General features: G+C 52.7%; 85 protein-coding genes (2 of these 85 running past the window's edge). 53 read left to right on the top strand and 32 right to left on the bottom strand.

Annotated elements, in window-relative coordinates:
- Together floA and mnmA are read right to left on the bottom strand one after the other, a co-directional pair.
- A protein-coding gene (gene floA / locus P8N76_13160) for a flotillin-like protein FloA (GenBank protein MDG2382611.1) crosses the window boundary here: on the bottom strand, positions 1 to 184 show its 5' portion. 803 nt of this gene lie to the left of the window's left edge; 184 of the gene's 987 nt are visible here — the first part of the coding sequence; the start codon lies at positions 182 to 184; the stop codon falls past the left edge of the window.
- 120 nt (positions 185 to 304) lie between these two features.
- Positions 305 to 1,420 (bottom strand): tRNA 2-thiouridine(34) synthase MnmA, encoded by a 1,116-nt coding sequence (gene mnmA, locus P8N76_13165; GenBank protein MDG2382612.1) that lies wholly within the window; start codon positions 1,418 to 1,420, stop codon positions 305 to 307.
- A 351-nt stretch (positions 1,421 to 1,771) separates the two neighbouring features.
- On the opposite strand from mnmA, the gene P8N76_13170 reads away from it, so the two are divergent.
- The 5 genes from P8N76_13170 to P8N76_13190 all read left to right on the top strand — a co-directional run bounded on the left by P8N76_13170 (position 1,772) and on the right by P8N76_13190 (position 7,549).
- Positions 1,772 to 3,523, top strand: a complete 1,752-nt coding sequence (locus P8N76_13170; protein MDG2382613.1) for a hypothetical protein — start codon at positions 1,772 to 1,774, stop codon at positions 3,521 to 3,523.
- A 310-nt stretch (positions 3,524 to 3,833) separates the two neighbouring features.
- Entirely contained in the window at positions 3,834 to 4,928 is a 1,095-nt protein-coding gene (prfB, locus tag P8N76_13175; GenBank protein ID MDG2382614.1) for a peptide chain release factor 2, read from the top strand.
- Positions 4,929 to 5,071: 143 nt separating this feature from the next.
- Positions 5,072 to 5,641, top strand: coding sequence for a hypothetical protein (locus P8N76_13180; GenBank protein ID MDG2382615.1), 570 nt, complete (start codon positions 5,072 to 5,074; stop codon positions 5,639 to 5,641).
- Between the two features lie 200 nt (positions 5,642 to 5,841).
- Positions 5,842 to 6,549: a hypothetical protein gene (locus P8N76_13185; GenBank protein MDG2382616.1), complete on the top strand. Its 708-nt coding sequence runs from the start codon at positions 5,842 to 5,844 to the stop codon at positions 6,547 to 6,549.
- 295 nt (positions 6,550 to 6,844) lie between these two features.
- A complete protein-coding gene (locus tag P8N76_13190; protein ID MDG2382617.1) occupies positions 6,845 to 7,549 on the top strand; it encodes a hypothetical protein in 705 nt (234 codons plus the stop codon).
- A 14-nt stretch (positions 7,550 to 7,563) separates the two neighbouring features.
- Here the strand turns inward: P8N76_13190 and nadA are convergent, their stop codons facing one another.
- The gene (gene nadA / locus P8N76_13195) at positions 7,564 to 8,703 is read right to left on the bottom strand and encodes a quinolinate synthase NadA (protein ID MDG2382618.1); all 1,140 of its coding nucleotides are present in this window, start codon (positions 8,701 to 8,703) and stop codon (positions 7,564 to 7,566) included.
- A gap of 192 nt (positions 8,704 to 8,895) precedes the next feature.
- On the opposite strand from nadA, the gene P8N76_13200 reads away from it, so the two are divergent.
- The 7 genes from P8N76_13200 to P8N76_13230 all read left to right on the top strand — a co-directional run bounded on the left by P8N76_13200 (position 8,896) and on the right by P8N76_13230 (position 18,474).
- Positions 8,896 to 9,489, top strand: coding sequence for an aminodeoxychorismate/anthranilate synthase component II (locus P8N76_13200; GenBank protein MDG2382619.1), 594 nt, complete (start codon positions 8,896 to 8,898; stop codon positions 9,487 to 9,489).
- Positions 9,477 to 10,688, top strand: a complete 1,212-nt coding sequence (locus P8N76_13205) for a molybdopterin molybdotransferase MoeA (GenBank protein MDG2382620.1) — start codon at positions 9,477 to 9,479, stop codon at positions 10,686 to 10,688. The genes P8N76_13200 and P8N76_13205 overlap by 13 nt, the downstream gene beginning before the upstream one ends.
- A gap of 150 nt (positions 10,689 to 10,838) precedes the next feature.
- Positions 10,839 to 12,500, top strand: a complete 1,662-nt coding sequence (gene lnt / locus P8N76_13210) for an apolipoprotein N-acyltransferase (protein MDG2382621.1) — start codon at positions 10,839 to 10,841, stop codon at positions 12,498 to 12,500.
- A 300-nt stretch (positions 12,501 to 12,800) separates the two neighbouring features.
- Positions 12,801 to 13,622, top strand: a complete 822-nt coding sequence (locus tag P8N76_13215; GenBank protein MDG2382622.1) for a hypothetical protein — start codon at positions 12,801 to 12,803, stop codon at positions 13,620 to 13,622.
- Complete coding sequence (locus P8N76_13220; GenBank protein ID MDG2382623.1) at positions 13,594 to 13,848, top strand: hypothetical protein; 255 nt, start codon at positions 13,594 to 13,596, stop codon at positions 13,846 to 13,848. Before P8N76_13215 ends, P8N76_13220 begins: the two co-directional genes overlap by 29 nt.
- A gap of 425 nt (positions 13,849 to 14,273) precedes the next feature.
- Positions 14,274 to 17,003 (top strand): DNA gyrase subunit A, encoded by a 2,730-nt coding sequence (gyrA, locus tag P8N76_13225; GenBank protein ID MDG2382624.1) that lies wholly within the window; start codon positions 14,274 to 14,276, stop codon positions 17,001 to 17,003.
- A 115-nt stretch (positions 17,004 to 17,118) separates the two neighbouring features.
- Positions 17,119 to 18,474 carry a UDP-glucose/GDP-mannose dehydrogenase family protein gene (locus P8N76_13230; GenBank protein MDG2382625.1) on the top strand — a complete coding sequence of 452 codons (1,356 nt, stop codon included), beginning with the start codon at positions 17,119 to 17,121 and terminating at the stop codon, positions 18,472 to 18,474.
- A 65-nt stretch (positions 18,475 to 18,539) separates the two neighbouring features.
- On the opposite strand, the gene P8N76_13235 is transcribed toward P8N76_13230, so the two are convergent.
- The 7 genes from P8N76_13235 to P8N76_13265 form a co-directional block, all read right to left on the bottom strand.
- Positions 18,540 to 19,421, bottom strand: coding sequence for an ABC transporter ATP-binding protein (locus P8N76_13235; GenBank protein MDG2382626.1), 882 nt, complete (start codon positions 19,419 to 19,421; stop codon positions 18,540 to 18,542).
- Positions 19,422 to 19,428: 7 nt separating this feature from the next.
- Complete coding sequence (locus tag P8N76_13240; GenBank protein MDG2382627.1) at positions 19,429 to 20,403, bottom strand: ABC transporter permease subunit; 975 nt, start codon at positions 20,401 to 20,403, stop codon at positions 19,429 to 19,431.
- 17 nt (positions 20,404 to 20,420) lie between these two features.
- Entirely contained in the window at positions 20,421 to 21,482 is a 1,062-nt protein-coding gene (locus P8N76_13245) for a hypothetical protein (GenBank protein ID MDG2382628.1), read from the bottom strand.
- Positions 21,483 to 21,684: 202 nt separating this feature from the next.
- Positions 21,685 to 22,410, bottom strand: a complete 726-nt coding sequence (locus P8N76_13250) for a hypothetical protein (protein MDG2382629.1) — start codon at positions 22,408 to 22,410, stop codon at positions 21,685 to 21,687.
- Positions 22,411 to 22,441: 31 nt separating this feature from the next.
- The gene (locus tag P8N76_13255; GenBank protein MDG2382630.1) at positions 22,442 to 23,965 is read right to left on the bottom strand and encodes a phosphate ABC transporter substrate-binding/OmpA family protein; all 1,524 of its coding nucleotides are present in this window, start codon (positions 23,963 to 23,965) and stop codon (positions 22,442 to 22,444) included.
- A 141-nt stretch (positions 23,966 to 24,106) separates the two neighbouring features.
- On the bottom strand, positions 24,107 to 25,036 hold the full coding sequence (locus P8N76_13260; GenBank protein ID MDG2382631.1) for a VWA domain-containing protein: 930 nt from the start codon (positions 25,034 to 25,036) through the stop codon (positions 24,107 to 24,109).
- Positions 25,037 to 25,087: 51 nt separating this feature from the next.
- The gene (locus P8N76_13265; GenBank protein ID MDG2382632.1) at positions 25,088 to 26,926 is read right to left on the bottom strand and encodes a hypothetical protein; all 1,839 of its coding nucleotides are present in this window, start codon (positions 26,924 to 26,926) and stop codon (positions 25,088 to 25,090) included.
- Positions 26,927 to 27,233: 307 nt separating this feature from the next.
- Between P8N76_13265 and P8N76_13270 the strand changes: the two genes are divergently transcribed.
- The 3 genes from P8N76_13270 (at position 27,234) to P8N76_13280 (ending at position 30,210) form a co-directional block, all read left to right on the top strand.
- Entirely contained in the window at positions 27,234 to 28,229 is a 996-nt protein-coding gene (locus P8N76_13270; GenBank protein ID MDG2382633.1) for a polysaccharide deacetylase family protein, read from the top strand.
- A gap of 31 nt (positions 28,230 to 28,260) precedes the next feature.
- Positions 28,261 to 28,656: a cupin domain-containing protein gene (locus tag P8N76_13275; GenBank protein ID MDG2382634.1), complete on the top strand. Its 396-nt coding sequence runs from the start codon at positions 28,261 to 28,263 to the stop codon at positions 28,654 to 28,656.
- A 237-nt stretch (positions 28,657 to 28,893) separates the two neighbouring features.
- Positions 28,894 to 30,210, top strand: a complete 1,317-nt coding sequence (locus P8N76_13280) for a PQQ-binding-like beta-propeller repeat protein (GenBank protein MDG2382635.1) — start codon at positions 28,894 to 28,896, stop codon at positions 30,208 to 30,210.
- Between the two features lie 89 nt (positions 30,211 to 30,299).
- Here the strand turns inward: P8N76_13280 and P8N76_13285 are convergent, their stop codons facing one another.
- Positions 30,300 to 33,287, bottom strand: coding sequence for a CHAT domain-containing protein (locus P8N76_13285; GenBank protein ID MDG2382636.1), 2,988 nt, complete (start codon positions 33,285 to 33,287; stop codon positions 30,300 to 30,302).
- A gap of 298 nt (positions 33,288 to 33,585) precedes the next feature.
- On the opposite strand from P8N76_13285, the gene P8N76_13290 reads away from it, so the two are divergent.
- From P8N76_13290 to tkt, 9 genes are all read left to right on the top strand, one after another.
- Positions 33,586 to 33,825 (top strand): hypothetical protein, encoded by a 240-nt coding sequence (locus tag P8N76_13290; protein MDG2382637.1) that lies wholly within the window; start codon positions 33,586 to 33,588, stop codon positions 33,823 to 33,825.
- Positions 33,826 to 34,043: 218 nt separating this feature from the next.
- Positions 34,044 to 36,026, top strand: a complete 1,983-nt coding sequence (locus P8N76_13295) for a YjhG/YagF family D-xylonate dehydratase (protein ID MDG2382638.1) — start codon at positions 34,044 to 34,046, stop codon at positions 36,024 to 36,026.
- Positions 36,027 to 36,114: 88 nt separating this feature from the next.
- Positions 36,115 to 36,330, top strand: coding sequence for a hypothetical protein (locus P8N76_13300; GenBank protein MDG2382639.1), 216 nt, complete (start codon positions 36,115 to 36,117; stop codon positions 36,328 to 36,330).
- Positions 36,331 to 36,459: 129 nt separating this feature from the next.
- Positions 36,460 to 36,891 carry a hypothetical protein gene (locus tag P8N76_13305; protein MDG2382640.1) on the top strand — a complete coding sequence of 144 codons (432 nt, stop codon included), beginning with the start codon at positions 36,460 to 36,462 and terminating at the stop codon, positions 36,889 to 36,891.
- Between the two features lie 243 nt (positions 36,892 to 37,134).
- Entirely contained in the window at positions 37,135 to 37,461 is a 327-nt protein-coding gene (locus tag P8N76_13310; GenBank protein ID MDG2382641.1) for a co-chaperone GroES, read from the top strand.
- 104 nt (positions 37,462 to 37,565) lie between these two features.
- Positions 37,566 to 39,191, top strand: a complete 1,626-nt coding sequence (gene groL / locus P8N76_13315; protein ID MDG2382642.1) for a chaperonin GroEL — start codon at positions 37,566 to 37,568, stop codon at positions 39,189 to 39,191.
- A gap of 275 nt (positions 39,192 to 39,466) precedes the next feature.
- Complete coding sequence (locus tag P8N76_13320; GenBank protein ID MDG2382643.1) at positions 39,467 to 40,684, top strand: HEAT repeat domain-containing protein; 1,218 nt, start codon at positions 39,467 to 39,469, stop codon at positions 40,682 to 40,684.
- A 173-nt stretch (positions 40,685 to 40,857) separates the two neighbouring features.
- Complete coding sequence (locus tag P8N76_13325) at positions 40,858 to 41,337, top strand: response regulator (protein MDG2382644.1); 480 nt, start codon at positions 40,858 to 40,860, stop codon at positions 41,335 to 41,337.
- A 294-nt stretch (positions 41,338 to 41,631) separates the two neighbouring features.
- Entirely contained in the window at positions 41,632 to 43,602 is a 1,971-nt protein-coding gene (tkt, locus tag P8N76_13330; protein MDG2382645.1) for a transketolase, read from the top strand.
- Between the two features lie 22 nt (positions 43,603 to 43,624).
- Here the strand turns inward: tkt and P8N76_13335 are convergent, their stop codons facing one another.
- A complete protein-coding gene (locus tag P8N76_13335) occupies positions 43,625 to 44,929 on the bottom strand; it encodes a DUF1501 domain-containing protein (GenBank protein MDG2382646.1) in 1,305 nt (434 codons plus the stop codon).
- Positions 44,930 to 44,968: 39 nt separating this feature from the next.
- The gene (locus tag P8N76_13340; GenBank protein ID MDG2382647.1) at positions 44,969 to 46,585 is read right to left on the bottom strand and encodes a DUF1553 domain-containing protein; all 1,617 of its coding nucleotides are present in this window, start codon (positions 46,583 to 46,585) and stop codon (positions 44,969 to 44,971) included.
- A 530-nt stretch (positions 46,586 to 47,115) separates the two neighbouring features.
- Here P8N76_13340 and P8N76_13345 point away from each other — a divergent pair.
- Positions 47,116 to 48,267 (top strand): hypothetical protein, encoded by a 1,152-nt coding sequence (locus P8N76_13345; protein ID MDG2382648.1) that lies wholly within the window; start codon positions 47,116 to 47,118, stop codon positions 48,265 to 48,267.
- 11 nt (positions 48,268 to 48,278) lie between these two features.
- On the opposite strand, the gene P8N76_13350 is transcribed toward P8N76_13345, so the two are convergent.
- Genes P8N76_13350 through P8N76_13360 form a run of 3 tightly spaced genes read right to left on the bottom strand, consistent with a single transcriptional unit; the run spans position 48,279 to position 52,910 of the window.
- Entirely contained in the window at positions 48,279 to 50,078 is a 1,800-nt protein-coding gene (locus P8N76_13350; protein MDG2382649.1) for a hypothetical protein, read from the bottom strand.
- On the bottom strand, positions 50,075 to 51,928 hold the full coding sequence (locus P8N76_13355; protein ID MDG2382650.1) for an ABC transporter permease: 1,854 nt from the start codon (positions 51,926 to 51,928) through the stop codon (positions 50,075 to 50,077). The genes P8N76_13350 and P8N76_13355 overlap by 4 nt, the downstream gene beginning before the upstream one ends.
- A 58-nt stretch (positions 51,929 to 51,986) precedes the next feature.
- Positions 51,987 to 52,910: an ABC transporter ATP-binding protein gene (locus P8N76_13360; GenBank protein MDG2382651.1), complete on the bottom strand. Its 924-nt coding sequence runs from the start codon at positions 52,908 to 52,910 to the stop codon at positions 51,987 to 51,989.
- A 512-nt stretch (positions 52,911 to 53,422) separates the two neighbouring features.
- On the opposite strand from P8N76_13360, the gene P8N76_13365 reads away from it, so the two are divergent.
- Positions 53,423 to 54,424 (top strand): DUF1559 domain-containing protein, encoded by a 1,002-nt coding sequence (locus tag P8N76_13365; protein ID MDG2382652.1) that lies wholly within the window; start codon positions 53,423 to 53,425, stop codon positions 54,422 to 54,424.
- Between the two features lie 24 nt (positions 54,425 to 54,448).
- Here the strand turns inward: P8N76_13365 and P8N76_13370 are convergent, their stop codons facing one another.
- Positions 54,449 to 55,762 carry an L-fuconate dehydratase gene (locus tag P8N76_13370; protein ID MDG2382653.1) on the bottom strand — a complete coding sequence of 438 codons (1,314 nt, stop codon included), beginning with the start codon at positions 55,760 to 55,762 and terminating at the stop codon, positions 54,449 to 54,451.
- A 622-nt stretch (positions 55,763 to 56,384) separates the two neighbouring features.
- Between P8N76_13370 and P8N76_13375 the strand changes: the two genes are divergently transcribed.
- The 5 genes from P8N76_13375 (at position 56,385) to P8N76_13395 (ending at position 63,364) form a co-directional block, all read left to right on the top strand.
- Positions 56,385 to 57,311, top strand: a complete 927-nt coding sequence (locus P8N76_13375; protein MDG2382654.1) for a hypothetical protein — start codon at positions 56,385 to 56,387, stop codon at positions 57,309 to 57,311.
- Between the two features lie 187 nt (positions 57,312 to 57,498).
- Positions 57,499 to 58,515 (top strand): fructose-bisphosphate aldolase class II, encoded by a 1,017-nt coding sequence (gene fba, locus P8N76_13380; protein ID MDG2382655.1) that lies wholly within the window; start codon positions 57,499 to 57,501, stop codon positions 58,513 to 58,515.
- Between the two features lie 190 nt (positions 58,516 to 58,705).
- Positions 58,706 to 59,830 (top strand): KpsF/GutQ family sugar-phosphate isomerase, encoded by a 1,125-nt coding sequence (locus P8N76_13385; protein MDG2382656.1) that lies wholly within the window; start codon positions 58,706 to 58,708, stop codon positions 59,828 to 59,830.
- Positions 59,831 to 60,349 (top strand): HAD hydrolase family protein, encoded by a 519-nt coding sequence (locus tag P8N76_13390; GenBank protein ID MDG2382657.1) that lies wholly within the window; start codon positions 59,831 to 59,833, stop codon positions 60,347 to 60,349.
- Positions 60,350 to 60,418: 69 nt separating this feature from the next.
- Positions 60,419 to 63,364, top strand: a complete 2,946-nt coding sequence (locus P8N76_13395) for a hypothetical protein (protein MDG2382658.1) — start codon at positions 60,419 to 60,421, stop codon at positions 63,362 to 63,364.
- 39 nt (positions 63,365 to 63,403) lie between these two features.
- Here P8N76_13395 and P8N76_13400 read toward each other — a convergent pair whose 3' ends face one another.
- The 3 genes from P8N76_13400 to P8N76_13410 all read right to left on the bottom strand — a co-directional run bounded on the left by P8N76_13400 (position 63,404) and on the right by P8N76_13410 (position 66,963).
- Entirely contained in the window at positions 63,404 to 64,540 is a 1,137-nt protein-coding gene (locus P8N76_13400) for a Gfo/Idh/MocA family oxidoreductase (GenBank protein MDG2382659.1), read from the bottom strand.
- 48 nt (positions 64,541 to 64,588) lie between these two features.
- The gene (locus tag P8N76_13405; GenBank protein MDG2382660.1) at positions 64,589 to 65,626 is read right to left on the bottom strand and encodes a TIM barrel protein; all 1,038 of its coding nucleotides are present in this window, start codon (positions 65,624 to 65,626) and stop codon (positions 64,589 to 64,591) included.
- Positions 65,627 to 65,718: 92 nt separating this feature from the next.
- Positions 65,719 to 66,963, bottom strand: coding sequence for a hypothetical protein (locus P8N76_13410; protein MDG2382661.1), 1,245 nt, complete (start codon positions 66,961 to 66,963; stop codon positions 65,719 to 65,721).
- Positions 66,964 to 67,178: 215 nt separating this feature from the next.
- Here P8N76_13410 and P8N76_13415 point away from each other — a divergent pair, with 215 nt between their 5' ends.
- Positions 67,179 to 68,345 carry an aldose 1-epimerase family protein gene (locus P8N76_13415; protein ID MDG2382662.1) on the top strand — a complete coding sequence of 389 codons (1,167 nt, stop codon included), beginning with the start codon at positions 67,179 to 67,181 and terminating at the stop codon, positions 68,343 to 68,345.
- A 105-nt stretch (positions 68,346 to 68,450) separates the two neighbouring features.
- On the opposite strand, the gene P8N76_13420 is transcribed toward P8N76_13415, so the two are convergent.
- From P8N76_13420 to smpB, 6 genes are all read right to left on the bottom strand, one after another.
- Complete coding sequence (locus P8N76_13420) at positions 68,451 to 69,113, bottom strand: DUF3299 domain-containing protein (GenBank protein ID MDG2382663.1); 663 nt, start codon at positions 69,111 to 69,113, stop codon at positions 68,451 to 68,453.
- A gap of 50 nt (positions 69,114 to 69,163) precedes the next feature.
- Positions 69,164 to 69,832, bottom strand: coding sequence for a DUF4190 domain-containing protein (locus tag P8N76_13425; protein ID MDG2382664.1), 669 nt, complete (start codon positions 69,830 to 69,832; stop codon positions 69,164 to 69,166).
- A 50-nt stretch (positions 69,833 to 69,882) separates the two neighbouring features.
- A complete protein-coding gene (locus P8N76_13430) occupies positions 69,883 to 71,448 on the bottom strand; it encodes a hypothetical protein (protein MDG2382665.1) in 1,566 nt (521 codons plus the stop codon).
- Positions 71,449 to 71,490: 42 nt separating this feature from the next.
- Positions 71,491 to 72,966: an ABC transporter permease gene (locus P8N76_13435; GenBank protein MDG2382666.1), complete on the bottom strand. Its 1,476-nt coding sequence runs from the start codon at positions 72,964 to 72,966 to the stop codon at positions 71,491 to 71,493.
- Between the two features lie 137 nt (positions 72,967 to 73,103).
- Positions 73,104 to 73,784 carry an ABC transporter ATP-binding protein gene (locus P8N76_13440; GenBank protein ID MDG2382667.1) on the bottom strand — a complete coding sequence of 227 codons (681 nt, stop codon included), beginning with the start codon at positions 73,782 to 73,784 and terminating at the stop codon, positions 73,104 to 73,106.
- A gap of 257 nt (positions 73,785 to 74,041) precedes the next feature.
- Positions 74,042 to 74,539, bottom strand: coding sequence for an SsrA-binding protein SmpB (gene smpB, locus P8N76_13445; GenBank protein ID MDG2382668.1), 498 nt, complete (start codon positions 74,537 to 74,539; stop codon positions 74,042 to 74,044).
- 207 nt (positions 74,540 to 74,746) lie between these two features.
- Here smpB and P8N76_13450 point away from each other — a divergent pair, with 207 nt between their 5' ends.
- The 6 genes from P8N76_13450 (at position 74,747) to pgsW (ending at position 80,596) form a co-directional block, all read left to right on the top strand.
- Positions 74,747 to 75,457 carry a hypothetical protein gene (locus P8N76_13450; protein ID MDG2382669.1) on the top strand — a complete coding sequence of 237 codons (711 nt, stop codon included), beginning with the start codon at positions 74,747 to 74,749 and terminating at the stop codon, positions 75,455 to 75,457.
- Complete coding sequence (lipA, locus tag P8N76_13455; protein MDG2382670.1) at positions 75,454 to 76,380, top strand: lipoyl synthase; 927 nt, start codon at positions 75,454 to 75,456, stop codon at positions 76,378 to 76,380. The genes P8N76_13450 and lipA overlap by 4 nt, the downstream gene beginning before the upstream one ends.
- Before the next feature lie 283 nt (positions 76,381 to 76,663).
- Complete coding sequence (gene pdxH / locus P8N76_13460) at positions 76,664 to 77,305, top strand: pyridoxamine 5'-phosphate oxidase (GenBank protein MDG2382671.1); 642 nt, start codon at positions 76,664 to 76,666, stop codon at positions 77,303 to 77,305.
- Between the two features lie 404 nt (positions 77,306 to 77,709).
- Positions 77,710 to 78,930 carry a poly-gamma-glutamate synthase PgsB gene (pgsB, locus tag P8N76_13465; GenBank protein ID MDG2382672.1) on the top strand — a complete coding sequence of 407 codons (1,221 nt, stop codon included), beginning with the start codon at positions 77,710 to 77,712 and terminating at the stop codon, positions 78,928 to 78,930.
- On the top strand, positions 78,930 to 79,400 hold the full coding sequence (gene pgsC / locus P8N76_13470) for a poly-gamma-glutamate biosynthesis protein PgsC (protein ID MDG2382673.1): 471 nt from the start codon (positions 78,930 to 78,932) through the stop codon (positions 79,398 to 79,400). The genes pgsB and pgsC overlap by 1 nt, the downstream gene beginning before the upstream one ends.
- Entirely contained in the window at positions 79,397 to 80,596 is a 1,200-nt protein-coding gene (gene pgsW, locus P8N76_13475) for a poly-gamma-glutamate system protein (GenBank protein ID MDG2382674.1), read from the top strand. Before pgsC ends, pgsW begins: the two co-directional genes overlap by 4 nt.
- Before the next feature lie 107 nt (positions 80,597 to 80,703).
- Here pgsW and P8N76_13480 read toward each other — a convergent pair whose 3' ends face one another.
- Positions 80,704 to 81,675 (bottom strand): hypothetical protein, encoded by a 972-nt coding sequence (locus P8N76_13480; GenBank protein ID MDG2382675.1) that lies wholly within the window; start codon positions 81,673 to 81,675, stop codon positions 80,704 to 80,706.
- A gap of 244 nt (positions 81,676 to 81,919) precedes the next feature.
- Between P8N76_13480 and P8N76_13485 the strand changes: the two genes are divergently transcribed.
- The 8 genes from P8N76_13485 to P8N76_13520 all read left to right on the top strand — a co-directional run bounded on the left by P8N76_13485 (position 81,920) and on the right by P8N76_13520 (position 90,283).
- Positions 81,920 to 82,639: a PfkB family carbohydrate kinase gene (locus tag P8N76_13485; GenBank protein MDG2382676.1), complete on the top strand. Its 720-nt coding sequence runs from the start codon at positions 81,920 to 81,922 to the stop codon at positions 82,637 to 82,639.
- 665 nt (positions 82,640 to 83,304) lie between these two features.
- Positions 83,305 to 84,126 carry a hypothetical protein gene (locus P8N76_13490; GenBank protein ID MDG2382677.1) on the top strand — a complete coding sequence of 274 codons (822 nt, stop codon included), beginning with the start codon at positions 83,305 to 83,307 and terminating at the stop codon, positions 84,124 to 84,126.
- A gap of 152 nt (positions 84,127 to 84,278) precedes the next feature.
- Entirely contained in the window at positions 84,279 to 84,881 is a 603-nt protein-coding gene (locus P8N76_13495) for an FHA domain-containing protein (GenBank protein ID MDG2382678.1), read from the top strand.
- Between the two features lie 114 nt (positions 84,882 to 84,995).
- The gene (locus P8N76_13500) at positions 84,996 to 87,056 is read left to right on the top strand and encodes a serine/threonine-protein kinase (GenBank protein MDG2382679.1); all 2,061 of its coding nucleotides are present in this window, start codon (positions 84,996 to 84,998) and stop codon (positions 87,054 to 87,056) included.
- 90 nt (positions 87,057 to 87,146) lie between these two features.
- On the top strand, positions 87,147 to 88,055 hold the full coding sequence (locus P8N76_13505; GenBank protein MDG2382680.1) for a hypothetical protein: 909 nt from the start codon (positions 87,147 to 87,149) through the stop codon (positions 88,053 to 88,055).
- A 96-nt stretch (positions 88,056 to 88,151) separates the two neighbouring features.
- On the top strand, positions 88,152 to 88,793 hold the full coding sequence (locus P8N76_13510) for a sigma-70 family RNA polymerase sigma factor (GenBank protein MDG2382681.1): 642 nt from the start codon (positions 88,152 to 88,154) through the stop codon (positions 88,791 to 88,793).
- A gap of 63 nt (positions 88,794 to 88,856) precedes the next feature.
- Positions 88,857 to 89,267 carry a hypothetical protein gene (locus P8N76_13515; protein MDG2382682.1) on the top strand — a complete coding sequence of 137 codons (411 nt, stop codon included), beginning with the start codon at positions 88,857 to 88,859 and terminating at the stop codon, positions 89,265 to 89,267.
- 41 nt (positions 89,268 to 89,308) lie between these two features.
- On the top strand, positions 89,309 to 90,283 hold the full coding sequence (locus tag P8N76_13520) for an alpha/beta hydrolase (protein MDG2382683.1): 975 nt from the start codon (positions 89,309 to 89,311) through the stop codon (positions 90,281 to 90,283).
- Positions 90,284 to 90,297: 14 nt separating this feature from the next.
- Here the strand turns inward: P8N76_13520 and P8N76_13525 are convergent, their stop codons facing one another.
- Positions 90,298 to 91,869 carry a sialate O-acetylesterase gene (locus tag P8N76_13525; GenBank protein ID MDG2382684.1) on the bottom strand — a complete coding sequence of 524 codons (1,572 nt, stop codon included), beginning with the start codon at positions 91,867 to 91,869 and terminating at the stop codon, positions 90,298 to 90,300.
- A 195-nt stretch (positions 91,870 to 92,064) separates the two neighbouring features.
- Between P8N76_13525 and P8N76_13530 the strand changes: the two genes are divergently transcribed.
- Positions 92,065 to 96,219, top strand: coding sequence for a c-type cytochrome (locus tag P8N76_13530; protein ID MDG2382685.1), 4,155 nt, complete (start codon positions 92,065 to 92,067; stop codon positions 96,217 to 96,219).
- A 54-nt stretch (positions 96,220 to 96,273) separates the two neighbouring features.
- Here the strand turns inward: P8N76_13530 and P8N76_13535 are convergent, their stop codons facing one another.
- The gene (locus P8N76_13535) at positions 96,274 to 104,550 is read right to left on the bottom strand and encodes a lamin tail domain-containing protein (GenBank protein ID MDG2382686.1); all 8,277 of its coding nucleotides are present in this window, start codon (positions 104,548 to 104,550) and stop codon (positions 96,274 to 96,276) included.
- Between the two features lie 252 nt (positions 104,551 to 104,802).
- A complete protein-coding gene (locus P8N76_13540; protein MDG2382687.1) occupies positions 104,803 to 106,527 on the bottom strand; it encodes a serine/threonine-protein kinase in 1,725 nt (574 codons plus the stop codon).
- Positions 106,528 to 107,273: 746 nt separating this feature from the next.
- Here P8N76_13540 and P8N76_13545 point away from each other — a divergent pair.
- Positions 107,274 to 108,155, top strand: coding sequence for a DUF1571 domain-containing protein (locus tag P8N76_13545; protein MDG2382688.1), 882 nt, complete (start codon positions 107,274 to 107,276; stop codon positions 108,153 to 108,155).
- 81 nt (positions 108,156 to 108,236) lie between these two features.
- On the opposite strand, the gene P8N76_13550 is transcribed toward P8N76_13545, so the two are convergent.
- Both P8N76_13550 and P8N76_13555 read right to left on the bottom strand, forming a co-directional pair.
- A complete protein-coding gene (locus P8N76_13550; GenBank protein MDG2382689.1) occupies positions 108,237 to 109,202 on the bottom strand; it encodes a glycosyltransferase family 2 protein in 966 nt (321 codons plus the stop codon).
- On the bottom strand, positions 109,199 to 110,143 hold the full coding sequence (locus tag P8N76_13555; protein ID MDG2382690.1) for a hypothetical protein: 945 nt from the start codon (positions 110,141 to 110,143) through the stop codon (positions 109,199 to 109,201). The genes P8N76_13550 and P8N76_13555 overlap by 4 nt, the downstream gene beginning before the upstream one ends.
- 276 nt (positions 110,144 to 110,419) lie before the next feature.
- On the opposite strand from P8N76_13555, the gene larC reads away from it, so the two are divergent.
- The 5 genes from larC to P8N76_13580 all read left to right on the top strand — a co-directional run.
- Entirely contained in the window at positions 110,420 to 111,583 is a 1,164-nt protein-coding gene (gene larC / locus P8N76_13560; protein MDG2382691.1) for a nickel pincer cofactor biosynthesis protein LarC, read from the top strand.
- Between the two features lie 257 nt (positions 111,584 to 111,840).
- Entirely contained in the window at positions 111,841 to 113,127 is a 1,287-nt protein-coding gene (locus tag P8N76_13565; protein ID MDG2382692.1) for a TlpA disulfide reductase family protein, read from the top strand.
- Positions 113,128 to 113,427: 300 nt separating this feature from the next.
- A complete protein-coding gene (locus P8N76_13570; protein ID MDG2382693.1) occupies positions 113,428 to 114,093 on the top strand; it encodes a hypothetical protein in 666 nt (221 codons plus the stop codon).
- Positions 114,094 to 114,275: 182 nt separating this feature from the next.
- Positions 114,276 to 115,091, top strand: coding sequence for a hypothetical protein (locus P8N76_13575; protein ID MDG2382694.1), 816 nt, complete (start codon positions 114,276 to 114,278; stop codon positions 115,089 to 115,091).
- A gap of 21 nt (positions 115,092 to 115,112) precedes the next feature.
- On the top strand, positions 115,113 to 115,343 hold the 5' portion of the coding sequence (locus P8N76_13580; GenBank protein ID MDG2382695.1) for an ATP-binding protein. The gene runs 1,521 nt beyond the window's last position; only the first 231 of its 1,752 coding nucleotides appear in the window; its start codon is at positions 115,113 to 115,115; its stop codon lies beyond the right edge, outside the window.

Here is a 115,343-nt window from a genome sequence, read left to right on the forward strand (position 1 = left end):
TTCCGATCAGGCTGCTGAGCGAAATGTCGGCACCGGACATGTAGGCCTGGAACCAAAGCTTGCCGTAAGATGTAAAAACTATGAACACGATCAGACCCAGGATTCCCAGCCCGATCCCCCAATACAAAGCGGCACCAAGTATTACGCTTGAGGCAACGAAGTCTTGTGCCAGATGATCAAACATCTTGATTCCTTTTGCTCGCTTTTCGACACCAGTAAGTCATGCAAACATCATAGCGGCAAGCACAACGGAAGGGTATTGATCCCCTGCAAGTTTTGCTCCCTGCCCGGCAGATGACGGCCGTTAAACAATCCAACCTCCGCCCAAAACACGGTTGCCATCGTAGCAAACAACCGCTTGTCCGGGAGCTACGCCGAAGCACGGGGCGTCGAATTCAACCCGAAAATGGGCGTCGTCGATCGGAATTAACTCGGCCGCCTGGGCTCGACTATTGTACCTGATTTGAGCTTCACAACGCTGCCGTTGCTGCGGGATCGGCTGGCAGAGCCAATTTGCCTGTTGGGCTTCGAGCGACTGACGAGCCAGTTCTTCGTGTCTCCCAATGACGACCCGACGACTTTCCGGCTCGATCGAAACCACGAAGTAGGGCTCTCCCATCGCGACGCCAAGTCCCTTGCGTTGGCCGATTGTGAAGCGTTCAATTCCGTCGTGTTGACCGACTGTTTTACCGTCGGTGGTGACGATTTCACCCGCTTGGGCGGCTGTCGGGTCGCGCTGCCTGACGAAATCGGCGTGGTGGCCGGACGTCACAAAGCAAATCTCTTGGCTATCTCGCTTGTCAGCGACACGCATTCCCAGTTGGCCAGCGAGTTCCCGGATTTCAGTTTTTTGGTAGCCACCGACCGGTAGCAGCATTCTTTTCAAGCGGTCACGGCGGACCCCGAACAAGACGTAGGATTGATCCTTGCTGGGGTCCAGTCCCCGCAGGAGACGAGGAAAGCCGGTCGCATCCAGATCTGCCAGCCGGGCGTAGTGGCCAGTGGCCACAAAATCCGCACCCACGCTGTCAGCGTAGTCAAAAAGTTTGCCAAACTTCAACCAGTTATTGCACATGACGCAGGGATTGGGCGTGCGTCCCGAGACATATTCATCGACAAAATAGTCCATGATCTTGTCAAAGTCGTTTTGCAGATTCAAGGCATAGAAGGCGATCCCCAGTCGATCAGCGATTCGGCGGGCATCGAGCGCATCGGCCGCCGTGCAGCAGCCTTGTTTGTGATCCATGCGTTGGTTCACGACCGGCAGCAGCTTCGAGGGCGAGGTTTCTGCTGAACAGGCGAGCGGTTCTTCGCCGTGCCGCATAAAAACTCCGATCACCTCATGCCCCTGCTGCAGCAGCAGATGCGCCGCTACGCTGCTGTCAACGCCGCCCGACATGGCAAGTACCACTCGCTTCACCTTTTTCACTCCCCGTTATTTTTCTAATTCTTCTTTAACGTCTGTGGACTCAATCGATTGTTGATGATGCGAACGTCGAATGACCAAACGGCCTCCGACAAATTCTAGTGCAAGAACGGTTTGCAGCAATGGAAATAGCTCCGCCGGCGGCTTGGCCCTGCATCTCAACAGCAGTTGGATTAGCCTCTTCGTCCGCACAGGCTCTCATTTTTGTGCGAATCGACTTGGGGCCCTTGCAGTTGTCTTTGCTGGTCTTATATTACCTAGATCGCCTGATGGGAATAGCTTTCCAGGCGGTTTCAACGCCTATGTTTTGTATTTTCTGACGCTCTAGGAAGGGGGTGAACACTCATGAATCGTGTTGTACTACTCGGCAGTTTGGTATTCTTCGCCGCAACCCAAGGTCTTGTTCGTGCTGACTGCTCATGCGGTTACGAACATCAACCGTCAGCTGATTGCGCATCGGTGGCGACTGGCTGCGGCACTGTGGCAAAAACAATTATGGTCCCGTCCTGGGTCACCGATACGAAAATGGTAACTTGCACCGAGTATCGTCCGGAGAAGCGGGAGCGAAAAGTTACGACCTACAAAATGGTGCCGGAACAGAAGGAAGTCACGAGAAAGTGTATCGTGATGACTCCTGAGCAGCACACGCGGACGGTCAATTACACTGTCTGTGTTCCGACGACCCGCAAGGTGACGAAGCAGTACAAGGTTCAAGTACCTTACTGGAAAGAAGTCACTCGGGATTGCACAGTGCGCGTTCCGATTTGGAAAGAGGTGAAGGAAGAGTACACGGTCCGTGTACCGGTGATGACCGAAGTCCAAGAGACTTATACCGTGAATGTGCCGAAAAAGCGGACTGTTAGTCGTGAGGTGCAAGTCCGAGTTCCTGTTAAAAAGCAGGTTGCTCAGACCTACACCGCTTGTGTTCCCGTGACGGAACAAAAAGAAGTCACCTATGAGGTTTGTACGCCTGTCAAGAGTTTCCGAGAGGAGTCATGCCAGGTCATGGTGCCGGTGACTGAGGAGCAAGAACAAAGCTACTGTGTTCGCGTTCCAATCAAGACAGAACGAGAGGAAACCTACACGGTTCGCGTGCCCGTTCATTCGACTCGTGAAGTGAAGTGCACGGTCATGGTTCCTCATCAAGAGGAAAAGCAATGCACGCGAACCGTCTGCAAAATGGTTCCGGTCCAAAAGACCTGCACTGTGACGGTGGATCGTGGGCATTGGGAAACTCAAGTTGCCAAAGCCCATCAGTCGTCTTCGGCGTGTAATGACTGCAAGCCTTGCTCCAAGAAGGTCTGGGTGGCAAAGCCGGTTAAGGAAGAGCGGACTTACACGACTTACGAACGGCAGGTTGAGAAAGTTCCTTACACGCGGACAGTCACCGTTTGCCGACCTGAGACCCAAACGCGTACCGTGAAGGTGGTCAACTACGAGTGTCAGACAAAGACCCGCAAGGTGCCGTGCACGGAATGGAAGACGGAGACCCACACACGTAAGGTTCCGGTGACACGCATGGTTGCACAAACCAAAACGCGTAAAGTTCCGGTCGTGACTTACAAGACCGAAAAGAAAACGAAGACCGTTCCGGTGACCCGGATGGTCAATGAAACCAAAACACGGATGGTCAACGTGTGTGAGTGGGAAACGCAAACCAAGACGGTCAACCAGACGGTCGTGGAATGTGTGGCTGAGCAAAAGACTCGAACTCGTAAGGTTTGCAAATATCAGCCGGAGACCCGCACCAGAACCCGTAAGGTTTGCGAATGGAAGACGGAAACTCGGAAAAAGGTGGATCGTGTCCGTGCCTGTCGTACGGAAGTTCGCGAAAAAACCTACGACGTGACCGACTACAAGAAGGAAACGCGAACTAAGGAAGTCACTTGCACGAAGATGGTTCCGAAGACGGAAATGAGAACGCATACCGTCACGGTCAACAAGTGTGTTCCTGTCGAAACGACCAGGGAAGTCACGGTGATGGTCCCGCATCAGGTGCAAAAGGAAGTTCCCGTGCGACGATGTGTGATGGTTCCAAAGACCATCCACGTTCGAGCCCGACCCTGCAATACGGGTTGCTCGTCATGCTGCAACTAAGTTGATGAGTGAAATTCGAAAACGACCCGAGACGAGTCCTCTTGGCGGAGGACTCGTCTTTTTTTGCGAAAATTACACCGGTCGTTGGCTGAATCCTCTGAGAGGGGGATCTTCGCGGTCACCCCAGGAATCGTTATACTCAACGACACCCGTTTGCTCACCTTGGGCCAGTTCGCTGCTTCTGACTTTAGCGTAGCGTCGTTGCGAGGCCCGAGCGGGTGGTCGATGTTTCTGGAATATCTCTCCCGGAACTGTTCGTCCCACGTTTTGACTAGTCATGGAAAGTGTGATTGGCGGAGTTTAACCATGGATCGAGAAATTCATCACCGCATCGACCAAATTCGGCAACAGATTGTCCAGTTGCGAGACGGTCTTTGACTTGGATCAAAATGTTGAAAAAATCAAGGGAATCGAAGCTCGAATGTCCGAAGCTGGTTTCTGGGATGACCAAGAAGCGGCTCAACAACACGTAGGCGACTTGAAGTCGCTGAAAGCGCTCGTTACGCCGTTGACCGAGGCGATCGGTACTGCGGAAGATCTAGTGGCCATGGCCGAAATGGCCGAAGAAGATTCGTCTTTTGAGTCGGAGGTGATTGCGGAAGTCGACCGACTAGAGACCGAAGTTGAGGCGCTGCAACTCAAGACGCTGCTCAGCGGAACGCACGATGGGAGTGGGGCTATATTGACCATCAACGCGCGCGATGGCGGAACCGATGCGAATGATTGGGCCGACATGCTGCTGAGGATGTATGCACAATGGGCGCAAAAAAATGGGTATTCCGTTGCCCTGATCGACCGGAATGATAATGATGAGGCCGGCATTAATAGCGCCTCGGTTGCAGTTCGTGGTCCGATGGCTTACGGCTATCTGAAGGGCGAGACGGGTTTGCATCGTTTGGTGCGAATTAGTCCTTTTAATTCGGAAGGAAAGCGGCAGACGAGCTTTGCTGCTGTCGATGTTTCCCCTGAAATTGCTGATAGTGTTGAAGTCGAAATCAACGACAGCGATGTTCGCGAAGATACTTATCGGGCAAGTGGTGCCGGTGGACAGCATGTCAATAAGACGGATAGTGCAATCCGCTTGACTCACATGCCGTCAGGTATTGTCGCTCAGTGCCAGAATGAACGAAGCCAACATAAGAATCGTGCGTCAGCCTGGAAAATGTTGCGGTCTCGGTTGGCACGTGTGGAAGAAGAAAAACGCGAAGCAGAGTCGGCTCAAAAATATAAGGATCAGGCTCGTGTCGGATTTGGATCCCAGATTCGAAACTATTTCTTGCATCCCGATCAACGTGTCAAAGACGCTCGCACAGGGCATTCAGTTGGGAATTTCCACCACGTCTTGGATGGTAATATTCAATCATTTCTCGAATCTTACATGCGATGGCGGGTGAAAGAGGACTGAGATTTCGACGTTGAGCAATCGATGGTAGAGCTGGTTGCGTGGTGAAAAGGTAGCTTTCGACCACTGACGCGGAAATGATGGTTGCTCATGTAAGCCGTATTGCGTGATGGTCTCTTCGACATGTTGTCCACAAAGGATGCCTTGTGAATCAGTCGCTATGGATACCCTACCCATCTTGTCCCGTTGGGGTTCAATTTGATTCGGTACGGGAACGTCACAGCCATCAACTGTTGATGCGTCACGATTCCGATGTGCTGGAAATGGCCCAATCGATCGAAGGAGCGGGCGACGAAGCTTGGCCCGATAGCCCCGTTTTCCAGCAAGTCGAGCCTTGCGAATTGGGAGAGGGTCGCCAAGGCATCGTTGCCGTGGGCTTGGGGGGGACGAGCCACTGGTCGATGGCGATTGACGGCGACTTGGCCGTTGGCTTGAAATTCGATGTGGCTTGTCGCGTGAGTGAATCCCCCTCTTTTTTGGGGTCCAGTTACCGCATGCGCCAGCCGATCAACACGATTAACGATTCTCGCGTGGAATGGAATTCTTCGGTGAATTCGGGGGGGCGAGTGGCTCTTGAGCTCCTTCAGGGCAGCCTGACCGTTACCGAGAACAATCGGCGACTCGTGATCCTGGCCGATCCGGTTGCGACTGGCTTTCCAGCGACGATTCGCTGGGGCTATCGGCTCTTTTTCGTTGGAAATCTGGCTTCTGCCTGAGTTGGATGGGCGGTGTGCGATCTCTGCTGTCGTCGTTTGGTGGTTATTGCGTGGGGAAGGTCGGGCTGATTCTGGCCGACTCCGAACGATTTGGCCAAAATCTGCTGCCAGTTCAGTCGGTTGCCCGCTTGATTTCAAACGGCTGTTCTTGGAAACTTAGGGGTTCCACGTCTGCCGGCCAAGCAAGGAAATGATCCCCGATGGTTTTCCAAGAAATCGATAAGTTAAAGAAAGACTACACCGACAAATACGTGGTCGTTGACGATCATCGTCCCGAGCTCAAACGGTTCCAAGGGATGACTGGTTTGATCAAGACTGTCAACATGAACGGTCGCGCGTTGGTCGAATTTGATGCTTACCAAAATATTGGTTGGTTCGACATCGAGCTGGATTTTCTGAAAGTCGTCGACAAGCCGGCTCCCGAGGAAAAAGAGGAAAAAGCGGCCAAGAAACCGGCAGCCAAGAAACCGGCAGCCGAGAAACCGGCAGCCGAGAAACCGGCGGGCAAGCCGGAGAAAAAAGCGGATGCGGGTATGTCAGTAGCCGACATCCTTTCCGCGGCACGCGGTGGCGAAGCGTCCAAGCCGAAGGCGGCCGCGAGCACGGACGATATTTTGGCTGCTGCTCGAGGTGAAGCCAAGCCCGCCGCCGAGAAGGCCAAGCCCGCGGATGGCTCCAATCTGTCGGTCGAGGATATCTTGGCCGCCGCTCGAGGTGGAGGAGCGGCTTCCGCTCCTGCGGAAGCGACAGCGGAGCAATCAGCGACGGAAGTCGAGGCTGTGGAAGAAGAAGCGGTTGCTGAAGACGCCGTCGAGGAGGCCGCTGCCGAACCGGCAAAGTCGGCCTCAGGGCCGCTGCCTACCGACATTGATGAGATTGTCGCGTTTTGTCGAGAACGGGACGGCTAATTGCCCCGGATCGGGCTGTCATGGCTTCGATCGAAAAAGCTGAAATATTCGGTCGTTTATTGCTTCTCCTAGTTGCATTCTGTCAGTTTTCCCCAAACAATTTAAAAAGTCCCGATTGGCTGTCGCGGAGTTTGGTTTGCTCTGCGACCGCAGGCTGGAGTGCGACGCCTCCATCATCGAATTGGGCAACCCCACCCGCATTGCCCCAAGATTTCCCACCTAGAATCGTTTCGCGATTGACCCGTTGCACATCGTCACCCCAGCGATTGTCCGTTTGCAGAGGAATGAAGTGTTGATGCAGTCGAGGCTGACACTGGTTGTCGTTTTGCCATTTATGGTTCTGGTGACTTCAGGACTTCATGCAGCCACACCGTTGATTGCTCCGAAGTCGGCCGACTGGAAGTATCGGGATCAAGGGCTCGAGCGGGACCAGAGTAACTGGCGGACCGCGGCGTATGAAGACAGTGAATGGCGTGAAGGTCAAGCTCTGTTGGGCTATGGCGATCGGGACATTCGCACAGAACTGTCGTTTGGTGGCAATCCGCAAAACAAAAGGCGAGTTGCTTTTTTCCGGCGTCGATTTTTTTCAGCCCGGAAACATCGGCAGTATCTCGGTCGAATTTGCTGCGATGACGGTGCGGTTGTCTATCTCAATGGAAAAGAAGTCCAGCGTTTCAATATGCCGGGTGGGGTGATTACCGAGCATACCCAAGCGCTGACTGCTGTTGGGTCAGACGCAGTGGAGGAGCGACAGTTGCGTCCCTTCTTAATTGAAGAGCAATTGATTCAAGACGGCGAAAACCTGATCGCAGTGAGTGTTCATCAAGCGAACCCCACTAGCAGTGATTTGGCTTTTGATCTGGAACTGGTTGGGTTGGATGCGAAGGGTGAGATTCAACAGGCCGAATCTGAAGTCGCGGCTCATGCCCAGTCAGAACGAATGCGTGAAGCAAATGTGGGAGTGAATCCGGTCTTCCATCTCAAGGTCAAGCCACGTTAAAACTGGCGATCGATCTACTTGACGTTGAGCATTCGTTCCAGTGCGACCAGCGACCAACGACTGGTCTCTTCGTCAACTTTGATGCTGTTAACGGGCGTCCCAGAGTGCAGATTTTCCAGGCTCCAGCAGAGATGAGCCAGGTCGATCCGATACATCGTGGCGCACATGCAGACGACGGGTGAAAGAAAGTGGATTTCTTGTTCGGGGTGTTCGGCCTTGAGCCGATTCACCAAGTGGAGTTCGGTTCCGATGGCCCACCGTGTGCCGGCTGCTGCCGCTTTTACCGACTCGATGATCTTACCGGTCGAGCCTGAGATATCGGCAAGATCGTTGACTTCTTGCGGGCACTCGGGATGTACTAGGATTTGGATGTCTGAGTATTTATCACGAAATTGGTGCACATGCTCGGCGCGAAACATTTGATGAACGCTGCAGTGCCCTTTCCAGAGGATAACCCGACTGGTTTGAATCGAGGATGGAGTGTTTCCGCCGTATTCATCATGGTACGGATCCCAGACTGGCATTTGATCGTTGCTGATCCCCATCTTTAAAGAGGTGTTTCTGCCAAGGTGTTGATCCGGGAAAAATAAGACCCGATCACCTCGGTCAAAAGCCCACTCCAAGACGGCTGCCGCATTACTTGAGGTACATACAATGCCACCGTTGCGACCGCAAAACGACTTCAAGCTGGCCGCCGAATTGATGTAGGTCACTGGGATTACCCGCGAGGTGTCGATCAATTCTCCCATGTCTTCCCAAGCTGTTTCGACTTGTTCGATGGCAGCCATGTCCGCCATTGAGCAACCTGCAGCCATGTCGGGGAGAATGACGGTGACACGCTCTTGGTTGCGTTCCATCAGTTTCTCGGGGCGATTGGCCAGAATGTCAGCTGTCTCGGCCATAAAGTGAACGCCGCAAAAGACGATCGAACGGCAATCAGTACTGGAGGCTGCCAGTTGGCTGAGCTGGTAACTGTCGCCCCGCAAGTCGCTGTGCTTGATCACCTCATCCTGTTGGTAATGATGTCCCAAGATCAACAACTCTGACCCGAGTTGTTTGCGGACCTTCTCGATTCGCGCCGATAATTCGGTGTTATCGAGCGATTTGAAAGGTGGTAATTCAAAAGAAGATGCTTGATCTACGGTCGTATTCATGCATGCCTTCCCCGCGTAGTAAAACGTCTGTCCAGACTGATTATACAAGAGCCATCGATTGTCGACAGGCACTGTTTCAAGATCTGTCGCTTGACGCTCGATCTGCGCGAACACATCCTGATCAATTTAACCAGGTGTGTTATGCTGATGTTGGGCATCTGGCAAGTTAAGGCTGCAAGCTAAGTTGGATTAATGATACTTCTACTCGATAATTACGATTCATTCACCTACAACCTCGTTCAGAGGTTTGGGGAACTTGACCCTTCGCTCGAACTGCAGGTTTATCGTAACGATCAAATCTCAGTGGATGAAATCGCTGCAAAACGGCCGACACATTTGATCATCTCGCCGGGGCCGTGCACGCCCGATCAGGCAGGGATCAGCGTTGACTGCGTTTCGCATTTCGCCGGTAAGCTGCCGATCTTGGGTGTTTGTTTGGGCCATCAATCGATCGGGCAAGCGACGGGTGGTGTGGTTAGTCGAGCGAAGCGATTAATGCATGGGAAGACGGATCAGATTCATCATGACGGTAAAGGTTTGTTTCGGGGATTACCGAATCCTTTCGTAGCAACTCGTTATCACAGCCTGATTGTCGAACCCCAAACGATCAGTGATCAATTTGAGATTTCGGCATGGTCCGACGCGCCAGACGGAACACGAGAGGTCATGGGGATTCGGCACACGGAGTATCCGTTGATTGGCTGGCAGTTTCATCCGGAGAGTTTTCTGACGGAGTGCGGACCGGAAATGTTGCAAAACTTTCTCAAAATCCAATGGCCGAACTGATTGGCATCGATGCGGCACGTGATTTGATTCGATCACGGGTCTGCCAGAACAAAGAGATTCGCGTGTCGCTGACCGATGCGATTGGCAATGTTCTTGCAGAAGATGTCGTGAGCGATACGGATTCTCCTCCGTACGACAAAGCGCTGATGGATGGATATGCAGTTCGGTCTAACGATATCGTGGGCCCGTCGGTTTGCCTTCGTGTGTTGGAGGAAGTGACTGCTGGAAATCTGCCCCAGCATCGGATTGTGCCCGGTACGGCGACTCGTATCATGACGGGTGCGCCATTACCCGACGGGGCGGACGCAGTCGTGATGGTGGAAAAGACATTGTCGGGTGCTGATCCGTCGAGGGTCGAAATACGTGTGGATACGATCAGTCCGGAGACGGCTGTCATGCGACAGGCTGCCTGCTTGCGTCGAGGACAGGCGGTGGTCACGCGCGGATGTCGTCTGAGTGCTGTCGAGGTGGGACTGTTGGCGGAGGTAGGTCGTGATTCCGTCAATGTCGTCCGGAAACCGCAGGTTGCGTTGGTGCAGACTGGTGACGAGCTGGTGTTGGCAGGTCAGGCGCTGCTGCCAGGGCAGATTCGCAATAGCAATGGGCCAATGCTGCGAGCTTTCGTCGAGCAAGCCGGAGCCCAGCCAGACGATTGTGGGATTGCTCGAGATAATGAAGCATCACTGTCAGCCGCCGTTAAGCAGGGGCTCGGCTCCGATATTTTGCTTTTGTCCGGGGGAGTATCTGCCGGTGTGCTCGATCTTGTCCCGCAGGTGCTTGAGCAAGCGGGTGTCGAGCAAGTATTCCACAAAGTGAATATTCGTCCCGGAAAACCCATCTGGTTCGGAGTTGTAGAAGCAGATGGCGAGCGTTGTTTGGTTTTCGGCTTGCCAGGCAACCCGGTCAGTAGTCTCGTTTGTTTTTGTGTGTTTGTTGCGCCGGCAATCGCCGCCTGTGCTGGGCATCAATTTCCTGATTCTGGCGATCCGAAAAGGCTCGCTCAGTCATTTGAATTGCGAGGTGCTCGACCTACCTATTGGCCCGCTCGGAGCCAGCCTGATGGATCGGTCATGCCATTGGATTGGCAAGGATCTGCCGATTTATATGCCATGATGCAAGCCGATTGTTTGTTGTTTTTTCCGCAAGGAAATCATCGGTACGCGGTCGACGAATTGGTCGAAGTACTGCCGCTACGCTAATCGCTCTTGACGTCAAATCGACTGGCGAATCTAACAGGGCTCCAAGCAGGTCGATGATCGATTGATAATGTTGGCTCAGCGATGAGGACACCGTTGACACGTTCACCGCAAAAATCGCGAAATCCCTCCAGTGATGATAAGGCGACTTGCGTGAGCCCATCCACTTCGACTGAGCGGTTGAGATTGATGGGGTTGCTTGCCATCGGTTCCGCACTGATGGCCTGGATGGCATTTCCACCATGGGCCTTATGGCCACTTGCCTGGATCGCTCCGGTGGGCTGGATACGGATTGTGGCCTGGTCCGAATTGCCCCGTAAATATCCCTATCGCATCTTGTACGCAATTGCGTTTCTGCAATGGGTGGTGATGATTCAATGGGTCCGTTTGCCACATTGGACTGCCGGTATCGGCATGTGTTTCTTGGCTGCTTATCTCGCTATCTATGTTCCGCTGTTCATCGGTGTCGCTCGGATCATGGTGCATCGATGGCGCTGGTCGCTGCTGCTGGTGGCTCCGATTGCCTGGACGGGTTTAGAAGTCGCTCGTGGATACCTGTTCACAGGATTCGCTCTGATGCTCTTGGGCCATACGCAAGTCTCTGTGCTGCCCGTCTTACAGATCGCTGACTTATTTGGCGCTTATGGTGTCAGCTTTTTGATTGTGCTGGTAAGTGCGTGTTTTGAGCGATTATTGCCAATGCGAGGGCGTGAATCATCGATCGCGGTTCCTGTGTTGGTGGCTTTCGTTGCGCTTGCCGCCACGCTGGTGTATGGTGGGATGCGATTGAGCGTCGATTCGTCCGACGGTGAGCAACTCAAGGTCGCGTTGATCCAAGGTTCTTTTGATACCCAGTTCGACGGGGACTATCAACGAAATGTCAAAGCCTTTCAAGACTATGTACGCCTGACTCAAAAGGCCGTCGCCGATCAATCGGATTATGATCTTGTGATTTGGCCGGAGTCGATGTTCACCGCAAACGAGCCGATGGTGACCTACGATGTGCCTCTCCAGCCAATACCCGAGTGGGATCAGTCGTTGCAGGAACTTCAGCAACGTGTCGATCAAATGGCCGAACGAACTCGTGATAAAGCACGTTGGATTGCCAGCGAGGCGAATGCTCCGCTGATCGTCGGAGGGTCATGGGAACATCTTCAAGACGGAACGCACAGTCGCTACAACGCCGCCATGTTGATTGAGAAGAACGGAGAACTGACCGATCGTTATTTCAAAATGCATCCCGTCATGTTTGGCGAGTATTTACCATTGGGCGGCTGGATCCCCTCGCTCTATCAACTCAGCCCAATGGGCCAGGGGCTGACGGCTGGCCTGCATCCTAAATCATTTGACATTGATGGGGTCAGGATTGCCCCGAGCATCTGCTTTGAAAATACCGTCCCTCATCTGATGCGACGGCAGATCAAAACGCTCGCCCAGGCCGGCCAAGATCCGGATGTGCTGGTGACGATTACCAACGATGGCTGGTTTTGGGGGTCCAGTGCACTGGATGTTCATTTGGCTTGTGCTGTTTTTCGAGCGATTGAGTTGCGACGTCCCTTGTTAATTGCAGCTAATACGGGGTTTTCCGCCCATATCGATGCCGATGGTCGACTGGCTGCCAAAGGGCCCCGCCGAGAAGAGGCCATTCTTTCCACGACTGTGAATCGTTCTCACTTGGAAAGTCCCTATTTGTTAGTCGGTGATTTGTTTCCCGGACTCTGTCTGCTGATCGTTGTCGTCGCATTCGGCGCAGAGGGCTGGAATCGAGTTAAGCGACCGAAACACTTGCCGCCGAAGTCGGTTTCCGCCAGCTGATAGAACTTCCTTCGCCAAGCTTTTTCGTAACGACTGCCAACCGGTTAAATGCCGCTATTGGCCCTGTTTTACCGGTTTTCTTTGCATAACCGGAGGTGAATAACGTTGCCCTGGTTGCCCAATCCTCCTGGTTTCGTTGACAGTGCGAATTTGGCCTGATTATACTGGGGTCTTTCAAGCGTATCTCTCGTGCTCGCCAAAGGTTGGGAGCTCCTTTTCGCCATTCGTGCAACCCAACGAGCAACTCGATGATCGGTCCTTGCCGAGTGATCGTGTCGAACAGAGTCAGAGGAACGAGGAATGAATTTAGTCGGAAAGATTTTTACCGTACTGATCTTGGTGATGAGCATTTTGTTCATGGCGTTTGCCATCTCGGTTTACGCCACTCATCGCAATTGGAAAAACCTTGCCAATACTACCAAGGCGGATGTGGTCAGTCTCAATGCTGAGAATGACCAGCTTCGGTCTGAAATTGAAAAGTCGCAAAACCAAATGTCGCATGAAAAGGCGGCGCGAAGGTTTGCTTTGGGGCGTCTTGAAACTCGTCTGCAAGAAAAGTCAGATCAGGCCAGCGAGCTGAATCGGAAGGGCAACGAACTGTTAGCTCAGCAGCGGAATGCAATTGATGCGGTCAACAGTGCACAGCGACAGCTTGATCAACTCAATCAGCAAGTGGCTGGTTTGCAGCAAGAGATTTTGACTTCCCAGCAAGAGCGAGACGTATCCTTTGAGCAAGTCCGTGAATTGACGGACCAAATTCACGAAGCGAAAGGTATTCGCAATGTGCTGGATCAGCGGTTGCAGCAACTGACCCAGGACTACACCAAGGCGACGACTGTTTTGAAGGCAAACGATCTGACAATTAGCAGTCCGGTCGACAATATTCCACCCGCTGTGGAAGGCGAAGTTGTCAAAGTGGTTGGCAACAGCATCGAAGTCTCGGTGGGTGAGCATGATGGAATTAAACAGGGGCACACGATCGTAGTATCGCGACGTGACAAGTATCTGGGACGAGCGGAGATTACTCGGGTGGGACCAGATCGAGCCGTGGGACGTATCCGGTATCGCAACGCACCGATTCAAGAGGGCGATCGTGTTCAAACGAAAGTCGAAGTCCGCTAAGCCAGCGAAAGCGGCAAAGCCAAAAAAAGAGAAGAAATCAAGGAAGAAGAAGGAAAAGCCGGCTAAAAGGGCAGGGGCCGCAAGTGCCGTCGCATTGAAGAAGCATCCAACCGACATTTATACGGTGATGCTAATCATCTCTTTTGCGGCCGTGCTGATCGCCTGCATTTTGCTGATTGTGGAACTGAACACCTATGGAGCTTATCCGTGGTGGAAGGCGAACTAGTCGCAAAGCGACTAGTGGACGTCGCTTGGGTGATTGAGGGGATCCTCGTCACCGGGTAAAAGGGTTGCTGAAGTCTAATAACCACGCGCAACCTGATGTTTCTGAGGCACTTACAACGACCTGCGGTGGTTGTCTCTGTTCGCCCGATTTGGTAAAATTCGGGCTTGGTTTGAAGCCTCTGAAGTGACCCGTACAACTTCTGTACGTGACGCCTCGGCTGCTCGGATAATCGGCAGCAAAATCAGTAGATCTAGCGTCCCAAGGCCTCTTAATTCGGATTCTTGGACGTTTGGCGAAAGGATTGCAAGTTGGCATCTGACCCTCGCGAACCGGACGATGCGGGTGAGCCCGTTGATGGTGGTGGTGATGACGGTGGTGATGACGGTGGAAATGGGACGGGCGATGGAGAAGGTCGCCTCCTGGATCTGCCGATTGAGGATGAGCTGAAGGAGAGCTATCTGACGTATGCGATGAGTGTCATCGTCAGCCGAGCTTTGCCGGACGCGCGCGACGGCCTTAAGCCGTCGCAGCGTCGAATTCTGGTCGCGATGAATGATCTGAACCTGGGGCCAGCTTCTGGTCGTGTAAAGTGTGCGAAGATCTCGGGCGACACGAGTGGTAACTATCATCCGCATGGCGAAAGCGTAATTTACCCCACATTGGTTCGGATGGCCCAAGAGTGGAACATGCGATATCCGCTGGTGGACAAGCAAGGTAATTTTGGATCGATCGCCGGTTTGCCTCCCGCTGCAATGCGATATACCGAAGCTCGTCTGTCGCAGATTTCGTCACAAATGCTTGACGATCTCAAGCTCGATACGGTCGACTATGTTCCGACCTACGACGAGCGTCGGTCCGAACCGACGGTGCTTCCCGCTCGTTTTCCGAACTTGTTGGTCAATGGTTCGAGCGGCATTGCTGTGGGCATGGCAACCTCCATACCGCCCCACAACTTGGGTGAGGTCTGCGACGCATTGATCAAAGTAATCGAAGAACCCAATGTGTCGATTGATGAATTGGCAGAGATTATCCCCGGTCCTGACTTCCCGACGGGCGGGATCATTTGTGGTCGTAGCGGGATTCGTCGTGGCTACCACACGGGGCGTGGTACGATCACGGTTCGCGCGCGAGCCAAAGTCGAGGAAGTGGCCCGAAATCGATCACGCATTGTCGTTTCAGAGATTCCCTACCAGCAATTTCGAGATCGAGTTGTCGAGCGGATTGCCGGCTTAGTCAATGATGGTCGAATCCCGGGTATCTCGAGTATTCGCGATGAGAGTGATTTGAAGGAGCCGGTGCGGTTGGTGATCGATGTGAAACGCGACGCCGATGCAGAAGTAGTGCTCAATCAGCTCTATCAGTTCTCCCCGCTTCAGGACACGTTCTCGATTATTTTACTCGCGTTGGTCGATGGTAAGCCACGCTTGATGTCGATCAAGACTCTGTTGGAAGAGTTCGTACGGCATCGCGTGAACGTGATTCGACGACGGACGCAGTTCTTGCTGGTGCGAGCACGTAAACGGAAACATACGGTCGAGGGCTTATTACTAGCGCTGGCCAACATTGATGAAATTATCCGCATCATTCGTGCCTCCCGGACACAAGCAGAGGCCAAGATTGGACTCATGGGAGTTGAGTGTCCTGCTGCAATGATGCAACGCGCTTTGGGCGAAGATGGATTTCAGCGGTTCCAGGAGGAACGGGGTGCTACCGACGTTTACACGTTGACCGCGGTTCAGTCGGACGCGATTTTGCGGATGACGCTGGGACAATTGGTCAATCTTGAGCAAGAGAAATTGGGGGGTGAGCATCGAACTTTACTCGAAGAAATCGGTGACTACCTGCGGATCTTGTCTGATCAGGCGAACATTCTGGCAATCATTAAGGATGACTTGCAGGATATCCGCAAAAGGCACAGTGACGTTCGACGCACGGAGATCAGCGGTGAAGAGTTGGGTGACATCGATCTTGAAGATCTGATCACCGAAGAAACAATGGTTGTTTCGCTCAGCCACCAGGGTTACATCAAGCGGACTCCCTCTAGCGTCTATCGGGCTCAGCGAAGAGGTGGCAAGGGTCTGAAGGGTGCAAAAACAGAAGACGAAGATCCAATCGCACATTTGTTTGTGGCGAGCACGCATGCCTACTTGCTGTTCTTTACAAACAAAGGCAAGGTCTATTGGCAAAAGGTCTATGGTCTTCCGCAGCTTAGCCGCGAGAGTCGTGGGCGAGCGATTGTAAACCTGTTGAATCTTAGTGAAGGTGAGAAAATCGCGGATTGTCGTGCGGTCCGTGACTTCAATTTACCCGGCCACTTTCTGATGATGGCCACCCGTAACGGACTCATTAAAAAAACGCCTTTGGAAGCCTACAGTCGGCCGAAAAAGGGTGGCATTATTGCCGTTAAATTGCGCGAGGATGATGAGTTGGTGGATGTCGTCGTCACGAAACCGGGTGATGAAGTGGTGCTCTCAACCGATAACGGAATGGCGATACGATTCAACGAATCAGACGCTCGTTCGATGGGGCGGAACACGAGTGGTGTCAAGGGAATTAACCTCAGTAGTGATGATAAGCTCGTGGGAATGGTTGTCGCCGATCCTGAGGCGACCTTATTAACAGCCTGTCTGAATGGTTACGGAAAACGTACAAATTTTGGACCTAATTTGGTTGAGCACGACGATTCTGGAGAAGAGGATGGTTCTTCCTCGTCACGTTATCGAACGCAAAAACGTGGTGGTAAGGGAGTTCGCGATATCAAAGCCACTACCCGGAACGGCCCCGTCATTGGGATCGCACGTGTCACTGAAGATGACGAAGTTTTGATGATGACGGCCCGGGGTAAAATCCAGCGAATTCGTTGCAGCGACATCAATGTGATTGGCCGCAATACTCAGGGAGTTCGGATCATGAGCCTTGATGAGGGGGATTCTCTCACAGCGGTGGTTCGTGTTCCGAAGGAAGAAGAAGAGGCCAATTCTGAAGCGGAAAATCAGGCTCCGACCGGCGAAGGGCCAGCTGCCAGTGAGGGCTCTGACCCGCCCGAGCAAATAACGCCGGAAAACAATGAATTGATCGATGAAGCCGATGGTGCGGTTGAAAATCCGCCTGAGTCGGGTGAATCGTCCGATGATTCCACGGAAGACGAATCTTAATCTAAGCTTCCAAGACACCAATGGCCCAGGGATGGTCATTGGTATTTTGCTCTGCGGCTCCTGCGCTCGCCCCTTCATGCTATGGTTTCGAGTGAAGTAGCATCGAGCTGCGTCCATGACGTCTGTGACGATTGAGGGACAAGAAATGAAAGTGACGGTTATTGGGTCAGGATACGTCGGTTTGGTCACCGGAACCTGTTTCGCAGAGAGTGGAAATGATGTAACTTGCGTCGATATTGATCAAGCGAAAATCAATCGACTGCAGCACGGCGAGATTCCGATCTATGAGCCGGGCCTTTCCGATTTGGTGCGCCGAAACACTCAGGCGGGAAGACTGATTTTTACGACTGAACTGGCAGAGGCAGCGTCACATGCCGATGTTATTTTCCTCGCAGTGGGAACGCCGCCTGCCAGCGATGGATCTGCCGACTTGACCGCTCTTTGGATTGTCGCAGATCAATTGGCGCCCCATCTGGATCGAGAAACGGTCGTCGTTACCAAAAGTACGGTCCCCGTGGGTACAAACGCTCAGCTTTATGATCGCTTGAAAAAGGCAACCGGATTTGATTGCCGCGTGGCGAGCAACCCGGAGTTTCTGAAGGAAGGCGCAGCGATTGAAGACTTCACAAAACCGGATCGAGTTGTTGTCGGCGTGCGGCAGCCAGTTGATGGCGAAGTGCTGAATCGTCTTTATGCACCGTTTCTGCGGACCGATAAGCCGTTTCTCGTGATGTCACCCGAGAGTGCGGAGCTTACGAAATATGTTGCGAACGCTTTGCTGGCGACAAAGATTAGTTTTATCAATCAAATGGCGAATGTCTGTGAAGTCTTTGATGCGGATATTAACGACGTAAGACGTGGTATTGGGCACGACAGTCGAATCGGTTTCGCTTTTCTTTTCCCTGGGGTTGGGTACGGCGGCAGTTGTTTTCCGAAAGACGTCCGTGCCTTGGCCAGCACCTTTGAGCAATCGGGTTTGGCGCCGCGGATTCTTGAGGCGGTTGATTGGGTTAATGAGCAGCAGAAACTTGTCTTGCAGAATAAGATCGAGTCCCAATTTGACGGTGAGCTTCAAGGTAAGAAGATCGCAATTTGGGGGCTCGCCTTCAAACCTCGCACCGACGACATCCGCGAAGCTCCTGCCTTGGTCTTGATTCGCCGGTTGCTTGAACTCGGCGCAGAAGTCCAAGTTCATGACCCGGAAGCCATGGCTAATGTGCGCGAAGAGTTCGGGGATCGAATCAGTTACGCGTCTGAACCGATGGACGCGCTGCGAGACGCTGATGGGCTTGCCATTGTGACTGAGTGGAGTGAGTTTCGGACACCTGATTTTGTCGAAATGCAAACTCGCATGGCACAGCCGATTATCTTTGACGGTCGCAACCTGTATGATCCGATTGAGATGGCGAACGCAGGATTTGTCTATCATTCGATCGGACGGCCCGCAGCGATTCCTGCGTTTGTGCAGTAACTGGCTCGTCGCGAATCTGGCACTACTTTGCGGCGGTTGCCGATGTTGTCGCTGGAGAAAGTCTATTAGTCGTTTGCCCAGAACGAAACGAATTCGGCGTGATGCTGATTTCGTTCCGGATCAAAAACGACCTGCCGCAGTTCATCTTTTTGAGCCTCGAATTGTTCGAAACTTCTCTCGTCACCGGGGCGAAACACGGGCGCTGACTTGTCATAAACAATCGTAGCGCCATTCTTGCCGTCTTGGTGAAACTGGGACAGGCCCAGAACTCGATCCGATACGTAGATCGCTTCGTTCAATTCGTGAGTGACGATCAGAATGGTATAGGGCGCCAGTTCACCTTTTTCGATCGCCTCGTGATTTTCTTGGTACAAATGCAACAGCATCAGTTGCAGTTCTTCCCGCGTTGCTTCGTCCAAGGCACCAAAAGGTTCGTCTAACAGCAGGATCTGCGGTTCCATGACGAGTGCTTGGGCGATTGCCACGCGCTGGCGCATGCCTCCCGACATTTCGGCCGGGAACAGCCGAGCTGCGTGGTCAAGGTTGACCTTTTTCAGGACCGCCATCGCTTTTTCTCGATGCTTATCTCGCAACTTTTGCCAGTGAAATGGCTGAAAGCATCTTGTGAATAAAGTTGTCTCATCCAGCATTAAGCCAAATGCGACGTTGTCGAGTGCAGTGAGGAAATCGTAAAGGCTGTAGTTTTGGTAGACAATTCCCACATCCCGATTGGGTCTTGTCACGCTTTGACCATTGGCGAGTATCTTGCCCTGGTTCGGCGGATGCGTGCCGAGGATCGCGCGGAGTAAGGTGGACTTGCCGCATCCGCTTGGACCGACAAGGGCGACGATCTGTCCGCCGGCGATCTGCAGATTAACGTGGTTGAGGACGCGATTGGTCCCAAACCAATGGCAGACGTCTTGGCACTCTAAAACCAGCTTAGTCATATCTCACCTACTCGCCAAACCAGGGGCAGAGTAATCGTCGAAACCAGGTTAAGGCATAATCAATCAGCAGGCCGGCTGCACCGAGTAAAATCAAATAGAGATAAACCACCGACATATCGGTACGTTGATAGAAAAGTCGTAGGCGATAACCGAAGCCCTCACCGGCCACCATCCATTCGGCGGCAACCAATAACACCATGGCGGGGCCAATTTGGAGGCGGACTGCGTCGATAACACGTGGCAGGATCTGCTTGAAAATCACGTTCCAAATCAGTTCGCCGTGACTGGCTCCCAGCGTATAAGCTTTGAATACAAGGGATTCGGGCACGTCTTTTTTGGCAGATTGGTAAATCGACTGGGCCAAGGTGGGCAGTGTTCCGAATGCGATCATCGTGACGTACATGTCGAATTCGGTGCCGACGAGTACGAAGAATACTGCCAGCATGGCGGTTGGCGGAATCTTGGCCAAGAACGATAAGGATGGCAAAAAGAAAGCTTCGACCGGGGAGTAGGCTCCCATCATGACGCCCAAGATGATCGACAAGGCCACCCCGACAGCCAGCCCAGCGAGGAGTCTTGAGGAGGTTGCGATGGTGTCTTCCCAAAGCCAATACTGAGGCTTACCGTTCAAGCCATCATGTTTCCAAACGTAGCCCAAGGCAATTCCGAGAGTTTTCCAGGTGGGAACCGCCCGATCCTGAGCCTCGACGATTTGCTTTTCGATCGATGAGATTCTTTCGAGCAGCTGTTCCTTTTCTGTGGTGAGCTGCTTCCGTTCGTCTGCGTCTGGGCTGGTGGTTCGCAGACGCTTTTTAACGTCTGCGAGCTGTTGTTGAACTGGCGGCAGTTTCTTCGCAGTTTCGTTTTGCTTTCGAGTTTGCCGAGAATGAGCCAACATCGTGTACAAACCGATAAGAATGAGAACTGACAACGTTCCCAATGCGATCCGGTAAATCAAAGGAATAGACTGGCCTACCAGCATGAAGTCGATCCTTCATTTCACTCAAGGTAAGATGCGTCAAAACGTAGTTGCGAGTCGGATGAATCCGACCCGAAGCCAACCGATGGACTCTTGTTGAGTTCATGTTCCACGCAGAATTCTTCGACGGTTTTCATCTTGGTCTTGAATTCATCGCCGTTCAGAAAGCTTTTTGCTTCCGCAGGCGTTTTGTAAAACTCGGTTTGTTGCACCACCTTTTTCATGTCTTCCAAGCCGAGGTTGGAGAACTTTTGGCCGAGTGCAACCAGGACTTCGTCCCCTTTTTTCGGATCATCGATCGCATCGCTGACGGCATAGAAAGTCGCATTGACGGCTTTCACGAAATCATCTGCTCCCGGTTTATCCAAGACATCTTTGCCGACCACTACCATGTCAACGATCTCACCAGGAATCTCGCTTGAATCGAACAATACCTTCACATCGCTGCGATCGTTCAGTGTTTGCAGAACAAACGGATTCCAGACCATGATGGCTTGGTGGTTGGGGTTGCTGGACTGCATGGATTGTGCGGCGATGGCCGGATCTTGGTTGGTGAACTGGAAGTCCGATTCCTTGAATCCTGCTTTTTCAAGACATCGCACAAAACAGTACTCCGAAACGGTGCCTTTTAGTCCGTAAACTTTATGTTGTTTCAGTGCTTCCATGTCTGGGATTTCATTTGTGACCAGGCAAGCGTCTGCACCATTACTTGTGCTTGTCGGAAGCACGGCCACGGAGTCTCGTGACGGGCTCACGATCAAGGCGTCCATATTCGTCATGCAAACTGCATCACAGTTGTCGGAGCTGAACATGGTTAAGCAGGAATCATAGCCAGCCTCCTTCAATTCAATATCGACTCCATACTTTTTTTCGATGTCACCCATCTGCCCCTTTTCGCCATTGATCAAACCCATTTCGTTGGCAACACCAAATACCGACCAGCTAGGGTATTCACTCCAAGCTAAGCTGAAGCTGGGCGTGTCTTCGGCAGCAGCAGTGCTGTCAACCTCACTTTTGTTCTTGCAACCGATCAATAACATCAACGCACACAAAGCCGTTACTGTTGGCAAGTATCTACGCATGAAACCTTTCCCCTCATTGAAGCGCTAGTGTTCACGTGCGAACCAACCTCCAGCCAGAAACAGCGGGATTGAGCACGAGTGTTTTGGTGTGAAGCGTAGCAAGGTGTCGTCACCCTTCATAGGTTAACGCAAGTTGGTCGTTCTCGCATTCCCCCTCACACCTACAATGTTCGCAGAATTTTCCGCAGCATCACGTGATTGGTTATTCGCGTTGGCTTGCCTGATCTTGGGATGTTCGCGTGATTTGTTCGGTTCTTCGTTCAACTTCCCGAGCAACTCGCATCGACTCGTCCAATTCTCGTCGCAATTGATTGATCTGGGAGCGATTTTCATCGACGAGCATGGCGTGGAATCTTTCCACCGTTTCGCCGATATGAACGACTGCGTCCACGACCTCGGTCACGATTTTATCGCGTTGTCGGAGCAATGCTTGTTTGGCGGGACCGTTGAGTTGTTTCGCTGATTCCCAAAGTTCAGCGGCGTGTTCGAGCTGCTTAATGCAGGAATGAAACAGCTTGTCGACTCCCTCGGTCACGCTGAATGACGAGGGTGTGATCTGATCTTGTTGTACCCTCTGGTTGAGTTGCGAATAAAGGTTCCGCAGATCGGCGAGGCAAGCTTGTGTGCGGGGGTCGTCATCAGCGACGAGTCGCTCGTGTAGTCGCTCCAGAGCGGTCTCTTGCGTCTCGCGTTGGTGTGCTATGACGTGGTCGTAGGCGTCATGAGTGATCCGTTCGAGCCCCAGTATCAATCGAGAGGCAAAGACACCAAAGCCGCCTAACACACCAGCAAATCCGACGAAATTGAGTGTCGAATGACCGCCCGTGGCCCAAGAGGCCAGTAACGCTGTTAGCCCGCCAGCAATCGGAAGCAGCGTTCCGGGCGATGCAAAAATATCGAGCAGTACTTTCCGTCTGACGCTATCCATCGAGAGCCAATTCGTTCACTCAATTAAAACGTCAATAAGGGGCTTCGCCCAACACAAAAGAAACAGATGTCGAGCCGGTGGGGTCGCCACCTCTCGCCTTAATTCGATTCTTGTCGATACCTTGTTGAACCAGGTAGTCAACTGCCGCCTCCGCGCGATTTGCAGCTAATCGTTTGTTGGCTTCAAAATCGCCACGCATCGAAGCGTTGCCTCGTACGAGTAAATAATATTGGGGCCAACTGTTGAGTGTGTTGACCAAGTCGTCAAGTACCGTGCAGCTTGTTTCCGTGAGCCGCGAACTGCCTCGCGGAAAGACCAGTTGCCTGACGTTCAGTTCGCCAACCTCCCGCAGTTTGGACCACGCCGTTTCACTCAAGGCTGGGAGCAAAATTTGGTCATCGCTGATTTTTTCTGAAGAGAGGCCCGGGTGGAAGTTGCTATCTTTAAGATTGCTTAAGACGCGTTCGTAGTACAGCTGATTCGGTCGGTTTTCCGTGGGATCGATCTGGATACCTCCGGTCTGTATTAGCACGTCCGTAATGTTACTGATCATATCTTCGATATGTTGCAAGTTGTTGTCGGTCCGCAGACCAAAATGAGCAAAGTTTTCTTGCGTGTTTTTCCAGCGGATACCTGCGGTCAATTTCTTGGCTTGAGCATCTGTCAGTGGGGCCTGTTGTTGCTTTGCATCATTCCTGACCAGCGTTTGCATTTGGTCGCGATAGGAGTAGGCGGCTGCAAAATAACTTCCTACGACATCTTCCACGACGGCTCGGTTTTTTGCCAGGAAATCACGGCTGGTGACAATTACATCGACGATGCGGCCGCGAAAGCGTGAGCTGTCAATCACCACGTGCATTTCGGGGTTTTCGAGAACTTTTGAGACGTAAGGCTCCCATAACACAAAGACGTCCCGGGAGTTAGGCTGAGATTTGCGATAGCGTGCGAGCGTGTCCTCAGGGTCGCTGGTCATCACAAAAGGGTTATCTGCGAGTTGGTCCAGGCTGAAATCGTTCATCACGACTCTCGCCAAAGTCTCACTGGGTGAATCCGGAGTCAGTATAAAACGTGTGTCCGGATGATTCAAAGCTTCCACGTTCGGTACGCTGGCTTGGTTCGCCACGATCGCGTCTGCGCCACGCGTCTCGTCAATAATGCTAACGACCACCGCCGGGGTATCGCCGATTGTGGCACTCGCTTTGATCAAAGCATCGATGGTGAAGACTGCCATATTGATCGAACCTGTTTGCAGGTTCCGCAGCCGTTTGGTGTAGTCCGCCCTATCATCAACGAAGCTGACTTCGATCTTTTCTCGCTGCAACCGTTTGCGGAATTCGGGAGAACGCAAAATGGCATAGCCGCTGAATTGATCAATCCCGAACTTGAGGTCGATATCGTATTGCGAGGTGCCTTTCGTCTGGTTCAGGATTGCTTCTTGCTCAGACTGTTTGGCTTGTTCTTTCCCACCGACAATCACATAACGCCAGGCGACAGCGGCGATTCCGGCCACCATCAACCAAACGACACACAGCGCTAGCAATTTGCCTTTAGACACGCTTCATGATCTCCAGAGGGTTTCGTCACTATCTGAATTATGCCTCAAGAATCCGAAAACACGTAGTCCAGCTCACCCTTCTGGCAGGTTTTTCGCCCCTGGTGGCCGAAACAAAGGCCTCTTATTTTGAGCTGTGTCTGTTTATCGTCCAGAAGATAAGAAAGCCGACCAAAAAAAGAGACCGATGATCGGCAACGAAGCCAGTATCAGAATTGTGATTGCTAGGCCGATCGATTCCTTACTCGTGTTCGGAGTCGGTCGAGCCGAGCTTGAAATGGGCGGTGTTTCAAAACGGGTAACCCCTGCGCCAATCGGCGCATCATTGTTGGTTGAAAGGGTTTGGATGGCGGCAACTGCCAGTTGGTCGGGCCAAGCCTGCAATAACTCGAATTCGGCCTGTTCGTTGGCGTCATTCGGATCCGGATTGGTTTCGGCAAGCGATTCCTCAATCGCTTGCGTTAACGAGGCCGCATTATCCGCTCGACGGTAGTTATGGACGCGTGTTGCAAGACTATGATCATTTGCCATGTCGACACCGATGACGTCGACTTCGATCGACCGACTCATAATGTCGGGAAGGTGCTGATTCATAAGATCTTCGTCGTTGGCCTCGCCATCCGTGATGATCAGCAATCGATAGTTGCCATAACGTTCTTGTGCTCTCAACTCCAATAAAGCGTCGGCAGCTGTCTTCATGTATTTGCCCAGCGGAGTCCCACCGCCTGCACGGATTTTACGCACCCCACTGGCAATATTCGCCTTGTCAACCTCTCCGAGGGGAATGATCCAGCCACCGTTGACCCGGGGGCCATTCAGAGCCAGCACACCTACTTTTGCGTCATCTGGTACCCGTTCCAGCACGGTCAACAACGCTTGCTTTGCCGCAGCGATCTTGAGTTTTCGGGAATTCGATCGCAGGGGCATGTCCATTGACCCCGAGTCATCCAGTAGGACAACTACATTCTGTGTCGCTTCGGCTATTGGCGCAATCGCAATTACAATGAAGAGTGCACGAAAGAACATAAATGAGAGCTCCTTGATCGTGTAGTATCCAACCGTTGGTCGCGACATCACCTGTCATCGAGCCAGCGAAGCTTGCCTGTTGCATATTGATTTTCCAGCTTAGAAAGCAAAATCGGATTCGTTGAGCGCTTCTGCGGGGACACGAACGATGCGGAACTCAACTCGCATGTTTTGTTGCGCTTCCAGGAAACTACTTGGCTTTGGAATCAAGGGTTCGGATATGCCGGCACCGGTTGGCTTCAATTGTTCCTCGACCAAAATGAATTTTTGGTTCTTGGCGAACTTAATCAGCGAATCCTTGACGGCTTTGGATCGTGCCATGGACAGATTCAAGGCGGCGTTGACTGTTTCACGTGGCTTGTGGTTTGCCGATTCGAACTGGCCTGTTTGAATTAGCTTGATGATCGTATCGGTATCGGTTAACTCAAGCTTCTTGTTGTTGACAAAGTAGGAATAGTTGCCGGATTGCCCCGCGCGTTTGATGGTTCCTTTTTCCAAGCCAGCCTTAATCATATCGAGTAGCGATTTTGTGGGGTCAGCGTGTCCGCGGATAATAATCGCTGCGTTTCCAAATGTGGAAGCGGCTTGAATCGCTCGATTGAATTCGGAACCATATCGGTCTGCTGAGAAAGTTCCTTGGTTGGGTTGGAATGAAATCGTAAAGCTGACGATGGTGCGGTCGTCCAGAATGTCTCCACCGGGATCCAGGAAGTCGGAGCCCACTTCACTGCCACTGCTGGCGAAATCGGGTGTTTCGTATTTGATGCCCGCGGTTTTTGCGATCTTTTGATAGTTGAGAGACGGGGGGTCAAAGCCGCTGCGAATGGTGGCGTAACCCCAAGCGGTGGCGAGATCGAGTGCGGCTTTCATTTTTGGATCAAAGCCGCTGAGATTGCTGCTGTTTCGGAAGAAGGCGATCTGGCCAGGGAGTCCTACAAAACCGCAGTCCAGCAACAAGCCGTGCGCATCTACCTCGAGCGTTGGCAAAACTTCGGCGCCAAAAATGGTTTGTGCCAATGTCAAAGCGTTGCGATAATCACCGCTCATCCGCTGGGTCTCCTCAAATTGCTTGCGCATCTTGACGAGCTGTTCGGTTTCCTTGAGGTAACCGGCAACAAACGAGTCCACCACGCTTTGGTTGGCCTTGTACCAATCGGATCGGACCGCATACACATCAGCGATCGAACGTGACATATCGCGAGTCGAATTCAACACTTTCGCGCCTTTGACCGTGCCTTCCGCGCCAGAGCCTGTGCTGTCATATCCACCCGTCAATCCGATCATGTCCGGGGTGATCACGCAACAAGCATCAATCGAATCATCGTTGCGAAATGCGTCGGCTGGACCGTTGGGACCTGTGAGATCGTCCACCCAGACAATTTCGATTTCATTCCGGTCGATTTTGGCTGCGTCGAGTGAGTCGTAGAGCAGGCCAACGTGCGGACCTCCCTGTTGGCAAGCGATTTTGACTTTCGCACCTTCCCGACGCAAGTCATTCAACGTCTTGAATCCTTCACGAGACACAATGTGGTCACCGGCACTCCATGACAATTGAAGGATTACCACCGGTTTTGTTCGAGGGTCTTTTCCCAGCACCTCGCTTGCTTGGCCTAGCATGCGCATCGTGCCCCGCAAGAACGGGCTCTTGCCACTGATGTAATCTTTGACTTGACCAACAAAATCATCTCCGGGAGTGAGTTTGAGTTTCAAGCCCATCTTCCCGTATGTCGAATCGGGGGTAGTTTGCAATCCGCCGTTTGCCAAAAAGGTTGCCACATCGCCGCCCCAGGTGATGTAAGGCACATTCGTGACTTGCGTCTTTTCAACGGGCCGGACAGGCACAGAACCCACGAGTTCCGTGAATGGCGTTTGCGCTGTTGCCAGTTCGGCGGACAGCAAAAAGCATCCCAGAATAATCAGGGGGAATACGCGTTTCATGTCCTTTGACTCCAGTTCTTTGACTCCAGTTCTTTGACGTAGCGTAACTCAACAAAGCAGTTTCGCCGAAATCGAAAATTTCATTGCCAAGCCGATCGATACATGACCTTTGACCTGTTCTGATTATCCAGATGGGGGGCATGCCGTCAAACTGACTTTCGTAGACAGTTATTCGTCGAAACGGTTTTAATCTTGTGCATAATAGTGTCTGTTTCTCAAAATGGGGCAACTATGAATGATCCCCATCCATCAAGGTATCACCAGCAGCGTCAACTTGAACTTGAACTTGTGTCTTGAGGTCGATTGCATGAAGTCTTTAGTTTGGCTTGGACTGTTGCTCACTCTTTTTGTGTATTTAGCACGCTACGTACGAGCCATACAGCAGGTTCCTTCAGCATGGGAGTTGAGCCATTCCTCGCCTCCAGTTGTTGACGCGGAGCAGGAAGACGCTAAACGATATCTGATCGTTCATGCGGATGACGCGGGGATGTCTCATTCCGTCAATCGTGCCACCGTGGAGGGGCTTGAGCGAGGTGTGGTCAGCTCTGCGAGCATCATGGTTCCTTGTCCGTGGTTTCCAGAATTTGCCAAGTATGCGCGAGAGAACCCAGAACGAGATTGTGGCATCCATCTGACGCTCAATTCAGAATGGTCCGAGTATCGTTGGGGACCGGTCACTGACCGCAAGCAAGTTCCGAGTCTTGTCGACAAAGATGGTTTTCTTTGGGACAACGTGAGGCAGGTGGTCGCCAACGTAAAGCTTGCGGAGGCGGCAACGGAATTGCGGGCTCAGATTCAGCGAGCGAAAGACTTTGGAGTCCCTGTGACTCATCTTGACCCGCACATGGGGGCCGCGTTGAGTCGACCTGATTTGGGGAAACTATATATCGAACTTGCGGTTGAGAATGAAATTCCTGTGCTCTTTGTTCGTCCCACGAAAGAAAACGGTTTGGCCGAACAATACCCAGATCTCATTCGCATCCTGCCTACCTTGGAAGAGCGAGAACTGCCAATCCTGAGTGCCCTTTATCAATTCTATGACGATGGACCTTACGAAAAACGAAAGCAAAAATATCTCGATACAATTCGTCAGCTTCCACCGGGGACGAGCGAGATTATTATCCATTGCGGCTTCAATGATGCCGAGTTGCAAGCCATCACGGGCAGCGTCATGATCCGAGACTCGGATCGCCGCGTATTTACCGATCCTGAGGTGCGGCAAGCAATTGACGACGCGGGGATTGAGTTGTCCACTTGGAAACAATTTCATCAGCGACAAAAAAAACAGATGAAAAAAAAGTAGATCTTGGCTACCGATTTACGAAGTGAAAATCATGAAGTTCATTCCAGTTGACAATCGAGATTTTGAACCCGCATCGCATGAAGATCCAAACCAGCCGGGTGTAATGAAGCGAGTGATTGCCGTGAAGGGTCAACTGCTTCGGGGCCGTGTCCAGATGATCAATTGGGCTCAGTTGCCAATCGAATCCTCATTTCGGCCACATTATCATGAGGACATGGAGGAGATTTTTGTACTCTTGTCGGGCCAAGCAGAAATGACGGTTGACGGCCAACTTTTTTCATTGCGGCCGGGTGACACCTTGGTGGTGGCGCCGAGCGAGGTTCATTCGATGACAAATCGGGGCGATTGTCTGGTGGAATATCTGGTAATGGGGATATCTTCAGAAGCCAATGGGAAAACAGTCGTCGTTGCTTCTGAGTCCGGATGACGCTTGACTTAAGTTTTCTTGAGCATTGCTGTTACGCTCGATTGCCACTCGGCAGGGCCGTCCTTGTTGACTGAAGGAAACGGGGGCTGAAAAGGAGCAAAACGGACATCCGAAAGGGGCATTTTGCCAGTTCCTCAGCTCTATAGTCGCGGATGCTCGGACGACGGTATATATTCTGGTCTGACCGCAGTGGTCCTTAAAACTTCTACCGAGACTCGCTGAGCCGGAGACTGATTCATGAAGCGATTTGCGGGCTTGTTGATTGTGCTGTTCTTGTCGATTCCTGCTGAGGCTGAGAATTGGCCTCAATTCCGAGGACCTCATTTCAACGGATCGAGCGACGAGTCGAATTTGCCGGAACAGTGGTCTACATCGGATGGCGTTGCTTGGGTCGTGGATCTTCCCGGAGCAAGTGCAGCGACGCCGGCCGTTTGGGGCGACCATGTATTTATTTCAAGTACTGATCTTAGCGGTGACAAGCTTTTGGCACTGTGTTTCGACCGTAAGTCGGGCAAACAATTGTGGTCCCGTGAAATTGCCAGTGGCATTCGCCGCGATTCGCGTAGTAATTTTGCCGCTCCATCACCCGCCACCAATGGAGAAGAGGTGATCTTTTTCTATGGGACGGGCGACTTGGTTGCTTTTGACTTCGAGGGTAACCAACAGTGGCGGCGAAATCTGCAAAAAGACTATGGAGCTTTCACCTTTCTTTGGACATTCAGCACCAGTCCGCTGTTGTATGACGGTAAGCTTTACATGCAGGTCTTGCAGCGTGACACGGCTGTAGATGGCCGAGGTTTCACCGATCGTAAGAACGATTCGTATTTGTTGGCAGTGGATCCTGCTACCGGGAAAACGCTTTGGCGTCAGGTACGACCCAGCGAGGCTCGTTCCGAATCGCTCGAAGCATTTAGCACTCCGGTTCCCTTCGAACACAATGGTCGGAAGGAAATATTGGTGGTGGGTGGTGATGACGTTACGGGGCATGATCCAGAAACGGGTAAAGAACTGTGGCGTTGGGGGACGTGGAATCCCGATCGCATTGGGCATTGGCGACTTGTACCATCACCAGTTGCCGGTGATGGAATCATTCTCGCGTGTGCCCCTAAGAAGGATCCGATTTATGCCGTCAACGCGGGGGGCGAAGGGCGTTTGAAAGATGACGACCTTGCCTGGGTCAGTCGTACGCACCGTGAAATTAGTGCTGATGTGCCGACACCTGCGTTTGCAGAAGGTGATTTCTTTATCTTGAGTGATGTGCGAAATGCACTTTCACGCGTCGATCCCAAGAGCGGCAAGATTCATTGGTCCGTTTCGCTACCACGAGGAAAGAAATACGAAGCCTCACCGCTCGTCGCGGACGGGAAGGTCTACCTGATTAACTTTATTGGCGATGTCATCGTTATTGACGCGGCGTCTGGAAAGTTAATTAGCAAGATTTCAATGGACGAGCCCACCGATGACGATCCTGTCCGTTCATCCATTGTTGCCGCTCATGGACAACTGTTTATACGGACTTCAGGTAAGTTGTACTGCATTGGGAAAGGCTCTTAGAGTCGGCTAGCCATCGGTGTAAATTCAACAATCTACAGCGCCCCCGTGATCAGAATTCGAGTGCGTCTGTTTGCTGGATGATCGTCGACTTATCGTTTCGCTGATCGGGATCCGGTATCGATTAGCATGTACCCGGACCAGAAAAAAGGATGATCGGCGGTTGGTACTTGCCCTGCCTTTGCACCCTTCAGACGGGGCTCTTGCGTGGGGTCTAGTTCGGTCGAGCGGGCCAGCAGCAGACTTCGTTGCCAAGCTGCTGCGGCCGATTCTTGCGAGGATTCCAACAGGAATTCGCGAATGAGTTCCATGCTGATCTGACCTCCCGTTCGCCAGCGACTGATCAGGATCGTTCGAACACCCGAGGCCATCAAACCGGTCGTTGCCAAGAAGATTTCGTCACCCGTGTGCCGACCTCGAAGACCGTCTTCCGCTGCCGTGTGATAACCTGGCAAAATGACTTGTTGGGGTGCCGCCCATGGCAATTCCATCCAAGCCGCCACCTTACTGCCTCGTCCATTCCGTTCGTCAATCTGAGCGGGCGCCCAGTTGAATCGCTCCTTGGAGTTATTCTGGATATCGTCCAGCACCACCAGTTTGTCCCAGCGGCTCGCTAGGATCGAACTATCGACCAGCATCGGTAGCTTTAATATGGCCGGACGAGCACTTACGTCTCGTATTTCGCTGGCTGCTGCTCGGATGATTTGATCGCTTTCGCGGCCAAAAAGACGTCCAACCACGATGGCCGTTTCACCCCCTGTCGGGACCGGGCGCGGATCGTTGACTGCCAAGCCCGCAGTCGGTGCATAACGAATCTTGGTAAGCTCGATGAGCGGTTGCAATCCTTTTTGGGTCGGTGCTTGCAGGATTTCAAATGGGAGGTACCAAAGAAATCCGTCAGGGACAATCGTGAGTTCTTGAATGGACTGCAGGTTTTTTTCGCTGAGCCCTTCCTTGAAACTGGAGAACAGTTGCTCCGCCGTCGACTTCCATTTCTCGTCTTTTAAGAGAGATGCGTCGAGCACTTGATTCTTGTTGTAGTTGCCAATGGTTTGCATCATGGTGACGAGATTCTTTTTGATTCGCGCCGGCGCCTTGATGCTCCATGAAGTGTATTGTTTGCCCGCAGAAAGCAGGACCGCTTGCATCTCTTTGGGCGCGTCGATGAGGATTAAAACGGCCTGGCCAGGTGCCAGTTGCGACTGAATAGATTCGGCGGTCCGGATCGGTGGAAACAAACGTGTGGCCGGTTCCGGCCGCACGGCGATTTCGAGTAGGTGAGCTTCTTGTTTCGCAGCGAGCGAGACGAGTTGCTTAGAATATTTTTCGTACTGACGGATGTTATCCGCGGATTCTGCTGCTACCGGTAAAGCTTTAAGCGATTTTTCAACTTGAGCCATCTCCTCGAAGATCTTGGCGACGACCGGGAATTTTTCGAGCAACGTCTTTCGTTGCTGTCGAGCCTCTTTGCTAAGCAGCGCTGGGGGGGCAGCTAACACCCAACGCAAAGCGAGTAGCCGCCCGCCCAGTGGAAGTTGTGTGAAAAAAAGATTGCGTCGGATTCGATCGCTGACCTCGATCATCACATCGGTTTCGTCCCGCTCAATGGCGAGCGCTAGCCAGGCACGCATGACATCGCTTTGCGGTGTGACGCAGTAGGTGAGTGTTTCGAAGGGAGCAAGTGTCCAGTCCTTGTCTGTGGGTTCGCGAAGCACTTCCGAGTAAAGCAGACTTGCAACGCGGGGAGAGAATATCTTGGCACGCTGCAACTTTGTCGTGCGGGCAATGCGAAATAATCGGAACGAGCTCTTAATGTTTTGTTTTATCGCCAAATTAAGACTGGCGAGTCCACTTGCCGAGTCGCCCACCTGAAACGCCACGACTGCATTGTCGTAGACGAGGCGTATTCCCAGGTTGGATTTTGGTAGGTCGGACCGGTTCATCGCGGTCTTGCTCTGTTTCAACAAACCCAGGGCTGCTTGCGGCTGATTTAGCAAGGCCGTGGTTTCGGCTGCCGCCATCAAGATGGCGGCGGAGGCTCGTTGCATTCGGTTCTTGTCGGTCCAAATTGCGGCCGCTTGCAAGGGTGGGAATACAGACTTTCCACCCGCCAACCGATGAGCCTTGGCGGCTAGCACAAAGGCCTCCTCCAATACATCGGCCTGATTGAACTGAGCCGCGGGAAAGGTGGCTTCGTAAAAACTTGCTGCCGCTTGCTCGTATTCTTCGGCGGCCAAAGCCAGTTTTCCAATCTCGACCAATGCCATGCTCGTCAGCGGGTGATCAAAGCGACCACCAATGGTGAGTGAGCCTTTGAGCAGTTGAAGAGCTTCCTGGTTGGCTCCCGTCGACAACTTCGCTAGGCCCTGTTGTGTGTCAACCAGTGTGTTAATCCAGTTGTTACCCTTCACCTGACGCTTCGCCAACCGCTGCGCGACGCTCGCACTCAACGTTTCGTGTGGGGCTAGCGGGCCTAAAATCTCGTTTCGTCGTCTAATCGATACTCCAATGCAGCGCATGATTTCCATCGCCCGCACGGGGAGCAACTCTCGGCGACGCACGATGCCGCCTTGCCGCAAGGCTTTGTTGGGATCGTTCCCCTGCCGGCTCAGAAGAGTTTCAGGGAATTGTCCAGGGACCGTTTGGCGTCTGCTGGGACCCCATGGTAATTGACGCACTTGAGCGGGTGCGATTGTCGCCGGCCACTGGATGCGTTTCATCCAGGTCGATTGATTCGCAAAGAGTCGCAAGGCCTGTTCATGTTGTTCCAATGCGGCGGGCAGATCGCCCATCTGATAAAAGCATTCGCCCATCATCGAAAAGTAGCAGATCGAGTCGACCCAACGTCCTTGGATGCTGCGAATTCCAGAGCGAGCCGCAGAACGAAAGCCTCGCATCGCCGTGCGATAATTACCAGCGTAATAGGGGTCGAGCGACAAGAAATAGGTCTCGCGCGGGACGGCCCGACCCTCGGCAAGTTGCGCCTGGACGGCAGAGGGAAATAATGGTGGGAGTAGCGTCCCGACCGCTAGCAGTGCGACGATTGCAGCGCGGGAGCGACGGCCAAAAAATGGCGACATAGAGATACCTCAGTTTTTCCGAGCGGCTGGCGCGAATCGCCCCAAGTTCGTACACCTTTATCATACTGAATGGATAGTCGACTCGACTGAGAAAACCGACGGTAAAACGGCTGGAATCCCACTGTTCGAGCCGTGGCGCTGGGGATTGGATTGCAATCATGGGCCCCTTGCTGGCGGGCGCTTTGCCGGCCTCCCATGGAAATGCGGCTGCTTCATGGAAATGCGATTAAGTCGAATGACTTTAGGGTCGATAACGATCATGAGGATTCCACCGATTATGCCACGGAGTGTTTTTAAGATGAATCGGAAAGACCAAAAACTGCGTTGGGGCGGGTTGCTTGCTGGCGGTTTCCTGGCGGTCAGCTGCTTCGCGGCGACCGGTTGCCAAGTTGACGTTGCCGGCCAAACGCTACCGAGTCCCTATTACCTTTCGGACGACGTGCAATATTTCCCAGCAGGCCCCGAGTTCAAGTTGTCGAACGAGGCGGCTGCGATGGAAGCTTATGCAGCGGAAGTTGCGGCTGAAGAAACACCCTAGTCGTGTAAAATCCAAACTTGCGTCGACAGCCGCCCCGACTGACTCTTGCCTACTGGCCGGATGAAAGGGGCAGGCTTGCTCGCTCTCTCCACATCCAGTGGAGTAATCCGCTCTTGGATTCACTAGGCTGCAAATTCAGGTGCCGGCTTCGTCGGAATCGAGCGATCCTATTTGACTGATTTTCTGCGAGCGACGACTCGAGCGGTTACACTGTCCCTATGAACGAAATCTTGGAATCCGGGGATAGACAAATTTTCCAGGTGCGGACCTCTGCGGACGGTCCGACCGGCTCCTTGCCTCTAACTGACGAAATGTTGCGGCATTGGCCTAGTGGTCACCTGTTCGGCATGACTCAGAATGCGGGCATGGGTTGGAGCCCGCGTGAGATGTTGGGACACCAAGTACTAATTCTTAGTACGCAGGGAGGCGTCCGTGCGGCGGACGGTAGCCCGGTAGCGTTGGGTTTTCACACGGGGCACTGGGAAGTCGGCTTGCTGGTTCAGGCGGCTGCGTTGGAGCTGAAACGGCTCAGCGGAGTCCCCTTTGCGGCTTATTGCACAGATCCGTGTGATGGACGGACTCAAGGGACGACTGGGATGTTCGACAGTCTGCCGTTTCGTAATGATGCGGCGGCCCTGTTTCGGCGTCAAATTCGCTCGCTGCCGACCTGTCAGGGCGTGATCGGAGTCGCTACCTGCGACAAAGGTTTGCCTGCCATGATGATGGCACTGGCTGGAACTCAGAACCTGCCGACCGTGCTTGTGCCTGGCGGTGTCACACTTCCGCCCACTGAAGGTGAAGACACGGCCAAGGTGCAGACGATCGGAGCACGATATTCGCAGGGCGAACTGAGTCTGGAAGATGCCGCGCGAGCTGGTTGCGCAGCCTGTGGTTCGGCCGGTGGCGGCTGCCAGTTCTTGGGAACGGCGGCAACTGCACAAGTGATTGGTGAGTCGCTCGGACTTTCACTGCCGCATTCGGCGCTCGCACCGAGCGGCCAGCCAATTTGGATCGATATGGCCAAACGGAGTGCGGCAGCGGTCTGGCATTTGTTGAAGCAGGGAAAGACGACGGCCGATTTGTTGAGCGACGATTCGATACACAACGCAATGGTTGTCCACGCGGCCTGTGGTGGCTCCACCAACTTGTTGTTGCATTTGCCAGCTATCGCGTTTGCAGCCGGGCTGCATCGTCCCACGGTGGATGACTGGATTCGAGTCAATCGCAGTGTGCGTCGCTTTGTTGATGTGTTGCCGAATGGACCCACCAATCATCCTACCGTGCGAATGTTTCTGGCTGGTGGCGTGCCCGAAGTGATGCTGCACCTCCGTGACTTGGGACTGCTGAAGCTCGATGCTCAAACCGTCGCGGGAATGTCGGTTGGACAGGTTTTGGACTGGTGGCAGAGTAGCGAGCGGAGAACCTTGTTGCGGCAACGACTGATCGATAGTGATGGGGTCGATCCCGACGACGTAATTATTCCGCCTACAGAAGCCGGGAAACGCGGAATGACCAGTACCGTATGCTTCCCGATCGGTAACCTCTGTCCGGAAGGTTCCGTGATCAAGGCAACATCGATCGATCCGGCCGTTGTCGATCCAGATGGCGTCTATCGCAAGATCGGACCTGCGCGAGTGTTCACGAGCGAAAGTGACGCGATCGCCGCGATCAAAGGCCAAGGTTCGTCAAAAATTCGACCGGGTGATGTGCTCGTGCTGATCGGCCGTGGGCCTCTTGGGTCCGGGATGGAAGAAACCTATCAGATCACCTCGGCTCTCAAACACCTTAGTTGGGGACGCGATGTGGCTGTGTTGACCGATGCTAGGTTTTCAGGAGTCAGTACGGGAGCTTGTATTGGTCATGTGGGACCCGAAGCGCTGGCCGGTGGTCCGGTTGGAAAAGTTGTTGACGACGATCAAATTCAGATCATGGTAGATCGCAATCAGTTGACCGGTCGGGTGGACCTTGTGGGCCACGCTGAACAGCGTTTCACCGCCGAGCAAGCCGAGCAGGAGCTTGGAAAGCGATCTGTCCGTGCCGATCTTGCACCTGATCCAAAGCTGCCACCCGAGACGCGGCTGTGGGCCGCCCTTCAACAAGCTGGCGGCGGGACTTGGGGCGGCTGTGTCTACGATGTGGAGCAAATCGTGGCGAGATTGAGCGCCGCAAACCAAAGCCACTCACCGCCCCCGCGGAAGTGATAAACGGCTACTGCTCCGCTCCGTTTTCGCCGACAATCTGGCCGATTCGGATCGGCCTAAGACCGTCGTTGGGGATCGAATCACGGTGGTGAGTATTATCCCTCAAGACGCTGGCATGCGTGATAAGACAAAGTATGCGACGATTGGCAGTGCGACGAGTAGTGCGATCAAGAACGCGACTTTACCGTTGATCTTGGAGGCGATTCCAGTTTTGGGAGGCTTGGCCGCTGCGTCCTTCCGGACCGCTGGGGGTGCTTTACGGCTGGTTTTTGTTTTGATTTTCTTGCCGGTTTCGAAGCTGTAGCCGCATTTCACGCACAAAATCGCTTCAGGATCCAGATCCGTCCGGCAGATCGGACATCGGTGGCCTGTGGTAGATGCTGCCAGGTCGACTTCATCCAGCAGATCGCCCACGTCGTCGCTCGAGGTTTTCGTGGTCTTGGCTTTCCTCGAGCTGGTTGGCAGGGTTTTTCCGCAACTAGGGCACTGGATCGCTTTGCCTGCTCGTGAACTCGGTAACTCGATCGCCTTGCCGCAATCGCATTTGATGCGACGCCGTTTGGCTTTTGTCGCGCCGGCCTGTCGGGATCCAGTCGGTTCGGATGAGGCGGTTGCCTGGGGAATGTCAAGCGGTTCGCCGCATTGGGGACATTTGACTCGCTTGCCAGTCAAGTTGTCGGGAGCGGAAAAAGTCTTGCCACAGCTGCAGGTTACGGGGATCGGCATGGATGTAATTGATCTAAGTCGAAAGGGGCTCGGAGGTGGAGCCATAATTGGCCCGCTGGTGAATCGAATGATGGGATTGCTCTATTGTCGTCCCAACCGAGGCTGCCGACAACTCCTTGGCTGTCAAAATGGCAGCTGATAGGGGTGGCAGTCGATCGGAGCTGCCAGTGTGACTCGGGGGCTGTCGGGGGGAGAAACCTGTAACCTCAGTGTAAGCCGCCACTTACTACGCGGGATTTTTTTTGGCCCGGGAGTTGCTTATCAAAGGGGCGTCTGGGGCGAATAATGCGCCCAATTGGCAGTCCTCTTGCCGACCACGGTGGATTCGGCAGATCAAACATATTGCGTAACTGAATGTCAGGTGTCGGGAGGTCAGAAATCGATGGCAACGGCGACCAAGTCAAAAAACAAGTCAAAACTCAAGCTGCAGCCACTCGGTGATCGTGTCGTAGTGGAACGAGATGACGCCGAAACAACCACAGCCGGAGGGATTGTCTTGCCTGATTCGGCTCAAGATCGTCCGGCTCGCGGCAAGATTGTCAGCGTTGGCGACGGTCGATTGCTTGATGACGGATCGCGGAGTGATTTTCAAGTCAAGGTAGGCGATCGCATTATTTTCAACAGCTATGCCGGTGAGATCTTCAAGATCGGCGACGATGAGCTGTTGTTAATGCGTGAAGACGAAATCCTCGCAGTGATTGACGGCTGATGCGGCTCGGATGCGAAGCCCGAGAGAGGATTCGCATTTCAATCGCATTTTCAAGCAGCGGTCGGATCGGCCGCGAAGTGAAATTCTCAGGAGTATGAAATCCAATGGCAAAGATTATTGCATTCGACCAAGAGGCACGAGAAGCCATTCGGCGGGGTGTCTCAAAGTTGGCCAAGGCGGTTAAGGTCACGCTCGGTCCGAAGGGACGTAACGTGATCCTTCAGAAGAGCTTTGGTTCTCCGACGGTCACCAAAGACGGTGTCACGGTCGCCAAAGAGATCGACCTGGAAGACGTGTACGAAAATATGGGCGCTCGCATGGTTCGCGAAGTGGCCAGCAAAACCAGTGATGTGGCTGGTGATGGCACGACCACGGCGACCGTAATGGCGGAAGCGATCTTCAACGAAGGTTTGAAGGCCGTCGTCGCTGGTGTCAATCCAATTCAAATGAAGCAGGGCATCGAGCAGGCCGTCGCCGACATTACGGCAAAGCTGCAGAAAATGTCCATCAAAATCAAAAGCAAGGAAGAGATGGCGAACGTCGGTACGATCGCTGCTAACAATGATAAGGAAATTGGTTCCTTGCTTTCCGACGCCATGGAAAAAGTCGGTAAAGATGGTGTGATCACGGTTGACGAAGGTAAGAGCTTGCAGACAGAGGTTGAATGGGTCGAAGGTATGCAATTCGATCGTGGCTACCTGTCTCCTTATTTCGTCTCCGATCCCAACAGTATGGAATGCGTGTTGGAAGACGCGTATGTCTTGGTCTTCGAAAAGAAGATTACCAACATCAAAGACTTGGTTCCATTGTTGGAAGCCATCGTCCAGCAAAGTAAACCGCTGTTGATCATTGCCGAAGATATCGAGGGCGAGGCCCTGGCGACGCTTGTGATCAATCGTCTGCGAGGTACTTTCAAGTGCTGTGCCGTGAAGGCGCCTGGTTACGGCGATCGTCGCAAGGCAATGATGGAAGACATCGCGATTCTGACGGGCGGTACGGCTGTCTTCGAGGCTTTAGGCCTGAAGTTGGAAAGCCTGCCAATCACCGATCTGGGTCGCGCCAAGAAGGTGATCGTTGACAAAGACAACACGACGATCATCGAAGGTGCCGGAAAGAGCGGTGACATCAAATCTCGTATCGATCAAATCCGTCGTGAAATCGAAAACGCGACGAGTGATTATGATAGCGAAAAGTTGGAAGAACGCTTGGCGAAGCTGGCGGGTGGCGTTGCAAAGGTCAACGTCGGTGCCGCAACCGAAAGCGAAATGAAGGAAAAGAAAGCACGCGTCGAGGATGCTCTGCACGCGACTCGTGCCGCCGTCGAGGAAGGCATCTTGCCTGGTGGCGGTGTTGCTCTGCTAAGAGCTGCCACCAACGTAAAGACGACCGAAGAGTTGTCCCACGACGAGACCGTCGGTTACAACATCGTGCTGCGAGCTTGTCGTGCTCCGCTTACTATGATTGCTGACAATTCCGGCCAGGATGGCGGAATCGTTTGTGAAAAGGTCGCGGAGGGTAAAGGTAACAATGGCTTCAACGCCCTGACTGATACCTATGAAGACTTGGTCAAAGCCGGTGTGATTGATCCCACCAAGGTGACGCGTACCGCTTTGAGCAACGCAGCCAGCGTGGCAACACTGTTGCTGACCAGCGATGCATTGATCGCTGAGAAGCCAAAGGACGATAAGAAGTCCGGTGGTGGTCATGGCGGCGACTACGACATGTATTAAACGGATCCCGAACGATCGTTCGGTCTGAAATAGAAAACGTCGTGCCTTTTGGGTGCGGCGTTTTTTTATGGTCGCGATCGATTCCTGTGGTGGGGGTGCGAGTCTGCGTTTTCGATGAAAACGACGGGGATTCTACCGTTTGAGACAATTAGAGGGATTTGCCTTGGCGCACCTCGGTCGCATTTGGTTCGTCTCTGACCGAGGCGGCTCGTATAATACCCCATGAGACATTTGAAGTCGAAAAAACGGCAGATCGACCGATTGGAATCTTTCTGATGAAACTTGACTCAATCGTTGCCTTTGCATGCTTGAGCCTCACTTGGCTGGCCGCCGATGCGCCGGCCGACATCTTGGTGTTACGGAACGGGGGGCGCTTGGAAGGTGAGATCCTCAAGCGAAAAGAGTTGCGAGGTGAACGAGAGGCGACTGCCTACATCGTTCGATTAAAGTCCGGTGCACGGTTGAAGATTGACGGTCGAGAAGTTCGGAAGGTGATTGCCGATTTGCCGGCGCATTCGCAGTACAAAAAGTTGCTGGTGAAGATGCCGAATACGGCTGCAGATCACTGGACCATGGCGGAGTGGTGTCAAAAGCAGAAGTTACGAGAGCAACGAAGCTATCATCAGCAGCAGGTTTTGCAACTCGATCCAAATCACGAAGAAGCTCGCCGGAGCTTAGGCTACACGCGATTGAATGGGGAATGGGGCAAACGGGACGATCGAATGCGGGCCCAAGGTTACGAGCTGTTTGAGGGCAAATACATGTTGCCTCAGCAGATCGCCATCAAAAAAAGAAATCGAAACAACGATCTGGCACAGAAGAAATGGCGGCGCGATCTGAAGACGTTGCGGTCTCAGTTGAATGGAACTCGTCAAGCACAGGCGAAGGAACAGTTCAAGGGGATCAAAGACCCTCGTGCGGTCATGGCTTTGCAGGAGATGTTGAGGAGTGAAGAGTTGGCAGAAGTCCGAGAGATTTATGTCGACACGTTGGGGCGCATTGAAGGTCCAGTTGCAATTTCAGCATTGATTAGCACCACACTGGAGGACCCGGATCTGGAAGTTCGTCTGCGGGCTGTGGACCATCTCCGTCGGATTGGGCCTGAGCCAGCGGTGCGGATGTTTTCTCAGTCGCTTCAAAGCAAGAGTAATCGAACGATTAATCGAGCGGGTGTTGCCCTCGGGCGACTCGGTAATACCGATGCGGTCCTACCGCTGATTGAATCTTTGGTCACGCGACACGAACGGATTGTGAAACCGACCAGTGCGATCACTCCAAGTTTTGGTCGGAACAGTGACGGCTCCGGTGGGATGAACGGTCTCAGCGTCGGTGGTGGACCTAAGAAAGTGGTCCGAGATCTAAAAAATCAAAGCGTCCTGGAAGCGTTGATTTCGCTGACGGATCAGAATTATCAGTATTCCAAGCCTGACTGGAAAGACTGGTATATTCGTCAGCAAGAAGCCGGTGAAGTCAATCTCCGTCGGGATTCTTAGTGTTTCATCCTGCGTCTCGCTTGCGTTTTTTCCAGTACGTCTTTCACTGGATCTCCCACAACGCGAAAAAAATTCTTTGAATCGTCCCACTTGTCACCGATTACGAGCTACCCTTCCGTCGGAAATTAACAGCAGGCACGTCAGGCCTGAATCTTTTCAGGGGGGATAAAATAATGGGCAGTCTTGGAAACCAATCGGTTCATGTTTTGGTCGTCGATCAGGACGCACAGTCTGGCAATCAGATCCGCCAGACTCTAATTGACGAGGGTTACAGTTGTTGGTTTTCAACGGACGGAGCGCAGGCGATTGAACTCGCTCGGCAGCAGCTGCCGTCCTTGATGATCGTTGAGACTGACCTGGGGCGGACGACAGGTTTCGACCTTTGTCGATCCATTCAAGCGGAATATCCTCGTCACGATATTCCAGTCATTTTCGTTTCCAAAGATCGAAATAATGAGCTCGTTTCGAGGTCGAAAAATGCGGGTGGCGTTTACTTCCTCGGCAAGCCGCTCGATCCTTCGGTGTTGCTTGAGTTAGCGAGCAAAGCATTGTGGATGCCTCATTTGATCAAATGCCACATCGACACCAAAGCGCATAACCCATCTCGTAAAGGCCCACGCATGCTTTCCGATCTCGGATTGCGTCAGCGTTAGCTTCAAAGCCGATAATCCTCTTCGGTGGTATGTTGTGTCAACGAGGAAAATGCGGCGACGATTTCAACCAAGACCCGTTCGTATTCAGCTATTACGGACGGGTCTGTTGGCGTTTAATTGGCGTTCTCAACTTATCTAATCGGCGGAATTTGACCGCATCTCTTTTCACGAATAGCTCGCCACGTTGACGCGAGACGGTCGGGGCGAGTAAACTCGCTGGATTCATTCTAGACAAATTGTCGCGGGATTTTCCCCGATTGACCACTGATCCGACCCGAACCGAAGATAAGCTCGATGAATAAGGAAATCCTCAGTCAAGCAGCTGCAATCTCCCGTGGACTCGCAATTGACGCTATCCATGCCTGTAATTCTGGACATCTGGGATTACCACTTGGGGCTGCGGAAGTCGGAGCGGTCTTATTTGGTCATTCGCTGAACCTTAATCCTGACGATCCGACCTGGATCAATCGGGACCGATTTATTTTGTCGGCCGGTCACGGCAGCATGTTTCTCTACACATGGCTCCACCTTTCGGGTTACGACCTTCCTCTGCAGCAGCTCAAGGAATTTCGGCAGTTGCATAGCACGACGCCTGGCCATCCTGAATTTGGTGAGACGCCCGGTGTCGAGGCCACAACGGGCCCGTTGGGGCAGGGCGTTGGTAACGCGGTTGGCTATGCCATTAGTGGCAAGATGTTAGCAGCACGGTTCCCGTCGGCGCCATTCGACTATCACGTGATTGCCCTGGCAGGAGATGGTTGTTTCCAGGAGGGCATTTCGAGTGAAGCGGCCGCGCTGGCGGCACACCTTGGTCTCGATAACCTGATTTTGCTGTACGATTCCAATGACGTGACCTTGGACGCGATGGCCAAGGTCACTCAAAGTGAATCGACGGCGCAGCGTTTTGAGGCCTACGGGTTTGAAGTGGCAACGGTTGATGGTCATGATTTGGATGCGGTTCAGCAGGCGTTCAGCCACGCGAAAGAGAGTCACAATGGCAAGCCGAAATTGATCATTACTCGTACTGAAATCGGTCGTGGGATTCCAGAGGTTGCGGGTACGGCTAAAGGGCACGGTGAAGGGGGCGCGAAGTTTGCCGAGTCTGCACGGAAAGGACTTGGATTGCCGGCGGAAACGTTCTATGTGTCCGATGAGGTTCGCGAATACTTTGCACAGCACAAAGCGGCGCAAATTGATCGCTACAACACCTGGCAGGCGAGTTATCAAGATTGGGCCGAGGCCAATCCGGCCGAGGCCAAGGCGTTGCAAGCTGCGAGAGATCAGGATCTGCCTTCGGATTTGGTTGACCGAATTCCTGAGTTCGCAGAAGATTACGCCGATGCAACACGTGGAGCGGGTGGTGTGGTCATGCAGACGTTGGCCAAGGAAGTGCCCAACCTGTTTACCGGAAGCGCCGATCTGTTTGGTTCCACCAAGAATTACATGAAGGAACAGGGAGATTTCAGTCGAGATAATTATGCCGGCCGCAATCTCTGGTTCGGCATTCGAGAACATGCGATGGGGGCGATTCTGAATGGCGCGGCTTACGACGGCATCTTCCGACCGTCCGGGGCCACTTTCGCCGTTTTTGCGGATTACTTGCGTCCTTCTATTCGCTTGGCAGCTCTTGCCAAATTACCGGTGATTTACATTCTAACACACGATTCAGTGGGTGTCGGGGAAGATGGACCGACGCACCAACCCGTCGAGACTTGTAGTGGTCTTCGTGTGATTCCTGGGCTCGACGTTTTTCGGCCCGCAGACCCGGAAGAGGTGGCCGGTGCGTTTGCGGCTGCGATGCAACACCAAGATGGCCCCACGGCGTTGTTGTTGACGCGGCAAAAAGTCAAAACGTTGAATCAGATACCAGTCTCCCGCCGGCGAGAAGGCGCATTGCGAGGTGGTTACATCGCGGTTCCAGAGACGGGGGATCTGAACTTAATCTTGCTGGCGACGGGGAGCGAGTTGGAATTGGCGGTTGCCGCTGCCGCCGAAATTGGCGACGGCGTGAGGGTCGTATCGATGCCCTGCTTCGAGCGATTTGATCGGCAGTCAGCGGAATATCAAGCCGAAGTGTTGCCCGCCTCCTGTACACGTCGCGCAGCGATCGAAGCGGGTGTTTCCGGCTTGTGGTACAAGTATGTTGGCACGGCGGGCAAGGTGGTCGGCATTGATCGGTTTGGCTTGAGTGCACCCGGACCGACTGTGATGTCGGAATTGGGAATCACGACTGATCACTTGGTGTCTGTTTGCCGGTCGCTTTGATCTGCTGTTGGTGCGATTGGGCTTATCCCTTCGTGCCGGTTTGGCAAAGTCCCGCAAGGGGCCTGCCTTCCGTGAGCTTGAGGGGCCGGCCGATCGGTGTTTGTAACTCAAGGTCGTGTTTTACTCCGAGTGCTTCCAAGACGGTGGCATGCAGGTCCGCGATGGGAATTCCTGCCTCGTATTTCACGCGATCGCCATGGGGGTCGGTTTGGCCGATGACTTGACCGCCTTCGATTCCACCGCCAGCAAAGGCGATCGAAAAACCATGTGGCCAATGGTCTCGACCACCGGCCGGATTGATCTGCGGTGTCCGGCCAAATTCGCCTCCGCAGATGATCATGGTTTGGTCGAGTAACGATCGTTTTTTGAGATGTCGGATCAAGGCGGAAAAGGCGGGGTCCAATGTCTTGACTCGCTCTGTTTGTAGCTCATGATTCGCGACGTGACTGTCCCATCCGCTGAGCGTGACTTCGATACAACGAACGCCAACTTCGATCAATCGGGCGGCGACCAAGCATCCGCGTCCGAATGACGAGTCTCCGAATTCGGCGACATCGGCCGTCGGAACGTCTTTCAAATTGAACGCTGCAAGCTGCTCGGAGTTCATCATTCGAACGGCCTGATCGATCGTCTTTCGGTGTAATGTGCGGCTATTTTCTAAATCTGGGATACGATCTTGAGCGAATTGGCGATCAACAATGCCCAGGTTTTTCAGCCGTTTGGCAAAGCGTTCATTCGAGATGAACGTTCGCATGTCTGGAAGCGCTTGTTGGGGATCGCCGAGTCGGAAAGCGTCATATTGTTCGCCCAGATAGCCTCCTCGTCCGGACCATGCGTCGGGCAAGATCGAAATGTGTCGCGGAATCTCAGCCATTCCCTGCGGAAGTTGGTGGCACAGGACGGCGCCAATCGACGGATGCAGCAAGGTTGGATCGGGACGATAGCCGGTCTTGAGATTATAGGCAGCCCGTTCATGGTCGCCTTCGCGGCTAACCACCGAGCGAACAATGGCGATGTGTTCCATTTGCTCGGCCGTTTGTTCGAGACCGTTGGCGATTTGAAGGCCTTTCACAGCGGTCTTGATGGCGCCCGTTCCGCCAGCAATTTTTTGGTTGGGGTGTGGGTCGAAAGTTTCTAATTGACTCGGTCCCCCAGCAAGCCACAGCAGGATGATCGACTTCGCTTGGGCGTGCCGATCGCTGAAAGGTTGATTTGCTAGTATTTCGGCCACGGGAGTTAACCAGCCGAAACTGGTTGCGCCGGCAAGCTTCAAGAGGGTACGACGGGTGCTATGAGTGTGGCTGCCGCAATGGTGTTGACGAGACATGGTGGGTTGTCTCCAAGACTTGATATTGTGAGGCGACAACTAATGGTTCCAGGAAAATTCGGCACTGTTAAAGAGAGTCCAGTATAAATCTTCGAGGGGCTGTCGCCGGGCTGGCGGGTTCGTTTGTTGCATTTGGTCTAGGAAGTGACGTTTTTCCGTAAGCGAAGGATGACGCGTCAGAATTGCCAAGTAGGCTGACTCAATCGCACGTTCGTCATCTTGAGCCAATGCTGCAATTCGCGTCGCGGCGTTACCGATCAAGTCGTCCTTGGTTCGTTCTGAAATGAGCTGACCATTCATCATGAGCAATCGTTGGGGAATGGTTCCACCTCGATTGCCGAATTCATCTTCACCCCGATCTCCGTATCTTTCGATAAATTCCGCTTCGCTTTGGTAATGCATTAGACGCACAAGAATATGTGACTTTGCATCAATCGTGGTCAATGAAGATGCTTGTAACAGACTGCCAGCGACTTGTTCAGGACGCAAACGAGTCAGCGGGAAGATGGCCCATTGATGCTCTTGTTCTTCTGTCGCGCCGCGCGAGTCACGACTACCGCGCTGAAAAGCCTGCGTGTGTGAGATCATGCGAATCAGTCGCCGTAGGTCAAAATTGTTCCTGCTAAAGTCGAGGGATAGGCTTTCCAAACCAGGCGGATAAGGTCCTTCCAACGGGATGTTGTCGATTGGTGCAACGAGTGGCTTGCCGAACATTAATGCCCAGACGCGATTGATGATGGCCCGACGAAAAACCGCGTTGTCCTGATGAGTTACCCATTTCGCCAATCGCTCGCGCGCTATCGGTTCACTCGACTCGAGTTCGCCCAAGAAGGGCGGGGTTGGCGCGACATCAACGGTTTCCGACTCACCGAGATATTGATATGCGTAGGTAGCTTCCTGGTCTTGGATGCCTAGCGGTGAGGATTGAGCGCCAGCATAAAACGCTGCGAGGTGATGAAAGTCACTCTGCAACCATGCCCCATTCAAATGGTCATCATGGCATTGAACGCAGTCCAGTCGGACGCCGAGAAAAGCGCGCGCCGTTCTAGCGGCGAGTCTCTCTTCATCCGGTTGTTCATCCCCATTCACATCCGTAGTGACCGTGATGAAGTTGACCTCTGGCGAATCCGTCCAAAGACCTGTACCGCTAATCAGGTCGGCTACGAGTTCGTTGTAGGGGCGATTTTGATAGAGTTGATCACTCAGCCAAGTAACGAAGCGGCGGCGCCGAAAGATTAAGAATGGACCGTCCTCCGTACCCACGTAAGATCGAGCCAGACGTTCGGCCAGATAGTCGCTGTAACGACGGTCTTGTAAGAGCCGATCGAGCCACCAATCGATTCGCTCCGAATCGGGAAGCTGTTCGATTGCCCGTTGTTCTTCTAATGACGGGATCGTTCCAGTAAGGGACAATGAAATGCGGCGAATGATCGTGCTTGTATTCGCCCGCACGGTGGGGCTGACATCGGTCGCAAGCCAGTGATCATGAAACTCTTGATCGATTTGGCCAACCGCTTGATTGAAACTATCTGTGGCCGAGCCCGTTGGCCGGATGTTCGGAGGTTGTTCGACACGATTTCGCGGGAGCAGACTTCCGGTAACCACTGCTAGTCCGAGCGTGCAAAGTGCGATAAAGCAAAAGTTGCGAATCCACATTTCAAGGTGATCTGCCGAAAAGGATGCGTCGTGAAAGCAGAAACGGACAGCCCCTATTCGATGCGAAAAGGGAGATCTTTGCAAATGTTGCCCGAATGAACCCAAATTGCAGGATTTGGGGCGATGTTGCCAATTCGCAGCCTGTTGTTGGGTGAACCGTTTGCTGATTCGAAATCGACTATCTGACTTGGATGTTACATCAGCCGATTCTGATCTTGAAAGTCGATTTGTGCGCCAATCTGTAACTGAAAAAAAATGTTTCTTGGATTCATGATCTCGTTCGCCTGGTCACGGTTGGATTCGATCGTCCGTTTTCGTTACATTTCAGTTGGAAGCAGGGGTGTGTTCATCCGTCGTGAACGGAAGCCGAACGTTCGGTTGCCGAGTCGAATGCTAGTGGAAAAGGCGGCCCTGACCAGCTTCTTGCTAACGCGAAAGCGGCAGGTCCAGTAGGAATGTCAGACGAAGATTCTAGAGGAGGGAACGCCCCCCGCGACCGCGATTCACCTGTCCCAACAGGAATGCGAACGATGTCACCGGAAATCGTTGAAGTTGTTTCTCGATCAAAAACGGTTGGAGGCTGTTTGGCGGTTTTGTGGGTCGGCTTTTGGGGCGGGCTCGGTTGGTTGTTTGGTCTGTTCAGTTTACTAGTGGGTCTTGCTTTGTTGGCGACAATTCCGGTGGCTCAGCTTTTGAGCTTAGGTTATCTGTTGGAATGCAGTGGTCGAGTTGTCCGAACGGGGCGGGTTCGCGATGGTTTTGTAGGCATTCGCAAGGCGGCTCAAGTGGGCTCTATCGTGTTGGGGAGTTGGTTAGTGCTCTGGCCCGCGCGGGCCGTCTCCAGCCTCTGGTACTCGTCTTATTTATTGAATGGGGCAAGTTTTGAAAGCCGTTTGTGGCGTATCGGATTGATTGTCACGATGAGCCTAACCGTCTTGCATTTGGTGTGGGCTTGGTTCCGTGGTGGTCGTTTACGTCATTTTTTGTGGCCCGCTCCGCGACAGCTTATCTGCCGGTTGCGGCAAGGAGGAATCTATTCAGCAGCGAGAGATGCGACTTGGGAATTTGTGGCAAGTTTACGTCTGTCGTACTACTTCCTGTTGGGCACAAGTGGTTTTATCGCTGCTTCTTTTTGGTTAATCGTACCCGTGACGCTGCTCATGTTGGCATCTCGCGTGCCAGTTCCGCTCGGTATTGTGTTGGGGCTTATCGGTGCATTGCTCTTTGCGGCGGTGTTGATGTACTTACCATTCTTACAAGCGAGATTTGCTGCCACTAATGACTTTTCAACGATGTTTGATTTGCGAACGATTCGACGAAGATACCAGCAAGCACCGGTCGCCTTTTTGATTGCACTTTCCCTTACTTTGCTGTTCGCACTTCCTCTTTATTTGTTGAAAGCGGAGTTAGTGCCTCGGGAAGCGGCTTGGCTTCCGAGTTTGGTCTTCGTGCTCTTTATGTTCCCAGCTCGTTTGGCCACCGGCTGGGCCCTTAGCCGCTCAGAAAAGTGTGATTTCAGACGTCATTTTGTCTTTCGCTGGGCTGCTTGGGTGACCATGTTGCCCGTCGTTGCCTTCTATGTACTGATCGTCTATTTCACACAGTACGTCTCTTGGTACGGGGGCCTCAGCCTCTACGAGCAGCATGCATTCCTGCTGCCCGTCCCGTTTCTTGGCTTGTGAAGCAATTCGAATCAGAATGATGGAGAAAGGTCGTCTGTTGTACCGTTTGGGGATTCCGGTTCGTTGGATTCCGGTTCGTTGTTCGGCGATGAAACCGAGTCTTCGTCCGAGCTTGCTTGGGGCGTAGATTCTTGGCTTAGCTCGTTCGTCGCGTTCTCGTTGGTTGCCGTTGCTGGCTCGGATTGCGAATCGGAAAGCGGTTCATCGTTCGTTTGCGGAATTTGATTGGGATTGAAGTTGGGGTCATTCAGTTCCAGCAATCTCATTAGCTTGAAGTCGGCCGGTGGAAATGTTTCTTCAAATTGTTCCAGTACCCACCGATAACGTGCGACGGATTCCATGAGATCTTCGGCTGTCGTATCCTCCAGCATGACGGGGTATTTTTCGAAGATCTTGGCCCATTCGTTCCAGGAGGCTTCGTAGTTTTCTCGCATTCCTTCGAGATCAGCCACCTTGTAAGCTTCTTCGGCTGCATAGAGATATTTACGAGCATCGATTGCTTCCTGACTCTGCTCAATTTCGCAGCGGAGTTTCCAGTAGCGATAATTCACTTGCTCTTGGTAATTGTCGATGGCGTCGGCTTCTGCTTCTAACCGGATGCCTTCGCGAATCAATCGGTCAAATTCCGCCTTTTTTTCTGCGGGAGCACGTTTGGAAAGGTCGTCAAATTCAACTCGCAGTCTTCGGTCGGTCATCAAGGCCATGGCAGATTGTTCGACGGTTCGTTCTTGCCAAGGTAGCTCTGAAGCTTCAAGAGCTTCTGGAGAAATCGCTTCCCGTTTCTTGGCCAATATTTCTTCTCGAGCACCCGGAATCATTGCCAATAACTCATCGCGAATGCGGTTAGCATCCCGACGCATTGCCGAGCCTTCGTTGAGTCGGATGGAGAAACCGTAGGTGGTGGGGATGTCACGATTTCCATAGGCTTGCCATTGGTCCCCCGCTTTCATCCAGGCCACACGCGCCCGTTCGTCGAGGTAACCTTCTTCCTCAATCGCTTCGGCAAAGCTAATCATCCACTTGGGAGGATGAGAATGGAAGATCAGTGGTGTTTTTCCACGTTTGATGTTCTCGTTATCACCGACGAGTCGCCCGCGGATCGGGATTCCTCGATCGACTATTTGTTCCGCTTTACGGAACCATTCACGACCCACTAGCCAGTTATCTGGCTTCCCTTCCGGACCCAGAGTGTTGTCCAGCGGAATGTTGTCTGATCGCAGGCGTTCGTGGAGATCCTCATCTTCGGCGAACAGACGCCGGTATTGCACATACTCGTCGGCTTTGCCGATTTTGTGGCCAAAAGTCCAGCCGATTTCCCAATACAAGACGGGTTCGTCCGTGTTGTATCGGATGCCGTCACGTAGGAAGTCGATTCCCCGTGTTACCCAATGGTATCGCGATCGATAGTCGTCGAACTCAACCGATACGTTGTAGGCCAGGTTCCAGCCTTGAAATTGCCAGACGGAGATGAAGTTGGGCTGAAGTTTGCTGATTTGGTTGAGCGTTGCCGTCAGATTGTCCCAATCGCTGTCTCGCTTGTAGCGGTTGGCTCGTTCCCAGAGTAGGTTGGCTGCAATGCCTTTCATGCCGAGCGTGGCCAACTTCATGGTTTCGCTGGCGGGGTCAATATCTCCTAAATTCGCTTGCGAAAGATTATATTCTTTTCGCATTTGTGACAGGACACCTCCGTCAGAGAGGTCTCCGTTGGATTCACGCATTGCGGGCCGGCTCAGCAGGTAAAGCGGAATTAGCAGGACAGCAATCAGTGCTCCATAAATGGTTTTTCGACGAAATGATTCGTTGGAGATCATGCGGCAATCTCGCGAGTTCTAAAGCAAAAGTAGCCAACGGCTGATGCGACAGCGACATAAGCCAACGTAATGACAAAATGTTGTGCCATCAACGCAGCAGGAATGTTAAACCCATAGGCGACAAAGCGACTGGTATTGAAAATGCTGCAGTCGGGCATGGCGTAACTAACCGTCTGTATGATGAACATTAAAACGTCGTCAATCCTTTGAATAATTGTCGTTCCGACGGCTTGGTCAAGTTCCACCATTTGTCCAGTTTGTTTGACAAGTCGGACAAGGGACTCCAAGGGGCCGCCGCCCGGCAATTCTCCACTGGCGACATTCACGACGAATCCTTTGAATAATCCCATGACGACCGCGGCCAACGTCGCCATCATGGCCACTGCACCGCTGACTACCGTACTGAACATGACGCCGAAACAGGTCACGACCACCATCTGGAACCAAATGCTTGTGTAACCCTTGAGGAAGTTCAACCAAAACGGCTTGTCGGATGCTCGGAGGTAGAGGTCGGCAGCGGCCATCCCGAGATATTGGTCCTGGTCGAGGCAGCGAACCCAAATCTCCAAGCTGTCCGATTTTGAGTCGACCAGATTTTCGAAAATATCGACCGTGATTTCGTTGCCCTGGGCGTCTCGGGCATCGATTTTTCTCGGGATAAATCGCTGGTACGCATCGTAGTCGCGTGCCGTAAAGCTGATTTCGTCACTCTTCCAGCCCTCGCTCGCTGAAAGGGGTTGGCCGTCAGGTCCAACGGGCGCAGGCTTGACCAGCTGAAGGGTACCGGTCAAACCTTGCTCGATGTCGCCTTTGAAGGTTCGGAAAACGCGCAGCGTCATTTCGATCGGAAGTCCGTCCGGGAAATCTTCGGCTTGCAGCCCTTCAAACGTCCAGATGGCGGCCGCCAATGTTCCGCCTTCAACATACTTTCGGTATTTGTTTTCGTAGCCAACGTTGGTTCCGGCACTTGGTTTTCCCGTTGAATCAATGAATCGAAGCGAGCCGCGAATGGGGACACGTGCTTGTAGAAATCCCTCAGCGGCTCCCAGTTGATATTGGCCGTCTCGGCTCTCAGCTACCGTTTGGGCGAGTCGATGAAAGTGATCGTGGTTCGGTGTCACGATCATTTCGCCCGCATCATTGACGGTAATGTCATGCCGATGGGCACGTGCCAGAGAGGATTCGCCAATCTGTTGATTCAAGGGTTCGCCGTCGACATCGACGGTTTCGCTGGCTAATTGTTGAGGATTGACTTGGTGCGTGTGTTGCAGGCCTCGTTTGACGAAGAAAAAACTAAAGACGCACATCAAGACCAGAATCACCGTACCGACGGCACAAAACCCGAGCATGCGACCGACCACGATTTCCCAAGGCCGGACAGGTTTGGTCACGATGGTGTAAATGGTTCGATTCTTGATGTCCGTGGGTAGACTAAATGCACTCAAGAAGACAGCCAGGATCAAAACCAAGTAATTTGACGATGTGAGCACGAAACTCAAATATAGCCTTGCCGGATGGCTACTGCTGGGATCGAGAAACCAACCCGCAAACAACAAAGCGATCACGAACACGGCAAACACGACGAGTACTCTGCGTCGAATCGATTCTTGAAAAGACAGTCGGGCAATTGCGAACAGTCGCCTTGGCGACAATTGAATCAAATCACGAAACGCCGAGGCAACAGTTGTCGTCAAAATCCTGAGAGATTCAATGGGGCCGTGCCGCAGCGCTCCTGCGAGGAAGCCGATGAACAATCCCATCAAAATGACTGCCAAGACCATCGCGAAGAAGGTTGGTAAATTCAGCGACAGCCATTCAAATAACGGCAGAATCGGTTTTTCCAAAACCATAGCGGTTCTCGTTGTGCTCCACTCACCTAAATGTTGTCTTCGAGTCGCGGCAGCTTTTTTACTTGCTTTGTGTCGCTCGTCGCCCTGGCCTTGCTTCGCTTTCGCGAACAATACTTAAGAAAAGTTCTTCAAGCGTCGTGGTTGGATTCTCGATGCCGAGGACTTTGGCTCCGTGACGCTCGATTACATCTCGAATCTCTTTCTTGGCCTCGTCGCTTAAGCCTTGAGCACGAATTTGAGTCACATCGCGGACCTGGAGTAAATTGTCCACCCGCCCTAATTCCTTGAGATCGCCCTGATAGAGTATTGCGATGCGATCACAGACGTCTTGGACGTCTGCCAGGAGATGGCTGCACATGACCACGGTCTTGCCTGCGGCTTTCAGGTTCAGGATTAAATCCTTCATTTCCCGTGTTCCGATCGGGTCGAGTCCTGTGGTCGGCTCATCGAGAACAATCAGATCGGGATCGTTAATGAGCGCCTGTGCCAGGCCGATCCGCCGAGTCATGCCTTTGCTGTATTCTTTGAGCTGTCGACGCTTTGCCCAATCGAGTCCGACCATGTTGATTAAGTCGGCGACGCGCTGCTTGCGCTCGCCGGGCGTCATATTGAACAGCCGACCGTAGAAATCCAAAGTTTCTTCGGCGTTGAGGAACTTGTAGAGGTAGGATTCCTCCGGCAAGTATCCAATGCGTTCATTTTTGGATACGTCGCTGGCTTTTTTACCAAAGACCAACGCTTCACCGCTGGTGGGGAATAGCAATCCAAGGATCAACTTAATTGTGGTTGTTTTTCCTGATCCGTTTGGGCCGAGTAATCCGAAGATTTCGCCTTCCCGCACATCAAGATCGAGTGCCTTGAGCGCTCGCACCTTTTGGCGGCCCCAGAAGTCGCGGTAATCTTTCGTCAGATTGCGTGTTTCAATCACGATCTCGGCCCCCTGCGACGGCTTTTCCGCCGCGTCCGCAACCGTTGCTTCCATGGTAATCTCCGATTCTTCGCGTGAGACTTGAGTGGCTCCGCAGGGGGAGCCCCAAAGGTACTTAGGCGAAATCTGTGAGAAGCTCGTATGAACTGTTCGTCTAAGCTTGCAAGCTTACGCTGTTACGCGGTCCACATTCGGCGAGTTCGATTCCGCGTCGACGAACTTGGTCAAGATAATCCTATTTTTCCGATCCAGGAACTCGCTTCCCTTCCCACTTGTGTCTTCCTGATACGCTGTTTGAACCGAGCGTTGCAGGGGACACCCTGAACTATAAAAGGCTGAGTAGAAGCGTGCAATAATCCCCAGCTCCAATCTGGGTTGCTTTCCGGAAACTGGCTGCCGAGCCGATCGCCAAGTGACTCCATTGGTCGGTGAATCCGCCGGCCGCAGCTGTAGATTTCGCTGTTCTCGCGGGGCTTGTTGTGTTTTTTATCGTTTGTATAATAAATTCGCTTAGTGATAATGAGTCTCAGTACGAGTTTCGGGTGAGGGGGTAGGTTTTAATCGGCATGTTCGCAAAAACGGCTCAAAAAAAAGCTTTTACACTGGTCGAGTTACTCGTTGTGATTGCCATTATTGCGATTCTCGTGTTGTTGCTCCTGCCGGCAGTGAACGCTGCCCGCGAGGCAGCCCGCAGAGCATCCTGTATCAACAATATTCGGCAATTAGGCTTAGCACTGATCAATTTCGAAGGCACTCACAACCGATTTCCGCCCAGTCGTGGCAAGGTGGGCGGTTGGTCGATCCATTCTCGTCTCTTGCCGTTCCTTGAAGAGGGCGTCTTGGCTGATGAGATCGATTTTGACGCCCCCTATGATGGAGTGGTGACGGGTTCGGGGCAATTACTCAGTTCCTATCGCGTCAACGCTTATCTTTGTCCTTCGGAGGTCAATGATCGGGTTCGACTGTCTGGTGAGATTCCTAAGCATTATCCGATCAGTTACGGGGGGAACATGGGAGTCTGGTTTGTCTGGGATCCCGTGAAGCGTCGCGGCGGACCAGGTGTGTTCTATCCTCAGAGTTGGCTGTCCGGACGCAAATTTCGCGATGGTCTAAGCAAGACGCTCGCGTTTGCAGAGGTGAAGGCGTACACCCCTTACGAGCGGAACGCGGCAGCGGACGGTGACCTACCGATCCCAACAACGCCCGAACAGCTTCCGGCAGGGGGACAACAGAAGTTTGGCCCGCCGATCCAAAAGAATACGGGTCACACCGAAGGGGTCGATGGGCGTGTCCATCAGACAGGTTTTACAACCACTTTCCTGCCCAACTACGATGTGAGTCCGAGCCGAGTTGCGGGTCGCAGCATCGATTGGACAAACCAACAGGAAGGCAAATCCAGTACGGTCAAGACTTATGCGGCTGTGACGGCTCGCAGTTACCATACTGGCTTGGTGAACACGGTGATGCTCGACGGTTCGTCGCGACCCGTGACGGACGACGTTGATCTGAAGGTCTGGCAAGCCGCCTCAACACGTAGCGGCCGCGATTCAGGCAGCTTTGATGATTAGCTAGGATCCGGCCGAGGGACGCAATCAGGTTGGCTGCTGAAGATGCTTTCGCCAGACGCTACCGCCAGGATATTCATACTGGTGGATCGACTCCGGTAGAAGGTCGAGGCTGTAACCCGGGGAGGTGGGGACGCGATATCGTCCGTTTTTGATCACCACCGGATCCTGGAAGTGTTCATGCAGGTGATTGACGTATTCCGCCCAGTGATTCTCCAAGCAGCCGCTAACGGCAACGTAATCAAAAATCGCCAAGTGTTGGATGTGTTCACACAGGCCGACTCCGCCACCGTGCGGGCAAACGGGGACGCCAAACTTTGCAGCCATCAGCATGACAGCTAGCACTTCATTAACGCCCGCTAGTCGGCAGCTGTCGATTTGGCAGAATTGAATGGCCTGCAACTGCAAGAGTTGTTTGAACAGCACTCGGTTCTGCCCCATTTCACCTGTGGCCACACCGATCGGCCGGATCGCTTCTGCGATCCTTTGGTGTCCCACGACGTCATCAGGACTGGTTGGCTCTTCGATCCAGGTTGGATTGAATTGGGCCAATTCTCGCATCCATTCGATGGCCTCGTTTACATCCCAAATTTGATTGGCATCGAGCATCAGTGTGTGATCATCACCAATTTCTTCTCGAACAATTCGCAGACGATGAAGATCTTGTTGCAGGTCTCCGCCTACTTTGATTTTGAAAGAGGTCCAGCCATCGGCTAGGGCAGCTTGGCAAAGATGACGTAATCGCTCATCGGAATAGCCGAGCCAACCGGTGCTGGTGGTGTACGCTGGGTATCCATCTTGTTTCAGCTGTTGGATTCGATCTGTCCGCGTGGGGGCGAGTTGTTCGAGAATTTCTCTCGCTTCGTCGGGTGTGATGGCATCTGTCAGATAGCGGAAATCGATCGTCGAGATCAGTTTTTCTGGGGTGAGTTCGCAGAGCAATTGCCAGAGTGGCTTTTGTTCGGTTTTTGCCCAAAGGTCCCAGATTGCATTGATGATGGCCCCCGCTGCCATGTGCACGGTACCTTTTTCCGGGCCAAGCCATCTCAATTGGGAGTCGCCAGTGGTCAGCTCTCGCCAGAATTGACCAAAATTTGCGGTGATTGAATCGAGTGATTGTTGCTCGACTTTTTCAGCGAGTGCTTCAATCGCGTTGACGCACAAATGGGTGCCACGACCGAGAGTGAACACCAGACCGTGTCCGACATGTGGCCCATCGGTTTCGAGTGTCACGTAAGCAGCCGAGTAGTCGGGATCCTTGTTCATGGCATCTGAGCCATGTTGTTCCCATGAGGTGGGGAAGCGAATGTCCGTCACACGTAAGCGGGAGATGGTCGGCATGAATCAGTCGGGGGAAAAGTTGCGGCGATCGAAACGGGCGAGAGCGTTGAATTGTAACCCATTTTGCGGTCGCGTCGCGACTGATCAAAATTGTAATTTGTGTGCCTATTTGACGGCAAAAAAAAAGCTCCCGGAAATACTCGGGTCCCAGGGGGGCAGAGGACTCCTTTTTTTTCCGGGAGCGATTGGACGCTCCGATTGCTCGGATGCAATCAATTGTTTTTCGAAGCGGTCGACGGCTTCCATGCCGAACGCTCGCTTCGCGGTCCGCAGAGTGCAAGCACTCCAGATGCGGACTCCACCACGTGGATCAAGACTGTTTTCGAGTTATCAGTTCTTATTTTTGGAAACGATTTTGTGTCGCCGTTGTGTGACTGTCGAGGCGGGAGAATAGGTGATTCATTCCAGAGGGTCAAGAGCGTTTTTAGGCGATTGAATTAAGCCAAAAAGCTAGCGGATAGGAATCTTTCAACGGAACCTGGTCGGTCTCTTTCGCATTGACACAAAGTGACTGCCTCGATAGCTTCCCCGAGCGTGTGCAGCGGCAAATTTTGTTTCCGTGCTGTCCCTTTTCCTCTTTGCAAACCCAACTCCGTTTCAGGAGTAACGTTGGATCATCGGCATGGCCAAGTGCATCGCGTATATTCGATTCAGCGTACCCGTGATGATGAGCTTAGGGTTGATCATCATGCTGGGCTGTACGAGTTGGCGAGAGACGCCCTCTGAGGGGTTCAATTTACCGCCTGTGCGATTGGCTCCTGACGGGGTCGCCTTGCAGGTGACGTTTCTTCGTGTGCCCACGGGGCAGACCGACTTTAATACGGAGCTTTGGGGTCAGGTCGACGAACAAGTGCTCGGTCAAGCTGTACGACAACGATTGAATGACAATGGTTTTCGTTGCGGGCTTGTCGGGACACAGCTTCCGGAATCATTACGGAAACTGTTGGATACCAAAGAAGAATCTTCGACGCTTGAAGCGACTTCGCAACGCGAGATCGATGCCTTGTCCCAGAATCGTCGAATTAATACGCGATCTGGAAAACGCAATGAGATTGTTACGGCAGCTCCTCAGGAAGAAATGATCGTGTTGTACCGTGACTCGAATGCGGATCGTGTCGGTGGCAAGACGTTTACTGAGGCACAGACGATTCTCGCGACTAAGAGCTACCCGTATGGTGATGGTCGCGTGGATCTGAAGTTGGTGCCGGAGATACAATTTGGACAGCCCAAGAAGCAATGGATCGCTGGAGAAGGAACGTTCCATCTGCTTTCGGCACGGGATAGGGAGGTTTTTTCCGATCTGGAAATTGTCGCGTCGATCATGCCAGGCCAAACGTTGATCCTGAGTTGTACGCCGGAGTCAAAGGGACTTGGGCAGAACTTCTTTGTCGATACGTCTCATGGAGACCCGCAGCAGAAGCTGTTGCTGATTCGGCTGGCTCAGACTCAGCGTGATGATCTGTTTGAGCTATCGGAGCCACTGCCCGACGCGCTCATTTCGGATGAGGCGGACGGCGAGAATGCATTGAATCAGCCCCTTTCGCGGTAAATCCCCGTTTCCTTTGCTCTGCGTTATCCCGTTAGGGATTGCCAGTCTTCCCTGCCATTCTCATAATGGCGAATCTGCATTGTTTGTTGATTGCTTGCCCGGGCGCGACGCTTCGCCTGTCTGGCAAGGTAATTGTCGAATCGCAATCTCGCTCGAATTTATTAAGTAATGTTGAAGGAGTTAATCGATGGCTCTCGTTCCTCTGAGAATTCTACTCGACCACGCGGCTGAAAATAATTACGGTGTGGCCGCATTCAATGTCAATAATATGGAACAGATTCAGGCCATCATGGAAGCGGCTGAAGAAACCGATTCTCCCGTCATTATTCAGGCTTCAAGAGGAGCTCGTTCCTATTCTCAGGATGCTTACTTGCGTCATCTGATGTTGGCGGCTGCGGAACTCTATCCGCACATTCCAATTACCATGCATCAGGATCATGGAAATAGCGTCGAGACTTGTGCCAGTGCAATCGAGAACGGATTCACCTCAGTCATGATGGATGGCTCACTCGAAGCGGACGGAAAGAGTCCGGCCTCCTTTGACTACAATGTCGATGTGACCCGCAAAGTCGTTGAATTGGCCCATCCACAAAATGTATCCGTCGAAGGTGAATTGGGCTGTCTGGGTTCGCTGGAGTCTGGCGAAGGTGAGCAGGAGGATGGCCATGGTGCGGTGGGCACTTTGTCGCACGATCAGCTGCTGACCGATCCGGAGCAAGCGGAAGAATTTGTGGCTGCCACCGGCGTGGATGCGTTAGCCGTGGCAATCGGAACCAGTCATGGAGCTTACAAGTTCACTCGTCAGCCCGATGGTGAAATTCTGGATATGAAACGTATCGAAGAAATTCATCGCCGACTTCCGAACACCCACCTGGTGATGCACGGTAGTAGTTCCGTCCCTCAGGAGCTGCAAGATATCATCAACCAGTATGGCGGCAATATTCGTCAAACGTGGGGTGTGCCGGTCGAAGAAATTCAGCGTGGGATTCAATCTGGCGTTCGTAAGATCAATGTTGACACCGACAATCGCTTGGCGATCACGGGGGCCATTCGCAAAGTGCTGGCAGAATCCCCGGAAAAGTTTGATCCGCGTGATTATTTGAAACCGGCTCGTGCTGCGATGAAACAGGTCTGTGTCGATCGCATGGTCGCTTTCGGCCAAGCCGGCAATGCAAGCAAAATGAAATCGGCGATCTCCGTTTAAGTTTTTTCATCGGTCAAATGCAGTCAACGATACCATTGCAAGCGCGGGCTCTTCTCGATGCCCGCGTTTTTTTGTGGTCTTCTGCGCACGTCGCACGACTCCACGTTGCCTTGCAATGGTCGTCTCGATAGAATCGCCTTCCGCGCCTGTTCCCGATTTTCGCAATTTCTTCTCGTCAAGGATGACGTCGATGAATATGCAGCCAAATCGTTTTCCGAGAGAATCGGTAAGCGAAACTGTGCAGATCGTTGCTCGTTCCGTAATCTGTACGGAGGGGCGAGCTGTCTTGCGACTCGCTGATCGCATCGACGATTCGTTTGCCGAGGCGGTGGAGCTACTGTTTCGTTGTCGCGGTAGTGTGATCGTGACGGGCATGGGCAAGGCTGGTTTGGTCGGGCAGAAGATCGCCGCGACGTTTGCCTCCACGGGGACCCGGAGTCATTTTTTGCATCCGGCGGAAGCGATCCACGGTGACTTGGGTCGGATTCATCCCGATGATGTAGTCGTTGTATTGTCGCACAGCGGGGAAACCGAAGAGGTGATTCGTTTATTACCGTCACTTGCTGTTCTGAACGTGCCGGTGATTGCAATCACCGGCCATGCCGAAAGCCAGTTAGGGCAGCAAGCCGACGTTCCCGTGTTGATGGGTGAGCTGGAGGAAGCGGGTGAACTGAAATTGGCGCCCAGTACGAGTACGACCGTGATGTTGACCCTGGGAGATGCCTTGGCTTTGACGACGAGCCAGTTGCGAGGCTTTCAGCCCGAAGACTTTGCCCGATTCCATCCAGGCGGATCGCTCGGACGGAAACTGGCGATGGTGGAAGAGTTCATGCGACCCATCGATCAGTGTCGGGTTGCCTCGGACAGCCTGTCTGTGCGACAGGTGCTCGTTTCGCTGGGACGTCCTGGTCGGCGATGCGGAGCTGTCTTGTTGACCGACGCAGCGGGAGTTCTGACGGGCATCTTCACGGATAGTGATTTGGCGCGAATACTCGAGCAGCAACAAGAGCAGGCTTTGGATGGTCCAATCCGCGACGTGATGACTTGCTCACCACGGGTTGTTTCTGCGGGGATGATGTTGCCTAACGCGATCGAAATTCTGGTCGAACGTAAAATCAGCGAGTTGCCGGTTGTGGACGATGCGGGGTGCCCCGTTGGTTTGATCGACATCACCGATGTGGTCGGCATTTCGTCGACGCTCGATACGGTTGATGAGGTGGACGAAGGGGATGCCGAAATAAATGAAATAGCTGAAGCCGACGGATCGTTTCCTCGCATTCTTCCGCTTTCGAACCAACAACGAAATGATGCGTAAATGAAGATTGAAGCACGTTGTCAGCGGATCGAAATGATCCTGTCCGACGTTGATGGAGTTCTCACCGACGGAGGCGTTGTTTTTGATAACGACGGAATTGAAACTAAAAAGTTTCACATTCGAGATGGGTTGGGAATCAAGCTTTGGCAGCGGGCCGGTTACAAGTTTGGGCTGGTGACGGCTCGGAATTCGCACATTGTCAAAGTCCGTTCTGCCGAGTTGGGAATCGAGATTATTCGGCAGGGATTCGAAGAAAAGCTGTTGACGATTCGTGAAATTCTCTCTCAGCAAGGCCTTGAGGCAGAGCAAGTTTGTTTTGTCGGGGATGATTTGACTGATTTGCCAGCGATCAATTCGCTGGGACTGGGGGTTGCCGTCGCGGATGCGGCCGAAGAGGTGCGGTCTTCCGCCCACTACGTGACGCAACTCAGTGGCGGACACGGAGCGGTAAGAGAGACAATCGAACTTATCTTGAAAGCGAAGCACCGTTGGGGTGATCTGATTCAGAAATATTTGTAGCCCTCGACAGAACGTTTTCGTCTTTATGCGGCCAATCCCCGTTTAGTTAAAGGAGTACCAACGGGATTTATGTGGCTTACTCAGATCAAACGAATCGGCTCCAGTTTCGGGGCAGTTTTGGTGTCCTACTGGTGCTACGCGCTGATCGTCGTTCCGCTGATTGAACCGACTTTAACGCGTGCGAAGTCGATTGGATCTCAGCGCGGATACGGACGCTCGACGGAACCATTTCAGAGTGAGCTCGAAGGATTCTTTCCTGAAGGCGCTTGGGAAATGGGGGATGCCAAGGTTTTGCGAAGTGGTACCACTTCGTTGCTGTTTCAGGATTATAAGCCTAACGAAAATGGTACGATTCACATCTATCCTTGTACGGTTGTGGTGCGACCGGAGACTGCTGATCAGGCACCCTTGATCATGCAAGCGCCGGAAGGCGCCATCTTGCGTTTGAATCGGCCGCTCGACTTGAAGTCGGGGCAGTTTGGTCAGCCGGTTGCGGGTCGTTTGCAAGGAAAGATTCGCATTCATAGTCCCGGTCGATCGGATGGTACAGGTCAACTATTGATCGAGACTTCCAATGTCCAGATCACGACAAAGCGTCTTTGGACAGCAAATTCAGTCAATGTGCACTTCGACCAAAGTTACGCGCGAGGTAGTGATCTGATCATCCAACTTGCGCCGCAAAGGAATTCAGCTCAAGCAGGTGTCTCGCCGGGTTGGGCAGGGATTCGCTCGATTGAATTAGTGAAGTTGGACGAATTGCACATTCAACTCGATCCAAAACCATCGGTCGATTCCACGAATCAATCCAAGCAGGCCATCTCAATGGCTGAGCGAACGGTGCCCGTCAAAGTTACTTGCAGCGGTCCTTTTGGAATCGACTTTCAGCAGAAGGTCGTGACGTTCGATGAACAGGTTCATCTGCGGTGTTTGAATCCTGGCCAGCCGGAAGACTCGTTGCGATGCGATCGGTTGCAGATGTTTTTGGTCGAACAAGCGACTGAGGCTGCTGTGAAGGATCAAGAGACAAAACCCGATGTTCGCAAATCCCGCCAACGAAACATGCCCAAGCTTGATCCGCAGAGAATCGTGGCAGAAGGAAATCCGGCGGTTCTTGACGCACGGTCAAAGTCGGTGCACATCAGCGGGCACAAGCTGATGTACGATCTCGTCCATCGTCGTTTTCGACTTTGGGCCGACAAGCAGAATCCGACCGATCAGGTGCTGTTTCGTTTTCAAACGCATCAAGTGCTCGCCCGCGAGCTTGATGCGACCATGCAGGATCAAAAAAACTTGGAACGTTTGCGTGCGAAAGGCCCTGGCGTCTATCGGGGGTCTCTGCCTGATCGCGGTCAAGAGCCCGTTCAAGCTTCCTGGCAGGGGGTGTTGTCGATCGATCAGGTGGATGCGGGGCAAGTGCTGAAGATGCGTGAGGATGCGTCGATTATGGTCGGGCTCGAGAGTCGTGTTGATGCGTATCACATTGAGGTCTTGTTCGATCGTCAGGCTGTCGGCGCACCCGCGGTAAAGGGTGAGTTGCCTTTACGGCCCAGGCGGATGGCTGCGGTTTCAACTCCGGATCAAGCGGTTCGCGTTGTGTCACCGGAACTCACGGCGTTGACTGGTAGACTTTCGGCGGCGTTTACCTATCGTCCGCAAGTTGAGGATCAACCGAAACCCACTGCGACTCTCGCCGATCGCCAGCCTCGCCCACCCGCCACGAACCCTGTGAATCGCTTGCGGCGTCAAGAATCTTCAGAACGAAGGATGGACGTCTCTTGTCGGGAAATTGAGATGCAATTGAGTGTGCAAGGAAAACAAGTCAGTATCGATCAGATTGACTTGCGTGGTCAGACTCGACTTGCCCAACTTGATCGTGCTGCTGACCCGACAAAGTCCTTTGAAATTGCCGCCGATGCGATGCGGATTCTGGATCGTGACGGAAGCGGCAGTCATGTTTTGGTGGCGGTTGGAAATCCCGTGGATATTCGTACGGCGAAATTCACGGTGCGGACAGATAAGTTGCAACTTGACCAAGCAGACAATCTGCTTTGGACTGACGGTGCCGGACGGATGACGATGTTGATCGACCGTGATTTGACCACGCAACGTGCTTTAGCCGCACCTCAACAGATAACGCTCGATTGGCAAGATCGTATGCATTTCAACGGCCAGTTGGCCAGCTTTCATGGCAATGTGGATCTGCGGAGCCCGCAGCGTCGTTTGCGATCGGCCCGACTGGGGGTGCAGTTCGAACGACGCATCGAGTTTTCGAAGTCGGATGGAAAACAAGCACCGGAGATTCATACCATTCAGGCCGATGGAAATGTGCTGGTTGAAAATCGAGAGTTGGATAATCGATCTCAGCTCACATCGGTCAGTTATCTGCAAGTACCGCACATTCGATATGATCACCTGGCGGGTGATATGTTTGCTGAAGGGCCCGGGCGCGTGGTCACACATCGTAGGGGTTTTCAGACAATGCAACTCCCTGGCGCGACCGCAAAGGAAACGCCGTCCAATGTTGATGACGCAGCCGTTAGCTTTATTCAGGTTGACTTTCAAAACCAGATAACAGGCAACATGCAGCGGCGTGCGGCCGAATTTCAGGGACAGGTCAAGGTGATTTACGGGCCCGTACAGAGCTGGAATGAATCAATCAATTCCGATGCTGTGTTGGGTGAAAAAGACGTGCTCATGTCGTGCGATCGGCTTTCGTTTGCTGAGGGACCAACCACGCCCGAGGGGCAGCGCACCGTTAATTTGGTAGCGCAGGAAAACACCTATGTCGAAGGAAAGACATTCACCGCGCGAGGCCAGCGATTATCGTACGAGCAGCAAAAAAAACTGCTGATTCTGGAAGGCGCAGCCCGCTCCGATGCCGTCTTGTCCCACCAGGCTCGAGTCGGTGCACCCCGCTCGGAGACAGTTGCTCGCAAGATTCTTTTCTGGACTGATACGCAGCGAGTCGAGGTGGATGACGCTCGCTATATCGATTTGAGCAACTTGGGATTATAGCGAACCGACTCAAAATTCGATTCGCTGGCCGGGCCCGATCTAAACTTCCTCCCATCGGCGGGAAGATGCACTGCTCAGCACGGCGTCGCAGACCTTCTGGGTCTCGAGTGCATCTCGGAACGTCGGGCTAGCGGGGGTTCCACTGCCGATACTCTGAATGAAATCGGCCACTTGATGAATGAAGCTGTGCTCATAGCCAATTTGCAGGCCGGGGACCCACCACTTATCCATGTAGGGCATATCGCCGTCACTCACATGCACCGAACGCCAGCCACGAACGATCGAATCATCGCTGTGATCGAAGTAGTTGAGTCGATGCAGGTCGTGCAGGTCCCAGGAGATGGAGGCGTTTTCGCCGTTGATCTCGAAGGTGTAGAGCGCCTTGTGGCCACGTGCGTAGCGGGTCGACTCGAACGCCCCGAGCGAGCCGTTGTTGAAGTGACACATGAAGGTGCAAGCATCGTCAATGCCAACGGATTGGACTTCGCCGGTTAAGCTGTGAACACGTTCTTTGATGAACGTTTCTGTCATTGCACTGACGTCCTTGATTTCTCCATTCAGCCAGATCGCCGTATCGATACAGTGGGCCAACAAGTCACCCGTAACGCCGCTGCCTGCTGCATCGATGTCCAAACGCCACAAGGCTTCACCGCCTTGGGGGAGGTCCTCGGCGATCGTCCAATCTTGAAGGAAATTGGCTCGATAGTGGAAGATGCGACCCAGCCTGCCTTCATCAATTAGCTGTTTTGCAAGGGTCACAGCCGGCACGCGTCGGTAGTTGTACCAGACCATGTTGGGAACGCCAGCCGCTTCGACGACTTTGCACATTTCCTCGCCTTCGGCAACGTTCATCGCGAGCGGTTTTTCGCAGAGGATCATCTTGCCTGCTTGAGCGGCGGCGATGGCGATTTCGTGATGTAGGTTGTTGGGAGTACAGATGTCAACCGCATCGATGTCGTCGCGAGCCAAGAGAGCACGCCAGTCAGTTTCGATCGATTCATAGCCCCAATTGTCCGCGAATGCTTGTGCCTTTTCCTGGTTTCGAGCACAAATCGATTTCAAGACGGGCTCGTATTCCAAATCGAAGAAGTTTCCGACGGAAGCGTAGGCATTTGAGTGGGCTCGGCCCATGAATCCATAGCCAATCATGCCGATGTTGAGTGGTTTCTTGCTCATCAAATATTCCTTTGATGGTGGGTGTTTTGTGGCACGTTTGAGCTGGGGTTATTCCGACCAGCCATGAGCGTCGCGTACTGCGATCATTGCAGCAAGGATGTCGTTCCAGGTTTCCGACTTGTGCATCACGTCGTTGGGGAACATGCAGCCGTCCCAACAAATGTGTTGGAATGCTTTGGTCGGTTCACCGTTATCGCCACGGAGCCAATGACCGGCATGTTCGGCGATCGATAGTTTGCCATTCGGGTCGTTGGGAAGGCAATGGCGGCCCGTTTTGTCATGTGATCCGCTGCCTTTGACGGTCGCGTCGTTTTGAGCAACATGAAAATCAAATGTCCAGGGCCTCAGTGCAGTGGTTAGTTCCGCTAACGCCGCGTTGAGTTCGTCGCCATTCCAATTAAAGTTCTCGGAGACAATGCGATCTTCAGGGGCGTTGTAGCCAAGAATGTAAAGTAAAGTGTGAGCCATGTCGGCTTGGAATCCCACCAAGTCGGGACGGTCAACAGTTTCCAGCAACCGCACCATTTCTTTCCAGCTATGCATTGCGCCCCAGCAGATTTCACCTTCGGCGGCTAATCGTTCGCCGTGATCGGCAGCAATGTCACCGGCTTGGCGAAAGGTGTCAGCAATCTTGGCGGTGCCCTCGGGGTCCTCCGCCCAGGTGCCAGGATCGACGGATGAATCGATGCGAACGATCCCGTAGGGTCGGACTCCCAGTTCGCGGAATCGTTTGGCAATGTGACAGCCCTTGCGGACTTGGGTTAAGAATTGGTTGCGTTCTGTTTGGTCGCCCATGGCGGATCCGCCGCCCGTCGGTGGCCAAACAGGAGCGACGACGGAGCCAACAACCAAATCTTTTGACTGAATTTGATCGGCGATCCGTTTCAAATCGTCGTCAGACGCGTCAATGTCCACATGGGGAGCGAAAAGGAAGATGTCGATGCCGTCGAACTTTTTGCCGTTGCATTCGGCAGCAGCTGTCAGGTCCAGCATGGTCTCCAGTTCGATAGGGGGTTCTGAGTCCGGCCCCTTCCCGACGACGCCTGGCCAAGCAGCATTGTGTAATTTTGGGAAATTGTTGCTCATCGTAAGACAGTCCTTTTCTAGGCAAGAATCAGGCGACCAGAAGTCCCATTCAACTTGTTAATAGGATTGCGAAGCAAATACCAAACGATGGCCTATGCCTTGCGGTAGTCACCAACGCTGGGGACTTGGTCAAATGTATCAGGCCCAAAGTAACGTAAACTGACCAACGGTTCCCGATCCGTATTTTGGACCGTAAGCCCACGTTGGGCAGCTTCGTGAGTAATAAACACTTCGTCTTCCGTTTCATGACCGAAACGGATCATTGCTGGAGTTTGCAATTTCAACTTGCCAATCGTGCCACTGCCTTGGACCGTAATCCAACCACTTGCACCGGGGTCGTTTAAAGTGCAACTCGAACCGGGTTCCATCGTCAATTCACGAGCTGTAAACAGTTGTTTGCTGCCGACGGTTCCGTACACGATCCAGCGATCAATCCAGCCATCGCCCTCTGCCGCAATGATCGGTTCCAGATAATTGTTTTCTTTGAAGTGGGTGTCGATATTCTTTTCCCAATCGAGTTGCCCAATAATGAAGTCGAGGTCGTGGTGCTTGTCTTCCGGCATATCTTTGACCAACAGCGACCAGGGGACTTCCCGCCCTTCAACCAAGGATTGGAACATGCCAAAGACGTCGCTTCCCCACTGCGGTTCATAGGTGCAGAGCGAACCAGGAGCGTGGAGAACTCCGGGCGGAATCAGCCAGCCCGTACCGCGTTGAAGGCGATAGGCTTTGGAAAGATCAAGGATGCCATTGTCACCCCGATCCCAGGTCTCCAAGCATCGCCGTAGTTGGTCCTTCGTGGTTCCCGGTTCCAGCCCCATGAATGTGTAGGCAAAGTTGTTGTCCACGTTATTCATTTGAGGTGAGAAGTAGTAGCTCTCCGGCTTCCCTTCTTGTCCCACCAAGGCCGCATCTTCAGCCGACTGATGCATGTGATGAGGAATTGGCCCCATGTTGTCGAAGAACTTTGAATAGACGGGCCAACGTGAATACTTGTTGTACATGTCGGCGCCGATGATGCGGGCACCCATTTCTTCCACCGCATCTTTGAGGAGGAAATGTTGGTTTTCAAAAGTTACGAAGCTTAAGCCTTCGTGCCACACACGTCCTTCGTTGGTGGCTTCCGTCGTGCTGCCAAACCAACGTTCGTCAATTCCACCCCGATGTGCTCCATAGGCATACCAGTCGTGCGGATGAAGCTTGATTCGCTTGCCAGGGTGCAAAAAACTGCGAGGTACCCAGGTGGGCGTGAGTCGTAATAAGCCTTCGCCGGCGTCCATTGCCCGCTCTAATGCGGCGGCAACACTCGTGCCTTTTACAATGTTTGCGGATGTCATCTTTGCTCCTGTACTCACGAGACTGTGGGGACGCTTGGATGAAAGCGAGTCGCCGGACGAATTCAATGTTTTATTCGTTTTATTGCTCCCTGACAAGTAATCATAATTCCATGCCGGAAGCCCGGACGCGTGCTGGAAATTGTGACGCGAACCGCTTATAAGAAAGCCAGACTGATCACCGATCACTGGAAGCATTGTTTGATGGAGATGCCCTGATGGCTAAGCAAAGCTGGAAAATCATCGATGTGGATCAAAATGTCTATCTCGATTCCTTGCAGGTAAATCCAACTCAGGTCTCTGACGCCCCCGATTCGTTCAAGATTCGGAAATGGACGCACCGAGGTGGTTTGAGTGAAGGCGTCGATGAAATTCGAATTCACAACGGCCAGTTTGAGTTTTCAGTGCTGCCAACGCGCGGGATGGGGCTTTGGAAAGCATGGTGGAACGCCGATTTTGAATTGGGCTGGCAGTCACCTACGCGAGGGCCCGTGCATCCAAACTTTGTTCCGTTGATGGAACCGTCTGGATTGGGCTGGCTCGATGGCTTTGATGAATTGTTGTGTCGTTGCGGAGCCGAGAGCAATGGAGCGCCCGACTTTGATGAGCAAGGGCGCCTTACTTATCCCTTGCATGGACGATTGGCAAATCTGCCGGCTCAAGAAGTTAATGTTTCAGTCGATGGCGATCAGATCATTGTTCGCGGAGTCGTTAATGAGAAACGATTTCACTTTGCAAAGTTGCAACTCACGACAACGATTAAGACGCGGTTCGGACAACCGGGTTTAGAAATTCATGATGAGGTGCGAAACCTGTCAGCAACTGAAACTACGATGCAGATGCTTTATCACACGAATTTTGGCTCCCCCCTCTTGGGCGCAGGCGCCGAATTGATCTTGCCTGCTGAAGTTGTCGTGCCGCGTAACGAGTGGGCTGCTGAAGGGGTTGGGCATTGGTCGACTTATTCCGAGCCGAAGGCAGGCATGCCGGAGCGGGTTTACTTTTTCAAAATGCATGCGGATAGCAAGGGCGACACACAGGCGCTGTTGCGAAATGCCAATTCTTCTCGAGGCGTTTCGTTGCATTGGAATACAAAGCAATTGCCATGCTTCACGCAATGGAAAAATGAAACCGCGCTACAGGACGGATATGTCACAGGGCTCGAGCCGGGTACCAACTTTCCCAATCCTCGTAGCTTTGAAGAAGCTGAGGAGCGCGTTGTTAAATTACCGGGTGGCGGGTCTCATCAAATGGAACTTGGGATGACAGTCCATCCGGATGCGACATCGGTTCGTCAAGCCGAGGCCGCAGTCGCCAAGATTCAAGCAGGACGTCAGCCCAAGTTATACGAGGCACCGCAGCAGGGCTGGTGTGATATGTCCTAGCCGACTTGCCGCGCCGAAAGATTGCCAACTTTAGCAGAACTCGTTCGCGAAACCCGAGCCGATTTTTGCATCCTGTTGTTCGTTGCTGTCGCTGTTCCCGTTGGGTCAACGTCGTGGTCGATATCGAGTAACTCGGTCGCAAATAATATCGTAAATCGACCAGGTGTTGCCGTCAGGGCCCTGGAAAGGTTTGATCGTGAGTCGCCCTTCGATACTGATGGGTTCAGAGCGAAAGCGGGCGTCTTGACCCTCTGTCATTAGCACATTTAGCAAATGATCGGCTTGTCCGCCTGGTCCGAACTTGCATTCTGTGTTCTTTAACAGGACGAATTGCTTGATCCCTTTGGTTCGGGTGTCTGGTAGCATGTACCCACTAATGCGAATTCGTTTGCCGTCCAATTCTTTGACTCGGTCGGTCAACATGAAGGGGCGAAAAACCATGTCTTCCTGCATCGGTAGTTTGATGTCATCGAAGGAAATATCCACTACGTCGTTGTTCGATTTGGTTTGCGGATCGCTAGTGGTCGAGATCGGATTCGGTACGCTCTTGGCGTTTTGATCGCTGTTGGACCGTTCCGTTGATGCGTTACCTGAGGTCGCGTTCGGTGCCGCAACGGCTGCGCTGGTTTTAACGCCCTCGCCGCTTGAATTCGCAGCAGAACTCGTGGTGGAATTCTTGTCGCTTGGGGCCGACACCTTGATGCAGCCAACCGGGGTCAGGCAGAGGAGAAGAGCGATTGATCGCGTCATGTTGGCAGTTCGATTCATGCTTGGATCCTTGCCGCCGACAGTCGTAGCGACCGATTCGCTGCGAACTGTTAGCGGACGTAGTCCGCCTCAAGTTGATAGTAGACGCCGTCCAATCCTGAAACGGCCTTTTTGTAAGGAGACACTTTTAGAACTCCCGCCAATTTCACTTGAGAATAAGAGTAATCGACACGCAATGGGTCTTTCAATGTCACTTCGATCATGTCGGTCAGTTTTGGTTGACCCCCGAAGCAGCATGTCTTCATATCGGGGACAAGTACGAACTGTTTAATTCCTTTTCGACGCGTGACCCCAGGGTGAATATATCCCTTTACAAATACCAATTCTCCATTCAAATCCATTGCTGAACGTGGGATCGGTAGATTTGAGCCCGTCTCCGGTTGCAATTCCGAGAAATGGACGCGCGAGTAACCTTCCGGGACTTCCGTGGCATAGACGTAGCCGCTGTAGGCGGTTCCCGATACAAAGACGACAAGACAGAGTGCAAGTCCGATGCTCGCCATGCGAGCACCTGTGAGTTCGTCGCTTCTTCGACGTAATTGACGCAAGGCCCACAATCCCAGGCCGATACCGATCAGTGGCAGGAAAAGCAGGTTCGAAAAGAGGATTGCTGGAATCGAAATAATGCCCAGCACGAGCGTCGTCACGGCTGACATGCAAACTGCCCGATACTGGGCATATTCCGCGGAATTTGTGCGGTCGGAAGGGGTACCACTCATGAGTGTTGTTGGGGTCTCGAAGTTGCGGGAACTCAAAGTTGTGAGGTCTCTTAAGATTGAAAACGTATCAGTGGCAAACCAAGGACGAATCGATAAATTGCCAACAGGCTCAGGCCAGACAAGATAGGTACGCCCCAGAGCTGGAGTCGGTTCGGCTTCCAAATCGGAAATGGCTCCGAAACTGCCTGTTCAAAATCCGCTGACCCAGCGGGTGATTGGTTCGGCGATGAGGCGATTTTCAGTCCGGAAGCAGGGGGAGGAGTGACCCGATTGGCGACTGCGAGCTGCTCACTTGACAGCCGTTCGGTGACGGTTGAGGCTACGACCGGATTCGACGACTCGGTTGGCGAGACCACCTCGTCTTGGATGATTGTTTCGGATGGCGATGTTGAGCTGACTGTTTCGACCACTTCTGACTCGACCGTGGGAGGCGCGGCAGTTGTTTCCTTGGAGTCGGCTTTTGGTTTTGCTTCGGAGCCTTCACCGGATGCGTCGAAGGGGAAAAAAGTTTGTGCTCGCTTCACGGCATCTGGATCGATCTTCGATAACTCTTCGATTTGTTTCTTGGCTTCTGGAAGCGGGCAAGCACGTAGGAAATTGATCACGGGCACGCGCACCCAACTCGACTTTTCGTCGGCATCTTTGAACAGTTGCACGAGTCGTGGCATGGCCTCCCAGTCATTCCAGCGTGCTAGATCTGGGATGACCAAATCCGCGAGTTCGGGTCGGTCAAGCATGAATCGGAGTGATTTGACCAGTCTCGGTTTCTCGATCACGTCGGTCTCCGTGCCGTGAAAACGAATTGCCATGATCGCCGCATAGGTATCTGCGTATTCAGCTTTGGGGTTTTTTAGGAATTGTTCGTCAATCAAGTCCAATCCGGAGGGTCCCTTGAGAATGAGATAGCAGGCGATGAGAGCATCGAGACCTGCTTTATCTTTCCGTTCGTTTGACTGCATCATTGCTTTCAACAACGGTGCGTACTCTTCGGTGCCGCAGACTCCCAGCATGGTGAAATACAAGCGACGACGACTGGCGGGAACATCGGTATCCTTAATCCATTCGATGAGACGATCGACGTGCATTTTATCCTTCATGGCGATCAAATCGCTGTAGGGAGCATTTGCGAATTCGTCATACGCGTCTCGCGAGAGCATTTCATCTTCGTCTTCGAGATGTTCTTGAAAGAACAGCAAGCGACTGCCGTCTTTCGCTAATGTGGGGAGTGCTTGAATGTACTTTTCGGCTCGAGCGGACAATCTTAACGGTGTTGACCACATCAGTTGGGGAGGGTCAGTCCCCATCATCAAGTAGCTTTTGGTTTTGTCAGGTTCTCCGAAGTAGAGAACTTTAATTTTCTGGTCCTTCTTGACCCACTTGTCACCCTTGAGAATGGTTACGACACGGAAGGTGGCTTTGGGTAACGGCGCGTCGGGGTCGGTTGCCGCATCGGGAACGGGCGGCGCTTCAACTAATTGACCGATGACCACCACATCCATCGATTCGATTTCTTCGGTGAAGGTTTGGGAGACCGCGGAGCAGAAGGGGCAGGCCCGCAACGGAGCCGGTATTGTCAGGGCGATGGCTGCCAGCAGTAAAAAACTGAAATAACGCATGGTTTGACTCCGAGGAAATCGGCCATTGTTGGGCAAGGCTGGTTATGGGTTTGCCGTCAGCGCATCCGCGACGTCCGTACGGTACGCGGCCATCGCCGGCAAAAAGCCCACGATTACCGCCAATATCATCAGACTGGGAATCAAAATCCACTCCGTGGAAACGTTAATCTCCCCAAGCTTAGCTCCCCCTAAATATATCGGTTCATCGGTGAGCAAGGCCAGTAAATTTACGGGAGGTGCCAGATCGAATGGGCCGATGATCACCCCCGTTTCCGCCTCAATTCTAGGAGCCGCCGCTGCGATTAAGGCGTGGCCGCCTACCCAGCCCATGAGGCCGCCGCCGAGCGACAGGATGATCGATTCAAGCAGCACAACTGCCATCACGGTTCGACGACCTGCTCCTAAGGCTCGCATGATTGCAATTTCACGCCGCCGATCGCTCATGGAATTGTAGATGCTGACCAAAATGCTGATGCCCGAAACGACGCAAATCATGGCGGTCAGAATCAACAACACCTGCTGGAAAGGCTTCACGATGCGGTTGAACAGTGTTGTGATCTCACCGACAGGAAAAACGGCTTGAGCGACTGTACCTTCATTCACCATGTTGCTCAGCCCGCGAGTAATGATTGGGCTTGTTTTGACGAGGAGTGCGGTGACTTCACGTTGTTCGATCGGAAGTGGCGTGGTTTTCCGTTTCGCGGCGGGTAACGAGGGATCAACATTCTTTGTCAACTCGTCACTTTCGATCATTTCGGTTGTTTCAAAATTTTCATCGCTCTCAATATCCGCTGCGTCACTTTTTTCGAGATCGACCGCGACCACTGCTTCGGACTCTTGCTGGTCCGTGTCTTCTTCTTCAACCGGCAGCGCGTGACCGTCGAGCAGGTAGAAGCCTTCCATATTGACGAAGACGGCTCGGTCGTTGGGGGTGCCGGAGGACTTTAAAATTCCCACGATGTGAAACAAGTCCGGATGTTCTTCGCCTTCTGTTGAACCATGTGTGGCAGCGATTGTGTCACCGACTTGCAGGCCGGTGTCTCGTGCTACTTGGGCGCCCACAACGGCTTCGAAGAATCCGTGTTCGTCATTCCAGTATTCGAAGTTTCGACCTCCGGCAAACTCATATTGTTGGCCCGTGTCCTCATCGTACACATAGTCATTAAACATCTGAGGCGTCGTGCCGACCAAACGATATTGCTTGTAGTAATCACCCAGGCATACTGGAATCACTCGGTCAACATAGTCAGCCCATTTGCCTTGCTGACCATCGTCTCGCTGATCGGCGGGAAGAAACTCCTGGTAAAAATCGTAGGGAATGTTTTCGACTGGCTCACTCAAATAGAAGACCGTGTTAAGAACCAATTGAAGTCGGCCGCCTTTTGCGCCCAGGATCAAGTTGTAGCCAAGGCTGGCGTTGTTCCGAAACGATTCGGCAATAATGCCATGGATCAATAAGACCGCTACGACGAGCATCACCCCCAAGGCCATCGATAAAGCCGTTAAACCAGATGCCAATGATCTTCTTTGAACGCTTCGCCAAGCAATCTTCCACAGCGGCATGTCAATTCAGTCCCATGAATGTTGTAAAGTTGTGGGTCACAAGCGGCATCAAGTAACCGTTTCAAACTGTGGCGACGTACGGATGATTACCGCTATCGGTCAGCAATCGTGGCCACGACTCGATTAATCTGATCGAGTTGATCGACACGGTCGAATTGATCGGCAACCTCCATCGCGTGTGTTACTATCAGCAAGGAAACCTGCTCCGCTCGGCAACTCTCACGAATCAAATCAATCACGTGCTGTTGATTTCCCGGGTCGACGTTTGCAGTGGGCTCGTCGGCCAAAAGCAATTTGGGCCGATTGGCAAGCGAGCGGGCCACAGCCACTCGCTGTTGTTCTCCCACCGATAAAGCGTTCGATTTGTGTTGGAGTCGATGCTCTAAACCGACTTTTTTCAGCAGTTCACGAGCTCGTTTTTGATCTTTGCGGCCACGGGAGAAGGTCATTCCCAACATGACGTTCTCCAAGGCGGTGAAACCTGGCATGAGATTGAAGGTCTGAAAAACATAGCCAATTCGCTCTGCGCGAAATCGGTCCGATCCTGCCTCAGGCAGCCGTGTGATGTCGAGTCCGTCAATCGTCACAGATCCCGAATCGGGCCGACTGATGCCCGCGATCACATGTAACAACGTTGTCTTGCCGCCACCGCTGCGACCAATGAGCGCTGCTTGCTCGCCTTGCTCTAGCTCGAAACTCTCAATGTCTAAAACGGGAAGCAGATCGCCGCTCGGCTCGGTATATGATTTTTTTACATTTTTTAGTGCAAGCATCGTTTCTACTCGGAATTTGCCGAAGTTCAACGCGAATCAAAGGTTTTCTGGGCGATCGCTTCCACGCTATGAAGGCTTCACTGCGGACGGCCGGTTCGAGCCGCCGGGGCGGTTTTGGATGATTGGTCGGTGCCAAGCCTTCGGCCTGCGCGATCGGAATACCCGATAAGGCTAACCGCAGACAGCATCGACGAAAAGAGCAGCAGGTAGGGCTCGACTCCTCTACGGATCAGATCGTCGAGACGTTCACGAGATGGCTAGCGGCGGCGGCGCATTGCCTGTTGGATTTGACGTTGGCTGTCGGCCTTCTTCAGGACTTCTCTTTTGTCATGGAGCTTGCGGCCGCGGCAAAGACCCAGCAGGACTTTTGCACGGCCTGATTTGAAGTACATCTTCAAGGGGACCAAAGTCAGCCCTTTTTCATGAGCTTGCATCGCGAATTTGCTGATTTCACGGCGGTGAAGCAGCAGTTTTCGTGGTCGTTTGGGCTGATGATTCAGGTGGCTGGCTTCAAAGTATTCCGGGATGTCGGCACCGACTAGCCAGACTTCGCCTTCTCGAATTCGCCCATAGGATTCGTCGAGCGACATACGGCCATAGCGGAGGCTTTTCACTTCGCTCCCAGCTAATGCAATGCCACATTCCAGCGAATCTAACACCTGGAATTTGTGCCGTGCCTTGCGATTTTCGGATATCGACTTGATATTCGACTCTGGTTCGGCAGACTTTTTTTTCTTCTTGTCTTTCTTGGCCATTTCGAGCAATCGTTGATGTCGATTTAGAACTCCCGTTTCAATTATAATTTCTCCGCAACCTTCCAAGTAGGGTCCTAGGCTGAGGAAGCTGTGCGGTTCTTCGTCTGAACCTGGCTAGATTCTACTGCGCCCGGGCCGTTTTTTGCCTAATTCGGCCAGCTGGTGGGAGGGGATAGGTCTTCAATTCTCTATCGAAATTATGCCTCAATGAATGTTTACCTACTTGGATCCGTCGATTTTTGCCGTTGCTTAGCGCTGCAGGAACGGTTGGTTTACGAGTCAGGCGAGCGGTCTAGCGAGCGAGTTTCGTTGCTGATTTGCGAGCATCCGGCTGTGATTTCCATTGGTCGTTGCGGGTCGCGGGGCCATGTGGGCTTCAGTGACCGGGAGTTGGAAAGTCGCCGTATTCCGATTCGTTGGGTCGGCCGTGGCGGCGGTGCAGTTCTTCACGCTCCGGGGCAATTGGCCGTTTATCCCATTGTTTCACTCGATCGGTCGATCTGGTCGGTGGGTGAATATCTAAGACGTTTTCGGTCTGGTGTGATCGAGGCTTGTCGGATGGCCGGGCTTTCCACCCGGGTAGGCGAAAACTTGACCGTTTGGGGGCGAACGGGTGCTCTGGGCACGATCGGAGTGGCGATTCGTTACGGCGTCACGATGCACGGATTATGGCTGAATTTGAATCCTGACATGTATCTAACAAAGCGAATCGATAGTTTGGCCTATTTGCAGGCGGGTCGGGCCACGGATGCAGGAAAGCCCCATCTGAGCAGTCTCCTGTCGGAAACGGGGCGACCGGCTAAAATGGCTCGGGTGCGGGCCGCCTTCCTGGATGCCCTGCCCACCGCGTTTTCAGCTGAAAAAGTTCACGTCCACACTGGTCACCCTCTTCTGCAAACGGACTCGTCAAACAAGTGAGCGAAGCACCTGCGTTACCTGATCTTCCGATCGTTGATTCCTCGGCTTCTGGGTCCGACCCGGACACGGTGCGACGACTGCCTCGTTGGTTGAAACGCCAGATTCCGCTGGGGAATTCAGATCATCAAACCGCGCGGTTGTTGGAGGAGTTGAATTTAGAGACGGTGTGTGACAATGCAAAATGCCCCAATCGCATGGAGTGCTACTCGCAAAAAACTGCCACCTTTATGGTTCTGGGCAATGTTTGCACGCGCGCATGCAGCTTTTGCGCCGTCTCCCGCGGTGCGCCCGACCAACCCGCAGAGGATGAGCCTGATCGTCTCGCAGAGGCTTCCGCACGTCTGGGACTCAAGCACGTCGTGATCACTTCGGTCACGCGAGATGATCTTCCTGATGGGGGTGCGGAGCATTTTCGCCGTTGCGTGCAGGCTGTTCGTGAGCGGACTGGCGCGACGGTCGAAGTACTGACTCCTGACTTTATCGATTCCCCCGAGGCGATTCAAGCGATTGTTGACGCGAAGCCCGAAGTCTTTAATCACAACACGGAAACGGTTCCTCGGTTGTATCGCAAGGTTCGCGGAGCGAAGTCAGATTATCGCTGGACACTCGAGTTGTTACGGGAGATTAAACGTCGTGATCCGGAGATCAAAACCAAGAGCGGTTTGATGCTTGGTCTCGGGGAAACACGGCAGGAAATCTACGATGTTTTGGCCGACCTGCGAGATGCCGAATGCGATTTCTTGACGTTGGGCCAATATCTTCAGCCGCATCTCGACCGGTTATTACCGGTGGTTCGTTATTTGTCGCCGGAGGAGTTTGAAGAATTGGGCCAAGCGGCCAAAGCGATGGGCTTTGTACAGGTCGCCAGCGGGCCGTTCGTGCGAAGCAGCTACCATGCTCGCGAAATGGCCGACGCCAACTAGTGCCAGTTCCAACGACCCCTGGGTCGTTAGCCAGCGAGTTTGCATCACCGAGGTCAACGGGCTATCCGAGCATCCTGTGGAGATAGACGTGCAAGCTGTGTTGAGGTAAGTGGTGTGAGAGTGGGACACGAACAGAGGGCGTTGCGTGCAGCGGTCTGTCAGATGCTCGATCGGGTAACTCGAGCTGTTCCTTTCGATAAACCGTTCGCTGATCGGGACGATCAAAATCGACAAGCCAAAGCTTGTCCCGATTGGCGTGCAGATTTTTAAGGCTGATGATTCGATGGAAGATTTTCGCAAGCAATATGGATCTTTACCTCGTTTAGAACGATCAGAGCTCAACAGTGACCCAATTGGGCAATTTCGTACTTGGTTCGATCAAGCAACCGAGTTCGTGTCAGTGGATTGGTTTGAATCCAATGCGATGACCCTTGCCACCTCATCTAAAACCGGAGAGGTGACAGCACGTATCGTGTTGCTCAAGGGGATCGATTCAGACGGCCTCGTGTTTTACACGAATTACGATTCTCAAAAGGGAATGCAGTTGGCGGAAAATCCACGCGCGGCGGCCGTGTTGTTTTGGCCTCACCTGGAACGTCAAGTTCGTGTGGAGGGAAACGTCGAACGTGTTTCACGCGAGATGTCTGAGCGGTATTTCCACTCTCGACCACGCGGAAGTCAAATTGGCGCCGCTATTTCCAAACAGTCAAAAATGATTGAAACAGCGGAGGAGTTGGAGCAACGTGTTGAGAAAATGGAGCAGCAGTACGCCGGCCAACCGATTCCGCTGCCGGATGACTGGGGCGGTTTTCGTCTGAGGCCGAATCGATTTGAATTTTGGCAGGGTCGGGAAAACCGTTTGCATGTTCGTTTTGCTTATGAACGAGTGGGTTCCAACTGGAGCATCAGTCGGCTTTCGCCGTGACCCCCGATATGGCCGACGCGTTTGCCCAGCGACTATCTCCTTTTTTCTCGGCGGGATGAATTTTGACTGTGCCGAATACGTAAAGCAGTTGGCTGATGCCGGTTGGTGCGGTTGGGTCCTGGAACAATCATTTTTTTTCAGGGTCTCTTCTTTTTTTTGGCGCAGCACTTGCGTCTATCTCTCTGTCAACAGTCGTGGTGAACTCAAAACTCCGTATTGTTCGAGGAAACACCTGAGAAAGAAAGAAAACAACGCATCGGTAGAGGGTGATTCGTTGTAACTTTTTCGAAATCGAGGGTGAACTTTGCAGAGTGACGCGCACCACTAGTTGAACCTTTGGGTACTGACACGAAGTCGGGCCAGGCGTTAACGAAAAGATATCCCAAGGAAGGGGAGAATGACTCATGGATGGATCAATGCTTGTTGCGGCAGGAACGGCCGTAATCGGTTCAATGGGAATCATGGAGTCGGTCATGCATGGCCGGTTCCTGCGGAAAATTCCCATACGAATTCACGTTAATGGGACACGGGGTAAATCGGGCGTCACTCGTCTGATTGCCGCCGGATTGCGAGCTGGAGGGATTCGCACTTGCGCGAAGACGACGGGTACTCTGCCCCGGATGATTTTTCCGGATGGGAGTGAGTACCCCGTCTTTCGCTCTGCTCGGGCGAACGTGATCGAACAGCTACGTATTGTTCGTGCTGCAGCTCGAGCCGAAGCGGATGCACTCGTGATCGAATGCATGGCGTTGCAACCTGCTTTGCAATCTCTTTGCGAATTGAAAATTATTCAGGCCACGCACGGTGTTATTACAAACGCGCGAGCGGATCATCTCGATGTCATGGGACCGACGGTCGATGATGTTGCTCGATCTCTGGCTGGGACCATACCTGTTGGCGCCAAGATGTACACGGCAGAGCAGCGCCATCTTTCCGTATTCCGCCAGGTGGCGGCAGATCGCCGATGCAAAGTGGTGGAGGTCGACGATGACGATGTGGCACAGGTCACTTGGGATGAATTAGAACAGTTTCCATACATCGAGCATCCGGACAACGTTGCTTTGGCCTTGCGCGTTTGTCGGGACTTGGGGGTCGATCGACAGGCTGCCCTGGTGGGCATGTGGGAGGCGCAGCCTGACCCGGGCGTGATGACCGTGTACCGAGCTCAGGACGGTGGATCTCCCATTACGTTTATTAACGGATTTGCGGCGAATGATCCCGAGTCAACGGGCAAGATCTGGGAAATGGTGTTAGCGCGGTTCGGCGGGCGGTGCCGTCACATCGCGGTCGTTAATTGCCGTTCTGATCGACCCGATCGCTCTCGTCAGTTGGCAGAAGCTTGCTTGAATTGGACGCCAGCACATCACTATCTGGTGGTTGGATCCGCGACGGAACTGTTTGCAAAGCGAGCCGTGGAACTCGGCTTGAGTAAACAGCAGATGACTTGTGTCGAGAACACAAAGCGACCGCAATTAATCCAATCGCTTCGTCGGGTCACCGGCGCTAACGCCCTGGTGATGGGGATGGGAAATATTTCCGGGCCTGGAATGGATCTTGTGCAACATTACCGAGCCCAGACGGTAATGACTCCCTCGAATCAACCCGTTCTGCGGAAGGTGGCCTGATGGATACGCTTACTGTTTCGATTGCGATTGGATTGATTGTTAGCCTGCTGTTTACCGAAATGTTCGGCTTGTCGGCGGGGGGCATGATTGTGCCTGGTTATCTGGCATTACAGCTTCATCAACCAATCGCCGTATTGGTGACTTTGCTGACCGCTGGTCTGACTTTTGTTGTTGTGAAATTGTTTTCACGGTACGCGATCGTCTACGGACGTCGCCGCATTGTGATGATGATCTTGGTGGGATTTCTGATCGGATCTGCAATACGCGGACTGCCTCTGTTAGTTGTCGGATCGCTCTGCGATCAGGGTTGGATTAACGACTGCTTTTGCGTGATCGGATTTATTATTCCTGGATTGATTGCACTTTGGATGGATCGACAAGGTTGGGTTGAGACGTTGTCACCCCTGTTGACCTCTTCGGTCGTTGTTCGATTGGTACTAATTCTGATGGGAATGGAGATCATGGTATGAAGAGCGTTTATTGGAAGCCGCAAAAGATCTCACGAAGCGTGTTGTTGAGCGTGGGCGTCCTGTCAATTCTGGGTTGGACTTTGGTCGAACTCTGTCCTAATCCAGATCCGCATGAAATAACGAAGCATCTGGCCGTCATTCGAGCGAAAGAGCTGATGGGAGTGATCAAGCAGGAGCGGTTGAGACGCAATATTCCAATTCACGCATCATTCGACGTGAGCCGAAGTGGGCTAGTCGGTAGCCCGATGACGATGATCACCAGTCGTCCAGCGAACTTGCAATCCAAGCAAACTTCGGTGAATCTAAATTTTGCCGCCGTGGTGGTGGACATGTTGAGTCGAGCCGGTGTGGCAGCGGGGGATACGGTGGCCGTTGGGTGGTCCGGATCCTTTCCTGCCTTCAATCTGGCGGTTTGTGCTGCCATTGAAGCGATGGAACTACGTCCTGTGATCATTGCCAGCGGGACGTCTTCTCAGTATGGGGCAAACGATCCGGATTTTATGTGGGTCGATATGGAAACGACCCTGTTCCGTCAAGCGAATCTCGAATTTGCTTCGGCGGCCGTCTCCATCGGTGGCGGAGCTGATCGAGGTCTGGGGATGTCGGCCGAGTCGATCGCGATGGTGAAAACGGCCATCCTCCGCAACCAACTCCCCGTGTTGGAATCTGCGAATCGAAAGCAGGCGATCGATCGTAGAATGGAGCTCTATCAGCATTTGGCTGATGGGCATCGGATTGCCGCATACATTAACGTGGGAGGCGGCGTTGCTTCAAGCGGTGGTGAAAAAGGCAAGCATTTGTTTAAGGCCGGTTTGAATCGACAAGTTGCGCGACAAGCGTTGAAGGTCGATTCGGTGATGTCTCGTTTCGCCACGAACGATTGTCCCATAATACATTTAGTTGAGGCTCGTGAGCTGGCAGCTCGGTTTGCCCTGCCTATCGGACCCACCTCGATTTCGACAGTCGGTGCGGGTCGTGCCTTCTCGAGTACAACTTACAATCGCTGGCTTGCCGCGGGTGTGCTGTGCGTAATTGTGTTTACGCTGCGCAGCTATCTGCTCTCACCGCTGGGGCATTGGGTGCATGCCTGGCTCAAGTCATTGTGGACCAGCGGTCAGCCTCGTTTGCGAGTGGTGGGTGAGAAGCTTGTCGATCAGAAGGTCGATCTTCAGACGGAACCCCAATTGATGGCCTGAGAGGCTACTGTGTAGAAGATGCAGACGCCTCCTTCGCAGAGGCGATCGTTGAACCTGTACTCACCCTGTGGTTGCAGAGTTCGTTTTTTTGCCTACACGCAACACGCCTAACGGGGGTATTTCGGCCGATGGTTGTTCGAGGATTTGTGGTGATCGAGCTGTTCTTCATGCACAGAGCTTTCGTCCTGTGATTCTCGCGTCTCGTCACCGTGGTAACCGGCGTCGATCAGATTTCCCAAGTTCTGATCGCCATCGATTCGTGGTTTCGGATTTATCTCCACGCCAAACTCGTCGAATTGCGGGGCTCGCTTGCGGTGGCCATTTGTCTGCGATCTGCAGATCGTGTCGATAAGCGTTACCAACACCTTGAGGTTGGCTACCTGCCCAACAGGAATTCGGATCCAGCCAATATTCCGGTTTAGTTCGGCGATTTTGACGTAGTTTTTTTCGTCGATCGAGATGTCCGCAACTTGGTGCCAGCTAAGGTGTCTGACGCCAATTTGAATTCCTTCTGAACTGATCACCAATCGTCGCCCAAATCGTACCATGTATCCGGCGTCATACGAGTCTTTAATCAGCGGCAACAGTCGTTTGGATAGTTCGTCCTCGATGCGTCGTCCAAGTCCTCGAATCCCTTCGTAGCGGTCGAGTCTTAGGCGATGTCCATTCCGGCTGACAATCCGATAGGTCCAGTGGGTGGGTTCCGCCGATGTCAGTTTTGAAAATGGGAGCCAATGCCAGCCATATACAGGGGCTTGATACAGCTCTCGCATTTGATTCCAAACGAAAAAATTCGAATGGCCACCCGTGGTGATAAGTAGCCCTTGTTGGTGGAGATCAACTTTTCGTGGAATGCGATTGCGTTGAAGCAGAACGAGTGCCAAGGCCGAACTGCAAAAACCAACGACCAGCAGTAATCGGCTGAGTGGATTGCTGAACTGGCCGGAAAGACCAGCGACCCATGCGAACGCACTTACGATTGCTGCCATCAACGGCCCCAGTCGTGTACGACGGATGCCATGGTAGGTTGCAATTCGTTGCCCGAATTCGAGGTTCGATTTATCAAGCCGATCGGACATCCTGGTCCACTTTCGACGTCAGTAATTTCGTGGAAGGGAAGCGACTTCTACCGTGAAGCCATCGAGAGACGCATGCAGTATTATGGTTTAAGTCGCTACTGCGAAGATAGATCAATGTTTGGGTATTTATACAGGTCTGTTCACGGCCTGAGAAGGATTGGAAATGCCGAATTCTCGTACTTGATTCCATCAACATGGATCTTGTTGTACGCGGTCCGCGCCTCCCGCTGCCCGGAGAAACTGTTTGGGGGGGCACTTCTTGCAGTCGTTGGGCGGCAAGGGTGCCAATCAGGCTGTAGCTGCTGCTCGACTTGGAAATCACGAAGTGTTTTTGGTCGGAGCCGTCGGCGACGACGATTTTGGACAGGCGGCCCAAAATAGGTTCCGACAGGAATCGATTCAGTTGGCCCACTTGAGCGTCGTTCCATCTGCCAGCACAGGAGTTGCTGTGATCATCGTGGACCAGGCTGGTGAAAACTGCATTAGCGTTGCTTCGGGGGCAAATCTGGAAATATCAGCCGAAATCATTGAACGCCTCCCAGATCAACTGTTCCAGGAGGCAACGGTCTGTCTCGCGTGTTTAGAGTCTCCGCTTGAGGCTGTGGCTGCTTTTCTGAGACGTGGCCATGATTGCGGTGCTATCACCATGCTCAATCCGGCGCCCGTCCCAGTCGATGGGTCTGAACGACTGCGCTCTTGTTTACCCCTTGTCGATATGGTGACTCCCAATCAGATGGAAGCGAGGCCGCTCGTGGAGGGTGTGGCTGCTGATTCCATTCAAAGTGCGAGAGCCATTTTGGAATTGGGGTGCAAGCGGTCGTCGTTACTCAGGGTGCCGCGGGTTGTTGGCTTGCGACCAACTCGAAACAGTTTCGATTCCCGGCCATGTGGTGCCAGTGGTCGATACCACGGCCGCCGGGGATGCCTTCAACGGCGCGCTTGCGGTTTGACTGGCCAGTGGTGACTCACTGGATGCGGCTGTCGCTTGGGCGAATCGGGCCGCGGCTGTGTCGGTGATGCGTGCGAGGGCACAGTCGTCGTTGCCAACAATCACGGAAATCGCGGAAAAAATTCCTGATAGTTAACGGCCCAGAGAATCTTGGGTTGCTGCCGAGGTCACAAAAGTTGTGAATCGTCGCTCTAGAATTTCCAGCTCCTTGAGCATCCAACAGTTCAAGGAGGCGACCGAATGCTGCGATAACAGCTCGTGTTCTGTCGGGATTTTGCTCGTAAGGCAGGATTGGGGAGCGTTAATTTGTTTTGGCCAGCTCTTCATTTCGCGTGTCCTCAGCGAGAAGTCTTCCAGTAGCACGAGTCCTCCTATCCGGTAGCAATTGCCATGCCAAGCGATGGTGCGATCGCCTGTAAGATGTTTTGTGAGAACAGGTTGTGGTTTTCAGGGCCTTCCGCCTCGTCGACTGGCTTGTTGCAAAAAGGGGCGGTTGTTGCCGGTGAGGATCATCCTGCTGCCCGAACGCAACGTCGCACGCTTGAGAAGAAATAGAAAATCTTTTCGCCACTCTTCCAATAACCCGTCAACTCCCGCGAATAACAGAGTAGGGCGATCAGTTAATGCAATTTCGTTACCTGTCGAAACGTTTCAACACAGCGACATTCGGGAGTAGAACCATGATCAAGAGAGTATTGATTGGCGGAAGCGTGGTGCTTCTGTTGATGGGATTTTTGTTTGGGCGAGATGGGGTCAGCTATGTGCGGACCAGTGTGGGTTGTGTGAAGCAGTCCGTTACGGATAGCGTGCCTGTCGAATTCCAGATTGAACGGGCACGCAAGATGATCCACGACATTGATCCGGAGGTTCGACGAAATAAACATCTCATTGTCAAAGAAGAAGTTGCTCTGGAGCAATTGACCGAACGACTTAGCAAAATGGACGCAAATCAGAAAAAGGAAAAGAGTAACCTGATGAGAATGCAGTCTTCCGTCGAGACGGGCGACAGTCACATCTATTTTGCGGGTCAGCAGTATACGTCTGGCCAAGTAAAGCGTGACATGGCGAATCGATTCGAGCGTTACAAGACGAACGATGAGACGTTGTTTAACTTGAGACGCGTGCTAAATGCTCGCCAGAAAAGTCTCACATCCGCTCGTAGCGAGTTGGAGCAGATGTTGGCATCGCGAGGGCAATTAGTTGCGGAAGTCGCCAAATTGGAAGCGCGTCAAAAAATGGTTGAGGTGGCGGAAACCTCCAGTGAATTCAATCTCGATGGAAGTGTATTGGCTCGTACGAAGCAATTAGTACGTGATATTGAAACGCGTCTGGATGTCACGGAACGGTTGCTGACAGCAAATCTTCATTATGCCGAAGAAATCCCGCTTGATGGGCCGGAGTCCGAAGATGTTTCTCAGCAGGTGGCTGAGTATTTCTCAACGAGTGATCCTGAAGTCGAGTCCATTGCCGCAGAGGTTAACACGGATTCGACCAACTTCTAGTGATTCTTGAAGCCGACGGTGCAGAAGGGAAGCCGCACCGTCGAACCGTTCGCTGTTTTCTTAAATGCTCGGTAAGATATCAGAAAGGAGTCATCTTTGTGAGCGACACAACAGTGGCTCCAAGTCCAAAACGCCAAGCGCAGGAAACGAGGATGACACGAAGGCAGCCAAGGCCTCGATTTATGATGTGGGTCGACGGAGTCGGCGGGTATCTCGTCTGCATGTCGGATGAGATTGTCATTGGCCAAGCGATTGATCAGCCAGGTGCTGACCTACCAATCATTGGTGATATCTCGCGTCGACACGCAGTGATCCAGCGGCAAGGTGAAAGTTATTTGATTCGAGCTGAGGCCTCCACGCGAGTGGCAGGTCGAGAAGTCACGGAGGTTCGGACGTTGACTGACGGAGACGAAATTGAATTCGGTGCCAGCTTTCGAGTTCGTTTCCGACAACCTCATCCGTTGAGTGCAACGAGTCGTTTAGATTTTCTCAGTGGACATCGAAGCCAACCGGCGTCCGATGGCATGCTATTGATGGCCAATTCGTGCATTCTCGGACCTGGTCCAAACAGTCACGTGGTCTGTCGTGCTTGGAGTGAGGATTTGGTGCTCGTTCGACAGGGGCAACAATTGCGTTGTCACGGTCGACAGATGCTTGAAATTGATGGACAGGAAGTGGGGCGAAAAGGTGAAATCACGCTCGATTCTCGCATAACCGGTGAGGATTTTTGTCTGAGTCTCGAGCGATTCGACTAGAATAAATGCGAATCGAGTCGATGGAACCGGACCCAAGTTTTCGTCTCGGGTCGGTGTGGAAAAGATCGGGCGAATGGATCCGGATACGTTCAAGTGCTATCAACCAGGGTCGTGATGAGAACAGGACGAGACGAGTTAGACGGGGGTAACGATCTCGTGAATCAACCGATGGAAAATCCTGCAAGCATGCTGAAACGAGATGGCGACGGCCCTTCAATGAGGGATCGTCGACCGTTGAAGTTTGCATACGCTAGTGGGTCACAGCCGCTGGAAGGCTACACGATAAAACGCGGTATCGGAGTTGGCGGATTCGGGGATGTGTATTACGCCACGAGTGATGCGGGCAAAGAAGTAGCCCTGAAACGGATTCAGCGTAATTTGGATGTCGAATTGCGTGGCGTGAAGCAGTGTCTCAATTTGAAGCATTCTAATCTGGTCGCTCTATTCGATATTCGCTACGACGCTCAGGATCAAGCTTGGGTTGTAATGGAATATGTGTCGGGAGAGAGTCTTGGCGAGGTAATCGAGCGGAACCCGAACGGGATGCCTGTTGATGAAATACAGAAATGGTTTCGGGGCATTGCCGATGGCGTTGGCTATTTGCATGATCATGGGATTGTGCATCGTGATCTAAAGCCGGGAAACATTTTTATTGACCAAACGACCGTCAAGATCGGCGACTATGGTCTTTCTAAGTTTATCTCCTGCAGTCGTCGCAGTGGCCAGACGGAGAGTGTGGGTACCTTCCATTACATGGCACCAGAGATTGGACTTGGTAGATATGGTAAAGAAATCGATGTCTACGCTCTCGGAGTCTTGCTCTATGAAATGTTGACGGGTCGCGTTCCGTTTGAAGGTGAAAGCAGTCAAGAGATCATCATGAAGCATCTTACGGCGGAGCCTAACTTGCAATGTTTGGAACCGCAGCAGCGAAAGCTCGTTGGCAAGGCGCTTTCCAAAGACCCCGCCAAACGCTACCAATCAGTGAAGCAAATGTGCGTTGAACTCGAGAGGGGATTGGGAAAGGTGGCAGCATCGGGCGACGGGGTGCGAGCTCCGCTGCAAGATCAGCCCTGCATCGTCGCAGAACATGTAGCCGATGATCCGTCAGCTGATCGAGCTTCGGAGTCAGCCTTTCCCGAAGAGCCCATTGGCAAGTTTGTCAGAGGACGACTGCAAGGTTGGAAACAAAAATTGCAGGAGTTCGAAAGCAATTCGCCACTTTTCATCCTGGGGGTTGTCGGGGTTGTTTTGCTTCTGGTCTTGAGCGGTGTGGTGCCCTTATTGTTCGCGTTGGCTGTGGCCTACTGCGTCTACTATTTGTTCTGGTTTCTGATGGTTTCCTTGACAAGAGGAAAACAAAAGCCGACGAGTCCGCTAATGGATCAATCAGTCGATCAAGCTCGCCAAAGCCCCACCCGTCCTGTCATCAGCCCTCAACGGCGTAGGCGTAGGCGCGTTATTACGAAACAATTCGTCGACGAACGATATCGAGATCGACTGCGGCAAAAAGGTCTTCTGGTCCGCGCCTCGGAATTGTCAGGATCCATGCTGATGGCCGTGGTTGTCTGTGTTGTGTTGAGCCTATTGATGATGGTGATTGGCAGTCGAAATATCGATGCGAGTTTTTACCGTTGGGGTCCGTTGTACGTCTGGCAGTGTCTCACCAGTATTGTTGGGGCTTGGAGTGTTTTGTTCCTTGCAAAGTTCTGGGAAAGCGGAAACGGCGATCATGCACTTCGACGATTCAGCATGCTTTCCGTCGGTTTGTTTGTCGGTTTGTTTGCAGCCGGGCTGGCTGGATTCCTGATTTTGGAGCCCCATTACCTGGGTTCTTGGGAGGGTCTGCGCGATGCGATTGGTGCTGAGTTTCCATCCCTGTATGATGCAACGGGCAGTCCCCGATTGCTCGCTTACTTAGGATACTTTGGTATCTTGTTCCTAATGCTTCGCTGGTGGGTCAACGCCGATCCATTACGGGGATCTCGACTCAGTGTTTTTACGATCTTTTTCACGATGGTAGCTGCTTTGTTGCTTTATGCCGTCCTGCCAATCCCCAGGGGCTGCATGGTTGCGGTGACGATCGTGGTCGCCGTTCAATTTTCGGCGCCTTGGCTGAACAACCGACAAAGAAAACAGTTGCACGAGGAATTGGTCAAAAGCAGCGAGACATAGTTTCGCCGGCGCGAAAACTGTAGAACCGACTAACTGCTCGCTCCAGATTCATGTGGTAGACCCTGAGGGTAAGTAGAGGAGCCCCAACTGATGAACCTGTCCTTCTTGTTGATCGTTCTGCTCTTCGCGGCGGCCTTGTTGCTGGCTGTCACCTTATTCGCCATCGCGTTTTTTTTGCCGAGAACACGTTTTGCTGCAATGGGTCTCCTATTGGTCATGGCGGGCGGCAGTACCGTCATCGTTCTGAGTAGCTCGTTTTTAATGCTTCGCCCCTTTTCCGATCGCGGCCTGATTCAAGACGAAATTAGATCCGCGCAGTCCCGGCCTACGGAAGTGGAATTTGAGTCGGAATTGGGGGCTGTTGTTGATTCTTCAGGAGGATCCACGAAAGCTGAAATCTCGACGCCGGCTGACATGGATCTAGCTGTACTTCATGAGGGGGAAGATCTGACCGATGCTTCCCAACCCGCCGGCGTTGTGCAGGTTATCCATGCCCAAGTCGCAGGGGGGCAAGATACTGAAACAGTCAACTCGATTCGAGCTGAGTTGCCCACTTGGGTCAAAACTCCGCCGACAATCATTGCTGGACGTCCGGCCATCGTTGTTGTTTCCGACAAATACGAAACGGTTGGCGAATGTGAAGAGAACTTGAGAAACCTAGTAGAATCAGAGCTGCAGGAATACGTGTTGGGGCAGTTGAGAGACGCTCAGGGTTTCGTGGGTGCAGTGGCCTTAGAACCGGCCGATCTGCGGAGATTTTCGAAGGATAGGTTTGTCGAGGTAGTGGAGACGAGCGTTGGTCCTATGCAACAGATTCACCAGTTGCTGGTCTTCGATGCTGATTTTGATCGCGAGATACAGGATCGCATGCGACAAGTGATTGTTGGTGATCGGTTGTCGAAAACGGGGTTCGTGTCGGGGGCTGCTTTCGTGCTGCTTGCGGCCACATTTGGCTTCTTGAGAATCTCGAATCGTTCGAACGGTAAATCATCCTGTTGAAGAATGTTCCTGCGGTTGCCATACTTGATGAACAAACGTGACAGGACATCAAGGTGAGAAGTTTTTTTTCGCTTCGTCTGACTGAGACAAAAAACTATGTCTGATGCGAATCAAGCCGACGCGATGCTGGTAGAACGGATTCGTGCCGGTGACACGGAAGCTTGGGGCGAACTGATCAATCGTTACGAAGGGCGTCTGTTGGCTTTTTCGGAAAGTCGCTTGAGGAAAAGGGACGTCAGCGAAGACATTGTTCAGGAGGCCTTTATCGGTTTTCTTAACAGTTTGCCGAACTACGATGGCAAACGGCCACTGGAGAGTTATCTCTTCACGATCTGTGCTTACAAGCTGACGGATCATCTCCGGCGAGAAGGTCGTCGGCCAACAGTCTCCTTGTCAAGCACGGCGAGTGCGAGTGGTGGTGACTGGCAGATTCCCGGCCGATCTCGCCCCGCCAGTAGTATCGCGCGCAGTGGCGAGCGACAACGGATCGAAGAGAACTCCTTGATGGAAGCATTGACCGAGCAAATTGAGCATTGGTGTCGACGCGACGATTGGACGAAGATCAAGTGCATGGAGCTGTTATTCGTTCGTGGTCGTGGTAACAAAGAGGTTGCAACGTCACTTCAGATTACCGAGCAGCAAGTCGCGAATTACAAGTTTGATTTTTTGGCCCGTCTGCGAAATCGGTTGCGAACGCAAGGCTTGCCTCAAGAGATCTTTCCGGAACTCTATGAGTGATCCGATTCGTCGTTCTAATAAATCCTTGACGCAGACGCGTGGAATAACAATCGTGGAATAACAATGGCACGCGAATTCACTGAAGCCGAGCTTGAATCTTATCTCGATGAAGCGTTAACGGCGGCCGAAATGTCCGATATCGAAGCGGCACTTCGCGAAAGCGAAGAAATTGCCGTTCGCCTCCGTTCCATTCACGGCAGGCGAGATGCGGGGGTTCATTCTTTAGGTGAAATCTGGCGCCGTCATCGCGTCAGTTGCCCAGATCGAGAGCAATTGGGAAGCTACTTACTACAGGTGTTGGATGCGAATCAGCAGGAATTTGTTCGCTTTCATCTGGAGGAAATTGGCTGTCGTTATTGCAATGCCAACCTCGAAGATCTACAAGCTCGTCAGCAAGAAATCGAATCCGCCACGCAAAATCGTCGTCGTCGCTACTTCCAATCGACCGCCGGTTATTTTGAAAAAGAGCAGTAGCGCTCGTTCATTGACCGGCTATTTTCGAGGGATGCCTTGTCATGATTCGTTCGTTGCTGCTGGTTAGTTTGCTCGTCGTATGCAGATTGTCCCAGGTCGTTGCTGAGGAGCCGGTGTCGATTAATGCTCCCAAAGGTTATTCGTCTCGGGCGGCTGTTATGGCTGCTGTTGCAATCGGTTCACTCAAATTGGTTAAGAATGATGAGCCATTGCCGGAGGGAGTGCAGGAGCAAACGGATATCGAGTATGGAAATGTCGACGGACATTCATTGCTTTTGGATCTGTATCGACCTCAGGAATCCAGTCAACCGACTCCTGGACTGATTTTCATCCATGGCGGAGCCTGGTCAGGGGGCGAACGGACGGTGTACCGCTACTACACCACCCGGTTTGCTGAGCGCGGTTTTGCAGCGGCGACGATCACCTACCGATTGTCAGGTCAAGCCAACTTTCCAGCGGCCGTACATGATGCAAAATGTGCCGTGCGATGGATGAGAGCCCATGCTGAGAAATACAACATTGATCCGGACCGTATTGCCGTGATCGGCGGTTCGGCGGGCGGGCATCTTGCCATGATGGTTGGCTATACCGAAAACGGAGAAATGGAGGGCAATGGAGGTCATCAAGGAGTGAGCAGTCGCGTTGGAGCGGTCGTTAATTTCTATGGCCCGGTCGATCTGACAACCGAAGAGGGGAAAGGTGCCGGAGCAGTGCGCGATTTCTTGGGTGGACCGTTTGATGAGATGCCGCTTCAGTACAAGGCCGCTTCACCCATCTCTCATTTGGACAAGGATGATCCGCCCACTCTCATTGTGCATGGTACGCTGGATCAAACCGTTTCTATTCAGCAGGCTGATTTGCTAGCCGATAAGCTCAAGCAAGTGTCGGTTGATCATTCGTATGAGCGACTGGAAGGTTGGCCCCATACGCTTGACGCAGCTGAATCGGTCAATAACTATTGCCAGCAGGTGATGTTGGCCTTCTTTCAGAAACAGTTGAAAGCGGCTGCCGAATAGCAAGCATCGTCCCTTTATCGATTGTCCGCGGTGATGCCTTTCCAGTCGTCCGTGCGGAATGGTGTGAGTGGTAAACCGTCTTGACTGTAGACGTTACAAATTGGGTTGTCTGACCATGCGTATCGAACGGCAACCGGCTCTTTGATTTCATCGTTCCAGACCGCGATCTTGTCTTTCCCTTCGATCTTGGCCTTAGCCCAGTGCCAATGTCCTGGGCTATCGGAAATCGCAAATCCGATGGCGTCACGTTTGTCGACAGTTCGCAAGCCTTTGCCAACTCGGTCGAATGTCAATTCAATTTTTCCGTCTTTGGCTTGCATCGACTTGTAACGCGGGCTGTCGCTGGCAAACTTCATTCCGTAATCATTGACGAGAGCCAGTCGTGCTAGTCGCCTCGCAACTTCCAGCTTGTTCCGTGGATGAATGTCGGATCCTTCGCCGATGTCGATAATCACGGCTTGGCCAGTATTGGGAAGTTTGTCTTCCGTCATCGTCTGGGCTTCGCGTAGCTCTGCCCAATCGCTATTGGATGGCGTTTGTTTTTCATCCTTGTAGTCCGCCAATTGAACCCAATAGAACGGAAAATCTCCCTGTCCCCAATCGCTTCGCCAATTGTGAATCATCAGAGGAAACAGCTCTCGATATTGGTAAGCCCGAGACGCATTCGCTTCGCCCTGATACCAAATTGCCCCTCGAATCGCGAATGGCATGACAGGTTTCAAGCGGCCGTTAAAAAGGTTGCCGGGACGATGATTTGTGACCATTTGGTTGTTAGGTCTTGCCGGTTGTGGCGGCGCTAACTGGCCTGATTTTTTGGCTGCGATAGCCTGGTCTCGCCATGCCAATCGGGCTGCTTCATAGTTTTGATACGACTCTCGGAGTTCTGGTTGGGCCTCTGTTTTTTTCCAGCGACTCAATAGGGGTGCATAGACTTCATTGTCCTTCAATAGCTCTCGTCGTACCCAGGCTTCACACGAAGATCCGCCCCAGGCATTGTCGATCAAGCCGATCGGTACGTTGAGCACATCCTGCAGTTGTCGGCCAAAGAAATAGCCGACCGCCGAGAAGTTGGCGACAGTTTGGGGAGTGCACAATTGCCACTTTCCAGCAAATTCCTGCAGGGGAACTTGCATTCCAGGTGTGCCAACGGTGATCAATCGGATTTCAGGCCGATTGGCTGATGCGGTTTCTAGATCGGCATTCCAGGATTGGTTTACCGACCATTGCATATTCGATTGGCCCGAACAGACCCAGACTTCGCCGACGAGAATGTCTTTCACCTCGATCCTGTTTTTTCCCGCAACCGTCATGGTCAGAGGATCCCCCACCTTGAGAGGATCGAGTTTGACCATCCAATGTCCATCCGCGTTTGCAGTTGTTGAATGCGTTTGATCACCAATGGTGACAACGATCGATTCTTGGGGGTCGGCCCATCCCCAAATGGGGGCTTTCATGTCGCGCTGCAACACCATGTGGTCGCCGATAATCGTTGGCAGGGCCACTTCCGCGGATATTGATTGAAACGGGATTATCCCGAGTAATACTGTCAGAATTGTGGTCCGAATATGAAGCAGACAGGTGTTCATTCCATGCTCCCATTGTCAATCAAACTGCTGATAGATTAGTAACCCGTGATGCGATTCGATGCTTTGAAGAAAATCCAATATAGCAGTTTTTCCGTCCGTTTATCTGCGGATCCTCAGTTCGTGCATTTCGAAAGGCCGACGATCAAAGCATAATGTTGGAGTTTGTGTTTTTCCTGATCTTCGGATTTGTCGACTATGGCCCAACAAAAATTCCAACGCTTCCGCACTTGCGTCTGTTTGTCGATCTTGGCGACCGTTGTTGGTCAGACTCAGCAGGCTAGTTCGCAGGACAGCGCGCAGGACGGCGAAACAATCCGAGGAACTTATGCTGCCGGACTAATTGTTCGAATTGCCGATCAAGAAGGTCGTTTTGTTGAGCAGATCGACGATACGCTGGGCGGTTGGCTCGATTCGAATACGAAATGGAGTGCGACGAAGGCTGACACGTCTTGGAAGATAAAGTGGAATGGATTCTTACTGGCCAAGCCTGAGGGACGTTTCCGCTTTCATGGTTACGCGCGCGGCACGGTCCGAATTACAGTCGACGGAACGCAGTGTTTTTACTCGGATACGGATACGCCATCATGGGTTGAATCCGAACCGGTCGAATTGGAATATGGTTGGCGAACGCTTCAGGTTGATTATCAACCCAAGGGTCAGCAACCGCTATTGAAGATTGCTTGGTCTGGGCCCGGATTCGAACGGGAGTTGATTCCGAGTCGTGCTTTATTTTACAACCCGTCACGTTCAATCGGCACTCCCGAGCAGCGTGGCGGCAAGTTAGTACGGGATATGGGCTGCAAGGCTTGTCATCGCCTGGATCGCGTGCCAGATCTCGATCCAGCTCCGTCACTTGCGAATCTCTCAACCCACATGTCTCGACATTGGCTAATCGATTGGTTGACGAAGCCGAATTCGCATTCAGGGATGTTGCCAAACTTTGAATTTACACCAAAACAGGTGAACGCGATCGCGGATCATCTGTTAGCTGATCCGCCGGATGTGAAAGCGAAGGCGCCAGAGCCTGGAAATACGCAGCTTGGACAAAAGCTGTTTCGCACGATTGGTTGTCTGGCCTGTCATCGAGCGGACGACGTGGGACCCGTTTCAAGTAGGCGGGACCTGTCTCGCGTCGCTGATAAGCGATCTGCTGGTTTTCTATCGACTTATCTGCGGAATCCGCAATATCTTAACTCGGACCATCGCATGCCGGTTTTTGATTTGAGCGAAGAAGAGCAGAGAGATTTGGTTAGCTATCTCCTGACGTTGCGGTCGGACGGGAGTAAGCCAAGCTTTTCTGCCACTTCGCCATCGGTCGCAGGAAAGGCGCTCGTGAACGTTGTTCGCTGTGGAAGTTGCCATCAGCTGCCAGGCGACCCGATTGTTGTGGAAAAAATTCCGCTGCCCCGTCAGGTCGAGACGGATCGTGGCTGTTTGGCAGACTTGAATTCATCAGGTTCTCGTCCAAGTTACGAATTGTCCGACGCAGATCGCGACTTAGTGCAAGCGTTTTTGGCATCCAAGCCAGGGGGACTTTCGCGCATTGCCCCGGCCGAACCTTTGCAACGATTCGGGTGTGTGGCTTGTCATCCGCGTGAAGCGGAAGCCGGCATTGGACCCGTTGCTCTACAAGTGGCTGCTGTGGATCCATCTCTCGCTCCTCAAGTGCCTGCGTTGATCCCTCCCTCCTTGAATCAGATTGGAGATAAGTTAAACGAAAAAACATTGTCTCAAGTCATTGTGGGGAACGGATCCGATCGGCGGCCTTGGTTGTTGGTCCGCATGCCTCGCTTTCGATTTGAGCCGAATGAAGCCAAGTCGCTTGTTCGTAACTTGATCGCTGCAGATCGTTTGCCAGTTGAATCACGAAAGGTTGCTGGGGAGAATCTCAACGCGTCGCAGCTTGCTCATGGAGGTACCCGACTTGTCACGTCGGCGGGATTTGGATGTACGAGTTGTCACGCGATTGGCGAGTCGCAGCCACCAAACGGACCCTTGAACGCCCGTGGCCCCGATCTGGCTTCTGTGGGAGAACGCATTCGGCGGTCCTGGTTTGATCGTTGGCTTCGTAATCCGACACGCATCGTACCTCGAGTTGAAATGCCAGCAATCACTCATCCGGTAATAGGTGTCTTCGAACAGCAACTTGATCAGCAAGTGAACGCGGTTTGGCACGTGCTCAACCAATCCGATTTTCGTCCACCTGAGTCGGATGCGTTGAGAGTTGTGCGTCGTACGGGTAATTCGGATCAGCGGAGCATCGTGTTGACGGATGTGCTTTATTCACGCGGCGAACTGTTTGTGAAACCGTTTCTTGTTGCCTTACCAAATCGGCACAATGTTTTGTTTGATTTCAAGACGGGGCGGCTCGCAGAGTGGACAATCGGTGATGCAGCGCGGCAGCGGACGAAAGGTAAAACATGGTTTTGGGATTTGGCCGGAACGCGAATGCTCCTGGATAATAGTCCCGATTCGGATGTCGCAATTCTCGCAGCGGGCAAGCGGTACTTTGCGGAAACCCAGGGGCAGTTTGTGACGCAGGCCGATCGTTGGAGCCATGATGACGGGGGTGTTGAGTTTCAGACTCGTTTGGAGTTTGCTGGGCCGAGTCCAACAAGGTTGTGGCTGACCCAACGGATACAGCCATCGAGCAATTCTCCCGCAACCGCTTGGCAACGCAAGCTTTCATTCGATGGAGACGTTGCTCGCAGCGATTTGTCGGTGCGTGTGATTCCTGACGGTCAACTGGATCAAATGAATTTGTCGTCCGATGCGAGGGTTGCCGAATTACCGGATGGGCGTCGTGTTCGCATTCTTAGTGATGGGAATGCCAAGTTTCATGCAGACGGCTTTGTCGTTATGGGGGCGGCCGCCGGTTCCGCCGAAATCTTACTCGAATATGAATCGTCAATTCGCTCCGATCAGTTTCCAGAAATTGTTGCGAAAGATACCTCTCAGTCGCCGGCAAAAATACGTGTCGTACCGGGTTTCGAAGCTTACCGTTTACCAATTGGTAACTCGATGATGCCGACTGGCTTAAGTTGGCGACCGGATGGAAATCTCTACGTTACTTCGTTGAAAGGGCGTGTCTGGCGAATTTTTGATACGGACGGAGATGGATTCGAAGATGCGACGAATCCATTTAGTGATGAATTAGCCGCCCCCTATGGTTTGTGGGCACAGGCGGAATACGTGGATGTAATCAACAAGTACGGTTTGTTGCGACTGTTCGATGAGGACAACGACCAACGAGCGGATCGAGTCGTAACGCTTGCGTCAGGTTGGGGGCACACGGCCGATTACCATGACTGGGCCGTGGGTTTGTCACGCGACCAACAGGGACGGTATTTAATGGCGCTTCCGTGCCAACAAGATGATCGCAACTCGGCGGCAGGCCGATACAGAGGACAGGTGCTGCGGCTGACACCTCGTCAAATCGATAACGATATGCCCATGTCCTATCATATCGAATCCATTTCAGCCGGTCATCGATTTCCCATGGGAATCGCGTTGTCAGAGGAGCAGAAACTTTTCGTGACCGACAATCAAGGAAATTACAATCCCTACAACGAATTGAATTACGTTACGCCTCGGGCGCACTTTGGATTCGTTAATCGATTGGACTCTTTGGCGGATCGTCCCGCGGTAACGGCTCCAGCGATCAAGATTCCACATCCCTGGACGCGCAGCGTGAATGGGATTTGTTTTCTGGAGACGCCGAGGCAATTGACAGCAGCCCGATTTGGTCCCTTTGAAGGTCATCTGATTGGTTGTGAATACGACACACGTCGACTGATTCGATTCAGTTTGCAGACGATCGGCGATACGGTGCAAGGTGCTGCCTATCCCTTTAGTCTTGCAGAAGAAACAGATGGAGAAGGGCTGATGGGGCCAATTGTTTGTGCTATTTCGCCTCGGGCAGAGATCTACATTGGTGAGATACGCGATAGTGGTTGGGGCGGTGGTCAAAATGTTGGGGCTTTGGTGCGTCTGTCACCTGATCTGCAACACTTGCCCAATGGAATCGCTGAAGTCTCGGCGATTTCAAACGGATTTCGTCTCACCTTCGTTTGCCCTGTTGATCCGCAACGGGCTGTTAACCCCAAGAACTATGCCGTGGAATCGGTGACACGTACAGCGACGCCGGCCTATGGAGGAGCAGATCACGACCGACGACAAGAGACCATCCGCGAATTGCGCATGGTGGATGAGAAAACCGTGGAGATATTCTTCGAGCAATTACGGACCGGCTTTGTCTACGAGTTTCGCTTGAGGAATCTCAGCAAAGATCAACAAATGTTCTACCCTGCCGAAGCCTATTACACGCTCAATCAAATCCCTCGTGAATAGGAGCTAGTCAAACATCGAACCGTCGTTTCAAAGTTGAACGCCCGGTTTCATTGGTTACAGGTCGAAATCGGCGATCGCGATATCGTTTGCCAGCTGATCATCCAGTTCGAATTCCCGATCGAAGAGGGAGTCAGCGTTTGCGAAAGCAGCGCTGACCTCGTTCGCCCTGGGTGTGGTCGTGGCTCGCAAGACGGTCGGTTTTAGCTTCTCGGTGCGTTCCAATTGAGCTTCGACCGCGGGGCTGAATAAATTGGCGGCGACTGCATTTGTTGATAAAACTGGCTGGATGACTGCTTCGACAGAGTAATTGCCTTCCTGGAATGCCAGTACGACATCGCTTGAGTCGAATTCACCGTCACAATTCCAATCGCCTTCCGCCCAGGTCGAGTTGCCATCCACGGCGTCTTCGTACTCGCCGGCGACAAAAACAACGACCAAATCGGAAGAATTAAAAGTGCGATCCAAGTTGGCATCACCAACGGTGGTTCCCAGGATGTCGTTAATCAAGACATTTCGATCAGCATCGTTCACGAGTTGATCGTCATTCAAGTCAAACTGTAGGTCACTTGCCTGAAGTCCTGCGCAGAATAGTTGAATGTCGACGAATTCGACGAATCCATCTCCATTGAAATCGCCCGGCATCGACATGCCCGGTACTTCGCCCGGGGTGGGAGCCGCCGCCGTCCAGCTGGCTGCCAGTCGACCGAGTTCGGCTGGCAATTGACGTTGAAGAGAATCGCTGCCGCCGTCCGCTGATTCTGGCCAGGGGCTTGCATCGTCAAAGCTGACTTCATCTTCAATCAATCGAGGGATGAAGTTGGGTTCGCCCAGCGGCGCTTCATCGGGCCGTTGCAATTGCACTGTGTCGCCGCCATTATCCAGCTTGCCAGCGTATCCACCCACAATCGGCCTTGAATCGGGTAATCCATAGTGCATTCTGAAAGCCGCAAGTCGATTAGTATTCGCAGGGTTACTTGGGTCGAAAGAAACGACCACGAGAGCTTGTCGCGGTCGGATGAGGGTGTCGTCGGCGAAATCAAAATCAATGCCTTTTCGAATGCGCCAATTGGTCAGGTCAAGCGTTTGGTCGGTCGGGTTGAGGATTTCGACGAATTCCAGGTCATCATCTTCGAGTAACGGGTCAATTTGCAGTGCAGCTTCCGATGGGTCTTGTGGATGGTAATTCACTTCGCTAATGACGATGGGGCCGACTCGGGCGGCTCCATTTGTGTCACCCAAGGAAAGGTCGAGTAGGGGAGACCATTCGCCATCACCGTTCGGGACTCTGCCCAGTGATTCAGCATTAGCCGTTGCTCCAAATTCAACCGTATCAATGACGCGATGGAGGTTTCCGTCGGAGTCTGCTTTCCAAAGCCAGATGGAGTCTCCATGAGCGGCGTCGAGTGAAAAGTCATTTGAACCCGTGCCCTGGGTGGGATTAAAGTTCGTTTCGTCCAGGACCAGGTATCCGCCAGCTGGTAGCTCAGAGCCTTCTGGCAGTTGGTATTTAAATAGGTTTTTTTGGCTGTCGCTAAGGTACCAACCGCTCAGATCAACGTTGGTATCCGATCGATTGAAAAGCTCAATGCTATCGAAAAGGGGGAGGTCTGTATGAGAGAGTATTTCATTGATGACGACATTGTCACTGTGGGGTGTGGGACCCGTTGCGAAGCCAGGTGTGCCACCCATCTCAACACTCGCTTGCCAGTTGGTTTTCTCGCCCCAATCGCTGAAGGAAGCGGTCGGATCGACGACTTCCAAGCTGCGGCCCATACCATTGGTCGATGATTCCCAACGAGAGTCGTATTCAAACCGGAGTATGCCCGCGTCGAAGGGGTTGGCCAGTCGGAGAATTAGTTCCTCGCTGCTGTTGCTCAGTTGTCCTGAGTACTGTCCGACGAGGTTGATGCCGCTGCCATAGCGTTGCAGCATTGCGGCGGAGTCATTAGCAATGATCACTCGTTCGCCGACGGGAAGGCTGACCGCTGGGAATTCGAAATCAACGGCTCCTGCGATACGCACACCCTGGAGATTGATTTCGCTGTCGCTCAGATTCTGGAGTTCAATGAATTCGTAAGATTGGCTGTCTGCTGGGTTGTACATGACTTCTGTGATTCGTAGTCCGTCAACGATTGCCTGTTGGTTCTCGATCGTCGGATTGTTGGAAATCACACTGGCCGCCAAATCCATTCCGAACACCAAATCGGAACTGTTTTGTCGGACTTGATGAACTTCAACAGCAATTACGTTTTCACCACGTTCCCAAACTTCTGCCGGGATAACGAACGGTCCCTCAAGTTGCGCTTCATTCACGTTGCCATTGGCCGTTCGTTCGAAATCGATTTCGCCGTCGGGCATTCGTAGTCGCAGCACTTCTTGCCCATTGATGTAAACGATGGCACCATCATCGATGATCGTGCTGAATTCAGAGATAAGGTCGGCTGGGTCTTCGTCGATGTCTACCCGTTTGCGAAAATAGTAGGTGATGTCGCCGAGCGAAAACTCTGTTTCGAGTTGCTCGGGAAGTCTTTCGTTTTCATTGCCGAGTAATCCGATACCGGATTCCCACTCCGAGTCGTCGAAGTCGGGTTCGCGCCAAGCGGTTCCCAGATCGCCACCAGAAGGCTCGTATCGCCACGTGGCATCCCAGCTGAACTGAAGCACCGAAGTTTCGGTTGAATTGGGCTGGTTGTTGGTGATTTCACGAGTTGGAACAGGAAAGAAACCGTACTCGTTGCCCCCGTCAGGAATTCGTCCCTGAGAGACATCGGTTGTTTGAGGGTAGTAGAAAACCTGGTCGATGAATTGCAAGTCAGGCGTCAAGAGGGCGAGGTGCTCATGAGTTGACGATAGCTTGAAATTGGTGTGGTCGGCTCCATCTTGGACGTCGTTGTCAGCAATGAATTTCACATAGCCAGATCCATCAATGAAACTCAGCTCTGGAATCTGGTATTGGTTGGGAGCTGTAGACGCCTCATCAGTCAGCCACAAGCCGCCCAAGCCTACAGCTTCAGTTTGTGGATTGTAGAGTTCGACAAAGTCGTTTTTGAATCGAATATTTGAAGCTGCGAACCATTCGTTGATCTTTAATTCGCTTGTCGAAGCCAGCGGAGCCGCTTGATTAGGAGCTCCAATCGTGGGGAGATTTAGATTCCAGCTGCCTTGATCGTCGATGATGCCGATTGAACGATCGTTGAGTTGTTGTCCAAACACAATCGAATCGACGACTTGTCCGCTGGCGTCGAATAAGTAGACGGCTTCCCCAATGGCATCCAGATCAAACGAAAGCGAAAGATTTTCTGCTTCAGCGGTGTTGGTAAGTATCAGGTATTCGTCCGCTGCGATTACCGATCCTGCGGGGAAAATGAATTTGTCATTTACGTCGAGTCGGTCTGACAAGCGATATCCACTCAGATCGAAGTCGGCACCTCCATCGTTGTAAAGTTCAATCACGTCTGGGAATTCATTGCCTGCCTGATAGGCTGCTGTGTTGCTGGTCAGGACTTCATTCAACCGTACACTGCCAGGCAGTGTGGGATCGACTTGCCAAGTGTGAGAAGTGGCGTCCGTTTCGTCTTGCCAATGACCAAGCGAGTCACGGCCGATGACGGAGATTGTATAACTTCCGGGCTCCAGACCGGAAAATTCGATTTCGGAGCTGATCGGCCGTTCGGGACTCCAGGGGAAATCGTTCAACCGAAAACGGTACTGAGTGATGCCCGCACCTCCCACCCGGATCGTCGCAGTGGTGTCCGCCGTTGGTGTCTTAGGCACGTCTGTGAGGATTGGGCCGCCGTTAATTTGCGCTCCCATGTTGACTCCATTCGGTCCACTCCCGATTGCAGGTGATCCCGTAAGCAGCGCGTAGTTCTCTGCGGCGGTGCCAAGATGAGGATTGCCGTATCGATTACCCGTACCGAGCTCAAATTCAGAGTTCGGGAGGAAGGAATGGTCAACTTGCAGGTCGATTTCGTCAGTTACAGCTCCAAACGTTGTCGCATCTGTGACAAATATGCTGCCTTGGACGTTCGCTCCTCGACCGGGTCCACTGGTTTGTCCGGGAAGATCAAAGTAGAGGGGTGAAAAACTGGCTGAAGCGACCGTGTTATGGAAGAAGTGCATGTACGCTTCTTCCTTGACAAGTGATGCGTGTTGTACGTTGTCGAAAACGTTGCGTAGCACCCAAAAGTCTCCATCGGATGCGGAGATGGTGTTCGACTCACCGGGGTCGGTGTTGAATTCATCTTTGATGAAATTCTGGAACAGATTCCCTTCAATGTAGACATCCCCGGTCATGTCTAATGCGTCATCGCCGCCGCCTCGGAAGGTGTTGTTACGGATGATCGGTATCGGGTCGGGTCGTTTGGGGGCGTCAAAGTCGACGGAGTCGTTGTGGCCAGTGATGTGTCCAAAATCATTTCCATCCAGAATCCAATGACCGCCTTCGGGGATTCCACGTCCCCAGACGTGTTCGCTGCGATTGTCGGTGGGGGGCGCTTCACCTGGGTCGGTAATGTTGGTGAACACCGAATTGCGAACGATCAAGGAAGAGTTGATCGAGCGGATACGGCGTCGGGACGCATGGTCCAACGTACTTTGCTCGATCGTTAGTTGTGAATTTTCCAAGCCGATCAGGCCGTCGTCAGTAACACCATATTCGAGGATCGCATGTTGGATGAGGTTGTTTGCTTGCGAGTTCCTGAATTGGATGCCGTCCCAGGAACTTCCACCTGGTTCTCGCGTAAAGCGAATCTCTTGATGGGGAGCACCTATCGCCATGAGCTGGCCGCGTACGGTGAGTTTTGCGTCATCTGCAAAGAAGACGGTGGTACCAGGTTCAATCGCCAAGAGGACTCCCTGGTCGATGACCACATTACCGGAAATCCGATAGGGGCCATCGGCTGCCTTCCACGTTTGCGACGTGTTGATCGAGTCGCTTACCTCTTGCATGGAGCCGTTGTCGTACCAGATATCAATGAATTCACTGGCAACCTTGTTGCCACTACCATCTGGGCCATCATAGGCGTCGGCTACGACGCGATTGACGCCAGGCATCACTTGCAAGCCCTCCGAGGCCGTTATATCCATCAACGCCGTCAGCTTTGCATCCATTGACGTATCAGAGCTGCTTGGACTGGCTTGGTGAACCTCGATGGCAATTATATTGGTACCAGGCTGTAGAGCTTCCAATGCGGTGTTTGGCAGCGTCGTTCGGACAAACTCGGTTTCCTGTGGACGGCCACGGAAGTCGAGAGCGATTGTATCGAAGGTTGCATCGTCAGCCAGATTCAATCGAGCCACTTCCTGACCGTTGATGTAAACGGCAGCTCCGTCGTCGAAGAGTAAATCCAGCGATAATGATTCAATTTCGGTAGGATCGTCGACTTCGAAGTTTTTTCGGAAGTAGGAAGTGATGTAGCGATTTTCCTCGTCGTCGCCAAAGCCAATGGTTGTTGTCTCGTCACCATCTCCGTAGCCAAGCTGGGCGGCGCCTTCGGCCCAACTGGAATCATCGAAATTCGATTCGCGCCATGTATTGCCCTGGTCAGATCCATCGTCAAGATATTGCCAGGTCGCTCCAGTTTCGAGCAGCGTATCCGATTCTGCTTCCGACGCTGAGATTGACCAGCTGCCATCACCCCGCAGAATATTGGTGGATTCTCCATTGATCAGGACGGATTTTGTCGTCACCACGGGCGCATTGCCCGTGAGATTGAGAATGGGAGACTGGATCCGCGGCAATCCATTCTGGGTGGGCAGGTCGTCGGTGAAGGTGAGGCGTTCGTTGATGCGGGCTCGTACCGAATTCGCTCGATTAATCAGGAATTCTTCGATGTCGTTGATGCGCTGTTGACTCGTGATGTCGCCCAACGCTTCCATCAATGTTGGTTTTAAGTGATCCGTGAGGATCACGTTGTCGATGAGATCGATGTACTGTCCATAGTACCGCGGTAAGAATTCTGGATGGTTGATCAACTTGTCCAGCGCCGGCACGGCCGTTGGCCGGAAAATGCCGCGATTCACATTGTTGTATAAAGAGTCCCAATCGTAGGGGATCATCTGGAAACGCGTGTCATTGCTGCCGCGGTACATCGCATAGTCGTCCCCCGCTCGGTCGCCGGTGAACAGGCCATTTTCGTTATTGTCGATCAATGAGTTCATCGCAAACGCTCGAAACCACTGGTCCACATCGGCGACAATTTGCACATCTTGGACATAAGTTTCGGCGGGCGATTCATTCAAACGATTTGTCAGATCGATTACATCCGACCAATTGGCTTCGCTGGAATTCGTGCTTTTCGAATAGCTGACGTAGGGCGCAGGATCAAAACCAAAGAATTGCAGGCCGGCTCCACCACCACCGGGTGGTGATTCATTCGGGCGACGACCGCGATAGATATTTCCGCCGTCATCTGCCGGGAAGTGATTTTCGGCAAATTGACCATCCAAGGCTTCTGCATGGACATAAAATCCGCCTTCTTTAATGTCGACACCATTGCTGTACATGCGAACCGCATGGACGTCGCTGGCCGGCAGGCCAGCCAATCGGAAGAGCGTACTCCCCGAGACTTGATTGATTGGCGCACGTGCGTTGAGATTGATTCGTGTTAGACCTTTCCATGGATTATCGGATGGGATTCGGATTCGATTGTTGGGCACCCGGTCGTCTCGGCTAGCACTGCCGCGAATTCGCACGCCTGTGTTATAACGCACGTCGGTTCCTGTACCGGTGACTGCAATAAACGTTGCATTAAATTGAGCGTTGCTGGATCGATTCACATTGCTGAATTCTTGCCGTTCGCTCGTGGTCATCACCTGATGATAAATCGGCGGATCACCCGGCTTGAGAGCGGGAATGTTATCAAGAACCTGATAGAGGGCATTCGTTTTTTGATTGCCATTCGCTGTGGCTGCTGGCCAAGTTCTCGTTTGAGCACTCGCGTCGCTGGCCTGAACATAGAACTCCATTACGGTGCGGTGCGGTTGCGGCTCCAAAATGACGCCAAATTGGCCATCGTTCGGCTCCTCGTCGCCGTGCAGACCGTCGTCAAACATCGGGGTTGTTTGGAATTCGGATTCGCCATCAATGCGCCACCGAAGTGTCGCCACGATGCCATTCGACAGTTCGTCCTGAAGCGAAGCTGTGACGGTTACGGGCTCTGCTGACGTTGGTACGGGCGGGGAGTGAGATACGTCCCAAATTAACGGGGCAATGTTGTCTTGCGCGGTCGAGTTCCTGGCACCCGGCGTTCCGCCATCGGGCGTACTCGAGGTCCAGTTTTGCGCGGCCGAATTGATCTGATTGAGATTGATCAATTCCAAGGATTTATTGCCTCCGCTATGGCCTGCCTGCCAGATCCAGCCCGTGTGCCCGCGGTCTTCGGAACCTTTGCGCCGCACCGACCAGTCGCCCTCATCCGCATAGCTGATGCTGTCGACGCGATTGCCAAGCTGATCAGTGAGTTCAAGCTTTTCACCATTGTTGCTGAGCGTGCCGGTCCATCCGCCAACGACCGTTTGCACATCGGGGTACTTCGTTTGGAACGATTCAACATTCGCAGCTACGACGAGGTAACCTCCTGATTCGATCGACACCTCGGGTAATGTGAATTGCACACCGCGCGTAAATTGCCAGCCACCTACGTTGACGCTTTCGAATCCGCGATTGTGTAATTCGATGAATTCTTCTGCTGTATTCTCTGCGTCCAGTAGGTCAGTACGTGGCAAATCGTACATGATCTCGCTGATCACGACGGCGCGAGAAGGATCCGAAATCGGTGGGACTGAATTCACGAGTCCCGGTGTGGGGCTAGTGAAAAAACCTTGTTGACTCAAGTCCTCTGACAGACCAAAAGAGATGTCGTCACTTTGAGCTGTATAGGATGCCCCATAGTCGAACTCGACGGTCACACCATCCGGTTGGACTAAGGCCAAATATTCACCGCTAGAGCTCAACTTAAAATTTGTGTGAAGTCTATCCTGGCTCGCGGTCTGATCTTCCCCAGATGCAAACACAACCAGATGATCATCTGGCGCTAGGGACACCACGGGAAATTGCCATTTGTCGAGGTTGTCCGCTGTGTCCGTCAGGTACCAGTTTGTTAAGTCGGCCGTTTGCGAACCCGTGTTCCGAAGCTCGATCCAGTCCGAATAGTTGCCCTGGTTGTCGGGCACTGTCGATTCGTTTGCCGCCATGAACTCACTGATGACAACGGCCAATAATTGGCGCGCTTCAAGGTTTTCCAGCGAGAGCTTGGACTGACGGTGACGTTTTTTTCTTTTTATGGCGCCTGAACCATAGGCGCTTAGCGAACCTCTAGATCGACTCATCCGATACCCCAATCGCCTCTAAAACTAAGGGTGATCTTTCGCCTATCGGGGGCGCGACAAAGCGTCGCTGCGTTTCACTTTTGAAGAGCGCACTATCTGCATCGTCGCCTCTGTTCCCTACGTTCCGATAGTTCCCATTTTACGGCATTCGAGCATAGAAGCGGGAAAAGATGTGGAAAGTACTCAAATTGGTTGCGCCGGAATCGGTCTGGCTAGTCGGTATGGGGGGCAGGTAAAGCGTTGGCTACTGTATCAGCGTAATGATAACAGAGCTTGTCGCGCTTGAGCGACCTGCGTTTCCGCCCAACTTTCGCCCGCATACAGGTTGATGATTCCCTGATAGATGTCTCTTGCAAAATCTGAATTGGTTTTTTGAATTTGCTTGGCGTGCTGCATTTGCCTTGTGATTAAGGCGAGTTGGGCTTCACGTTGTTGTTTGAGTTCACGTTCTTGAATTGCTGATCTGCGTTTAATGAGATTTAAGCAAGCTTGTTCTTCTGGACTTAGTTTCTCCTTACCTTGGTAAAGCATCAGAATCGACTGCAAGTCACGGGTTGAACCGGCAAGATCGGTTTCTGCCCGTCGGACGGCCGCAACATACAACTGCTGAACGGCTGATTGGGAGGATTTACCGCGTCTCGCTTGCAATTCCAGACGGCGCTGTAGTCGGTCGACTTCGATCATCTCCTTGATTTCATCAACGTTGCTCGAGCGCGAGTCGTTTGGATAGAGTTCGAGAAACTGTTTGACCTCCCGTTCAACGGCCAAGAACCAGCGTTTGTCGTCAAAATCTTCCTGTTCCATGATTTTTTGATAAAGACTGTTGGCGGTCGGTGGTTGCCGCCATTGTTCCACCGCGAAATAGATGGTGGTAGCGACAAATGCGAGTGCGACGAGCATTCCGAGTGTTTGCCAGAAAACAACGGACTGGCCACTTTCCTTAGATGCTTCAACTCGCGTGAAGTGAGTGTCGCCTCCGCTCGAAGGCCGATCGGTCGTTACGTGAGTCCGTTCGGATTCCGCCTTGAGATCGTTGGGGAGTTGAATGGTGGGACGATCGGAAATCTGAGCTTCGTGTTCTTCTTCGAGTTGCTCAATTTGAAAGACATCTGTGTCGGCGGAGGCGCTTGCGTCTTCGTCGCTGTGTACCGAGAGAGCATGTTCCATTGCTTTCAGGCGATGGGACACCGCCAGCGCTGTGGGAATTCGACCTTCCGGCCGTTTTTCCAACAGTTGTTCGATCAAATGTTCCATTTCGACGGGAACGTCGTTGATTAAGCGACAGACAGGCGTGGGCGCATCAAAGCGAACTTTGTGGACGACTTCGGCAATCGATTGTCCGGAGAAGGGCGGCTTGCCGACCAAGAGGGCATACATCACGGAGCCTAGGCTATACAGATCGGTACGCGGGCCGACCGGCTTGCCTTCGCCTTGTTCGGGAGCCATATAATCGGCGGTGCCCATCACGCTCCCAGTTGTCAATTGATTCGATCCAAAAAGCTTCGCGATCCCAAAATCAAACAGTTTGATTTGGTCGTCTGTGGTCAAGAGGAGATTAGCTGGTTTGAGATCTCGATGGATGATGCCGTGGTCATGGGCGTGTTTCAGGGCAGCACAGATCTCGATTGCAATTCGGCTTACTTCACGCCAAGTGAATCGACGTCCTCGTCGCAGTTCTTCTTGAAGGCTGTTCCCCTCCACCAGCTCCATGACGTAGAACAAATGTCCATCTTGCTCGCCAAAACCGGTGAGTCGAACAATGTTTGGATGCTGAAGCTTTTTCAGCGATTCAATTTCGGCGGCGAACCGTTCGCGAAAACTCTCATCGCCGGCCAAGGCGGGGGACAACACCTTGATCGCCGCGAGTTCTCCGGTCGTTTGCTCCTGGGCTGCATAGACCGTTCCCATTCCCCCACGACCGACAATGCGTTGAAGCCGATAGGGTCCAAGTTTTCGGTTGAGGTTGGGATCTTCCATTCGTCAGATATTCAATCAATTGCATGCGGGGCTTAAATGATAACAAACGTTGTCATGATGAAGACAGCTGTCAGCCATCACAGCGAGCTAATTGTACTCGCCAAGTGCGAATGAGTTGAATTTCAGCTGGTTTTTTGGACCGTCTTTTCGCGATCTGGATCGATCTGCTGGTACGAGAGCTCGGATGTGCCGCTTGGATTGATATGATTTGCTGCTTGGTTGGCATGGGAGCTGCGTTCCTCAGACACGTCAAGTTGTGATCAAGGGAGTGGTTGTGATCAAGGGAGTGTTGGTTTAGCAGCGAAGCGAAGGCGACAGTTGGGTTCGTCGTCGAGCAATTGGTAAAATAGTGCGGGGCCAAATTCCCATGGGTGTCTAATGAGTTACGATGATCCAAGCCGTTTTGAAATCGGAATTCCAGCTGTTCCGGTTGTGCGTGTTTTACTCGCTTAAATGGGATTGAATGGGTTTCGCCCCTTGCAGTGGGCAAGGCAGGGTGGAAGTCGTGGTCGATTCGCTCAAATCCGTTTTGTTTGTTAAGACCGTTGTTTTGCCGGGGCAATTTGCACTTATCCTGCCGAACAGGTTTGTTTACGCATTGACCAAGGTTCATTTTATCAGATATGCAGAATACGTCCGCATCCGTCGGATGACGTCGTGATCGTGTTACTTGATTTGTGCCGGATGTATCAGCAAATTTAATCGCCCAGGGGCTCGTTGGAGTCTGGGGTGCGGAGACGAGAACTATGGCGAAATTCCGTGGGCAAGCAATCGCATCGAGTCTTTTTGCTATTTGTGCGCTCAGCAGCGTCACGGGCGCTCAGACTGAGGAGCCCAACGTTGGGAGGGTGAAATCTCGAACGACTTTTAAGCTGCCTACGGACGATCCGACCACCGCGAGCGAGCATCCCCTCAAAACTTTGGTGCGTCAGGCTGAAATTGCTTATCGCGACATGCGTCGTGAAGTGCGTGACTATTCGTGCATTATGGTTCGTCGTGAGCGAGTGGATGGGCGGCTTGGTAAGCATGAGTTCATCTATGCGAAGGTTCGCAACAGGCAAATCGCTGATGGAAAGGTAGAGGTTCCCTTTGGCGTGTACTTAAAGTTCCTCAAACCTAAGTCGATTGCGGGTCGCGAGGTGCTCTACGTCGAAGGTCAGAACGACGGGAAGATGTTTGTCCGGCGTGGAGGAACTCGATTTGCCTTTGTGACAACTCGGCTTGATCCGAATAGCGAGTTGGCGATGAGGGAAAATCGATATCCGATAACGGAATTTGGCATTGAGAATCTGCTCCTTCGTCTTATTCAAAGAGCACGCACTCAGTTGGCGGCCGGGGCAGATTGCGAGGTTCGGTATTTGGATGATGTCACAGTGAATGGTCGTACCGCAACCGGCATCGTCATTAAGCCGAATTCATCCCATGATGAGATGGGTTTTTACGAAGCTCGTGTATTCGTCGACAATGACTGGAACATTCCAGTTCATTACGAAGCGTATGCTCCGCCAGCGGAGGGTTCTGATCGACCTCGCTTGCTAGAACAGTACACCTACACGAAGCTGCGGCTCAATGTTGGCTATACCGATGCCGACTTTGCCGAAGATAATCCCAACTACCAAGTCAAATAAGCAGCCGCTCGGACCCCCGTTGCCGCTCGATCACCAATCAGTTTTGAAGCTGATCGTCGCCATTCCGAATTCTGCGTGCGTTCAAGCAACTTTCCGCAGTTGATCTTGAAAACCGACCTTGCGTGAAATTGCAAAGGGCCGATTGCCCTGACGGTTATAGTAAATTCGGGCGCTGACTTCTCCCAGTAATCCCAGACTGATGAGTTGTACGCTTGCCAGCCACAAGAAGACACCCATCAACAGGAGTGGGTTGCCCGTCATGTCAACCTGTTGGAAAAACTTCATGCCAACCACGCTGGCCAGCGCGGCGCTCCCCAACAGCATGCAGCCGACCGCGAATCGACCAAAAAGTTTCATTGGATTCGAGAAATAATCCTGCATGTAACGTACGGTGCACAGATCCAAGAGAACTTGCAGTGTGCGAGAGATGCCGTATTTGCTCTTGCCATGTTTTCGGGCTCGATGGTTCGTTACCATTTCCAGGCAGCGAGCTCCTCGCTCAGCGGCCAGAATCGGAATGAAGCGATGCATCTGTCCATAGAGTTCTAGTTCGTCGGCGATCTCGCGCCGAATCGCTTTGAGCGTGCAGCCCAGGTCATGGATCTGTTGTCCGGTCGACCAAGAAATTAATCGGTTTGCCAGTTTCGATGGAAGCTTGCGACTGAGCCATGCATCTTGCCGATTCTTTCGCCAGCCGTGGATCAAATCAAATCCGTCGTCGATTTTTTCGAGCATGGCGGGAATATCGCGAGGATCATTCTGGAGGTCACCATCGAGTGTGACAATGACATCTCCACACGCAGACTCCATGCCGGCTTGCATAGCAGCCGTTTGCCCATAATTGCGTCGAAATCGAACGACCCGAATGTGAGGATCCATATTCGCGATCTCAATCAGTCGATCTTGGCTGCCGTCCGTCGAACCATCGTCCACATAAATGACCTCATACGATTGTTTCGTCCGCTGCATGACCGCACGGATTTCTGCCTGTAAAAGGTCGAGGTTTTCGAGTTCATTATAAATGGGGATCACGAGTGAGACGTTCATGCACATTCCTTTGGTCCCGTATGGTTGTTGGGACAACGCGTCTTGATTGAGTGAGGGAGGCTCTTTTGTATCACCGCAGGGGGCATCGGTAATTTCAACATTAAATCCAGCAGCAAGAGATTGCCGCGATTGTAGACATGGCGAGAACTGCGGCTGCCTAAATCTTCTAACACACTTCGAAGTACTGTTGGATACTTGGTGATTACGGAGTGTCGAGTTAATCGAGACTGATGGATCTGGTCAAGAAACCTCGCCATCTCCTGACTCAAATTGCCAGAACCCATAATCACATAGGCTTGAATGAGTTCTCGTAATTCGTCTTCCAGCCATTGATCGTCCGCCGTTGAAGCGTCATTCGGTTCGGTGAGCGGGGCCGATTCGGTGAGCGGGGCAGCGAGCCTGATGATTGATTCCAGTTCGGTTGTCAGCTTCAAAATCTCATCTGACTCGATCGTTTTCTGCCTTTGTTGTCGCTGTCTCAAATGCCAGTTCTCGGCCCGCAAGCGACCGTGTTCTGCAGCGCGCGCGATCTGCCAAATTAACTCACGTGGAATTGATGTTTGCACGGCGACAAACCCATCGGCACCGGACTCGTAACAGTGAGTTGCCACGGTGCTGTCCGTTTCCTCACCAAGGAGAATGACGGCCTGATGGTCATGAGAGCCGGCACGAATGGCATCGATCAGTGATTGGCAATCACGCGAATCGGCGTCCGTATCCAGCAGGACGGCGTCGAAAGTTTCTTCGCGAAGTTTTTCCAGGGCGAGTGTCAGGCTGGGGGTTTCGGTGAGAATCACATCGCAAATTTGCTCGGTCGCAAGGGCCTCATTGAGCCAGTTGCGCGGGCTCTGCGGACCCGGAACATACAAGACCTGAAGTCGCGTTGGGAGCGAACCGATCCGTGCGAGCGAGGCTGTTGAGCCAGAAACGAGATTGACCATAAAAGCGCCTTGTTCGCAAAAAAACTGTCTGCCGAGCGTTTTGCCTGCTAGCTCCCTCCCCATTTTTTCTGATCGCGCCCACTTTTATCGTGACCCTGGTTTTGCGTCAACGCAAATCTCCACACCCTCGCATACTTACTGTTCTCGCTCGGGTCGCGTACGATGTGGGCGTTGGCCTTGGCAGTAAGATTCAAATTCAACGGGCTTTCGGCAAACCGCGAACCGATCCGAGCATGCAAGCAAGGCTGGCACTGACCATCTCGAAAGGGAATTGAAATGAAGATCATCTACCTCGATTGTGCTAGCGGAATTAGTGGGGATATGATGCTGGGCGCGTTGGTCGATGCGGGAGTCGATCTGGCTGCGATACAAGCGGGAGTGGATTCCTTGGGGTTGCCCAGTTGTCAATTACAGCGCGAGGAAGTCAAACGGCATGCGTTCCGAGCGTCCCACATCCAAGTCGTTCACGAACCGGAACACGCCCATCGGCATCTGCATCACATCACGGAAATGATCGACGGGAGTTCGCTGAGTGATGCTGCACGAGAGTTAGCAACACGAATCTTCACTCGCCTAGGGGAAGCAGAAGCGAAGGTTCATGGCAGCACGCTCGAGAAAGTGCATTTTCACGAAGTCGGAGCGGTTGATTCGATCGCGGATATCGTGGGTGCTGCGATCGGTCTTTCTATGATTGGGGCGGATAGGATCGTTTGTTCACCGATTCCTACGGGAACCGGCTTTATCGAGATTGCTCATGGGCGCTGCAGTTTGCCAGCGCCTGCAACGGCTGAACTACTCCGGGGTATCCCGTTGGTCGAGTTGGATCTGCCGTTCGAATTAACGACTCCAACTGGTGCTGCGATTGTCGCCAGCACGGCGACTTCATTCGGGGGTTTACCCGAGATGTCAATTGAATCGATCGGCTACGGTGCAGGCAGTCGTGACCTGAAGTCTCAAGCGAATCTGTTGCGAATGATTGTTGGGCAGCCATCGACTCTTACCCCTCGCGACCGTATCGTTGTGTTAGAAACCAATTTGGATGATGTCACTGGTGAGACCCTTGGATATTGCACGCAACGGCTGATGGAAGCCGGTGCACTTGATGTGTTTACGACAGCGATTCAGATGAAAAAGAATCGGCCAGGCACGCAGCTTTCCGTGCTCTGTGCTGCCGAGCAGGTTGTCGAATTGGAAGCGATTGTTTTTCGAGAGACCAGGACGCTTGGGATTCGACGTTGGCAGGCTGATCGCCATTTATTGGAGCGTGAACGGTATGACCTGCAGACGCCATTTGGACCGATTCGAGGCAAGAAAATCACCTTCCCAGACGGATCTGTTTGTTTTTCACCCGAATTTGACGACTGCCAGCGAATTGCCCGCGAAAAGCAGATTCCGCTTCAGCAAGTATTGGACGTCGCCAAGCAGGCACAGATGGGGTAACCTATAGGCCTAAATTATTCGCCGATTCTTCCGGAATCGCACGGTGTAGTTTGGCGATGCACATCTCTTGCCACAAAACTTTATTGCCACAAAACTTTATTGCCACAAAGCGAGCCAGGATGGCAAAGTTGATGACCCACCGAATTAATGTCGATCGATGACGCGGCTAAGTGTCGCGTCTGTCTGAATAAAACAAGTGTCTTCCAATCTTGGACGGGTTTGCCGTCTGGTCTGAAGCAAAAGAAAGTGAGAAAACGATGTACAGATATTGGACCGCTGTCGCTCTCGTTGTTGCGCTAGTCGCGGGCTGTGAGAAGAAGCCGGTTGACGAGGGTTCGAGTAACCAGACGACTGCCAAAACCAAATCAACCGAATCCGCTCAGCCGGCCGAAGTTGGTTCAAGTAGCGAGGCGACAGCCCAAGTCAAATCGTCAGACGCCGCTCCGTCGGCGGTCGAAGAGCAAGACACGGCGGAACCTACTGGGCTTGCTAATGCCGATAACAATCTGACCACCTCGACAGCAGTCGCGGCGAAGGAAGACACGACGGTTGACGCGGGGACCGATGATCAGCAATTGACCCCTGATCAAATCAAAAGCCAAATCAATGAAAAACTTAAGGCGGCGATGGCGGCTCGCGATGTCGATCAGGCGATTGCTGTGTTGGAAGAAGGACGTACGCAGCTCCCTGACGACAAAGATATTTCAATGGCGTTGTTGCGATTCCAACTGCAAAACGATTTACAAAAAAAGGCGAATGGGCCGGATCAGGAAGCAGTCGCAGCCGATTTTCTCAAGACGCACGCATTGGCGAATGAAATCTTAGGTGATGACGAAATCACGGATCCGCAGTTGGCCCAGATTCGACAATTGGTAGACTTTAATCGTATCCGTGCAATTGCATTGTCGGGAGACGTAGCTGAGACCGCGGCGGCTCTGGCGGCTGCCTATGATTCCGGGTTTGAGCAATATCGTGGTCTCGACAAGGATCCATTCTTCGCAGCGATCGCGGATCAACCTGAATTTCAAAAGGTGATTGATGACAATACGAATCGCCTGCAAGCCAAATATCGCGAGGCAGCTCGCGAAGAATTTGCGAATGCGGAAGATATCGATTTCGATTTTGATTTGCCTGACTTAGAAGGAAATTCCGTCAAGTTGTCTGACTTTGCGGGCAAAGTCGTGATCGTTGACCTGTGGGGGACCTGGTGTCCGCCATGCCGAATGGAAATTCCTCATTTCATCGAGCTCCAGGATAAGTTCAAAGACGACCTCGAAGTCGTTGGGATCACTTATGAGCAGGTTCAGGATGAGCAAGCCGCAATCAAGCAGATTAGTGAATTTGTAAAGGCTGAGGGGGTGAATTATCCCTGCGTGATTGGCGACGAGGCCACGCAACAATCCTTAGAAGTTCGCGGATTTCCCACGACGTTGTTTATTGATCGCGAAGGAAAAGTTCGACTCAAGATTGTCGGTTATCATCCCTATGAGAAGCTGGAGGGATATGTTGCCGAATTAATTGGGGATGGCAAACCATCCTCCTAATTCCTCTCCCGATCGCGGATTGAATTCTGGGCCGATTCCAAGAATCGGCCCATTTTTATTGCTATGCCAACTTAGCTTGCCAATCATGTCGTCTTGACGCTTGTTTGACGACTCTCTGCACGCCGGTTAGATTCGATTGGTCTCAGGGGCGGACGTTGCCTGCGTTGTTGAACAGCGTTTCGCTGGCATGGCGTTAGAAACCGAAGGACGACTGCAGCGGCGAAAATGATTGACCAAGCCGAAGTACGCAAGTAACGCTTTTGGGGGGCGATTTACTCAAGGCTCTTTTGGGTTCCAGCGATGTGGGGGACGGCTATCGGATTGCTGGCGAAATCACCTTGGTCATGGGTTGGTTGGATTGCCGTAGCACTTGGGTTCGGCTCGGTTGTCTGGCGCATGACGGTCGGAGGGCGGGAGTTGGCTGAGCGGGCCATCATCCGTGTCAAACGGAAGGCAAGTCGCGAGCATCGTGCTTATTTGCGTCAGTTGCAACGCAAGTTGCGTCGTGATCGGGACGCACGCACGGGGGGGATGTTGCGAAGTTTGCAGGATCTGTACGGTCGCTTGGATGACATGGAGTTTGATCCCAGCAACCAGCAAAGCTGGCAAATCGAGGTTTTCGGCGAGATTCGCAATCTCTATCAAGCCAGTTTGGCGGCCTTGGAGCGTTCGTATGAAATGTGGGATCGGGCCAACGAAATGGCCACGGATGAAGCTCGACAGGAGTTGCTAAACTGGCGTGATGGTGTGCTGCAAGAAGTGAGTCAGAGCGTCACGCAGCTCTCAAAAACGGTTGATGATGTCCAAGCTTCTGTGATGAAAAGCGAACTACCGGATAAAGATCTGGCTCAAATGCGTGGGGAACTCGAGCAGGGTTGGGAGGTTGCCCGCGGAATTGAGCATCAGATCGAGCAACTTGAGAGGGAACTCAAGGGTGTGCGGATAACGTTGCCGGAGCCTTCGTAACGCCCCTAGTTTGACCCGTTTATCGATCGCTGCATTGTGTCGAAATTGTTTTTTTTTTAGCATTCAGGCACTGGGGTTGGTGTATACCAGTTCCCTTGAGTGACCCGTTTGCGATCTAAGCGGTATGATTTCGCCCTCGAGAATGCGGCTGAGACGGCAGTTCGAAAGCAAAGGAACGAAATATGTTTAAAGCACTTGGCAAGTATCTTCGTGCGATCGGATACCTATTTACGGGGCGTATTGACGATGCCCGACGAACACTTAGCACCAATCCAGCCGTTGTAAAGGCGACTTACGATCGAGTCATTGAAGAGAAGACCAAGCGAATCCACCAATACAAAGACGCGGTCGGTGCGATGATTGCTCAAGAGGAAAAAAAGAAAGCTGCTTTGAAACGATTGACCGAAGAAGTCGCGAAACTCCGCAACCTTCGTGATGGTGCTGCAGCGATGGCACGAAAGACTGTTGAAAAGTACAACGGTGATATTGAAGCGGTCAAGAACGATCCTGAGTACCTCAAATGTCAGTCGGCCTTCAAAGATTTCAGCTCGAGCCTGAACGAGAAGGAAACGCATTGTGCGGAACTTGAGGACGACATCAAAGAGTTCGAAACCAACATCACAGGACACAAAACACAGCTACAGTCCTTGCTACGTGAGATCGACAAGATTCGCCAAGAGAAGCATGAGACGGTCGCCGACATGTTGACCGCAAAGGAAGAGAAAGAGATCTCTGATATGCTCACCGGCATCAGCCAGGATCGTACTCATGAGGAGCTGCAGGAATTACGGGATTTGCGCGATCAGGCGACGGCCACAGCACGCATTTCACGAGAAATGGCGGGCGTTGATACCAAGCGTTCTGAGGACGAGTTCTTAGAGTACGCCACGCGGGAAACGGCCGATTCGGAATTCGACACGCTGATTGGATTGACGCAGAAAGATTCCGACTCCGGTTCACAGGAAACGGCTGATAAAACACAAATCCCAGAATCGTAAACGAACGATACGAAATCTGAAATGACCTACCCATTTTTTTCGCGTTTGGCCGAAATTCTAAATTCGAACCAATCTCGAAGCATTATTTTGAGCGGCAACATCTACGATCTGTTTTTTAATGGACAAGGTTATGTGCCGCTGATTCCATTTGTGGCTGAGAAATCGAAGACCAAAGGATTGATCCGGCTCGTTTACGAGTTGAACGGTCCGATTCGAGCACTCGAAGGCCGTGAGAAGCTGAAGAATGCTTGG

Source organism: Pirellulaceae bacterium (genome assembly GCA_029243025.1).
GTDB lineage: Bacteria > Planctomycetota > Planctomycetia > Pirellulales > Pirellulaceae.

Coding starts and splice junctions, on each gene's coding strand:
- P8N76_13170 (MDG2382613.1), top strand. CDS start 1,772: ATGAATCGTGTTGTACTACTCGGCAGTTTGGTATTCTTCGCCGCAACC.
- P8N76_13185 (MDG2382616.1), top strand. CDS start 5,842: ATGGTTTTCCAAGAAATCGATAAGTTAAAGAAAGACTACACCGACAAA.
- P8N76_13190 (MDG2382617.1), top strand. CDS start 6,845: ATGCAGTCGAGGCTGACACTGGTTGTCGTTTTGCCATTTATGGTTCTG.
- nadA (MDG2382618.1), bottom strand. CDS start 8,703: ATGAATACGACCGTAGATCAAGCATCTTCTTTTGAATTACCACCTTTC.
- P8N76_13200 (MDG2382619.1), top strand. CDS start 8,896: ATGATACTTCTACTCGATAATTACGATTCATTCACCTACAACCTCGTT.
- P8N76_13205 (MDG2382620.1), top strand. CDS start 9,477: ATGGCCGAACTGATTGGCATCGATGCGGCACGTGATTTGATTCGATCA.
- P8N76_13215 (MDG2382622.1), top strand. CDS start 12,801: ATGAATTTAGTCGGAAAGATTTTTACCGTACTGATCTTGGTGATGAGC.
- P8N76_13230 (MDG2382625.1), top strand. CDS start 17,119: ATGACGTCTGTGACGATTGAGGGACAAGAAATGAAAGTGACGGTTATT.
- P8N76_13235 (MDG2382626.1), bottom strand. CDS start 19,421: ATGACTAAGCTGGTTTTAGAGTGCCAAGACGTCTGCCATTGGTTTGGG.
- P8N76_13240 (MDG2382627.1), bottom strand. CDS start 20,403: ATGCTGGTAGGCCAGTCTATTCCTTTGATTTACCGGATCGCATTGGGA.
- P8N76_13245 (MDG2382628.1), bottom strand. CDS start 21,482: ATGCGTAGATACTTGCCAACAGTAACGGCTTTGTGTGCGTTGATGTTA.
- P8N76_13250 (MDG2382629.1), bottom strand. CDS start 22,410: ATGGATAGCGTCAGACGGAAAGTACTGCTCGATATTTTTGCATCGCCC.
- P8N76_13260 (MDG2382631.1), bottom strand. CDS start 25,036: ATGTCGCGACCAACGGTTGGATACTACACGATCAAGGAGCTCTCATTT.
- P8N76_13265 (MDG2382632.1), bottom strand. CDS start 26,926: ATGAAACGCGTATTCCCCCTGATTATTCTGGGATGCTTTTTGCTGTCC.
- P8N76_13270 (MDG2382633.1), top strand. CDS start 27,234: ATGAAGTCTTTAGTTTGGCTTGGACTGTTGCTCACTCTTTTTGTGTAT.
- P8N76_13275 (MDG2382634.1), top strand. CDS start 28,261: ATGAAGTTCATTCCAGTTGACAATCGAGATTTTGAACCCGCATCGCAT.
- P8N76_13280 (MDG2382635.1), top strand. CDS start 28,894: ATGAAGCGATTTGCGGGCTTGTTGATTGTGCTGTTCTTGTCGATTCCT.
- P8N76_13285 (MDG2382636.1), bottom strand. CDS start 33,287: ATGTCGCCATTTTTTGGCCGTCGCTCCCGCGCTGCAATCGTCGCACTG.
- P8N76_13290 (MDG2382637.1), top strand. CDS start 33,586: ATGAATCGGAAAGACCAAAAACTGCGTTGGGGCGGGTTGCTTGCTGGC.
- P8N76_13295 (MDG2382638.1), top strand. CDS start 34,044: ATGAACGAAATCTTGGAATCCGGGGATAGACAAATTTTCCAGGTGCGG.
- P8N76_13310 (MDG2382641.1), top strand. CDS start 37,135: ATGGCAACGGCGACCAAGTCAAAAAACAAGTCAAAACTCAAGCTGCAG.
- groL (MDG2382642.1), top strand. CDS start 37,566: ATGGCAAAGATTATTGCATTCGACCAAGAGGCACGAGAAGCCATTCGG.
- P8N76_13320 (MDG2382643.1), top strand. CDS start 39,467: ATGAAACTTGACTCAATCGTTGCCTTTGCATGCTTGAGCCTCACTTGG.
- P8N76_13325 (MDG2382644.1), top strand. CDS start 40,858: ATGGGCAGTCTTGGAAACCAATCGGTTCATGTTTTGGTCGTCGATCAG.
- tkt (MDG2382645.1), top strand. CDS start 41,632: ATGAATAAGGAAATCCTCAGTCAAGCAGCTGCAATCTCCCGTGGACTC.
- P8N76_13335 (MDG2382646.1), bottom strand. CDS start 44,929: ATGTCTCGTCAACACCATTGCGGCAGCCACACTCATAGCACCCGTCGT.
- P8N76_13340 (MDG2382647.1), bottom strand. CDS start 46,585: ATGTGGATTCGCAACTTTTGCTTTATCGCACTTTGCACGCTCGGACTA.
- P8N76_13345 (MDG2382648.1), top strand. CDS start 47,116: ATGTCACCGGAAATCGTTGAAGTTGTTTCTCGATCAAAAACGGTTGGA.
- P8N76_13350 (MDG2382649.1), bottom strand. CDS start 50,078: ATGATCTCCAACGAATCATTTCGTCGAAAAACCATTTATGGAGCACTG.
- P8N76_13355 (MDG2382650.1), bottom strand. CDS start 51,928: ATGGTTTTGGAAAAACCGATTCTGCCGTTATTTGAATGGCTGTCGCTG.
- P8N76_13360 (MDG2382651.1), bottom strand. CDS start 52,910: ATGGAAGCAACGGTTGCGGACGCGGCGGAAAAGCCGTCGCAGGGGGCC.
- P8N76_13365 (MDG2382652.1), top strand. CDS start 53,423: ATGTTCGCAAAAACGGCTCAAAAAAAAGCTTTTACACTGGTCGAGTTA.
- P8N76_13370 (MDG2382653.1), bottom strand. CDS start 55,762: ATGCCGACCATCTCCCGCTTACGTGTGACGGACATTCGCTTCCCCACC.
- P8N76_13375 (MDG2382654.1), top strand. CDS start 56,385: ATGGCCAAGTGCATCGCGTATATTCGATTCAGCGTACCCGTGATGATG.
- fba (MDG2382655.1), top strand. CDS start 57,499: ATGGCTCTCGTTCCTCTGAGAATTCTACTCGACCACGCGGCTGAAAAT.
- P8N76_13385 (MDG2382656.1), top strand. CDS start 58,706: ATGAATATGCAGCCAAATCGTTTTCCGAGAGAATCGGTAAGCGAAACT.
- P8N76_13390 (MDG2382657.1), top strand. CDS start 59,831: ATGAAGATTGAAGCACGTTGTCAGCGGATCGAAATGATCCTGTCCGAC.
- P8N76_13395 (MDG2382658.1), top strand. CDS start 60,419: ATGTGGCTTACTCAGATCAAACGAATCGGCTCCAGTTTCGGGGCAGTT.
- P8N76_13400 (MDG2382659.1), bottom strand. CDS start 64,540: ATGAGCAAGAAACCACTCAACATCGGCATGATTGGCTATGGATTCATG.
- P8N76_13405 (MDG2382660.1), bottom strand. CDS start 65,626: ATGAGCAACAATTTCCCAAAATTACACAATGCTGCTTGGCCAGGCGTC.
- P8N76_13410 (MDG2382661.1), bottom strand. CDS start 66,963: ATGACATCCGCAAACATTGTAAAAGGCACGAGTGTTGCCGCCGCATTA.
- P8N76_13415 (MDG2382662.1), top strand. CDS start 67,179: ATGGCTAAGCAAAGCTGGAAAATCATCGATGTGGATCAAAATGTCTAT.
- P8N76_13420 (MDG2382663.1), bottom strand. CDS start 69,113: ATGAATCGAACTGCCAACATGACGCGATCAATCGCTCTTCTCCTCTGC.
- P8N76_13425 (MDG2382664.1), bottom strand. CDS start 69,832: ATGAGTGGTACCCCTTCCGACCGCACAAATTCCGCGGAATATGCCCAG.
- P8N76_13430 (MDG2382665.1), bottom strand. CDS start 71,448: ATGCGTTATTTCAGTTTTTTACTGCTGGCAGCCATCGCCCTGACAATA.
- P8N76_13440 (MDG2382667.1), bottom strand. CDS start 73,784: ATGCTTGCACTAAAAAATGTAAAAAAATCATATACCGAGCCGAGCGGC.
- smpB (MDG2382668.1), bottom strand. CDS start 74,539: ATGGCCAAGAAAGACAAGAAGAAAAAAAAGTCTGCCGAACCAGAGTCG.
- P8N76_13450 (MDG2382669.1), top strand. CDS start 74,747: ATGAATGTTTACCTACTTGGATCCGTCGATTTTTGCCGTTGCTTAGCG.
- pdxH (MDG2382671.1), top strand. CDS start 76,664: ATGGAAGATTTTCGCAAGCAATATGGATCTTTACCTCGTTTAGAACGA.
- pgsB (MDG2382672.1), top strand. CDS start 77,710: ATGGATGGATCAATGCTTGTTGCGGCAGGAACGGCCGTAATCGGTTCA.
- pgsC (MDG2382673.1), top strand. CDS start 78,930: ATGGATACGCTTACTGTTTCGATTGCGATTGGATTGATTGTTAGCCTG.
- pgsW (MDG2382674.1), top strand. CDS start 79,397: ATGAAGAGCGTTTATTGGAAGCCGCAAAAGATCTCACGAAGCGTGTTG.
- P8N76_13480 (MDG2382675.1), bottom strand. CDS start 81,675: ATGTCCGATCGGCTTGATAAATCGAACCTCGAATTCGGGCAACGAATT.
- P8N76_13490 (MDG2382677.1), top strand. CDS start 83,305: ATGATCAAGAGAGTATTGATTGGCGGAAGCGTGGTGCTTCTGTTGATG.
- P8N76_13495 (MDG2382678.1), top strand. CDS start 84,279: ATGACACGAAGGCAGCCAAGGCCTCGATTTATGATGTGGGTCGACGGA.
- P8N76_13500 (MDG2382679.1), top strand. CDS start 84,996: ATGAGAACAGGACGAGACGAGTTAGACGGGGGTAACGATCTCGTGAAT.
- P8N76_13505 (MDG2382680.1), top strand. CDS start 87,147: ATGAACCTGTCCTTCTTGTTGATCGTTCTGCTCTTCGCGGCGGCCTTG.
- P8N76_13510 (MDG2382681.1), top strand. CDS start 88,152: ATGTCTGATGCGAATCAAGCCGACGCGATGCTGGTAGAACGGATTCGT.
- P8N76_13515 (MDG2382682.1), top strand. CDS start 88,857: ATGGCACGCGAATTCACTGAAGCCGAGCTTGAATCTTATCTCGATGAA.
- P8N76_13520 (MDG2382683.1), top strand. CDS start 89,309: ATGATTCGTTCGTTGCTGCTGGTTAGTTTGCTCGTCGTATGCAGATTG.
- P8N76_13525 (MDG2382684.1), bottom strand. CDS start 91,869: ATGAACACCTGTCTGCTTCATATTCGGACCACAATTCTGACAGTATTA.
- P8N76_13530 (MDG2382685.1), top strand. CDS start 92,065: ATGGCCCAACAAAAATTCCAACGCTTCCGCACTTGCGTCTGTTTGTCG.
- P8N76_13535 (MDG2382686.1), bottom strand. CDS start 104,550: ATGAGTCGATCTAGAGGTTCGCTAAGCGCCTATGGTTCAGGCGCCATA.
- P8N76_13540 (MDG2382687.1), bottom strand. CDS start 106,527: ATGGAAGATCCCAACCTCAACCGAAAACTTGGACCCTATCGGCTTCAA.
- P8N76_13545 (MDG2382688.1), top strand. CDS start 107,274: ATGGCGAAATTCCGTGGGCAAGCAATCGCATCGAGTCTTTTTGCTATT.
- P8N76_13550 (MDG2382689.1), bottom strand. CDS start 109,202: ATGAACGTCTCACTCGTGATCCCCATTTATAATGAACTCGAAAACCTC.
- P8N76_13555 (MDG2382690.1), bottom strand. CDS start 110,143: ATGGTCAATCTCGTTTCTGGCTCAACAGCCTCGCTCGCACGGATCGGT.
- larC (MDG2382691.1), top strand. CDS start 110,420: ATGAAGATCATCTACCTCGATTGTGCTAGCGGAATTAGTGGGGATATG.
- P8N76_13565 (MDG2382692.1), top strand. CDS start 111,841: ATGTACAGATATTGGACCGCTGTCGCTCTCGTTGTTGCGCTAGTCGCG.
- P8N76_13570 (MDG2382693.1), top strand. CDS start 113,428: ATGTGGGGGACGGCTATCGGATTGCTGGCGAAATCACCTTGGTCATGG.
- P8N76_13575 (MDG2382694.1), top strand. CDS start 114,276: ATGTTTAAAGCACTTGGCAAGTATCTTCGTGCGATCGGATACCTATTT.